This window comes from Citrobacter farmeri (assembly GCF_019048065.1).
In the GTDB taxonomy this organism is placed as follows: Bacteria; Pseudomonadota; Gammaproteobacteria; order Enterobacterales; family Enterobacteriaceae; genus Citrobacter_A; species Citrobacter_A farmeri.
Genome location: NZ_CP077291.1, coordinates 288,357 through 403,699 on the forward strand (window position 1 = coordinate 288,357; position 115,343 = coordinate 403,699).

At 54.5% G+C, this 115,343-nt stretch carries 104 protein-coding genes and 2 pseudogenes (2 of these 106 cut by a window edge); 53 read left to right on the forward strand and 53 right to left on the reverse strand.

Going from position 1 to position 115,343, the window contains the following annotated elements; genetic code table 11:
• Window positions 1-546, forward strand: the end of a protein-coding gene (gene metH, locus I6L53_RS01330; RefSeq protein ID WP_042320969.1) for a methionine synthase. The gene continues 3,138 nt to the left of window position 1, outside the view; 546 of the gene's 3,684 nt are visible here — the last part of the coding sequence; its start codon lies off the left edge, out of view; the stop codon is at window positions 544-546.
• 252 nt (window positions 547-798) lie between these two features.
• On the opposite strand, the pseudogene I6L53_RS23730 reads toward metH, so the two are convergent.
• A pseudogene (locus tag I6L53_RS23730) lies at window positions 799-876 on the reverse strand (hypothetical protein); the annotation flags it as partial.
• A gap of 57 nt (window positions 877-933) precedes the next feature.
• On the opposite strand from I6L53_RS23730, the gene I6L53_RS01335 reads away from it, so the two are divergent.
• A complete protein-coding gene (locus I6L53_RS01335; protein WP_042320972.1) occupies window positions 934-2,565 on the forward strand; it encodes a Na/Pi cotransporter family protein in 1,632 nt (543 codons plus the stop codon).
• Between the two features lie 101 nt (window positions 2,566-2,666).
• Here I6L53_RS01335 and pepE read toward each other — a convergent pair whose 3' ends face one another.
• Window positions 2,667-3,356, reverse strand: a complete 690-nt coding sequence (pepE, locus tag I6L53_RS01340) for a dipeptidase PepE (RefSeq protein WP_042320974.1) — start codon at window positions 3,354-3,356, stop codon at window positions 2,667-2,669.
• Window positions 3,357-4,282: 926 nt separating this feature from the next.
• Between pepE and I6L53_RS01345 the strand changes: the two genes are divergently transcribed.
• Together I6L53_RS01345 and I6L53_RS01350 are read left to right on the forward strand one after the other, a co-directional pair.
• Window positions 4,283-4,828, forward strand: a complete 546-nt coding sequence (locus I6L53_RS01345; protein ID WP_042320975.1) for a hypothetical protein — start codon at window positions 4,283-4,285, stop codon at window positions 4,826-4,828.
• Window positions 4,829-4,933: 105 nt separating this feature from the next.
• On the forward strand, window positions 4,934-7,768 hold the full coding sequence (locus I6L53_RS01350; RefSeq protein WP_042320979.1) for an autotransporter outer membrane beta-barrel domain-containing protein: 2,835 nt from the start codon (window positions 4,934-4,936) through the stop codon (window positions 7,766-7,768).
• Between the two features lie 97 nt (window positions 7,769-7,865).
• Here I6L53_RS01350 and I6L53_RS01355 read toward each other — a convergent pair whose 3' ends face one another.
• The 9 genes from I6L53_RS01355 to I6L53_RS01395 all read right to left on the reverse strand — a co-directional run bounded on the left by I6L53_RS01355 (window position 7,866) and on the right by I6L53_RS01395 (window position 16,413).
• Window positions 7,866-8,774, reverse strand: coding sequence for an SDR family oxidoreductase (locus I6L53_RS01355; protein WP_042320980.1), 909 nt, complete (start codon window positions 8,772-8,774; stop codon window positions 7,866-7,868).
• Between the two features lie 912 nt (window positions 8,775-9,686).
• Entirely contained in the window at window positions 9,687-10,499 is an 813-nt protein-coding gene (locus I6L53_RS01360) for a shikimate 5-dehydrogenase (RefSeq protein WP_042320983.1), read from the reverse strand.
• Window position 10,500: 1 nt separating this feature from the next.
• Window positions 10,501-11,721, reverse strand: coding sequence for an L-sorbose 1-phosphate reductase (sorE, locus tag I6L53_RS01365; protein WP_042320986.1), 1,221 nt, complete (start codon window positions 11,719-11,721; stop codon window positions 10,501-10,503).
• A gap of 54 nt (window positions 11,722-11,775) precedes the next feature.
• Window positions 11,776-12,600, reverse strand: a complete 825-nt coding sequence (locus tag I6L53_RS01370) for a PTS system mannose/fructose/sorbose family transporter subunit IID (RefSeq protein ID WP_042320988.1) — start codon at window positions 12,598-12,600, stop codon at window positions 11,776-11,778.
• A gap of 11 nt (window positions 12,601-12,611) precedes the next feature.
• Window positions 12,612-13,409 carry a PTS mannose/fructose/sorbose transporter subunit IIC gene (locus tag I6L53_RS01375; protein WP_042320991.1) on the reverse strand — a complete coding sequence of 266 codons (798 nt, stop codon included), beginning with the start codon at window positions 13,407-13,409 and terminating at the stop codon, window positions 12,612-12,614.
• Window positions 13,410-13,671: 262 nt separating this feature from the next.
• Window positions 13,672-14,166 carry a PTS sugar transporter subunit IIB gene (locus I6L53_RS01380; protein WP_042320993.1) on the reverse strand — a complete coding sequence of 165 codons (495 nt, stop codon included), beginning with the start codon at window positions 14,164-14,166 and terminating at the stop codon, window positions 13,672-13,674.
• Window positions 14,166-14,573: a mannose/fructose/sorbose PTS transporter subunit IIA gene (locus I6L53_RS01385; RefSeq protein ID WP_042320995.1), complete on the reverse strand. Its 408-nt coding sequence runs from the start codon at window positions 14,571-14,573 to the stop codon at window positions 14,166-14,168. The genes I6L53_RS01380 and I6L53_RS01385 overlap by 1 nt, the downstream gene beginning before the upstream one ends.
• Window positions 14,574-14,582: 9 nt before the next feature.
• Window positions 14,583-15,389, reverse strand: a complete 807-nt coding sequence (locus tag I6L53_RS01390) for an SDR family oxidoreductase (protein WP_042320996.1) — start codon at window positions 15,387-15,389, stop codon at window positions 14,583-14,585.
• 70 nt (window positions 15,390-15,459) lie between these two features.
• Window positions 15,460-16,413 (reverse strand): sugar-binding transcriptional regulator, encoded by a 954-nt coding sequence (locus I6L53_RS01395; RefSeq protein ID WP_042320998.1) that lies wholly within the window; start codon window positions 16,411-16,413, stop codon window positions 15,460-15,462.
• A 343-nt stretch (window positions 16,414-16,756) separates the two neighbouring features.
• Between I6L53_RS01395 and rluF the strand changes: the two genes are divergently transcribed.
• Window positions 16,757-17,635, forward strand: a complete 879-nt coding sequence (rluF, locus tag I6L53_RS01400; protein WP_042321001.1) for a 23S rRNA pseudouridine(2604) synthase RluF — start codon at window positions 16,757-16,759, stop codon at window positions 17,633-17,635.
• On the opposite strand, the gene I6L53_RS01405 is transcribed toward rluF, so the two are convergent.
• The 7 genes from I6L53_RS01405 to rtcR form a co-directional block, all read right to left on the reverse strand.
• The gene (locus tag I6L53_RS01405; protein ID WP_042321003.1) at window positions 17,632-17,904 is read right to left on the reverse strand and encodes a YjbD family protein; all 273 of its coding nucleotides are present in this window, start codon (window positions 17,902-17,904) and stop codon (window positions 17,632-17,634) included. The two genes, rluF and I6L53_RS01405, sit on opposite strands and share 4 nt — an antisense overlap.
• 63 nt (window positions 17,905-17,967) lie before the next feature.
• Window positions 17,968-18,726 (reverse strand): DeoR/GlpR family DNA-binding transcription regulator, encoded by a 759-nt coding sequence (locus tag I6L53_RS01410; RefSeq protein ID WP_042321005.1) that lies wholly within the window; start codon window positions 18,724-18,726, stop codon window positions 17,968-17,970.
• Entirely contained in the window at window positions 18,713-19,576 is an 864-nt protein-coding gene (locus tag I6L53_RS01415; RefSeq protein ID WP_042321009.1) for a Cof-type HAD-IIB family hydrolase, read from the reverse strand. Before I6L53_RS01415 ends, I6L53_RS01410 begins: the two co-directional genes overlap by 14 nt.
• A 15-nt stretch (window positions 19,577-19,591) precedes the next feature.
• Window positions 19,592-20,434 carry a beta/alpha barrel domain-containing protein gene (locus I6L53_RS01420; RefSeq protein ID WP_042321012.1) on the reverse strand — a complete coding sequence of 281 codons (843 nt, stop codon included), beginning with the start codon at window positions 20,432-20,434 and terminating at the stop codon, window positions 19,592-19,594.
• Window positions 20,435-20,461: 27 nt separating this feature from the next.
• Window positions 20,462-22,048: a PTS sugar transporter gene (locus I6L53_RS01425; RefSeq protein WP_042321015.1), complete on the reverse strand. Its 1,587-nt coding sequence runs from the start codon at window positions 22,046-22,048 to the stop codon at window positions 20,462-20,464.
• Between the two features lie 243 nt (window positions 22,049-22,291).
• Entirely contained in the window at window positions 22,292-23,230 is a 939-nt protein-coding gene (gene panS, locus I6L53_RS01430; protein ID WP_042321017.1) for a ketopantoate/pantoate/pantothenate transporter PanS, read from the reverse strand.
• A 111-nt stretch (window positions 23,231-23,341) separates the two neighbouring features.
• Window positions 23,342-24,922, reverse strand: coding sequence for an RNA repair transcriptional activator RtcR (rtcR, locus tag I6L53_RS01435; RefSeq protein ID WP_042321020.1), 1,581 nt, complete (start codon window positions 24,920-24,922; stop codon window positions 23,342-23,344).
• Window positions 24,923-25,375: 453 nt separating this feature from the next.
• Here rtcR and I6L53_RS01440 point away from each other — a divergent pair, with 453 nt between their 5' ends.
• Genes I6L53_RS01440 through I6L53_RS01450 form a run of 3 tightly spaced genes read left to right on the forward strand, consistent with a single transcriptional unit; the run spans window position 25,376 to window position 28,527 of the window.
• Window positions 25,376-26,503, forward strand: coding sequence for a slipin family protein (locus I6L53_RS01440; RefSeq protein ID WP_042321024.1), 1,128 nt, complete (start codon window positions 25,376-25,378; stop codon window positions 26,501-26,503).
• 5 nt (window positions 26,504-26,508) lie between these two features.
• Entirely contained in the window at window positions 26,509-27,735 is a 1,227-nt protein-coding gene (locus tag I6L53_RS01445; RefSeq protein ID WP_042321026.1) for an RtcB family protein, read from the forward strand.
• Window positions 27,736-27,741: 6 nt separating this feature from the next.
• Window positions 27,742-28,527: a nucleotidyltransferase domain-containing protein gene (locus I6L53_RS01450; protein WP_042321029.1), complete on the forward strand. Its 786-nt coding sequence runs from the start codon at window positions 27,742-27,744 to the stop codon at window positions 28,525-28,527.
• A 98-nt stretch (window positions 28,528-28,625) separates the two neighbouring features.
• On the opposite strand, the gene lysC is transcribed toward I6L53_RS01450, so the two are convergent.
• Complete coding sequence (gene lysC, locus I6L53_RS01455; RefSeq protein WP_042321032.1) at window positions 28,626-29,975, reverse strand: lysine-sensitive aspartokinase 3; 1,350 nt, start codon at window positions 29,973-29,975, stop codon at window positions 28,626-28,628.
• A 292-nt stretch (window positions 29,976-30,267) separates the two neighbouring features.
• Here lysC and pgi point away from each other — a divergent pair, with 292 nt between their 5' ends.
• From pgi to psiE, 6 genes are all read left to right on the forward strand, one after another.
• Window positions 30,268-31,914 (forward strand): glucose-6-phosphate isomerase, encoded by a 1,647-nt coding sequence (pgi, locus tag I6L53_RS01460; protein ID WP_042321034.1) that lies wholly within the window; start codon window positions 30,268-30,270, stop codon window positions 31,912-31,914.
• 444 nt (window positions 31,915-32,358) lie between these two features.
• Window positions 32,359-32,601 (forward strand): exopolysaccharide production protein YjbE, encoded by a 243-nt coding sequence (yjbE, locus tag I6L53_RS01465; protein WP_042321038.1) that lies wholly within the window; start codon window positions 32,359-32,361, stop codon window positions 32,599-32,601.
• 64 nt (window positions 32,602-32,665) lie between these two features.
• Window positions 32,666-33,304 (forward strand): YjbF family lipoprotein, encoded by a 639-nt coding sequence (locus I6L53_RS01470; protein ID WP_042321039.1) that lies wholly within the window; start codon window positions 32,666-32,668, stop codon window positions 33,302-33,304.
• Window positions 33,301-34,038, forward strand: a complete 738-nt coding sequence (locus I6L53_RS01475) for a capsule biosynthesis GfcC family protein (protein WP_042321042.1) — start codon at window positions 33,301-33,303, stop codon at window positions 34,036-34,038. Before I6L53_RS01470 ends, I6L53_RS01475 begins: the two co-directional genes overlap by 4 nt.
• Window positions 34,038-36,134 (forward strand): YjbH domain-containing protein, encoded by a 2,097-nt coding sequence (locus I6L53_RS01480; RefSeq protein WP_042321044.1) that lies wholly within the window; start codon window positions 34,038-34,040, stop codon window positions 36,132-36,134. Before I6L53_RS01475 ends, I6L53_RS01480 begins: the two co-directional genes overlap by 1 nt.
• A 154-nt stretch (window positions 36,135-36,288) precedes the next feature.
• A complete protein-coding gene (gene psiE, locus I6L53_RS01485; RefSeq protein ID WP_042321046.1) occupies window positions 36,289-36,699 on the forward strand; it encodes a phosphate-starvation-inducible protein PsiE in 411 nt (136 codons plus the stop codon).
• A gap of 216 nt (window positions 36,700-36,915) precedes the next feature.
• Here the strand turns inward: psiE and malG are convergent, their stop codons facing one another.
• The 3 genes from malG to malE form a co-directional block, all read right to left on the reverse strand.
• Window positions 36,916-37,806, reverse strand: coding sequence for a maltose ABC transporter permease MalG (gene malG, locus I6L53_RS01490; protein WP_042321050.1), 891 nt, complete (start codon window positions 37,804-37,806; stop codon window positions 36,916-36,918).
• 14 nt (window positions 37,807-37,820) lie between these two features.
• Window positions 37,821-39,365 (reverse strand): maltose ABC transporter permease MalF, encoded by a 1,545-nt coding sequence (malF, locus tag I6L53_RS01495; RefSeq protein ID WP_042321051.1) that lies wholly within the window; start codon window positions 39,363-39,365, stop codon window positions 37,821-37,823.
• Between the two features lie 78 nt (window positions 39,366-39,443).
• Entirely contained in the window at window positions 39,444-40,634 is a 1,191-nt protein-coding gene (gene malE, locus I6L53_RS01500; RefSeq protein WP_042321054.1) for a maltose/maltodextrin ABC transporter substrate-binding protein MalE, read from the reverse strand.
• A gap of 369 nt (window positions 40,635-41,003) precedes the next feature.
• On the opposite strand from malE, the gene malK reads away from it, so the two are divergent.
• From malK to ubiA, 5 genes are all read left to right on the forward strand, one after another.
• A complete protein-coding gene (gene malK, locus I6L53_RS01505; protein ID WP_042321056.1) occupies window positions 41,004-42,113 on the forward strand; it encodes a maltose/maltodextrin ABC transporter ATP-binding protein MalK in 1,110 nt (369 codons plus the stop codon).
• A 74-nt stretch (window positions 42,114-42,187) separates the two neighbouring features.
• Entirely contained in the window at window positions 42,188-43,513 is a 1,326-nt protein-coding gene (locus tag I6L53_RS01510; protein WP_042321059.1) for a maltoporin, read from the forward strand.
• Window positions 43,514-43,705: 192 nt separating this feature from the next.
• Window positions 43,706-44,650: a maltose operon protein MalM gene (gene malM / locus I6L53_RS01515; RefSeq protein ID WP_042321062.1), complete on the forward strand. Its 945-nt coding sequence runs from the start codon at window positions 43,706-43,708 to the stop codon at window positions 44,648-44,650.
• Window positions 44,651-44,830: 180 nt separating this feature from the next.
• Window positions 44,831-45,328, forward strand: coding sequence for a chorismate lyase (gene ubiC, locus I6L53_RS01520; protein WP_042321063.1), 498 nt, complete (start codon window positions 44,831-44,833; stop codon window positions 45,326-45,328).
• Window positions 45,329-45,340: 12 nt separating this feature from the next.
• On the forward strand, window positions 45,341-46,213 hold the full coding sequence (ubiA, locus tag I6L53_RS01525) for a 4-hydroxybenzoate octaprenyltransferase (RefSeq protein WP_042321065.1): 873 nt from the start codon (window positions 45,341-45,343) through the stop codon (window positions 46,211-46,213).
• A gap of 131 nt (window positions 46,214-46,344) precedes the next feature.
• On the opposite strand, the gene plsB is transcribed toward ubiA, so the two are convergent.
• Complete coding sequence (gene plsB, locus I6L53_RS01530) at window positions 46,345-48,765, reverse strand: glycerol-3-phosphate 1-O-acyltransferase PlsB (RefSeq protein ID WP_217124959.1); 2,421 nt, start codon at window positions 48,763-48,765, stop codon at window positions 46,345-46,347.
• 169 nt (window positions 48,766-48,934) lie between these two features.
• On the opposite strand from plsB, the gene I6L53_RS01535 reads away from it, so the two are divergent.
• From I6L53_RS01535 to I6L53_RS01550, 4 genes are all read left to right on the forward strand, one after another.
• Window positions 48,935-49,303, forward strand: coding sequence for a diacylglycerol kinase (locus tag I6L53_RS01535; RefSeq protein WP_042321070.1), 369 nt, complete (start codon window positions 48,935-48,937; stop codon window positions 49,301-49,303).
• A gap of 123 nt (window positions 49,304-49,426) precedes the next feature.
• A complete protein-coding gene (gene lexA, locus I6L53_RS01540; RefSeq protein ID WP_042321072.1) occupies window positions 49,427-50,035 on the forward strand; it encodes a transcriptional repressor LexA in 609 nt (202 codons plus the stop codon).
• An 84-nt stretch (window positions 50,036-50,119) separates the two neighbouring features.
• Window positions 50,120-51,445 (forward strand): MATE family efflux transporter DinF, encoded by a 1,326-nt coding sequence (dinF, locus tag I6L53_RS01545; protein ID WP_042321073.1) that lies wholly within the window; start codon window positions 50,120-50,122, stop codon window positions 51,443-51,445.
• A gap of 130 nt (window positions 51,446-51,575) precedes the next feature.
• Window positions 51,576-51,785, forward strand: a complete 210-nt coding sequence (locus tag I6L53_RS01550) for a CsbD family protein (protein ID WP_042321477.1) — start codon at window positions 51,576-51,578, stop codon at window positions 51,783-51,785.
• Window positions 51,786-51,862: 77 nt separating this feature from the next.
• On the opposite strand, the gene zur is transcribed toward I6L53_RS01550, so the two are convergent.
• The gene (gene zur / locus I6L53_RS01555) at window positions 51,863-52,378 is read right to left on the reverse strand and encodes a zinc uptake transcriptional repressor Zur (protein ID WP_042321076.1); all 516 of its coding nucleotides are present in this window, start codon (window positions 52,376-52,378) and stop codon (window positions 51,863-51,865) included.
• 313 nt (window positions 52,379-52,691) lie between these two features.
• Between zur and I6L53_RS01560 the strand changes: the two genes are divergently transcribed.
• The 3 genes from I6L53_RS01560 to pspG all read left to right on the forward strand — a co-directional run bounded on the left by I6L53_RS01560 (window position 52,692) and on the right by pspG (window position 55,363).
• Window positions 52,692-53,906 (forward strand): conjugal transfer protein TraF, encoded by a 1,215-nt coding sequence (locus tag I6L53_RS01560; RefSeq protein ID WP_042321480.1) that lies wholly within the window; start codon window positions 52,692-52,694, stop codon window positions 53,904-53,906.
• Window positions 53,907-53,991: 85 nt separating this feature from the next.
• A complete protein-coding gene (gene dusA, locus I6L53_RS01565; protein WP_042321079.1) occupies window positions 53,992-54,987 on the forward strand; it encodes a tRNA dihydrouridine(20/20a) synthase DusA in 996 nt (331 codons plus the stop codon).
• 133 nt (window positions 54,988-55,120) lie between these two features.
• Window positions 55,121-55,363, forward strand: a complete 243-nt coding sequence (pspG, locus tag I6L53_RS01570; RefSeq protein WP_042321082.1) for an envelope stress response protein PspG — start codon at window positions 55,121-55,123, stop codon at window positions 55,361-55,363.
• A 178-nt stretch (window positions 55,364-55,541) separates the two neighbouring features.
• Here pspG and I6L53_RS01575 read toward each other — a convergent pair whose 3' ends face one another.
• Window positions 55,542-56,525 (reverse strand): quinone oxidoreductase, encoded by a 984-nt coding sequence (locus I6L53_RS01575; RefSeq protein ID WP_042321085.1) that lies wholly within the window; start codon window positions 56,523-56,525, stop codon window positions 55,542-55,544.
• 64 nt (window positions 56,526-56,589) lie between these two features.
• Between I6L53_RS01575 and dnaB the strand changes: the two genes are divergently transcribed.
• From dnaB to I6L53_RS01600, 5 genes are all read left to right on the forward strand, one after another.
• Window positions 56,590-58,005 (forward strand): replicative DNA helicase, encoded by a 1,416-nt coding sequence (gene dnaB / locus I6L53_RS01580; RefSeq protein WP_042321088.1) that lies wholly within the window; start codon window positions 56,590-56,592, stop codon window positions 58,003-58,005.
• 149 nt (window positions 58,006-58,154) lie between these two features.
• Window positions 58,155-59,234 carry an alanine racemase gene (gene alr / locus I6L53_RS01585; protein WP_042321091.1) on the forward strand — a complete coding sequence of 360 codons (1,080 nt, stop codon included), beginning with the start codon at window positions 58,155-58,157 and terminating at the stop codon, window positions 59,232-59,234.
• A 122-nt stretch (window positions 59,235-59,356) separates the two neighbouring features.
• Complete coding sequence (gene tyrB, locus I6L53_RS01590) at window positions 59,357-60,550, forward strand: aromatic amino acid transaminase (protein WP_042321093.1); 1,194 nt, start codon at window positions 59,357-59,359, stop codon at window positions 60,548-60,550.
• Window positions 60,551-60,751: 201 nt separating this feature from the next.
• Entirely contained in the window at window positions 60,752-61,465 is a 714-nt protein-coding gene (gene aphA, locus I6L53_RS01595; protein ID WP_042321094.1) for an acid phosphatase AphA, read from the forward strand.
• A 127-nt stretch (window positions 61,466-61,592) separates the two neighbouring features.
• Window positions 61,593-61,943 carry an MmcQ/YjbR family DNA-binding protein gene (locus tag I6L53_RS01600; RefSeq protein ID WP_042321097.1) on the forward strand — a complete coding sequence of 117 codons (351 nt, stop codon included), beginning with the start codon at window positions 61,593-61,595 and terminating at the stop codon, window positions 61,941-61,943.
• Between the two features lie 41 nt (window positions 61,944-61,984).
• On the opposite strand, the gene uvrA is transcribed toward I6L53_RS01600, so the two are convergent.
• Window positions 61,985-64,807 carry an excinuclease ABC subunit UvrA gene (gene uvrA, locus I6L53_RS01605; RefSeq protein ID WP_042321098.1) on the reverse strand — a complete coding sequence of 941 codons (2,823 nt, stop codon included), beginning with the start codon at window positions 64,805-64,807 and terminating at the stop codon, window positions 61,985-61,987.
• A gap of 252 nt (window positions 64,808-65,059) precedes the next feature.
• On the opposite strand from uvrA, the gene ssb1 reads away from it, so the two are divergent.
• Window positions 65,060-65,587: a single-stranded DNA-binding protein SSB1 gene (gene ssb1 / locus I6L53_RS01610; protein ID WP_042321101.1), complete on the forward strand. Its 528-nt coding sequence runs from the start codon at window positions 65,060-65,062 to the stop codon at window positions 65,585-65,587.
• A 249-nt stretch (window positions 65,588-65,836) separates the two neighbouring features.
• The gene (locus I6L53_RS01615) at window positions 65,837-66,268 is read left to right on the forward strand and encodes a universal stress protein (RefSeq protein ID WP_042321104.1); all 432 of its coding nucleotides are present in this window, start codon (window positions 65,837-65,839) and stop codon (window positions 66,266-66,268) included.
• 66 nt (window positions 66,269-66,334) lie between these two features.
• Here the strand turns inward: I6L53_RS01615 and I6L53_RS01620 are convergent, their stop codons facing one another.
• Window positions 66,335-69,052 (reverse strand): cation-transporting P-type ATPase, encoded by a 2,718-nt coding sequence (locus I6L53_RS01620; protein ID WP_420914397.1) that lies wholly within the window; start codon window positions 69,050-69,052, stop codon window positions 66,335-66,337.
• 557 nt (window positions 69,053-69,609) lie between these two features.
• The gene (locus I6L53_RS01625; protein ID WP_042321110.1) at window positions 69,610-69,891 is read right to left on the reverse strand and encodes a YjcB family protein; all 282 of its coding nucleotides are present in this window, start codon (window positions 69,889-69,891) and stop codon (window positions 69,610-69,612) included.
• A 596-nt stretch (window positions 69,892-70,487) separates the two neighbouring features.
• Between I6L53_RS01625 and I6L53_RS01630 the strand changes: the two genes are divergently transcribed.
• On the forward strand, window positions 70,488-72,074 hold the full coding sequence (locus I6L53_RS01630; RefSeq protein WP_042321112.1) for an EAL domain-containing protein: 1,587 nt from the start codon (window positions 70,488-70,490) through the stop codon (window positions 72,072-72,074).
• A gap of 2 nt (window positions 72,075-72,076) precedes the next feature.
• Here I6L53_RS01630 and soxS read toward each other — a convergent pair whose 3' ends face one another.
• On the reverse strand, window positions 72,077-72,400 hold the full coding sequence (gene soxS, locus I6L53_RS01635) for a superoxide response transcriptional regulator SoxS (RefSeq protein ID WP_042321117.1): 324 nt from the start codon (window positions 72,398-72,400) through the stop codon (window positions 72,077-72,079).
• 85 nt (window positions 72,401-72,485) lie between these two features.
• On the opposite strand from soxS, the gene soxR reads away from it, so the two are divergent.
• The 4 genes from soxR (at window position 72,486) to I6L53_RS01655 (ending at window position 77,367) form a co-directional block, all read left to right on the forward strand.
• On the forward strand, window positions 72,486-72,950 hold the full coding sequence (gene soxR, locus I6L53_RS01640; protein WP_042321119.1) for a redox-sensitive transcriptional activator SoxR: 465 nt from the start codon (window positions 72,486-72,488) through the stop codon (window positions 72,948-72,950).
• A gap of 254 nt (window positions 72,951-73,204) precedes the next feature.
• Window positions 73,205-73,873 (forward strand): glutathione S-transferase family protein, encoded by a 669-nt coding sequence (locus I6L53_RS01645; protein ID WP_042321120.1) that lies wholly within the window; start codon window positions 73,205-73,207, stop codon window positions 73,871-73,873.
• 347 nt (window positions 73,874-74,220) lie between these two features.
• A complete protein-coding gene (gene ghxP, locus I6L53_RS01650; RefSeq protein WP_042321123.1) occupies window positions 74,221-75,570 on the forward strand; it encodes a guanine/hypoxanthine transporter GhxP in 1,350 nt (449 codons plus the stop codon).
• A 150-nt stretch (window positions 75,571-75,720) separates the two neighbouring features.
• A complete protein-coding gene (locus tag I6L53_RS01655) occupies window positions 75,721-77,367 on the forward strand; it encodes a Na+/H+ antiporter (protein WP_042321126.1) in 1,647 nt (548 codons plus the stop codon).
• 100 nt (window positions 77,368-77,467) lie between these two features.
• On the opposite strand, the gene I6L53_RS01660 is transcribed toward I6L53_RS01655, so the two are convergent.
• On the reverse strand, window positions 77,468-78,361 hold the full coding sequence (locus I6L53_RS01660; protein WP_042321128.1) for a LysR family transcriptional regulator: 894 nt from the start codon (window positions 78,359-78,361) through the stop codon (window positions 77,468-77,470).
• Between the two features lie 103 nt (window positions 78,362-78,464).
• Here I6L53_RS01660 and I6L53_RS01665 point away from each other — a divergent pair, with 103 nt between their 5' ends.
• Both I6L53_RS01665 and I6L53_RS01670 read left to right on the forward strand, forming a co-directional pair.
• Window positions 78,465-78,875: a CidA/LrgA family protein gene (locus I6L53_RS01665; RefSeq protein ID WP_042321131.1), complete on the forward strand. Its 411-nt coding sequence runs from the start codon at window positions 78,465-78,467 to the stop codon at window positions 78,873-78,875.
• Complete coding sequence (locus tag I6L53_RS01670; RefSeq protein WP_042321133.1) at window positions 78,868-79,557, forward strand: LrgB family protein; 690 nt, start codon at window positions 78,868-78,870, stop codon at window positions 79,555-79,557. The genes I6L53_RS01665 and I6L53_RS01670 overlap by 8 nt, the downstream gene beginning before the upstream one ends.
• A gap of 42 nt (window positions 79,558-79,599) precedes the next feature.
• Here the strand turns inward: I6L53_RS01670 and actP are convergent, their stop codons facing one another.
• The 3 genes from actP to acs form a co-directional block, all read right to left on the reverse strand.
• Window positions 79,600-81,249 (reverse strand): cation/acetate symporter ActP, encoded by a 1,650-nt coding sequence (actP, locus tag I6L53_RS01675; protein ID WP_042321136.1) that lies wholly within the window; start codon window positions 81,247-81,249, stop codon window positions 79,600-79,602.
• The gene (locus I6L53_RS01680) at window positions 81,246-81,560 is read right to left on the reverse strand and encodes a DUF485 domain-containing protein (RefSeq protein ID WP_042321140.1); all 315 of its coding nucleotides are present in this window, start codon (window positions 81,558-81,560) and stop codon (window positions 81,246-81,248) included. The genes actP and I6L53_RS01680 overlap by 4 nt, the downstream gene beginning before the upstream one ends.
• Window positions 81,561-81,794: 234 nt before the next feature.
• Window positions 81,795-83,753, reverse strand: a complete 1,959-nt coding sequence (gene acs, locus I6L53_RS01685) for an acetate--CoA ligase (RefSeq protein ID WP_042321143.1) — start codon at window positions 83,751-83,753, stop codon at window positions 81,795-81,797.
• 429 nt (window positions 83,754-84,182) lie between these two features.
• On the opposite strand from acs, the gene nrfA reads away from it, so the two are divergent.
• From nrfA to gltP, 8 genes and pseudogenes are all read left to right on the forward strand, one after another.
• Window positions 84,183-85,619 (forward strand): ammonia-forming nitrite reductase cytochrome c552 subunit, encoded by a 1,437-nt coding sequence (gene nrfA, locus I6L53_RS01690; protein ID WP_042321145.1) that lies wholly within the window; start codon window positions 84,183-84,185, stop codon window positions 85,617-85,619.
• Window positions 85,620-85,721: 102 nt separating this feature from the next.
• Window positions 85,722-86,285, forward strand: a complete 564-nt coding sequence (gene nrfB, locus I6L53_RS01695; RefSeq protein WP_042321146.1) for a cytochrome c nitrite reductase pentaheme subunit — start codon at window positions 85,722-85,724, stop codon at window positions 86,283-86,285.
• Entirely contained in the window at window positions 86,282-86,953 is a 672-nt protein-coding gene (gene nrfC, locus I6L53_RS01700) for a cytochrome c nitrite reductase Fe-S protein (RefSeq protein ID WP_042321149.1), read from the forward strand. Before nrfB ends, nrfC begins: the two co-directional genes overlap by 4 nt.
• Window positions 86,950-87,906 (forward strand): cytochrome c nitrite reductase subunit NrfD, encoded by a 957-nt coding sequence (gene nrfD, locus I6L53_RS01705; protein ID WP_042321151.1) that lies wholly within the window; start codon window positions 86,950-86,952, stop codon window positions 87,904-87,906. Before nrfC ends, nrfD begins: the two co-directional genes overlap by 4 nt.
• A 26-nt stretch (window positions 87,907-87,932) precedes the next feature.
• Window positions 87,933-89,660 (forward strand): heme lyase CcmF/NrfE family subunit, encoded by a 1,728-nt coding sequence (locus I6L53_RS01710; RefSeq protein ID WP_072015722.1) that lies wholly within the window; start codon window positions 87,933-87,935, stop codon window positions 89,658-89,660.
• Window positions 89,661-89,700: 40 nt separating this feature from the next.
• Window positions 89,701-90,060: pseudogene (gene nrfF, locus I6L53_RS23735) on the forward strand (heme lyase NrfEFG subunit NrfF); the annotation flags it as partial.
• Complete coding sequence (gene nrfG / locus I6L53_RS01720; RefSeq protein ID WP_042321158.1) at window positions 90,057-90,677, forward strand: heme lyase NrfEFG subunit NrfG; 621 nt, start codon at window positions 90,057-90,059, stop codon at window positions 90,675-90,677. The pseudogene nrfF and the gene nrfG, both read left to right, overlap by 4 nt.
• 333 nt (window positions 90,678-91,010) lie before the next feature.
• Entirely contained in the window at window positions 91,011-92,321 is a 1,311-nt protein-coding gene (gltP, locus tag I6L53_RS01725) for a glutamate/aspartate:proton symporter GltP (protein WP_042321160.1), read from the forward strand.
• A gap of 112 nt (window positions 92,322-92,433) precedes the next feature.
• Here gltP and yjcO read toward each other — a convergent pair whose 3' ends face one another.
• Window positions 92,434-93,123 carry a Sel1 family TPR-like repeat protein YjcO gene (yjcO, locus tag I6L53_RS01730; protein WP_042321162.1) on the reverse strand — a complete coding sequence of 230 codons (690 nt, stop codon included), beginning with the start codon at window positions 93,121-93,123 and terminating at the stop codon, window positions 92,434-92,436.
• A 103-nt stretch (window positions 93,124-93,226) separates the two neighbouring features.
• Window positions 93,227-95,374: a formate dehydrogenase subunit alpha gene (gene fdhF / locus I6L53_RS01735; RefSeq protein WP_084196605.1), complete on the reverse strand. Its 2,148-nt coding sequence runs from the start codon at window positions 95,372-95,374 to the stop codon at window positions 93,227-93,229.
• Window positions 95,375-95,707: 333 nt separating this feature from the next.
• Here fdhF and yjdP point away from each other — a divergent pair, with 333 nt between their 5' ends.
• Window positions 95,708-96,037 carry a DDRRRQL repeat protein YjdP gene (gene yjdP, locus I6L53_RS01740; protein WP_042321166.1) on the forward strand — a complete coding sequence of 110 codons (330 nt, stop codon included), beginning with the start codon at window positions 95,708-95,710 and terminating at the stop codon, window positions 96,035-96,037.
• Here yjdP and phnP read toward each other — a convergent pair.
• The 16 genes from phnP to I6L53_RS01820 all read right to left on the reverse strand — a co-directional run bounded on the left by phnP (window position 96,034) and on the right by I6L53_RS01820 (window position 107,915).
• The gene (gene phnP, locus I6L53_RS01745; protein WP_042321169.1) at window positions 96,034-96,792 is read right to left on the reverse strand and encodes a phosphonate metabolism protein PhnP; all 759 of its coding nucleotides are present in this window, start codon (window positions 96,790-96,792) and stop codon (window positions 96,034-96,036) included. The genes yjdP and phnP overlap by 4 nt on opposite strands.
• Before the next feature lie 63 nt (window positions 96,793-96,855).
• The gene (gene phnO, locus I6L53_RS01750; protein ID WP_042321170.1) at window positions 96,856-97,290 is read right to left on the reverse strand and encodes an aminoalkylphosphonate N-acetyltransferase; all 435 of its coding nucleotides are present in this window, start codon (window positions 97,288-97,290) and stop codon (window positions 96,856-96,858) included.
• Window positions 97,277-97,831 carry a ribose 1,5-bisphosphokinase gene (gene phnN / locus I6L53_RS01755; RefSeq protein ID WP_042321173.1) on the reverse strand — a complete coding sequence of 185 codons (555 nt, stop codon included), beginning with the start codon at window positions 97,829-97,831 and terminating at the stop codon, window positions 97,277-97,279. Before phnN ends, phnO begins: the two co-directional genes overlap by 14 nt.
• Window positions 97,832-97,833: 2 nt before the next feature.
• The gene (gene phnM, locus I6L53_RS01760; protein ID WP_042321175.1) at window positions 97,834-98,970 is read right to left on the reverse strand and encodes an alpha-D-ribose 1-methylphosphonate 5-triphosphate diphosphatase; all 1,137 of its coding nucleotides are present in this window, start codon (window positions 98,968-98,970) and stop codon (window positions 97,834-97,836) included.
• Entirely contained in the window at window positions 98,967-99,653 is a 687-nt protein-coding gene (phnL, locus tag I6L53_RS01765) for a phosphonate C-P lyase system protein PhnL (protein ID WP_042321178.1), read from the reverse strand. The genes phnM and phnL overlap by 4 nt, the downstream gene beginning before the upstream one ends.
• A gap of 119 nt (window positions 99,654-99,772) precedes the next feature.
• Window positions 99,773-100,531: a phosphonate C-P lyase system protein PhnK gene (gene phnK, locus I6L53_RS01770; RefSeq protein ID WP_042321181.1), complete on the reverse strand. Its 759-nt coding sequence runs from the start codon at window positions 100,529-100,531 to the stop codon at window positions 99,773-99,775.
• Entirely contained in the window at window positions 100,528-101,319 is a 792-nt protein-coding gene (locus tag I6L53_RS01775; RefSeq protein ID WP_232231090.1) for an alpha-D-ribose 1-methylphosphonate 5-phosphate C-P-lyase PhnJ, read from the reverse strand. The genes phnK and I6L53_RS01775 overlap by 4 nt, the downstream gene beginning before the upstream one ends.
• A 46-nt stretch (window positions 101,320-101,365) precedes the next feature.
• A complete protein-coding gene (locus I6L53_RS01780) occupies window positions 101,366-102,433 on the reverse strand; it encodes a carbon-phosphorus lyase complex subunit (protein WP_042321186.1) in 1,068 nt (355 codons plus the stop codon).
• Complete coding sequence (phnH, locus tag I6L53_RS01785; protein WP_042321188.1) at window positions 102,433-103,017, reverse strand: phosphonate C-P lyase system protein PhnH; 585 nt, start codon at window positions 103,015-103,017, stop codon at window positions 102,433-102,435. The genes I6L53_RS01780 and phnH overlap by 1 nt, the downstream gene beginning before the upstream one ends.
• Window positions 103,014-103,466, reverse strand: coding sequence for a phosphonate C-P lyase system protein PhnG (gene phnG / locus I6L53_RS01790; RefSeq protein WP_042321190.1), 453 nt, complete (start codon window positions 103,464-103,466; stop codon window positions 103,014-103,016). The genes phnH and phnG overlap by 4 nt, the downstream gene beginning before the upstream one ends.
• Window positions 103,467-104,192, reverse strand: coding sequence for a phosphonate metabolism transcriptional regulator PhnF (gene phnF / locus I6L53_RS01795; protein ID WP_042321193.1), 726 nt, complete (start codon window positions 104,190-104,192; stop codon window positions 103,467-103,469).
• A gap of 20 nt (window positions 104,193-104,212) precedes the next feature.
• The gene (phnE, locus tag I6L53_RS01800; protein ID WP_042321195.1) at window positions 104,213-104,992 is read right to left on the reverse strand and encodes a phosphonate ABC transporter, permease protein PhnE; all 780 of its coding nucleotides are present in this window, start codon (window positions 104,990-104,992) and stop codon (window positions 104,213-104,215) included.
• 100 nt (window positions 104,993-105,092) lie between these two features.
• Window positions 105,093-106,109 (reverse strand): phosphonate ABC transporter substrate-binding protein, encoded by a 1,017-nt coding sequence (gene phnD / locus I6L53_RS01805; RefSeq protein WP_042321198.1) that lies wholly within the window; start codon window positions 106,107-106,109, stop codon window positions 105,093-105,095.
• A 21-nt stretch (window positions 106,110-106,130) separates the two neighbouring features.
• Window positions 106,131-106,919, reverse strand: a complete 789-nt coding sequence (gene phnC / locus I6L53_RS01810) for a phosphonate ABC transporter ATP-binding protein (RefSeq protein ID WP_042321199.1) — start codon at window positions 106,917-106,919, stop codon at window positions 106,131-106,133.
• A gap of 132 nt (window positions 106,920-107,051) precedes the next feature.
• Window positions 107,052-107,498: a VOC family metalloprotein YjdN gene (gene yjdN / locus I6L53_RS01815; RefSeq protein WP_042321202.1), complete on the reverse strand. Its 447-nt coding sequence runs from the start codon at window positions 107,496-107,498 to the stop codon at window positions 107,052-107,054.
• Window positions 107,499-107,579: 81 nt separating this feature from the next.
• Window positions 107,580-107,915 carry a zinc ribbon domain-containing protein YjdM gene (locus I6L53_RS01820; protein ID WP_042321205.1) on the reverse strand — a complete coding sequence of 112 codons (336 nt, stop codon included), beginning with the start codon at window positions 107,913-107,915 and terminating at the stop codon, window positions 107,580-107,582.
• A 517-nt stretch (window positions 107,916-108,432) separates the two neighbouring features.
• Between I6L53_RS01820 and crfC the strand changes: the two genes are divergently transcribed.
• Window positions 108,433-110,787, forward strand: a complete 2,355-nt coding sequence (gene crfC, locus I6L53_RS01825) for a clamp-binding protein CrfC (RefSeq protein ID WP_042321207.1) — start codon at window positions 108,433-108,435, stop codon at window positions 110,785-110,787.
• Window positions 110,784-111,674: a diguanylate cyclase regulator RdcB family protein gene (locus I6L53_RS01830; protein WP_042321210.1), complete on the forward strand. Its 891-nt coding sequence runs from the start codon at window positions 110,784-110,786 to the stop codon at window positions 111,672-111,674. Before crfC ends, I6L53_RS01830 begins: the two co-directional genes overlap by 4 nt.
• Before the next feature lie 17 nt (window positions 111,675-111,691).
• Here I6L53_RS01830 and kdgT read toward each other — a convergent pair whose 3' ends face one another.
• Window positions 111,692-112,690, reverse strand: coding sequence for a 2-keto-3-deoxygluconate transporter (gene kdgT / locus I6L53_RS01835; RefSeq protein WP_042321213.1), 999 nt, complete (start codon window positions 112,688-112,690; stop codon window positions 111,692-111,694).
• Between the two features lie 701 nt (window positions 112,691-113,391).
• On the opposite strand from kdgT, the gene proP reads away from it, so the two are divergent.
• A complete protein-coding gene (gene proP, locus I6L53_RS01840; protein ID WP_042321219.1) occupies window positions 113,392-114,894 on the forward strand; it encodes a glycine betaine/L-proline transporter ProP in 1,503 nt (500 codons plus the stop codon).
• 62 nt (window positions 114,895-114,956) lie between these two features.
• Entirely contained in the window at window positions 114,957-115,046 is a 90-nt protein-coding gene (pmrR, locus tag I6L53_RS01845) for an LpxT activity modulator PmrR (protein WP_042321221.1), read from the forward strand.
• Here pmrR and pmrB read toward each other — a convergent pair.
• Window positions 115,043-115,343, reverse strand: partial view of a two-component system sensor histidine kinase PmrB gene (pmrB, locus tag I6L53_RS01850; RefSeq protein ID WP_042321223.1) — the final stretch only. Its footprint extends 782 nt past the window's final position; the window shows 301 of its 1,083 coding nt (coding positions 783-1,083); its start codon lies beyond the right edge, outside the window; it ends in the stop codon at window positions 115,043-115,045. The two genes, pmrR and pmrB, sit on opposite strands and share 4 nt — an antisense overlap.

Below are 115,343 nucleotides of genomic sequence, written 5' to 3' on the forward strand. Positions count from 1 at the left end.
GTCGCACCGAAGCTGTCTGGTAAAGCGGACTACATCGGTGCCTTTGCGGTGACCGGAGGTCTGGAAGAAGACGCGCTGGCGGAGGCGTTCGAAGCGCAGCACGATGATTACAACAAGATCATGGTGAAAGCGCTTGCCGACCGTCTGGCGGAAGCCTTCGCGGAATACCTGCATGAGCGCGTGCGTAAGGTTTACTGGGGTTATGCGGCCAACGAGAACCTCAGTAACGAGGAGTTGATTCGCGAAAACTACCAGGGAATTCGTCCGGCGCCGGGATATCCGGCCTGTCCGGAGCACACCGAGAAAGGCACCATCTGGCAGTTGCTGGATGTGGAAAAACACACCGGCATGAAGCTCACTGAATCCTTCGCCATGTGGCCTGGCGCATCGGTCTCCGGCTGGTATTTCAGTCATCCGGACAGCAAGTACTACGCGGTCGCGCAGATTCAGCGCGATCAGGTGGAGGACTATGCTTTCCGTAAAGGGATGAGCGTCGCTGACGTTGAACGCTGGCTGGCCCCTAACCTGGGCTATGACGCCGACTGATCGGCCCGGGAGTTTCCTGCCAGCCTCAGCCAGTCGGCGGCGTTGGCGCTGTCCGGATTTCTGTTGTCCGAATGCGGGAAAGTGGGATCCCTATGGTGGTATCACTCACGTTCGGCATGAAGTGAGTGGGAAATCGCCGACAGGATGTCACGAAACTGTCATCTTTCCTTACAACTAACAGGGGGCTTGCCGGGCCCCCTGTCTCTTTCTTGCGTTTAAACCCTTATACTGGAAGAAGGCTCATGAACGTTACTTGCCGGATGGCGGCGTATGCGCCTTATCCGGCCTACCGGGCTTATTTGTAGGCCTGATAAGCGCAGCGTCATCAGGCATGATGCTGGCGCCATGAGTCCCGGGAACCTATAACAATAAGGAGTACCTGATTCCGTGTTAACTTTGCTCCACCTGCTTTCTGCTGTCGCCCTGCTGGTCTGGGGTACTCATATTGTGCGTACTGGCGTCATGCGGGTGTTTGGCGCTCGCCTGCGTACCATTCTGAGCCGTAGCGTTGAAAAGAAACCGCTCGCCTTCTGCGCGGGGATTGGCGTCACCGCGCTGGTACAGAGCAGTAACGCCACCACCATGCTGGTAACCTCGTTCGTCGCTCAGGATCTTGTCGCGCTGACGCCTGCGTTGGTGATTGTACTCGGCGCTGACGTGGGGACCGCGCTGATGGCGCGTATCCTCACCTTCGATTTATCATGGTTGTCGCCGCTGCTGATTTTTATCGGCGTGATCTTCTTCCTCGGCCGTAAACAGTCACGCGCCGGACAACTGGGGCGAGTGGGGATCGGCCTTGGCCTGATCCTGCTGGCGCTGGAGCTGATTGTGCAGGCCGTCACGCCCATGACGCAGGCCAACGGCGTGCAGGTGATTTTCGCCTCGCTGACCGGCGATATCATGCTGGATGCGCTAATTGGCGCGATGTTCGCGATAATCAGTTATTCCAGCCTGGCGGCGGTACTGTTAACGGCCACCCTGACGGCGGCAGGGATCATCTCCTTCCCGGTGGCGCTGTGTCTGGTGATTGGCGCCAACCTCGGCTCCGGCCTGCTGGCGATGCTCAACAACAGCGCGGCTAATGCCGCCGCGCGGCGCGTAGCGCTCGGCAGTTTGCTGTTCAAGCTGGTGGGCAGCCTGATTATTCTGCCGTTTGTTCATCCGCTGGCGAATCTGATGGATCAACTGCCGCTGCCAAAAGCTGAACTGGTGATCTATTTCCACGTCTTCTACAACCTGGTGCGTTGCCTGGCGATGATTCCCTTCGCCGAGCCGATGGCGCGCTTCTGTAAGCGCATCATCCGTGACGAGCCAGAGCTGGATGCACACCTCAAGCCGAAGCACCTTGACGTTAGCGCGCTGGATACGCCGACCCTTGCGCTGGCCAATGCCGCCCGTGAGGCGCTGCGTATTGGTGATGCGATGGAACAGATGATGGAAGGGCTGAAAAAGGTAATGCACGGCGAGCCACGCGAAGAGAAAGAGCTGCGTAAAATGGCGGATGATATTAACGTGCTCTACACCGCCATTAAGCTATACCTGGCGCGGATGCCGAAAGAGGAACTGGCGGAGGAGGAGTCGCGCCGCTGGGCAGAGATCATCGAGATGTCGCTCAACCTTGAACAGGCGTCAGATATTGTGGAGCGCATGGGGAGCGAAATTGCCGACAAATCGCTGGCGGCGCGGCGGGCGTTTTCGATTGAGGGGTTAAAAGAGCTGGATGCGCTCTATGACCAACTGCTCAGCAACCTGCAGCTGGCGATGTCGGTGTTCTTTTCCGGCGACGTGACCAGTGCTCGCCGGTTGCGTCGTAGCAAACATCGTTTCCGGATCCTGAACCGTCGTTACTCGCATGCGCACGTAGACCGTCTGCATCAGCAGAACGTACAAAGCATCGAAACCAGTTCCCTGCACCTGGGGTTACTGGGCGATATGCAGCGTCTGAACTCGCTGTTCTGTTCCGTGGCTTACAGCGTGCTGGAACAGCCGGACGAAGACGACGAGCGGGATGATTACTGATCGGAAAATGAATGCCGGATAAGCGTGGCGTTTATCCGGCCTACAATGCGCGCAATCTGTAGGCCGGATAAGGCGTTTACGCCGCCATCCGGCAACGTCGGTTAAAAGCAGTGGCCTGCTTCAATGGCAACCGCGTCTTTCCCGGCTTCAAACACATACGTCGTGTTCGGACCGCCAAGCACCGCCTGGCCTTTGCTCACTTTAATCCAGTTTCCTTCCGGCAGACCGATCACCGTCAGTTCTGGCGCGACAACCAGTAGTTCTCGAATACGCTGTTCACGCGTTTCGCCTTTATGGCCTTCCGGCAGCGCGTTAGTGAAATGCGGGTTAATCTGCAGCGGGAACAGGCCCAGCGCATCAAAACCTTTCGGATCGACAATCGGCATGTCGTTGGTGGTGCGAATGGTCTGGCAGGCGAGGTTCGCGCCCGCGCTCCAGCCGATGTACAGTGCACCGCGTTTAACCACGTCAACCATCGGTGCCAGCAATCCGCGTTCGCGGCTCTCTTTCAGCAACTGGAAGGTATTCCCTCCACCGACAATCACCACTTCCGCATTTTCAATTGCCGCCAGCGGATCGGCGACGCTGTGAATGCCCACCACTCTGACGCCCATCGGGGCGAAGATCGCTGCCGTTTTTTCCGTGTACTCATCCCAGGTCTGCGTTACGCCTGCGAACGGAATAAACACCGCCGAACGGCGGCCATTCAACTGTTCCGCAATCAGCGGTAGCGCGTGTTCCATCCAGCCTTTACCCGGCAGCGTCGAGTTACTTAATAAAAGCAGTTCCATCATTTCTCCGTGAAATCAGAAAATTACAAAACGCGGTAATGTACCACTGACAGTGTAGCGCCTTACTGACATGGCTCACGATGTTGGACAGAGATTGCGGAAAGGCAAAATGGCATTTTACCGGTTATCCCCCTTCCAGACGCATTTATCAGCGCTGACCGGTATTCACTGGCGGAAGATTTTCTCGCTAATTTACGATGAAACAGGTGCGATAGACGTATTAAACCGTGTGAGGCATTTTTCAATATTTAAGTCTGAAAATGATAATTATTTTTAGCATGGCAAATACAGAATAGATTTTGGCAGTTTTATATTTATTTTATCGATGTTTTTATTCAATAATCCTGAAGGTTGAAAGGGGTTCTTATTTTAAAATTTAGACAATGATCTATTTGGCAAGGCAGTAAAAATGCGGCTCTGTCATAGACTTAACCTGGAAAAGACTGACGTTAAGTAAAAAAGGCATACAGCGAACGCTCATCCCTTCTGAAGCCCCGACCAGGCATCCGAGGGGGCAGTATCGCACTGGATGGGGTCAGGCAAGCAATTTTCATATTTATGTAACAAAATATTTCATTTGAAACGTGTGGTTTTTTGTAACTTGCTGAAATATAGGAATTTTACCAAAAATTTAAATTTATGTATCTTTTTGTTTTACTTACAATCAGTAAGGTAAATTCCGAAAAAAAGATCGATTACAACGATCGATATTTCTGTAGTAATAGTCTTTATCTATTAATTTTGTTTTATCGATCAGGTTTGACAATCAATATTGCTCATGTACTATTTTGGTTGAATCAATATTATACCGACAGCAGCAGAGTGGGTGTGCCGGACTATGTCAGAATAAATAATCTCGCCGGATAACAGACTCCCTACTAAGAATAAATGAACGGGCTGTCCATGATATAGGGAGCGTAATCTGTATGACAAAGGAATATATAAAGACGTGCCATATCGCCAGTTGGCCTGAAAATGATTTTTATTTTTCCAGGGGAATCTCCGTTCTGGCCAGAAAATTGATTAATTCTCATTCCGGCTCAGGCTATCTGTTTATTCACCTTAATAACTATACATTAAAGAATTTCTTTCGATCATTCTCTCAATTGAGTAAGAGTGGTTATCAGTTGATCATCATTTCCAGCCAACGACTCATGCCACTGGCTTTTTTCTGGCACCTGAAATGCCAGGCTGTTAGCGCAATCTTTGAATCGCGTTGTTCTGTTAACGATATCATTCGCGGTCTGGACACTGTCGCGATGGGGCGTCAAATCGTGTGGTCATTCCCGGGACCAGCCTGTCGACTCTCCTCAAGAGATGTTTTGCTTCTGCGACATTATCTTGAAGGCGGAAGTATGAGTTATTTACAGGAGAAACATTGCCGCGCCTATTCCACCTTGCAAGGATGGAAAACCGCTGTTGCTCGTAAATTTAAAGTCAAGAAGCTCGAACACCTGCTTATTCCAAACTGAATAACACGCTCAAAAATCAGTTTTCTTTTCTTCGGCCCATGAACTTTTCATAAGCCGCAGAGAAGTGCTCGTCAAATATGGACTTTATTAACTATGGATTTAGATATGAAACGCGTCTTTTACCATGCTTTTTTCCCCGCATTATGCTTAACAGCGTATCCGCTTGCGGCGGCAGAAACTCTCCCTACGCCTTACCCCCCCGTGCAAACGACTACGATGCCGGGCGACCTGACGTCGAATCCGGACTATACCAATCACTGGGATTGGGTGAAAGAAACGTGGGAAAAAGGTTATTCCACTTTCTCCATCAAAGACAAAAAATACATTGCGAACCAGGAAATCATCCTGCTTAACCCTGCATATTCCAAACAGGTCGTGACGTTATTAAATGAGTCGTACAGTTACAACAACACGTTAAATTCCGTTCAGCTTAATATCGGTGACGGTATTTATGAAGCTGCGGGCTCTGAAGCGGTGAATACTACGATTAAAGGCGAATACACCAATAGTAAAGGGAATATTGAAACGGGTGTTTTACAACTGAATAACGATGGTAAGGCCTTCCATACACTGGTAGAGAATAACGGCGCCCTTACGCTGAATGGCGATTCAGAAGCCTATGACACCGTGGTGAAAACTGGCGGAAGGCAGACCGTAGGGGGGCGCGGCTATGCCCAGGCGAACCTCATTGATGGCGGCACGCAGGTGCTCTCTGTCACCAGCACCGCGTTGGTTGAAGATACGATTGTGCAAAATGGCGGCCAGCAGATCATTTATAGCGGGACCGCGAAAAACTCTCATATTGGCGCGGGCAGCTATCAGCTTGCCAGCGGGCTGGCTCTGGACACATTCCTGTATAACGGCGCATTCCAGCAGGTTTATAGCGGAAAAGGTGCGGAATACGTCGCTGACCGGGATACCACGGTGTATGCGGGCGCGCGACAAACGATTACCTCCGGAATTTCAGAAAATGCGCAGGTTTATGGTACACAGGTGATCACTGGTGTAGACGGTCAATGGAGTGGAGGAGACTGGATTTCCGACAGCAATTCTACAGTGCGCGTCAATGGACAACAGGCGAAGGACGCCACCATTCATGCGGGAGGGTTGCAACGAATTCAGACCGGTAATGCAGACGGGACGCAAGTCTACGGCACACAACTGGTTAATGGTCAGAAAGGCGGTTGGTCCGGTGGACGCTGGGTTGAACAGGAAGGCTGGACGGGGGGGATTCGCGCCAACGCGACCAATACAACCGTTCATGCCGGAGGCCTCCAGCAGCTCGCCTGGTACGGTGAAGCCAGTAACACGGTCATTGATGGTGGACGCCAGGAGGTTCTCGCGCTGGGACATATTTCGAACACAACGCTTCGCAATGGCGGGAGCAGCCTGATTGCCTATGGCGGTTATTCAACTGACGCGCTGACGGTAGAAGAGGGTTCTCTGACGATGGAAGGAGGGAGCGTACATGACTGGACAGGAAATCTGGGCAAAGGAGCCTGGGCTGCTGCCGTGGACTTACAAAACCCCTCTGCGGTTCTCTACCTGAAACACAATGCTGACACCGCCGAATCCGTCGCGACGATTAAAGCCTTAGCGAACAATGGCGTGGTCAATTTCAGCTCATCGGAGGGGCACACTGCGGGACAGTTTAACCGTCTGGAGCTCACCACGCTTGAGGGGAACGGTACTTTCGTCATGAACACCAATTTATCCGGTGGCATGGGCGATTTTCTGAACGTTTCTGAATCTGTCAGCGGGCAATTTAACGTCACAGTGCAGGATTCAGGAAGTGAGTTACGCACTCGCACTGCTGCGCCTTACCATCTGATTTATGCCAACGGGAGCGCGGGCGATACGTTTGCGATGACAAACGGCAGCGTCGATCTTGGTGCATATAAATACTATCTGGTGCATGGCGCTGACAGCGACAAAGACAACTGGTATCTGTCGCCACAAGCGAATACGCCAGAACCAGGCCCCGATCCTGATCCAGGCCCTTCCCCGAATCCAGAACCAGAAGTAAAACCGGATTTATCAGAAAGCGCTAAAGCGGTGATTGCCATGGCGAATGTGACCCCCACCTTATGGGACGCTGAGCTGACCACGCTGCGGACACGTCTCGGTGAAATTCGTCAGATGCGTGACCATGAAAATGGCGTATGGGGTAAATATATCAGTAGCCGGTACCGCGTATCCACAGAGCACGTAGGTTACCGCCAGGATGTGAATGGCGTGATGTTCGGCGGTGACACGCGTTTTGAGTTGGAAAATAGTGCATTAATTGTTGGCAGTATGGCTTCTTATACGCGTGCGGATCTTGACGCATCCAGCACAAATGGCAAAGCCGACAGTTATGGCATCGGGCTGTATACGACCTGGTTACACAACAGCGGTTATTACGTTGATGGTGTGTTGAAATCCAACTATTTCCGCACTGAGAATAACCCTTACTTCAACGGGGGACGCACACATGCGAAAGATAATACCGTGGGTGGGGGCCTGTCTGTCGAAGCCGGGAAGCATATTGCGCTGGAGAGCTGGTTTGTAGAGCCGTACATTCAGGCATCGTGGTTTATGGGAGACAGGACCCATTATAAACTCGACAGCGGCATGTCGGTTAAAGCGGACAAGACCCAGTCTCTGAAAGGGGAAACGGGGTTAACCTTCGGTAAGAATGTGGCGTTGGCGGATGGGACAATGATACAGCCTTACGCGAGACTGGCAGTTCGTCATGAGTTTATGAAGAACAATGATGTCGTTATTAACCACACCGAGAAGTTTACAAATGATCTGTCTGGTACAAGCGGTAAATACGGCCTGGGGATGACAGCAAAACTGAACGATCGGTGGTCCGCCTGGGGAGAGGTTAGCTACGAAAAAGGCCAACATATCGAGACGCCTTATAGTGGCCAACTGGGCATTCGCTATAGTTTCTGATGGTTCTGATTAAGCGTTAAAAAAGCCCGCGCAGCCTGGGCGGGCTTTTTTATTTGAAAAGAACTTATCTGTGCTATTAGGGCATGCAGCCCGAGGATTATAACGTCCCGGTACCGCCGTCAGAACACCAGACCTGCCCGGAGGTATAGCTGTTCTCCGCAGAAGCCAGGGTGACATACAATGGAGCAATCTCAACGGGCTGACCAGGACGTCCGAGCGGCGCATTAGCACCAAATTGCTCGATTTTCTCCTGTGGCTGACCTCCACAACATTGCAAAGCTGTCCAGTAAGGGCCGGGAGCAACGGCATTTACCCGGATCCCTTTCGACGCCAGCTGTTTTGCCAGCGATTTCGTAAAAGCAACGATCGCCGCCTTAGTCTGCGCATAGTCCAGCAGGATCTCACTCGGCTCATAGGCCTGCACCGAGGAAGTATTGATAATGACGCTACCCGCCTGAAAGTGGGGGATGGCCGCTTTCGTAATCCAGAACATGGCGTAGACATTCGTTTTAAAGGTGGCGTCAAACGCCTCTGAGGTGAGATCTTCGATCGACTCACAGAATTGCTGGCGCCCGGCGTTGTTAACCAGAATATCAAGCCCGCCTAAGGACTCTGCTGCCTGGCTGACCAGTTGCTGGCAAAAAGATTCATCGCGGATATCGCCAGGAAGTGCCACGACTTGTCTTCCAGCTTGTTTGATCAGGGCGACGACCTCGCGAGCATCTTCTTCTTCATGGGGCAGATAATTGATTGCCACATCCGCCCCTTCGCGGGCATAAGCAATTGCCACCGCCCGACCAATACCGGAATCCCCGCCGGTAATTAACGCTTTCTTACCGGTAAGCCGACCGCGTCCCTGATAGCTTTCTTCACCATGATCGGGAAGTGGTTGCATTTTCCCGGCAAGCCCCGGAAAAGGTTGTTTTTGGTGTGGAAAAGGCGGAGTGGGAAAACGTGCTGAATTGTTTTTATGTATTTCAGATTTCCCATTATTTTCGTCAGCCATTCAATCACCTCTCATTATTTCATTGGTACGAAATAATAAGCGTAGAACAAAATTTAAGACTTGTGCATTAATAATGATTTCATCGGTAAATTGTCCCTTGTGTTATGACAGGAGTGATGAGATTTATCCTGGTTTTATCGTGAGGTTTTCATTTTCAGACAAGTCAGGGCGTTAGTTTTGTTCGGGAATAAATTAACCAAATAATAAGCGAGACGGATGTTTTTTTAATGTGTTGAAATTTAACGCAACACATCAGGTTGCGTTCCGATATCAAATTTGACTAAACACAGAAAGTCACTAACGTTACCTTCTTAACTGTGACAGTATTTAGCTGAAGACCGGGATAAAGCATCTGAAGCTGGCCGTAAGGTGGTCCGCGCAGCCACAGCGGCAGTTGTCAATCTGATCGTTCCTGATGATTAATTTCAGATTCCTTTTTTAATTAAATCTCAGCATAAATTTTATGAAGGTAAAAACGATTGTCGATGCGTTACACATCGGCTTTCAGGTTTATGTCGTACGGAGATATCATTCAACTTACTAAAAAAACAGTGGCTTTGTCTGACAGAATTTTTTCCATTAGAATCGCCAGAAATTAACGGCCAATGCCAGGGCGATAATACAGAGTAAAACAACCCATCCCACTTTATTAAAAACCTCCTCGAGCTTCAGAAAAATCAACTTTCTTCAATATCGGGTATTTTTACGTTTTCTCTGGCTACCGCTAACCTCGCCGTTATGTTTGTATTTTTCCAGGCAAAGGATCGGTATCAACGGCCGTCTGGACACAAAAATGCCCCCTCAGCGGTACGCGTTGACCGAATTCAGAAGTGGTTTCAATTACCGCCGCGCATCGAATTGCGTGAAGGTTGAGATAAAAAAGAGCGCCCATTGGCGCTCTTTTAGCCCTTCTTACCCGGCCCGGGCAAATTCCGCGGCTTCAACAATCAGGGCGTCATCCGGGCGCACGCCGGTGTACATCGCGAACTGCTCGACGGCCTGCAACGCAATCACTTCTGCGCCGCTGATGGTCTTTTTACCCCGCTTCTGCGCCAGCCTAATCACCGGGGTTTCCGGCGGCAGGGCGACGACATCGAACACCACGCTGGCGCTGGCAACCATGGCTTCGCTGTACGCCAGTTCATCGCTCTCTTTACCGCCGGCCATGCCAACGGGCGTGACGTTAACCAGAATGTCACAGGCAATGCCTTCCGGCAGCGGCTGCCACTGAAAGCCATACTGTTTTGCCAACGCCGGGCCGCTGTCCCGGTTGCGAGCGGCGACGATCACATCGCGAAAACCCGCGTCGCGAAAGGCGGCAATCACCGCTTTGCCCATCCCACCGCTGCCGCGAATCATTACCCGCGCAGCGGTGTCGAGCTGGTGGCGGGTAATCAGGCTTTTTACCGCGATGTAGTCGGTGTTGTAGCCTGTTAGTCTGCCGTCGTCATTGACGATGGTATTGACGGAATCAATGACTTTCGCCGACGGATCGACTGCGTCAAGAAACGGCATGCAGCTCTCTTTGAACGGCATTGAGACCGCGCAGCCGCGAATACCTAACGCGCGAACCCCTTTCACCGCGGCTTCAATGTCCTGAGTGGTGAATGCTTTGTAGATGAAATTTAAGCCCAGCTTTTCATAGAGATAGTTATGAAAGCGGGTCCCAAAGTTGCCGGGCCGACCGGCAAGCGACATGCACAACTGGGTGTCGCGGTTAATCATGTTAAATCTCCTCGGCATGCGACAGTAAATACTGTTCGGCTTCCTTAGACCAAATCCCGTGATGGCGTTCCAGAATAGCGCACAGTGCGGGATCGTCAATTTGGTTGAGGGCGGTTAACGGTAATGCTTTCCCGGTATAGACCAGCTTTTTACCGCCGCCCACTTTCGGCAGTTCCAGCGTGGTTTCACCTGCCGCATTCAGCCCAAGAATGTGTGTGACCACTTTGGCGGCCTGCACTTTCTTCTCTTCAATCAGTTTGACCGCCGCGCGCATGTCGTCCGTATTTCCCCCCGAGGTGCCCACATAGTGAGTGAAAGCGTAATGCACGTCGTAGAAATTGATCGGTGCGCTGAACTGTTTATCCTGCGGGCCGGCAAAGAAGTTCATGCAGCCATCGGGGGCGAGCAGGGAAGAGGCCAGGGTGACCAGTTGTTCGTTCGGTACGAAAACAAAAATATCATCAAAACCGTGACCGCTGCTCAGCGCCATCAGCGTGTCGTACGCGGCATCCTGCGCATGCAGGTAGTGAATCAACGTTTGCGGTTCAGAAGGATAGTGTTTACGGGCATAGCTGAGTTTATCGTGGTTGGTATCGGTCACCACCAGTAGCGCCGGGTTGACTGGGCCATGCAGCGCATAGTCGATCGCCAGCAGCCCCATCGGTCCCGTCCCGCCGAGGATCAGCGTGCGACCCTGCGGGCGAATCCCCATGTTGTGGTTATAGCTGCCTTCCTGAAGGTGATAGTTAGCGTTGAACGCGCCGATCACGCAGGAGAGCGGCTCGACCAGCGAACCTTCAAAGTAGGTCTCGCCTTCATAAGCCAGCAGGCAGTCTTGCTCCATTACCACATTGGGGATCACGACGTGCGTGGCTTCGCCGCCCACCCACGGGAAGGAGTAGCCGGGGCAATCCGGGCGATCCGCCAGTTGCAGGTTCGCCTGGATCACATAGCGCTGGCCGGGCTGAAACTTGTGCTGCCACTTTTTACCGACGGCGATAATATCGCCGCAGAACTCGTGGCCGATGATGATCGGGTGGGTCGCTACATCGTCTGGCACCTTTTTATGATCCTCTCCCTGACTGGCCTCTTTCCAGGAGGAGAGGCACAGGCTGTCGGTGACCACGGTTGCCAGAATTTCATCGTCCTGCATCTCGGGAAGTTCGAACGTTTCCAGGCGCAGATCGCGTTTGCCATAAAGGCGCAGAGCTGTCGTTAACATATATTCCACCTCATGTTGAGCGATAGCCCCGGCTTATCGCCGGGGCGAAAAAAATCAGGACAGGAAGCCCAGAGCGTTACCGATAATCCCCAGACCAAACAGGGCGAAGATCAGCCATACCGGGTTAATTTTCTTGTTGAGCAGACGTACCATCAGCATCGTCAGGCCCAGCGCCAGCAGGCCGGGACAGAGCTGGTCAAGGATGTTCTGTACGGTCATGGTGACGGTGCCGCCGTTAGCGTCAGGGGTTTGCGAAACCACCAGCGGCACGTTGATGCTGGTCCATTTGGTGACCAGCACCCCCATCACGAACAGGCCGAGAATCGATGCGCCTTCGGTCAGTTTTTGCAGCAGGTTGCCACCCATATCACTGACGATGTTGACCCCTTTGTTGAAGCCAATTTGCAGGCCATACCACTTCATCGCCAGACGGACCGCGTTGAAAATAAAGAAGAACAACAGCGGGCCTAGCACATTGCCGGACAACGCCAGCGACGCGCCGAGCGCGGCGGTAATCGGTCGCAGCGTGCCCCAGACTAGCGGGTCACCGACGCCCGCCAGCGGCCCCATCAGGCCGACTTTGATGCCGTTGATGGCGCCATCGTCAATCTCCGCCCCATTTGCGCGCGCCTCTTCCATGGCGGCAGTCACCCCAATCACCGGGCCGCACACCGCAGGTGTGGTGTTGAAGAACACCAGGTGACGCTTGAGGGCCGCCACCTGATCTTCTTTCAGCGGGTACAGGCGCTTGATGGCGGGGATCATGTCGTAGCAAAAGCCCAATCCATGAATACGTTCAAAGTTGAAAGACGCCTGCTGCAGGTTGGAGCGAACAAACATGCTAAACAGGTCAGATTTGGTCAGTTTTTTCTGTTCCATGATGGGCTCCGTTAGTCATCAAGCTGGTCAAGGGCGGTAGAGGAGGCGGCTTGCGCCTGCGGCTCGGCTTTGCGCCACTGCGGGTTCAACTGGATGTAGACCAGCGCAATAATCGCGCCGACGCCACCAAAGGCCAGCAGGCTCAGGTCGAGGTAACCACCGGCGATAAAGCCGAGGAAGAAGAAGGGCATCAGGTACTTCACGCCCATCATGCGCAGCACCATGGCGTAGCCGACCACCACGATAAAACCACCGGCAATTTGCAGGCCGCGAGTGACGAACTCCGGGATGGCGTTCAGCATATTGCTGACCATATCGGCACTGACAAACAGCGAAACAATCAACGCCGGGATGGCGACGCGTAGCGCCTGGACGCCCAGCGCGGAGACGTGGAGGATATCGATGGTGCGAAAACGCGCCTCTTCTGCGGCCTTATCCGCCGCATGCTGGAACACGACGGTGATAGTCCGGGCGAAGACGGTCAGGACCTGGCCTGCCGCCGCCACCGGCAGCGCGATAGCGATACCGGTCGCGATGCTCTGCTGGCCGACGATCACCAGAATGGCGGAGATAATACTGGCGAGCGCAGAGTCCGGAGACTGCGCGGCACCGACGTTCATCCAGCCAAGCGCGATCAGCTCCAGCGTCCCGCCGAGCATCACCCCGGTTTTTAAATCACCGAGGATCAGGCCGATAACCGTACAGGCAATGAGCGGGCGGTGAGTCTGAAATTCATCCAGCACGCTGCCCATCCCGGCAATACAGGAAAATATAAATATGGCGATAATTTGTAGGGTACTGATTTCCATAATGGGTCACCTTAAAGTGTGAACATCCCTGCCTGTTAAAGCATTTACACGTCGTCATTCAGGCTGCCTCTTTGTTGGCGGCATTACTCGTCTCATCCATGAGACTCGCCCTGACGGGCCGTCGCTTCGCAACGTTCAAATCTGTTCCCGACAGATTTGTGACTCACCCCAGTCACATAGTTATCTATGCTCCAGGGGATTCGCTCATTTGTCGCCGCGATGCATCCAGAATGACTGTGTGTATAAATACAGGCGCTTTTATTTATTCAGCGAACGACAGTTCTTTTATTTTTTCGAGAATATTAATGGATGGATCGGAGGCGACCACGCGCAAATCCAGGGTAACGCCAAATTTATCCAGTTCACGAAACGCATTAATATCATCGTCATCTAAGGATACGGCTTTGGTTAATTGTTTTTTACCCGGTCGCCAGGCCATGCCGCCAATATTTAAGGTGGCAATTTTCACGCCCTGTTTGACCATCGCCAGCGCATCCTGTGGACGAGTAAATAAATAAAAAACCGTTTCGTTCTGATACTGCGGATTATGATAAACCGCGACGGCTTTTTCGATATTCACCACGTTGACCTTCATCCCCGGCGGGGCGGCCTGACGTAATAATGTCCGGCGGACTTCATCGTTATAAACCTCGTCATTACAGATAATAATCCGCTGGGCATTCGCCACCTTCGACCAGACGGTGGTGACCTGACCGTGGATCAGGCGGTCATCAATACGGGCAAGGGTAATATTCATCAGAAATCCTCTTCGGTCGTTTCCAGATGCTGCCAGACCACGCAGGTTTGTTGGGCAATGGTCGTCAGGTGTTCGCACAGTTCATCCACATTCATACTGCTCTGGTTATCCACCAGTTCCAGCGCCAGCGGCAGGGAAAGTCCGCTGATCACCCGGATGTCCGGATTGCGCATCGCCAGCGATGCTGCAGCGTTCCAGGGACTGCCGCACTGCAGGTCGACGGCTATCAGCCATTCATCATTAGTGTGAGTGCTTACTAACTTTTCTAGCTTTGTAATGATGTCGCTGACGTTCTCGCCGGGGACAAACGCCACCGCCTCGACGTTGGCGTCACCGTAGACCATCTGCACCGATTCCAGCATGGCGCAGGCCAGTTTGCCGTGAGCACAGAAGATTGCATTAACCATAACGCCTCCTTAGCCGCGCGTTTTTCCGCCCGCAATGTTAGTGGTTACTCCGGTAATGTAGCTGGCACGTTCTGACAGAAGATAACAAACAAAATCAGCGACTTCGGTCAGACGTCCAGAGCGACCAATCGGAATGGCGTTCTTGCTATAGCCTTCGCGCAGTTGATCAACGGTGATATTGCGGGTCCAGGCCAGCGCCTCTTCATATTCCGGCGTGCGCAGTCCGGTTTTTTCCAGAATCCCGGGGGCAATTCCGACCACGCGAATACCGTGTTTACCCAGCTCTTTTGACCAGGAACGGGTGAAGCTATTCAGTGCCGCCTTCGTTGCGGCATAGCAGCTCTGGCCTTCTGATCCTTCCAGCCCGCTTTCAGAAGAGACGTTAACGATGACGCCGTTACGCTGTTTCACCATCTGGCGCGCTACCGCTTGTGACATTAAGAACACGCCTTTCTGGTTGATATTGACCATTTTTTCAAACGCGGCTTCGTTTAATTCATATTTTCCAGCCGGGGCTTTTTCATCCACCAGCAGGCGGGGAAAGTTAACGCCGGCATTATTAACCAGACCGTCAATTCGACCAAAGCGCTGAATAATTTCATCCACGGTGTGATGAACCTCTTTAGCGCTGGAAATATCCGTTGGCCAGAAGTGGTAGTTATTGCTGCCTTCATTTTTTGCTGCACCACCGTGAATATCCGCCATTTGGACATTCGCACCTTGTGCTAATAATTCTTCGACAATAGCTAAGCCAATTCCGGATGCGCCGCCGGTGACAATAATGACTTTATCCTGTAGATTTAACCACGTTTGCATAATTAACTCCCAATTTCAGAGAAGGGGATCCTGCATAAAATAAATTACGTCAGGATCAATATGAATATATCTACTTCAACAATAATTCAGCGGTATGGCTGTTAGTGACTAAACCGTTGATATATTTTCCCCGCAATGCGCCGAGAATACCGCTTAGTTTCTCTTCACCCATTGCGATGCCGATGGAATAACGCGCTTGTTTTAATTTGTTGGTTTCGATGGAGAGTGTTTTTTCGCTCATAGTGGTCTCCACCGTTACGCCGTTGATATCGTAAAAGCGCGAGCAAATGTCTCCGGCAACCTGGCGGGCGTGCAGGTCGTCACTCTCTTCGCTTCCGTAAAATGCGTGCCAGTTTGCGCCGTCGCGAATTGCCGGAGAACCGATGCCCACCAGTGCAACATCCAGATTCTCCCAGTAGGCAGAAATCGACTTAAAGTGCTGGGACTGCATGATACCGTTACGAATCAATGGGTTTTCCAGCAATGCAGGGAAATCGGCAAGGTGTGATTCTCCTTTCAGCTTTGCCGCTGCGCCGTAGGTCAGCGTATTGACGTGATAGCGGCTCTCAAGCTTACCGGACGGCCCGCCGATGATCGGCACACAAATCAACTGACGTGCCTGACTGGCCGGCGACAATCCCTCGACCAGCGCGCATACCGCGCGTCCCCAGGAAAAACCAATGATGTCGCCGGGCTCCAGTAAACGTTCCAGCAGCTGTGCGCCATGCACGCCCATCATCGCGAGTTGTTCCTCTTCCTGCTCGTTATCGCAGGTGATCACCACCGCCTCTTTGAGGCCGAATCGTTGTTTGAGCTGCTGTTCCAGCCACAGGTTTTCGTTGTAGTCGTAGTTGATGGCAATGGTGACGATGCCCTGTTCGCGACCGCGTTTCAGCAGGCGGCTGATAGTCGTGCGATAAATCCCCAGTTCACGGGCGATCTGCGCTTGTGTCATATCCTGTTCGTAATAGAGCTGCGCTATTTTTACGATCAGGCGGATATCATCACTGTTTTCCGTCGCCATCTGTAGACTCCTGCACATTTGTGCAAATCACGAACCAGCCTTCTTGATCTGATATAACCTGATAACAGCGGGAGTTCAAAGCGATTTTCTCTTCTTTCCACGTCCTGAGCTGGCGGTTTGTGTTGCACATATGATGTGAGGGGTGATCGTTGTTGGCACAGATGTGCAGGAAATCCTAATATCTTGATTCTGTTGATTTTCACTCAACAAAATTGCACGCAAAGATCGGCAACACTTTTGTGTTGAAAGGTGTGGCGGATCACAAATAGCGTTGAGGTCATTCTGCACGATTATTTTTTATCGCCAGCAAGGTAGGGTATATTCCGCATTCAAAGGAGAAATTATGCTGCCCGACTCATCATCCATTCGACTCAACAAATACATCAGTGAAAGCGGAATCTGCTCGCGTCGCGAAGCGGATCGCTTCATCGAGCAAGGGAACGTCTTCATCAATGGCAAACGCGCCACCATTGGCGACCAGGTAATGCCTGGCGACGTCGTGAAGGTGAATGGTCGGTTGATTGAGCCGCGTGAAGCAGAGGATTTGGTCTTTATCGCGCTGAACAAGCCGGTGGGGATCGTAAGCACCACTGAAGACAGCGAACGTGACAACATTGTTGATTTTGTTAACCACAGCAAGCGCGTATTCCCGATTGGTCGTCTGGATAAAGACTCCCAGGGGCTGATCTTTCTGACCAACCACGGCGATCTGGTGAATAAGATCCTGCGGGCCGGTAACGATCACGAAAAAGAGTATCTGGTCACGGTCGACAAACCGGTTACGGATGAGTTTATTCGTGGGATGAGTGCGGGCGTGCCGATTCTGGGCACCGTCACCAAAAAGTGTAAGGTGAAGAAAGAGGCGCCGTTTGTATTCCGCATTACTCTGATCCAGGGGCTGAACCGTCAGATCCGGCGCATGTGCGAACATTTCGGTTATGAAGTGACGAAGCTTGAACGTACGCGCATCATGAACGTTGGCCTCTCCGGTCTGCCGCTGGGTGAATGGCGTGACCTGACGGATGATGAGCTAATTACGCTGTTTAAACTTATCGAAAATTCCACTTCGGAGGCGAAACCGAAGGCGAAAGCGAAGCCGAAAACGGCGGGAATCAAGCGCCCGGTGGTGAAAATCGAAAAGACGGCGGAGAAAGAGAAATCACGCCCGGCGGCAAACGGTAAACGCTTTACCGCACCGGGGCGTAAGAAGAAAGGGCGTTAACGCCTGCCTCGCGTTGGCGTATTTGCGGACCAGGAAAAAGAGGCTTCCGCATCCGGTTTATAAGCCTGCTTTTTCTTCAACTGGCGGGCTTTTTTTGCCTCGGCTTCGCGTAAGACCATCAGCTTATCAATGTACTCTTTCTTCACGCTGTTGGTCTCTGCGTTGGTCAGTTGACGACCGTGCGCGATGCGGGCGCGATCAAGTAGCGTCTTCAGTTCGCGCTGTTCGCGCTCGGTCATCTCTTTTTGGGTAATGCGGGGGAGTGCCATACGGGTGCCCTCTGTCTGCCAGGTGATTTCAGTGTACGGCAATACGCCACGGGCGGATAGCGCTCAGTCAGCAATACGCAGTTTTCCTGCAAAATCCTGCTGTATATAACCCGTTGTTTTAAATCCCTTATCCGTAATGACGTGATCGATCTCTTTGAGCGTGGCGATACACATCACGCCATCCTGACCAAATTTAGTATGGTCGGCGAGAATCACGGATTTTTTACTCATTGCAATCATTGCTTTGGCAACGTAAGCCTCATCAAAGCTCTTCACGAGTATGCCATGCTGCGGTGAAATGCCGCCCGCGCCGATAAAACAGATATCGGCGTGAATCGCGTTAATCTGCTGGCACACCGAGACGCCCAGATTGGCGCGGAAATGGTAATCATATTCGCCGCCTAAGACATAGACACGCGCCTGGAGATTATGCTCTTTTATTTTATCGGCAATTAATGCGGAATTAGTAATAACGGAAAATGCGAGAGGGGGTAAGTGTTCGGCAAGAATAAGATTCGTGGTACAGGAATCAATAAACAGCGTATCGCGCTCGCTAACCATTCCTGCGGCAACTTTACCAATCGCCATTTTTTCTTCGCGATGCGCATCTATTCTTGCGCCAAATGCATCTTCCTGGACAACTTGTTTTTTGACTGCACCACCGTGAATTTTGGTGATTTGACCTTCAGACTCCAGTAAAGAGAGATCGCGGCGAATGGTTTCTGAGGTCACGTTTAGCGTTTCTGATAATTTAATAACGGTCACTTCACCGAATTTGTTTAATTCATCAAGAATGTGTTTTCTTCTTTTAATCGGGTTCATTATTTTCCGCCTGGGTCGAGCTTTGCCGCATGGTAACTGGATGCGCAGAGCAACGCAACCACTCCAGCGCGCAGACGATACCCTCATCATCATTCGTGGCTGTCACATAATGGGCCTGACGTTTCACGTTATCTGGCGCGTTGCCCATTGCGATGCCGACCCCGGCAACGGCAAACATACTGATGTCGTTCTGCTGATCGCCAATGGCGGCAATCTCTGCGGCTGGCCGATTTAATTGCCTGGCGATTTCATTTATTGCATAGCCTTTATTAATCTCGCCGCGTTGAATATCAATGTAATTCCCGCCAGTGATTGTCGCCTTATAGTCATCAGGCAACAGGCCGTTTATTTTCAGACACAGATCGTCGATCCTGTCGTGTTCTGCCACCAGCGTGATTTTAAATATATCGCGACGATTAAAAATATTCCCTGGTGCGGCGTTAATAAGCGGTAATTCAAATAAGTCGGCCTCATACGATGTCCATGGCGCGATAAGGCGATCGTAACGGTGATAAATAGCCTGTGCAGTGAAAAAATGGTGAGGGTAGCGGGACAGCGAAATATGTCGGTCAATATCTCTGAGATCCATTCGGGTGAGCGGGGCAGAATGCAAAATGCGCGGCTGTGCCATTTCAAGGATTTGTCCGCCATTAAAGCCGGCGCACCAGCCGAACAGCGTCTCAACCTGCTGCTGTTGTAACAGGCGCGCCATTGAGGAGACCGGCCTGGCGGAACAGGCGGCCAGCAGACCGCCGTGCTGACGAAATTCAACCAGCGCCTGACGTGTGCGTGGACTGATAGTCTTCTGCGACGTCAGTAATGTTCCATCCAGATCGGTAACCAGTAGCATTGTTATTCTCTGTCGTTATGCATGCGCGATAAACGGTGTCACAGCCTCTTTGGCGGCATTACAGACCATATTGTCGATTGCCGTGCCGACGACCAGAATATTGACCCCAGTGTCCTTAAACGCTTTGGCATTGGCGAGGTTAATACCGCCTTCTGCCAGCGTAGGGACATCTACCGCGCTAACCAGTGCCCGAAGACGATCTTTAATCACCTGCGGGATATCGCCTGCCGCCACGCCTTCATAGCTCATACCGGTCATCAGGCCAATCATATCGACACCGATCTCCTGCATGCGCTTCGCCACGCTGGCGACCTCTTCCGGGGTGCGTGCCGGAATGCCGAAGGTATGCAGATCGTCCGGATGACCAATGTAGGCATCAACGGTCAGGCCATACTGATGGGCGAGGTTGACGATATCCTGCAGGTCGTCCCAGTCAGATTTGTGGGTGTGTAAACCGTCGGCCCCGGCGCGGGCAATCTCCAGAATCTCCGTTTCACTGAGCGGGACGGGCAGCGTTTCGGTAAATCCACCCGCAATACCTACGGTGATGAAGATGTCGTCTGGTACCACATTACGTACACCGTGTACCGCTTCAGCCATCTGACCGTTGGTGATTTCGTGGCGGATTTGCTCCGCCGCGTGCATGTTGCTCACCCCCTTGTGCCCACGCGCCAGCGCCAGCGCAGGGTGATTCGGCTCCAGCAGCTTCACGCCAGCCTCGCAGACCGCTTTCGCCAGCCGCGCATCGTCTCCGGTGATCCCCGTGCTGAGGATGGTTTGCCCGCCGTGCAGTGCGATGGCATCTCTTACTTTCTGTAACGCTTTGGCGCGTTTTTTATTCATATCGCCTTTAAACATGGTGTACCTCTGGTGTTGGTGCATTTATTAACGGGCGGACGCGACAGATTCACTCTGTACGACAGCCTTAAAACGGTTTGCAACGATCGTGGTGATACAGGTCATGATCATGATGGTGGCCATCACGATCGCCATCTGTAGCGCATTGCTGGATAAGAACGGTGACGCGAAAGCCGGAACGTAGGCCACCCCTTTGACATTAAAGAAGCCGAGCATCATGCCGCCCATTCCCGCCCAGAAAATGGCGGAGCCAAAGACGATTTTGTTGGCAAACATGAAGGGGTAGGCGGATTCCACGAAGGTCCCGAAACCCAGGTTGATGAGCAGGCCCGGAGTAGCAACGGCCGCTTCACTTTTTTCACGTGGCGCAATGACGTTAGCCAGGTTGATGCCGGCAGCGACCATAACCAGACCGACCATGTCTACCGCACCGAGGAAGCTGACGCCGGATTTTTCCATCTCCAGCAGAACCAGCGGCAGGATGACCGCGTGATAGACGCCGCCCAGAATGGCAGGCCAGATCACCAGACCAGCCAGCAGCCCGGCAAGAATCGGACTGAATGCCAGCGTGCTTTCGATAGCCAGTTTGATGTAGTTACCTGCGGAGAGCGCCAGTGGGCTCAGCAGATAGTGCATGATCAAGCCGGCAGCCAGACCCGAAATCCCGCCAGCGACGATGTTGACGGTGGTCATCGGGAAGCGCCAGTTCAGGCACAGTTCAAATAACCAGCGCACAAAAATCCCGGCCATTACACCGCCAATAATCCCGCCGATCAGACCGCCTTCAACGGAAAGCACCCCGGCGACGACCCCGGCCACAATAGAAACTTCATCGAGTTCGGAAATTTGTTTTGCCGCCAGCACAGCAACCAGCACCGGCAGGCCTTTCAGCAGGATTTCAAAGATATCGTTGAGTTTTTCCAGCCCGGGAATGTGGCTCAGGGCGAGTACGATCGCCATCGCGATAAAGCCCGGCAGCGCGGGAATCATGATGCTGCGAATATTAAAGCGCTTGAGCAGGCTCTTTCCGGAACCGCCTTGTGAAGGCGACGCGCTGCCCAACTGGGGCTTGTACTTGATACCCCAGTATTTACACAGCGAGGCCACGAAGGAGACCGCGCGGGTGCGGCTGGTGGTGCCGGTTGTGCCTGAAGTTGCGACCACATTGGCGCCTTTTGCGGCGACCAGTGCCATCGACGTGCCTCCGGTGCCGACGATAGGGGTTTTCATCTCCACCGCGGCATCAAAAACGGCCTGGTTTGCTTTTACCGGATCGGCGCTCATCACGACGATCCCGTCGATCTCACCGCTGCGGATCATTCCGGCTATCTGGCGATCGCTCTCGACGACGGAGGCATTCACCTCGGAGAGTTTGCCCTGGAAGATGCGTTGTGGTTTTGTGTTGTTTTCTGTGGTTAAGGCATAGACAGAGGCGGGCGTGTCGGGTTTAGCGACATCCATCGAGGCATCTGCCGCGATGAACTGCACGGCAGCAACGGTGACGCCTGCGGCTTCACACTGCTGATAAATCTCCTGGAGTAACTTCTCTGGCTCGGCGCCACCCAGGTTGTAGAGGTTGCCTCCACTGCTTCCAATAATCGCAATTTTTTTCATAGCGGCCTCAAAGGTAGGGTAAGGGGTTATCTGTGTTGTAGTGGAATCATATTCCCAATCAAAACAAAATAAAGCAACATTAAAAGATCGAAGTTGGTTATCATTAAACTCAATGTTTTTGTTTAATGATTTGAAATTAAATAGGTTTATTCTGTTTTTGTTTTGTGTGGATATTTGTTGTTTTGTGATGAGGTTCAAACAAGGAAGGGAAGAAATGGGGGGAATCCCCCCATTCGCAAGTGTTTAGTTTTCTTTAACAGCACTCCGCTGCTCATCAATCGGTTTACCGGACCAGTAGCCGGCCAGTAGGGAACCGGAAAGGTTGTGCCAGACGGAGAACAGCGCGCCAGGCAACGCAGCGAGCGGTCCGAAGTAAATTTTACCCAGCGCGGCGGCGAGACCTGAGTTTTGCATTCCGACCTCGATTGCCAGGGTGCGGCAGGTTGACTCGTCAAAGCCAAACAGACGCCCGCCCCAGTAACCGCCGAGCAGGCCGATGGTGTTGTGCAGGATCACCGCGATAATCACCACGAAGCCGACGGACGCGATATGCGCGGCAGAACCCGCAACCACCGCGCTGATGATCGCCAGAATGCAGACCATCGAAAACGCGGGCAGGTAAGGCTCAACCGCTTTCACCACGCGCGGGAACAGGTGGTGGATCACCAGACCCAGGGCAATCGGGATCACCACAATCTGCAAAATACTGAGCAGCATGCCCATCACATCAACCTGAATATGCGCATCGACATACAAACGTGTCAGCAGCGGCGTGGCGACCACGCCCACCAGGGTGGAAACCGATGAGATTGTTACCGAGAGTGCAACATCCCCTTTCGCCAGATAGATCATGACGTTAGATGCTGTACCGCTGGCCACGCTACCGACCAGCACCATCCCGGCGGAGAGCTCCGGCGGCATGTTAAACGCCAGCGCCAGTACCCATGCCGCCAGCGGCATGACCAGATAGTGCAGGAAGATCCCCGCCGCAACCGGCGCAGGGCGCGAAAGCACGCGTTTAAAATCATCCACTTTAAGGTGCACGCCCATACCGAACATAATCAGCATCAGCAGTGTCGTCACCCACGGGCCGACAGGAATGAAGGTGGATGGCGTGTAATAGGTAATAACCGAGAGCAGCAGCGCCCATAACGGGAACAGCCTGGTGAGAGTGGCGAGCATGTTGTTTTCCTTGCACGTATGTTGTGTTTGCTTGTTATTAACTGGTCGGGATCGAGCCCAACCATAGTTAGTTTTTATATCGTGAAGGGATATTATTCAAACAAATTATGCTCATGTTCTGACTTTGAGATTTTCCCAACTCAGGCCAAACCGTGCCAGATACTTACGCAGACGGTCGGCATCGTTGGGATTGGCTTTCTTTTGTCGGGAGACCGCGAAGAGTTCACGTCCGGCTTCGGACAACGATGCGCTGCGTCGGCATACCTCGAGCACGGTTTCCAGTTGTCGGCGGTCAAAGAGGTCGAGTTCCATCTCCAGCGCCGGGGGCAACGTTGTGTCCCCCCAACTCTCCTGTAAAAGCGCGATCTCTTCTTCGACGAGGGCAAGCGTAATCCGCCCTTGTTCGGCCAGCGTCGCCATTCGCGCGACGGAGGAGCTCAACTCGCGAAAATTACCTCGCCACTGCGCCTGGGGGGAACAGGCAAACGCCAGATAGCGTTCGCGCGCCTCTTTATCAAAACGGATCTGATTCTGTCGGCTGCGGGAGAAACGTTGCAACTCATACTCAACGTTAGGGGCGATATCTTCACGTCGCTGGGCAAGGCCGGGCAGGGGAAAACGCCACATGTTAATACGTGCGTAGAGATCTTCGCGAAAACGCCCTTCAGCAACCCACTGCGACATATCGCGATGGGTTCCGGCAATCAACTGGAAGTCGCTGCGTACCTCTTTATCTGAGCCAAACGGGAAGAAGGTTTTTTCCTCGATCGCTTTCAGCAGCATGGCCTGTTCATCCAGCCCCAGTTCAGCGATCTCATCCAGAAACAGCACCCCGCCATCGGCTTCACGTAACAGTCCCGTTCGCGAAGACAGCGCACCTGTAAAAGCGCCTTTCACATGACCAAACAGTGTCGACATGGCGTTATCGCCGCGCAGGGTGGCGCAGTTAACCGCCACCAGTTTTCCGCCCACCAGATGTCGCGACTGGCGAAGCTGGAAAATCCGTTTGGCGAGGAAGGATTTCCCCGCGCCGGTAGGGCCGGTGAGCAGGATAGGATCGCCAGAGCGCAAGGCAACGCGCTCAATGCGGTCAATCAGTTTGTTGAACGTGGCATTGCGCGTCTCGATCCCGGCTTTGAGGAAAGAGACGGACTGCTGCTGCTCACGCTGAAAGCGACTGGTGAGCGTGGCGTAGCGGCTTAAGTCGAGATCGATCACCGAACAGGTGCCGGCGGCAACATCCTCCTGTGGGGCGTCCTTCGGTGCGGGACTGGTTTGCAGCAGGCTGGCGGGCAGATAGCGGGCTTCCGTCAGCAGGAACCAGCAAATTTGTGCCACGTGGGTGCCGGTGGTGATGTGCACCAGATACTCTTCGTTTTCGGTATCGAAGGTGTAGTGAGTGGCAAAATCGAGGAAAGCGGCATAGACCTCTTCGAAATCCCACGGATCGGCAATAGTGATTGCGTGCGGGCGGACCTGCGTATGGGGGGAAAGCAGGTTGATATCCTCCGCCAGTTGCTGACACATCCCGGCGTCGCGTGGCTGGTGAATAAGCTCCAGTCGATCGATCGGGAAGTCCGGCTGTTGACACAGTCCGACCGTTGGCCGCCATTTCTTGAGCCGGTTTGCCCGCTTGCCGCGTTTATCCAGCACCGTGCCCAGTACGCCAATCACCACCCGCCGTTTTTTCATGGTTTATCCCAAAAGATAAATATAGATACTGAAAGATAAAAAATACGCGCGGCATCTGCAATCACCATTATTGGCGATAAAAAATAATCCTTTGTTAATCATATAATTAAAAATTAATTTCATCTTTTTTTCGTTCTGGCACGCTTCTGGCAATAACTCCCTCGTCAACACGTTGAAAGCGCAGGGGGTTAAACCCCGCCGGCACGTCAGGAACGGCAGCGGCTGTTTTCCGGAGGTGTTCCGTCAACCAATGACACCTGAAAAATGGGTTCGATTCCCGATTCATTCTCCCAATGAAACTGGTTGTTAATCATAGAAATAAAAAAGGGCACTGCGCAGTCAGCAGGCCCCAAAACAGGTTGCCGGTTTTGATGCCGCGCCGCAGGCAAAAGGGAATTCCCCTGCAGCTTCGCCTCCGCACCCGCACCTGGCTTTGATAAGGAAAAGAGAAAAATGACGAAGAAAATCACTATCCGTAAAGGACAATTAGGTTTGTTAGCGAAAAACGGCGACTACTATCAGGTTCTGGAGGCGGGTGAACACCGTCTGCCATGGTTCAATACGCCAGAGGTGCTGGTGGTTAATCTGGACGGTAGCGAAGTGCCGGAAGCGCTGGCGAATTATTTACGTCGCTTTCAGCCGGACTGGGTAACGCGTTATGCCCTGGCCGTTGATTTGAGCGACAGCGAAGCGGGCGCATTGTACATGAACGAGGTATTGCAGGAGATCCTGCCGCCGTCCACGCGCCGTTTGTACTGGCGAGCCGACGAGGCCTTGAAACTGGTACGCATGGATACGCGTCAGGTTCAGGTGCCGGCAGAGATCATGAATGCGGTCCTGCAACCGCGACGTAACGGCGCGGTTAAAGGTCGTGAAGCGATACTCACCGTGCAGGTTCCGGCCTGGCATGCGGGGGTGTTGAAAATTGACGGCGAGACGCAGGCACTGCTGCCGCCGGGTCTGACGGCGTACTGGAAAGTGAATCATCTGGTTGACGCTGAAGTGGTGGATACCCGTTTGCAGGTGCTGGAAGTGGGCGGTCAGGAAATTTTAACCAAAGATAAGGTTAACCTGCGCCTGAATCTGGCGGCGAACTGGCGTTACAGCGACGTGTTGCAGGCGTTTGCGCAGCTCACTAAACCGCTCGATCATCTGTACCGCGAACTGCAGTTTGCGCTGCGTGAAGCCGTTGGGACGCGCACGCTGGATGAGCTGCTGGAAGATAAGCAGGTAATTGATGACGTGGTCAGCGCGCAGGTGAAAGAGCGTATGGCGTCATATGGCATCGACGTGGCCTCGCTGGGCGTGAAGGACATTGTGTTGCCAGGGGATATGAAAACGATTCTGTCCCGTCTGGTTGAAGCGGAAAAATCGGCGCAGGCCAACGTGATCCGCCGTCGTGAAGAAACGGCCGCGACGCGCTCGCTGTTGAATACGGCGAAAGTGATGGAAAACAACCCGGTGGCGCTGCGCTTAAAAGAGCTGGAAACCCTCGAAAGAGTGGCGGAGCGTATCGATAAAATCTCGGTATTCGGTGGCCTGGACCAGGTTCTGCACGGTTTAGTGAACATTAAAGGATAAGAAATATGGCACATAACGACTATGCGCTGTTGGCGTCGCAGAACGCGGCGCCGGTAAAAATGTGGACGCACGGCGTCCCGGTGGAACCCGAGGCGCGCCAGCAACTGCTGAATACGGCGAAAATGCCGTTTATTTTTAAACACCTGGCGGTGATGCCGGATGTGCATCTGGGGAAAGGGTCGACCATCGGCAGCGTGATCCCGACCAAAGGGGCGATTATTCCGGCGGCGGTGGGGGTGGACATCGGCTGCGGGATGATTGCGGTGCGTACCTCGCTGCTGGCCGGCGATCTGCCGGATAACCTGAGCGGACTGCGGAGCGCGATTGAGCAGGCTGTTCCACACGGACGTACTAATACGCGCTCCCGTCGCGACAAAGGCGCGTGGGAAACGCCCCCAGAGGAGGTGAGTACTCACTGGGGGACACTGGCGCCGCGCTTTAAGCGCCTGACTGACAAGTATCCCTCGTTGCTGAAAACCAATAACCATCAGCATTTGGGAACATTGGGAACCGGTAACCACTTCATTGAGGTGTGTCTGGATGAGCAGCAGCGCGTCTGGGTGATGTTGCACAGCGGCTCGCGTGGTGTGGGGAATGCCATCGGCAACGTTTTTATTACGCTGGCGCAGCAGGATATGCAGCAACATATCGCGAATCTCCCGGACCGAAATCTGGCGTATTTTCAGGAGGGGAGTCGGCACTACAACGACTACCTGGAAGCGGTGGAATGGGCACAGGATTTTGCCCGGCAAAACCGGGAAGTGATGATGTCCCGCGTACTGGCCGCGCTGTCGCGCATCGTGAGTAAACCGTTTATCACACAGCAGGAAGCGGTGAATTGCCACCATAATTACGTGCAAAAAGAGCGTCACTTTGGTGAAGAGGTACTGGTGACGCGTAAAGGTGCCGTTTCCGCCCAGAAGGGTCAGATGGGGATTATTCCGGGGTCGATGGGGGCGAAAAGCTTCATCGTACGTGGGCTGGGAAATGAAGAGAGCTTCTGCTCCTGTAGTCATGGTGCGGGAAGAACCATGAGCCGAACGGCGGCCAAAAAACGTTTTACCGTGGCGGACCAGATCCGCGCGACGGCCCACGTTGAATGCCGTAAAGACAGCGAGGTGATCGATGAAATTCCGATGGCCTACAAAGACATTGATGCCGTGATGGCGGCGCAGTCTTCACTGGTGGAGATCGTGCATACGCTGCGGCAGGTAGTGTGTGTAAAAGGATAAAAGAAGATGACCAAAAATGCAGTGAGTGCCGCGATGCGTGAACGGGTCACGCGGCAACTCAAAGAGGTGGAAACGCGCTACGGCGTCAGGGTGCTGTATGCCTGCGAGTCAGGGAGTCGCGGCTGGGGATTTGCCTCGCCGGATAGCGATTACGATGTGCGGTTTTTGTATGTTCATCCGCCGGAATGGTATTTGCGGGTCGATGCACCGCGGGACGTGATCGAACTGCCGATAGACGATGAGCTGGACGTGTGCGGCTGGGAGTGGCGTAAAGCGCTGGGACTGCTGAAGGGAGCCAACCCGACGCTGATCGAGTGGCTGGATTCCCCGGTAGTTTATCAGCAGGATGATGTCACGGTCAGCGCACTTAAGGCGATGATACCGCAGTGGTTTTCTCCACTTCGCGCACGCTGGCATTACTACTCGATGGCGCGAAAAAACTTTCGCGGCTATTTGCAGGGAGAAGAGGTGCGGTTGAAAAAGTACTTCTACGTCTTGCGCCCACTGCTGGCGGTGCGTTGGGTCGAAGCGGGTAAAGGCGTTCCGCCCATGCGCTTTGCCGAACTGCTGGCAGGAAGCGACCTGGATGCGGCGTTACGTCAGGAGGTAGACGAACTGCTGGCGCGCAAACAGCGCGCAGGAGAAGCGGAGTACGGCCCGCGTCGTCCGTTATTGCATGCGTTTATCCACGCCGAACTGGCGCGAGGCGAAATCCCGCCCACGCTGCCAGACAGCCGGGAAGGCGATGTGAAAGCACTGGATAAACTGCTTTATGAAACGGTGATGGTATGACAACGTTGCCCGATGGCGCTGCGCTTATCGGGCCTACGTGGGCAAAATTTGTAGGCCGGATAAGGCGCGGAGCGCCGCCATCCGGCATTGACGCTATATTACTCAAACAAATTCTGGTGCAGCTTCTGTACAACCTGTTCTGCCTCGGTGCCAGGCACCAGGAAACAGAGGTTATGGCTGGAGGCGCCATAGCAAATCATGCGGATATTGAACGGTTCCAGCACGCCGAACACCTCTTTACCGACGCCGCAGGCTTTCGACAGATCGTTACCAATCAGCGCGACCAGCGCGAGTCCCTCTTCAACCTCCACCCGACACAAGGCAGACAGTTCCATCAGCAGCGACTGCGTCAGCAGCGTATCGCCGGTGGAGGTGGAGCCGGTGGTATCCAGCGTTAGCGCCACACTCACTTCGGAGGTGGTGATCAGATCCACAGAGATATTATGGCGCGCCAGAATCCCGAATACTTCGGCCAGGAAACCGCGCGAGTGCAGCATATTCAGGCTGTGCAGGGTCAGCAGCGTCTGTTTACGACGCAGCGCCAGCGCGCGGAACAGCGGTGGATTCTGGGTTTTGTTGCAGACCAGCGTGCCGCCCGCTTTCGGATCTTTACTGGAGCCGACGAAGACCGGGATATCACTGCGCACGGCGGGCAGCAGGGTGGCCGGGTGCAGCACTTTCGCACCAAAAGTGGCCATTTCCGCCGCCTCTTCAAAGGCGATTTCATCAATGCGTTGCGCCGCAGGCACCACGCGAGGATCGGTCGTGTAGATGCCTGGAACGTCAGTCCAGATATCGACGCGCGCGGCATGGAGCGCTTCGGCCAACAGGGCCGCTGTATAGTCGCTGCCGCCGCGTCCAAGTGTGGTTGTGCGCCCTTTGCTTTCGCTGCCGATGAACCCCTGAGTGATCACCAGTCCTTCGCTCAGACGTGGGGTCAGTTGCAGCGTTGCCAGTTCTGCCAGCGCTGCGACGTCAGGTTCGGCACGGCCAAAGCGATCGTTGGTGCGCATCACTTTACGCACATCGAACCATTGCGCCTGAACGTGACGTTCGCGCAGGATCTCAACAAACAGCAGGGTGGACATCAGTTCGCCGTGGCTGACCAGTTCATCCGTCAGCGCGGTGGAGGTCGCTAATGAGGCCGCTTCCGCCAGCGTGGTGATATTTTCCAGCAGGCGTTCGATCTCTTCACGAATTACGTTTGGATAACGCAGACGCTCCAGGATATCGAACTGAATTTTGCGGATAGCGTCGAGTTTCTCGAAGCGTTCGGTTGGCTCCAGACCTTCAGCCAATGCAACCAGCAGATTGGTGATGCCTGCGGAAGCGGAGAGCACAACTAAACGCACGTTTGCATCGGAAAGCACCACGTCGGCGCTGCGGTTCATGGCATCGAAATCAGCGACGCTGGTACCGCCAAATTTGGAAACAACGATTTCTGTCATAACAACCTCGTGTCAGGGAGTGAGAAAGCGACCTGGGCACAAAGGCAGAACAGAAACCGGTGCAGGCGCAAATACCGTATTTATAAATAAAATGTGTGGCCTGGACTGTCAACGCCGGGATTATGCGGATTTTTCATGCTGCGTTTAGCCTCAGTAATGGTGCTTATAACAACTATACTTTTCGACGGTATTTGACCGGGACCAGGCAACGGCACTAAAACAATCACACTTTTCTGTGACTGGCGTTACAATCGATCCCAGTCACAATTCTCAAATCAGAAGAGTATTGCTAATGAAAAACATCAATCCAACGCAGACTTCTGCCTGGCAGGCACTACAAAAACACTTTGACGACATGAAGGACGTTACCATTGCGGATCTGTTCGCAAAGGATAGCGACCGCTTCAGCAAATTCTCCGCAACGTTTGACGATCTGATGCTGGTGGATTACTCCAAAAACCGCATTACCGAAGAGACTCTCGCGAAATTGCAGGATCTGGCGAAAGAAACCGATCTGGCGGGCGCCATCAAGTCGATGTTCTCCGGCGAGAAAATCAACCGTACTGAAGATCGTGCCGTGCTGCATGTGGCGCTGCGTAACCGTAGCAATACCCCGATTATCGTTGACGGCAAAGATGTGATGCCGGAAGTCAATGCGGTTCTGGAGAAGATGAAATCCTTCTCTGAAGCCATTATTTCGGGTCAGTGGAAGGGTTATACCGGTAAAGCGATCACCGACGTGGTTAACATCGGTATCGGCGGCTCCGACCTCGGTCCATTCATGGTGACTGAAGCGCTGCGTCCGTACAAAAACCACCTGAATATGCACTTTGTTTCTAACGTTGACGGTACCCATATCGCCGAAGTGCTGAAGAAAGTGAATCCGGAAACCACGCTGTTCCTTGTGGCGTCTAAAACCTTCACGACGCAGGAAACCATGACTAACGCTCACAGCGCGCGTGACTGGTTCCTGAAAACCGCTGGTGATGAAAAACACGTTGCGAAACACTTCGCCGCACTGTCTACCAATGCCAAAGCGGTCGGTGAATTCGGTATCGATACGGCCAATATGTTCGAGTTCTGGGACTGGGTGGGCGGTCGTTACTCTCTGTGGTCAGCAATTGGTCTGTCGATCATCCTGTCTGTCGGTTACGACAACTTTGTGCAACTGCTGTCTGGCGCGCATGCGATGGATAAGCACTTCTCGACCACGGCTCCGGAGAAAAACCTGCCGGTACTGCTGGCGCTGATTGGTATCTGGTACAACAATTTCTTCGGCGCAGAAACCGAAGCGATCCTGCCATACGACCAGTATATGCATCGTTTTGCAGCCTACTTCCAGCAGGGCAACATGGAGTCCAACGGGAAATACGTTGACCGTAACGGCAACCCGGTGGATTACCAGACGGGCCCGATCATCTGGGGTGAGCCAGGCACCAACGGTCAGCATGCGTTCTATCAGCTGATTCACCAGGGAACCAAAATGGTGCCTTGTGATTTCATCGCCCCGGCGATTACCCATAACCCGCTGTCCGATCACCATCCGAAGCTGCTGTCTAACTTCTTCGCTCAGACGGAAGCGCTGGCGTTCGGGAAATCCCGCGAAGTGGTTGAGCAGGAATACCGTGACCAGGGTAAAGATCCGGCCACGCTGGAACACGTGGTGCCGTTCAAAGTGTTCGAAGGCAACCGCCCGACCAACTCCATCCTGCTGCGCGAAATCACCCCGTTCAGCCTGGGGGCGCTGATCGCGCTGTATGAGCACAAGATCTTTACGCAGGGCATCATCCTGAACATCTTCACCTTCGACCAATGGGGCGTTGAGCTGGGTAAACAGCTGGCAAACCGTATTCTGCCGGAGCTGAAAGATGATAACGCCATCAACAGCCATGATAGCTCCACCAATGGGTTGATTAACCGTTATAAAAACTGGCGTTAGTCTGCCGTTGTGCCGGATGGCGGCGAATGCCTTATCCGGCCTACTCTCTACCGTAGGTCTGATAAGCGTAACGCCATCCGGCAATTAATAATGAAATGAGCCGATATTATTATCGGCTTTTTTATAAGATAATTCCGCTTGGTCGTGTTATTTCCCGCAATTTTATATTGAGCATAATCCTAAAATAATAAATAACCGCAAAATAACTCCGTGTTATTTTAGGATAATACGGATCGTTTAGCTAAATGGATTTAATGATAATGCATTGTTTTTAATGATCATTGTTATTTTTGTAAAAATGAATTGTTCAGCAAAAGTCCAATTATCCTAAAACCGCCTTGCTATTTCCCCCTGTCGTAATTCGCCTGCTTTAGTTGTGTATACTCGATCCCGCCCGAAACGCTTTTGGGTAAATCTCCATTCATTCAATGAAGGGAATTTGTTATGAAAAAAGTTCTGTATGGCATTTTTGCCATATCTGCGCTTGCGGCGAGTTCTGTCTATGCAGCCCCCGTTCAGGTGGGTGAAGCGGCAGGGTCGGCAGCAACGTCGGTGTCGGCGGGTAGTTCCTCGGCATCCAGCGTGAGCACCGTAAGTTCGGCGGTGGGTGTTGCTCTCGCGGCAACCGGCGGCGGTGACGGTTCCAATACCGGGACCACCACCACAACCACCACCAGTACCCAGTAAGATCGGTACATTTAATCCTAACCACACTTCGGTGTGGTTATTTTGCCCCCTCTGGAGAAGAGTCGTGAAGCGACCTGCACTCATACTACTTTGCCTGCTGTTACAGGCATGCTCAGCCACGACAAAGCAACTGGGCAACTCACTGTGGGACAGTCTGTTTGGTACGCCCGGCGTACAGCTAACGGACGATGATATTCAAAACATGCCCTACGCCAGCCAGTACATGCAGCTTAACGGCGGGCCGCAGCTGTTTGTGGTGCTCGCTTTCGCAGAGAACGGGCAGCAGAAATGGGTGACGCAGGATCAGGCCACCCTCGTGACCCAGCATGGTCGTCTGGTGAAGACGCTGCTTGGCGGCGACAACCTTATCGATGTGAATAACCTCGCGGATGATCCACTGAAAAAACCGAATCAGATCGTCGACGGTGCCACCTGGAGCCGCACGATGGGCTGGACCGAATACAAGCAGGTGCGTTATGCCACCGCGCGTTCGGTCTTTACGTGGGCGGGTAACGACACGGTAAAAGTCGGCAGCGAAGAGACCCCGGTTCGTGTGCTGGATGAAGCCGTCACGACCGATCAAGCGCGCTGGCATAACCGTTACTGGGTAGATGATGAAGGGCATATCCGCCAGTCGGAGCAGTATCTGGGGGCGAATTACTTCCCGGTGAAAACCACGCTGATTAAGGCGGCAAAATCATGATGAAACGGACTATTGCGGCGCTGATCTTCAGTCTGAGCGCGACATCTGTTTTTGCTGCGGGAACCGTTAAGGTTTTTAGCGCAGGGAGTGCAGAACCAAAAACACTTACCGGCGCTGAACATCTTATCGATCTGGTGGGACAGCCCAGACTGGCAAACAGTTGGTGGCCCGGCGCAGTGATCGCTGAAGAGAACGCGACGCTGGCGGCGAAGCGTCAGCAGCAGGCGCTGCTGGGGCGTCTGGCCGCGCTAAGCGGCGAAGAGAGCGGGGAGAGTGCCGCCGCTATTAACGCGCTGCGCCAGCAGATTCAGGCGCTGAAGGTAACCGGTCGACAGTCGGTAAATCTCGATCCGGACATTGTACGTGTTAGCGAGCGCGGCAATCCGCCCTTGCAGGGCAACTACACGCTGTGGGTAGGGGGACAGCCGACGGACGTCACGCTCTTTGGCCTGATAAGCCGTCCCGGAAAGCAGCCGTTTATGCCTGGACGCGATGTTGCCAGCTATCTCGAGGAACAACATCGGCTCAGCGGCGCGGATCGCAGCTATGCATGGGTGATTTATCCCGATGGGCGAACGCAGAAAGTACCGGTTGCGTACTGGAATAAGCGTCACGTTGAGCCGATGCCCGGCAGCATCATTTTTGTCGGCCTGGATGACGCTTTCTGGAGCAGCGAACCGGAAGCGCTGAACGTCGACATTCTTCACACCCTGACGCAGCGGATACCCGAATAATGAAAAAAACACATCTGCTTAGCTTACTCGCGCTGGGCATCAGCGCAGCCTGCCATGCCGAAACGTATCCGGCACCGATTGGGCCCTCCCAGTCAGATTTTGGCGGCGTGGGATTATTACAGACCCCAACCGCGCGCATGGCGCGTGAAGGGGAGCTGAGCCTCAACTATCGCGATAACGATCAGTACCGTTACTACTCCGCGTCCGTGCAGCTTTTCCCCTGGCTGGAAACCACGCTGCGGTACACTGACGTGCGGACCAAACCGTACAGTAGCGTCGAGTCGTTCTCCGGCGATCAGACTTACAAAGATAAGGCGTTCGACCTGAAATTGCGGCTGTGGGAAGAGAGCTACTGGGCACCGCAGGTGTCGGTCGGCGCGCGGGATATCGGCGGGACTGGTCTGTTCGATGCGGAGTACATCGTGGCGAATAAAGCCTGGGGACCATTTGATTTCTCGCTTGGCCTCGGTTGGGGCTATCTGGGAACCAGCGGCAACGTCAGCAATCCGCTCTGTTCATACAGCGATAAATATTGCTACCGTGATAACAGCTACAAACAGGCTGGCTCTATTGATGGCAGCCAGATGTTTCACGGTCCGGCGTCGCTGTTTGGCGGTGTTGAGTACCAGACGCCGTGGCAACCGTTGCGACTGAAGCTGGAGTATGAGGGCAACAACTACCAGCAGGACTTTGCGGGGAAGCTGGAACAGAAAAGCAAGTTTAACGTCGGCGCCATTTATCGCGTTACCGATTGGGCCGACGTTAACCTCAGCTACGAACGTGGCAACACCTTTATGTTTGGGGTGACGCTGCGGACCAATTTCAACGATTTGCGACCGTCGTATAACGATAACGCGCGACCAAAATATCAGCCGGAGCCGCAGGACCCAATCCTGCAACACTCGGTGGTGGCGAACCAATTGACGCTGCTGAAATACAACGCCGGACTGGCGGACCCGCAGATTCAGGTGAAGGGCGACACGCTGTACGTGACCGGCGAGCAGGTGAAGTACCGCGACTCGCGTGAAGGGATTGAACGGGCGAATCGGATCGTCATGAACGATCTGCCAGAGGGGATCCGCACGATCCGCGTGACGGAAAATCGCCTCAACCTGCCGCAGGTCACCACCGAAACGGACGTCAGCAGCCTGAAACGCCATCTGGAAGGCGAACCGCTGGGCCAGGAAACGCCGCTGGCACAAAAACGCCTTGAGCCGATAGTGCCGGAAAGTACCGAACAGGGCTGGTATATCGACAAATCGCGCTTTGATTTCCACCTCGATCCAGTGCTGAACCAGTCCGTGGGCGGGCCGGAAAACTTCTACATGTATCAGTTGGGCGTGATGGCGACGGCAGATCTGTGGGTCACCGACCACCTGCTGACCACCGGCAGCCTGTTTGGCAACCTTGCCAATAACTACGATAAATTTAACTACACCAACCCGCCGAACGATTCGAAGCTGCCGCGCGTGCGTACCCATGTACGTGAATATGTGCAAAACGACGTTTACGTGAATAACCTGCAGGCCAATTACTTCCAGTACTTCGGCAACGGTTTTTATGGTCAGGCCTACGGTGGCTATCTTGAAACCATGTACGGCGGGGCGGGGGCGGAAGTGTTGTACCGTCCGGTTGACAGCAACTGGGCGTTTGGCCTGGATGCCAACTACGTGAAGCAGCGTGACTGGCGTAGCGCACAGGACATGATGAAATTCACCGATTACAGCGTGAAGACCGGACACTTGACGGCCTACTGGACGCCATCATTCGCTCAGGACGTACTGGTGAAAGCGAGCGTCGGTCAGTATCTGGCGGGGGATAAGGGCGGCACGCTGGATATCTCTAAACGCTTTGACAGCGGCGTGGTGGTCGGCGGTTACGCCACCCTGACTAACGTCTCTCCGGATGAGTACGGTGAAGGGGATTTCACCAAAGGCGTCTACGTGTCCATTCCGCTGGATCTCTTCTCTTCCGGCCCGACCCGCAGTCGTGCGGCCGTCGGCTGGACGCCGCTGACGCGTGATGGGGGTCAACAGCTCGGACGTAAGTTCCAGTTGTATGACATGACCAGCGATAAAAGCGTGAATTTCCGCTGACAGAATGTGGATTGCCCGGTGGCGCTACGCTTACCGGGCCTACGATGCCTGGCCGGAATTTTTACGTCCTGAATAAAAAACAAACAAAAAATATAGATCTCCGTCACATTTTTGCGTTATACAGGAACCTCACTACTGAGAACGAGGTGCTGTTATGACGTCACTCTCTCGTCCGCGCGTGGAGTTTATCTCCACGATCCTACAGACCGTGTTGAACCTTGGGCTGTTGAGTCTGGGCCTGATCCTGGTCGTATTCCTTGGTAAAGAGACGCTGCATCTGGCAGATGTGCTCTTTGCGCCTGAGCAAGCCAGCAAGTATGAGCTGGTGGAAGGGCTGGTTGTCTACTTTCTCTATTTCGAGTTTATCGCGCTGATTGTGAAGTACTTTCAGTCAGGCTTTCACTTTCCGCTGCGCTATTTCATTTATATCGGGATCACCGCGATCGTTCGGCTGATCATTGTCGATCACAAATCCCCTCTCGATGTGCTGATCTATTCGGCGGCGATCCTGCTGCTGGTGATCACGCTCTGGATGTGTAATTCAAAACGCCTGAAGCGCGAGTAGGCCGGATAAGGCAATGTGTGCCGTGGTTGCCTGATGGCGCTGCGCTTATCAGGCCTACAATGGACTGGAGCACGAGTAAAAAGTGAGTAGGCCGGATAAGGCAACGCCGCCATCCGGCAGACAAAAAAAAGGCGCTCCGTGGAGCGCCGAATTACAGTCACAAGTTGGATAAAACAAGTTGAGGGTGCAGTGGCATTACAGGTACTTCGATGAAACCTAACCTTTGACTCCGCCCGCCGTCAGGCCGTTGACCAGCCAGCGCTGTGCCAGCAGGAAGACCAGGGTGATTGGAATCGCAGACAGCACGGCAGCAGCGGCAAAATCGCCCCACAGGTAATTCTGCGGGTTGAGGTACTGCTGCATCCCGACCGCCAGGGTGTAGCTGTCTACATCACGCAGCAACAGTGAGGCAACCGGTACTTCGGTGATAGCGGCAATGAACGACAGAATGAAGACCACCGCCAGAATCGGCACCGACAGCGGCAACAGCACCAGGCGGAACGCCTGCCACGGGGTTGCGCCATCCAGTGCGGCCGCTTCTTCCAGCGAGCCGTCGATGGTTTCGAAATAGCCCTTGATGGTCCACACATGCAGCGCGATACCGCCAAGATAGGCGAAGATCACCCCGCCGTGGGTGTTCAGACCGATAAACGGAATGTACTGGCCGAGGCGATCAAACAACGCGTACAACGCGACCAGCGACAGGACCGCCGGGAACATCTGGAAAATCAGCATCCCTTTGAGCAGCGTGGCTTTACCGGGAAAACGCATACGGGCAAAGGCGTAGGCACAGGTTGTTGACAGCGCCACGATACCCATCGCGGTGATCCCGGCGATTTTCACCGAGTTCCACAGCCATAACAGCACCGGGAAGGGGGGCGGCGTGACGCGGCCATCAGCATGTTCAACGCTGAAGCCCAGCGCCAGCCGCCAGTGCTCCCAGGAGATTTTTTCCGGGATCAGGCTCCCGGTGGCAAAGTTACCTTCACGCAGCGAAATGGCGATAACCATCAGCAGCGGGAACATGATCGCCGCGATAAATATCAACAGACCGAAGTGCGTGATAAAGAGACGCAGCTTTTGTGATTTGGGTTGGACCATAGCCATTGTCGTTATCTCCCTTAATCAAACTTCATGCGAGTGGCTTTCAGGTTTACGATGGCCAGGGCGCCGACCAGCAGGAAGATCAGCGTAGCGATCGCCGCCGCCAGGCCGAAGTCCTGACCGCCGCCGCCTTCAAAGGCGATGCGGTAGGTGTAGCTCACTAACAGGTCGGTATACCCGGCTGGCGTGGTCGTTCCAAGACGGTCAGGGCCGCCGTTGGTCAACAGTTGAATCAGCACGAAGTTGTTAAAGTTAAAGGCGAAGCTGGCGATCATCAGCGGCGTCAGCGGCTTAATCAACAGCGGGAGCGTAATCTTAAAGAAGTTCTGGAAGGGGCCGGCGCCGTCCATTGCCGATGCCTCGTACAGGTCGTCCGGAATCGCTTTCAGCAGGCCCATGCACAGGATCATCATGTACGGGTAGCCCAGCCAGGTATTGACGATAATAATCATCGAACGTGCAGTGGTTGGGTCGCTGAACCATGCTGGTTTGATGCCAAACAGCGCGCTCAGCATCATGTTAATTTCACCAAAGCTCTGGTTGAACAGGCCTTTGAAAATCAGAATCGAGATAAACGACGGTACGGCGTACGGCAGAATCAGCAGGACGCGGTAAATCGCTTTACCTTTCAGCGACTCCCATTGAACGAGACACGCCAGCACCATCCCGACCGCCACGGTCAGCAGAACGGTGAGCACCGAGAACACCACGGTCCAGACGAAGATAGCGAAGAACGGCTTCTGAATCCCTTCGTCAGTGAAGACGCGGGTAAAGTTATCCCAGCCGATGGTCACGGTGTAGCCCGGACTGAGCTTTTCGTCGCCCCAGTTACCGTCTGCATTGATGGACTGGTAGTAGCCAATGTCGTTATTGGGACGGTATTTCACGCCGCTCTGGTTGTTGGTCAACATGCCGTCATCGGCAAGTGCGTACAGCGGCTGCGTTCCGGAGAACTGACGCAGCGAGCTCATGATCACTTTGCTGTCATCGGGCAGCACAGCGGTAATCTGATTCAGCGCCTGTCGATTCTGGGTGATGATGCGCAGCGTCGCACGCTCACCCTCTGGCAGGGCGTTCGTTTCTTTCAGCGCCAGCTTTTGTTCGCCGCCAAATGTAAAGGCGTCGGAGAGGTAATTCTTACCGGTTTCGCCGTCGGTGAGGGCCAGTTGCCACTCTTCACCTGTCGGATAAAGCCCGAAGTTATAGGTTTTACCCGCCTGATAAGAGCGGTCCATCAGCACCTGTTGGGCGCGTTCGAAAGTGAGCTGGTTGGTGCTGCTGTAGTTGGTAAAGGCGATGGCGATAGTGCAAATCAACGGGAACAGAACGAACAGCCCCATACCCGCCATACCAGGATAAACGTAGCGCCAGGCGTAGGTCTTACGGTTGGCGAAAATGTACAGGCCAGCAGAGCTTAAAATCAGCGTCATGATGGCGAACAGATATTCCCCTTGTGCATACATTAAAACGACAAGGTAACCCACCAGCAGGCCCAGCAGACCGATCGCTGACCATTTCAGCGTGTCACTTTGCCACCAGTGTTTCTTTTTAATGACATCCATGGGGATCTTCCTCTACAACGGTGAAATCTTGTCGTAAATGTGCCTGATGGCGCAGCGCCATCAGGCACATCGACAGCATTACTTGGTGATACGGCCCTGCGCGTCTTTCAGTGCAGCGTCAACCGTCTGGCGACCGCTGGCGGCGTTGATGACCGCCGTACGCACGGCGTACCAGAACGCAGACATCTGCGGGATGTTCGGCATGATTTCGCCTTTCTGGGCGTTATCCATGGTGGCCGCGATGCGCGGGTCTTTCGCTAACTGCTCCTGATAGGATTTCAGCGCTACGGCACCCAGTGGTTTATCCTTGTTCACTTCTTCCAGACCCTGATCGGTCAACAGGTAGTTTTCAAGGAACTCTTTCGCCAGTTCTTTATTCGGGCTGGCGGCGTTAATTCCGGCACTCAGCACGCCCACGAAGGGTTTAGACGGTTTGCCTTTGAAGGTCGGCAGCAGGGTGACGCCGTAGTTCACTTTGCTCTTGTCGATGTTCGACCAGGCCCACGGGCCGTTGATGGTCATCGCCGTATCGCCTTTGTTAAAGGCCGCTTCTGCGATGGAGTAATCGGTATCCGCGTTTATGTGTTTGTTCTTGATGAGGTCAACCAGGAAACCCAGGCCCGCTTTCGCGCCTGCGCTGTCGACGCCCACATCTTTCACATCATACTTGCCGTTTTCAAACTTGAATGCGTAACCGCCATCGGCGGCAATCAGCGGCCAGGTGAAGTACGGTTCTTGCAGGTTGAACATCAGGGCGCTCTTACCTTTCGCCTTCAGCTCTTTATCCAGCGCAGGGATCTCTTCCCAGGTCTTCGGTGGGTTTGGTACCAGGTCTTTGTTGTAAATCAGCGACAGCGCTTCTACCGCAATTGGGTAGGCGATCAGTTTACCGTTGTAACGAACGGCATCCCAGGTGAACGGATAGAGTTTGTCCTGGAACGTTTTTTCCGGGGTGATTTCAGCCAGCAGGCCAGACTGTGCGTAACCGCCAAAACGATCGTGCGCCCAGAAGATGATGTCCGGACCGTCACCGGTTGCCGCGACCTGCGGGAATTTCTCTTCCAGCTTGTCCGGGTGCTCGATGGTCACTTTGATACCGGTGTCTTTCTCGAATTTTTTGCCCACTTCGGCCAGGCCGTTATAGCCTTTATCGCCGTTAATCCAGATAACCAGTTTACCTTCTTCGATTTTGGCCAGAGCCGGTGCGGAAATCATCATTGCTGCGAGGGCGGACAATGCGAAAACGCGTGCGCCAGTCTTGATCTTCATATCTGCCATCCTTTTGGTGATGTGCTCGTGGTATGACTTCAGTGATTCAACGTGACTCAGTCTCCTTATTTGACATCCTCTTTCCATCCTCCTTACCCCTACGCCCCACCCCCTCTTTATGTGATCTCTGTTGCATAAATGTGAGTAATGCGTACTGGCGCACATAAAAACTGACTCATTTTTGCGGGGAGTATCACGAAATTACGCGATATCCCTCGGTCCGGGTCTCAGACTTCCTTCCCTCATCCTCCCGACTCCTCCCCCATGAAAAAGCCGGGGGGTGGAGGATTTACGCACGCGGTGAATCCCGCATAGTCAGGCCATCATGAATGTTGCTGTCAATGACAGGTTGTAACGAAGGGAGAAGGCATGGCGAGCGTACAGCTGCGAAATGTAACGAAAGCCTGGGGTGACGTGGTGGTATCGAAAGATATCAATCTCGACATTCACGAAGGGGAATTCGTGGTGTTTGTTGGACCGTCAGGCTGCGGCAAATCGACCCTGCTCCGTATGATTGCCGGACTTGAAACGATTACCAGCGGAGACCTCTATATAGGGGAAACCCGCATGAACGATATCCCACCCGCAGAGCGTGGCGTCGGTATGGTCTTCCAGTCCTACGCGCTCTACCCCCATTTATCCGTTGCCGAAAATATGTCGTTTGGCCTGAAACTGGCGGGCGCCAAAAAAGAGGTGATGAATCAGCGTGTTAACCAGGTTGCGGAAGTGCTGCAACTGGCGCATCTGCTGGAGCGTAAACCAAAAGCCCTCTCGGGGGGGCAGCGCCAGCGTGTGGCGATTGGTCGTACGCTGGTGGCGGAGCCGCGCGTGTTCCTGCTCGATGAACCTCTTTCTAACCTTGATGCCGCGCTGCGTGTGCAGATGCGTATCGAAATCTCCCGTCTGCATAAACGGCTTGGGCGCACGATGATCTACGTCACCCACGATCAGGTCGAAGCGATGACGCTGGCCGACAAAATCGTGGTGCTGGATGCCGGTCGCGTCGCGCAGATCGGTAAACCGCTGGAACTGTATCACTACCCGGCAGACCGCTTTGTCGCGGGCTTTATTGGTTCGCCGAAGATGAACTTCCTGCCGGTGAAAGTCACCGCGACGGCCATCGACCAGGTACAGGTAGAACTACCGAACCGTCAACACGTCTGGCTGCCGGTCGACAGCCGTGATGTGCAGGTGGGCGTAAACATGTCGTTAGGTATCCGTCCTGAACACCTGCTGCCCAGTGATATCGCCGATGTCACGCTGGAAGGCGAGGTTCAGGTCGTCGAACAGCTTGGTCACGAAACACAGATTCATATCCAGATCCCCGCCATTCGTCAAAACCTGGTCTACCGCCAGAACGACGTGGTGTTGGTAGAAGAGGGCGCCACATTCGCTATTGGCCTGCCGCCAGAACGTTGTCATCTGTTCCGTGAAGATGGCACCGCATGTCGTCGGCTGCATAAAGAGCCAGGCGTTTAAGGTGTCCCATTAAAAAAAAGCGCAAAACCCTACGGTGAAGCGTTCAAAGAAAAGCAATGATCTCAGGAGATAGAATGATGATTACTCTGCGCAAACTCCCCCTGGCGGTTGCCGTCGCAGCAGGCATTATGTCTGTTCAGGCAATGGCAGTGGATTTCCATGGTTATGCTCGTTCCGGTATCGGCTGGACGGGTAGTGGCGGTGAACAACAATGTTTCCAGGCAACAGGCGCTCAAAGTAAATACCGTCTTGGTAACGAATGTGAAACCTATGCGGAACTGAAACTGGGCCAGGAAGTGTGGAAAGAGGGTGATAAGAGCTTCTATTTTGACACCAACGTTGCCTACTCGGTAGCACAGCAGAATGACTGGGAAGCCACTGACCCGGCATTTCGTGAAGCTAACGTACAGGGTAAAAACCTGATCGACTGGCTGCCGGGCTCCACTATCTGGGCGGGTAAGCGTTTCTATCAGCGTCATGACGTTCACATGATCGACTTCTACTACTGGGATATTTCAGGTCCTGGTGCCGGTATCGAAAATATCGATCTGGGCTTCGGCAAACTGTCTCTGGCCGCAACCCGCTCACAGGAAGCGGGCGGTTCTTACATTTTCAGCAGCAACGATATCTATAACCGATATAAAGACACGGCTAACGACGTCTTTGATGTGCGTTTAGCCGGTCTGGAAACCAACCCGGACGGCGTGCTGGAGCTGGGTGTTGACTACGGTCGCGCGAACAAAACCGACGGCTACAGCTATGCCGATGGCGCAACCAAAGACGGCTGGATGTTCACCGCTGAACATACCCAGAGCATGCTGAAAGGCTACAACAAGTTTGTCGTTCAGTACGCGACTGATGCAATGACCACCCAGGGTAAAGGGATCCCACAGGGCTCCTTCACGGGTAATAGCTACAACCCTGATACTGAAATCGGCGTAGTTAATAACGAAATCAACAACAACGGTTCTCTGGTGCGTATCCTCGACCACGGTGCGATCTCCCTGGGCGACCGTTGGGATCTGATGTATGTCGGTATGTATCAGGATATCGACCGTGACGACGACAACGGCACCCGTTGGTGGACCGTGGGTGTACGCCCGATGTTCAAATGGACGCCAATCATGAGCACCCTGATGGAAGTCGGCTACGACAACGTGAAGTCTCAGCGCACTAACGACACCAACAACCAGTACAAAATCACCCTGGCACAACAGTGGCAGGCAGGCGACAGCATCTGGTCTCGCCCGGCTATCCGTGTCTTTGCAACCTATGCGAAGTGGGATGAGAAATGGGGTTACGACAACGGTATCGCCTATAAAGATACCAGCGCGCATACCTTCAGCCGTGGCGACAACGATGAGTGGTCCTTCGGTGCTCAGATGGAAATCTGGTGGTAATCCAGCACTAACCTGACGTAACGAGGGGCGAAAGCCCCTCCCAAACTGCTGCAATGCCCGATGGCGCAAGCTTATCGGGCCTACGGCACCAGTTTGTAGGCCGGATAAGGCGTTAGCCGCCATCCGGCATAATCTGGTTTAGCGCGCTATTGCCTGGCCACCGCTGAACCCACGCTTTCTGAGGTGATAACAATGAAAATGAAGAAAAGTCTCGTCGCCCTTTGTTTATCCGCAGGGTTATTTGCCACTGCGCCGGGCATCAGCCTGGCTGACGTTAATTATGTGCCGCAAAATACCAGCGCTGCGCCGACGATTCCAACGGCTGCACTCCAGCAGTTAACCTGGACGCCGGTTGATCAGTCCAATACGCAAACGACGCAACTTTCGACTGGCGGTCAGCGTCTTGACGTGGCCGGTATTTCCGGTCCGGTTGCCGCCTACAGCGTGCCGGCGAACATTGGTGAGTTAAACATCACGCTCTCCAGCGAAGTGAACAAACAGACCAGCGTATTTGCGCCCAACGTCCTGATTCTCGATCAGAACATGACGCCTTCTGCGTTCTTCCCGAGCAGCTATTTCACCTACCAGGAGCCGGGCGTGATGAGCGCGGATCGTCTGGAAGGGGTTATGCGCCTGACGCCAGCGCTGGGCCAGCAGAAACTTTATGTTCTGGTCTTTACGACGGAGAAAGATCTCCAGCAGACCACCAAACTGCTCGACCCGGCGAAAGCCTATGCCAAAGGGGTGGGTAACTCTGTTCCGGATATTCCGGATCCGATTGCTCGTCATACCACCGACGGCCTGCTGAAGCTGAAAGTGAAAACCAACAGCAGCTCCAGTGTGCTGGTGGGGCCACTGTTTGGTTCTTCTGGTCCTGGCCCGGTGACGGTAGGGAATACTGCCGCCCCTGCGCCGACCTATGCTGCACCTGTTGCCGCGCCGGTGGTGGCACCTGCGCCCGCGAAGAAAAGCGAGCCGATGTTGAACGACACCGAAAGCTACTTTAACAAAGCGATTAAAGATGCCGTCGCCAAAGGCGACGTTGATAAAGCGCTGAAACTGCTTGATGAAGCTGAACGTCTGGGATCGACATCTGCCCGTTCCACCTTTATCAGCAGTGTAAAAGGCAAGGGGTAAGGTTCTCCCCACATTGCTGATTTGCAACAACTGGTGCGTCATCTGGCGCACCTTTTTTTTAGCATTTCCTGCGACTTGTTACGTTTCTGTTGCGCAACAGATCACTTAATTATGTTTCCATCTCCCGTAAGCTCTTTTCTGCGATACAATGCCTTTCAGTTATGAAACGGAGAGTCAGGCATGTCACACCCCGCGTTAACGCAACTGCGTGCGCTGCGCTATTTTGAAGAGATCCCCGCCCTGGACCCAGAACAGCTCGACTGGCTGCTACTGGAAGATTCCATGACAATACGTTTTGAGCAGCAGGGGAAACGGGTCACTGTGACACTGATCAGGGAAGGATTTGTGGGTCAAAATGAGGTGGTGGAAGAGCTAACCCGACTGCCAAAAGAACCCCGCTACTGGCTGCGTGAAATCCTGTTATGTGCCGATGATGAACCCTGGTTGGCCGGACGAACCGTGGTGCCTGAATCCACGCTGTCTGGCCCCGAACTGGCCTTACAAAATTTGGGCAAGACTCCGCTGGGGCGTTATCTGTTTACATCATCGACATTGACCCGAGATTTTATTGAAATTGGTTGTGATGCCGGGCTGTGGGGACGCCGTTCCCGACTGCGACTGAGCGGTAAGCCGCTGATGTTGACCGAACTGTTTTTACCTGCATCACCGTTGTACTAAGAGGAAAATAAAATGGAGTGGAGTCTGACGCAGAATAAGCTGCTGGCGTTTCACCGCTTAATGCGTACGGATAAGCCCATCGGCGCCTTACTGCTGCTCTGGCCGACGCTGTGGGCGCTCTGGGTGGCGACCCCTGGCGTCCCTCAATGGTGGATCCTGGCGGTGTTTGTCGCCGGGGTTTGGCTGATGCGTGCCGCCGGATGCGTGGTTAATGACTATGCCGATCGGAAATTCGACGGGCACGTTAAACGCACGGCGAACCGCCCGTTGCCCAGCGGCGCGGTGACGGAGAAAGAGGCCAGGACGCTGTTTGTCGTGCTGGTGGTACTCTCTTTCCTGTTGGTGCTGACGCTCAATACCATGACCATTCTGCTGTCGATTGCAGCGCTGGCGCTGGCGTGGGTCTATCCATTTATGAAGCGTTATACCCACCTGCCGCAGGTCGTGCTGGGGGCCGCATTTGGCTGGTCGATTCCGATGGCCTTCGCGGCGGTGAGTGAATCGGTACCGTTGAGCTGCTGGCTGATGTTCCTGGCCAACATTCTGTGGGCGGTGGCCTACGATACGCAGTATGCGATGGTGGACCGCGATGACGATCTGAAAATCGGTATCAAATCAACCGCCATTCTGTTTGGCGAACATGACAAGCTGATCATCGGTATCTTGCAGGTGGCGGTGCTGGCGCTGATGGCGCTAATTGGTTGGCTGAACGGGCTGGGCCTGGGCTATTACTGGTCGGTACTGGTCGCAGGCGCGCTGTTTGCCTGGCAGCAGAAGCTGATTGCCAACCGCGAACGCGAAGCATGCTTTAAAGCGTTCATGAACAATAACTACGTGGGACTGGTATTGTTTATCGGTCTGGCGATGAGTTACTGGCACTTATAAAACATCTTGCCCGATGGCGCTGCGCTTATCGGGCCTACCAAACCGTAAGCCGATGTAGGCCGGATCAGGCGGAACGCCGCCATCCGGCAATCTGACATAAAAAAAGCCGGTCATCTCGACCGGCTTTTTCTTTACTCGCTCTGCGTTGCGCTCTCGATGGTGAGACGTACATCCGACGTGATGAGTTCCGCCAACATCTGATATACCTTCATCGTTTCGCCCGGTTCCGCGTCGCCGGTATCGCTGATGTACCCCTCGTCACGCAGGGTCAGCACCAGTGAACTGAATACCGCCTTGTCGAAAAATTCCGGCGCATTGATACCGTGCAGCACGGACAGACGCTGCGCCACGGTGCGGCTCTCTTTTTCCAGCGTGCCGCGGTTGATCGACGGGTTGGCGCTCAGAAGCCAGAAGGTGATGGCATAGCGTTGCAGCGTTTCGCGCGCACCTGCCGCCAACAGTTGCAGCGTGCGGGAGTGGGCCGGATTGATATGCAGCTCGTCATTCTGCAGTGTAATCAGCCCCTGGCGCTGCATCTCTGCCGTCAGCGCGTCAATCACGCCAGCCAGTTCATCGCGCTCCCAGCGCAGGAACAGTTCGGCTTTTAACATCGGGTAGAGCACGTCAACGTGTTGCAGCAGTGCTTCACGGGAAATATGACGATGCTGGGTCACGATCGCGGCCATCAGTGAAGGTAGCACCAGCATATGCGCGATGTTATTGCGATAGTAGGTCATCAGCACCGCCTGCTCGCGCGGCAGAATGATGATATCGCCAATGGTATCTTTCTCGACTTCGAACTTGTTCATCTGCAACGCGTGATCGATAAGATCGCTCGCGCTGACCGATGGCACAGTCGAATCAGAGGAATACGGCACATTGCGCATCAGATCCAGATAACAGTTGAGCTGCTCGGTCAGTTGCTCGCGGGTCAGCGAACGCTGACGGGAAGCTAACAGCGCGGTGCAGCACAGGTTCATCGCGTTAGCCGCACCCGCGTTGTTAATACGCACCATCAGCTCTGCCGCAATCCCGTTCACTGTCGGCGTCAGCCAGGCCGGACGCACGGCTTCGATAGGATCAATCGACTCGCGCCACTCCGGCACGTGGTGATTCAGGTACGTCATCAACGGCATTGGCTCGCCAAAGTTCACGTAGCCCTGACCGAGATTACGCAGCTTGCTCAAGCCACGCAGCATCTGCGGCAGACTCTCTTTCTCTTTGGTTGCCCCGCGCAGCTCTTTGGCATAGGTCCCCACTTCCATCACATGTTCGTAACCGATGTAAATCGGCACCAGGGTGATCGGACGGGTGCCACCGCGCAGCATCGCCTGAATAGTCATTGATAGCGTGCCGGTTTTCGGATCCAGCAGACGACCCGTACGGGAACGACCGCCTTCGACAAAGTATTCAACCGAGTAGCCGCGGCTGAACAGTTCGCCCAGATACTCACGGAAGACGGTGGAATAGAGCTTATTGCCCTTAAAGGTACGGCGAATAAAGAACGCGCCCAGGCGGCGGAAGATCGGGCCTGCTGGCCAAAAGTTCAGGTTGATACCCGCGGCAATATGCGGTGGCACCAGCCCCTGGTGATAGAGCACGTAGGAGAGCAGCAGATAGTCCATGTGGCTGCGGTGGCAGGGAACATAGACAATTTCGTGCCCGTCGTGCGCCAGTTGGCGAACGCGCTCGGCGTTATGAACGTTGATCCCCTGATAGAGCCGGTTCCAGGTGAAACCCAGGATGCGGTCGGTCAGGCGAATCATTTCGTATGAGAAGTTGGCGGCGATCTCTTCCATCAGCGCAATCGCGTTTTGCTGTGCCTTTTCATGGGAGATTTTCTTGCTGCGCGCTTCATCTTCGACCGCGCGGGCAATCGCTTTGGACGCCAACAGTTTGTTGAAGAGATCCTGACGTGCAGGCAGGCGCGGTCCCACAGCGGCAAGACGCTGACGGGCGAAGTGCATACGCGCCACGCGTGCCAGTTTCTGCGCAATGATTTTATCCGTGCCGTGCTCATCGGCCATTCGGCGCAGGGACACGGAAGGTGAGAAACGGACAAAGCTGTCGCGCCCCAGCCAGGAGACGGCAAAGAATTTCTGGATGCCGTTAAGCATGCGCAGTGGCGGGTTAACCTCACCCTTCTCACGGCCCGGCGAGCGTCCAAACATCACCGACACTGGCACCATTTGCACATCCAGGTCTGGATTGCTGCGATGCAGGTCGAGATAGTTATGGAACAGCTTGATGGACTCTTCTTTCGGTGTGTAATAGGTGAATACCCGCGGTCCGCCGTGAATGAATACATAGCGTGGCAACTGGGTGCCATCGATCTCCAGCGGCACTAACGGGTCGGGGAGATCGTGCGCCAGACATTGCGCGCGCAGCGTCAGCAAGTCCGCTTTGGAGTTGTACGGTAAAACGTACATAATTGGACGAGAGGTATTGAGTCCCAATTCCGGGGCAGGATCTGCCGGAATAGACTTGCTTTTTACCAGTACACTTAATGGTAAATTCAGGATTTTGTAGTAAATTCGTGGCCAGCCGGACATAAACGATGTAAAGCCTCTGGTTAATAATGCAATTGCGTTGCAAGGATATCAGAAAGTCATGTGAATTTCTGGTGTATCCCGTCATACTTCGCGCCGCGTGCCCTAACTCGAATCACATGAGTTAATTAGACAATGTCATTGACGCCAATAATGCAAAAAGGTTCTTTTAATGGCTAATAATACCACTGGATTCACCCGAATTATCAAAGCTGCAGGCTATTCCTGGAAAGGTTTTCGCGCCGCGTGGATTAACGAGGCCGCGTTCCGTCAGGAGAGTGTGGCGGTTTTGCTGGCCGTCGCTATCGCCTGCTGGCTGGATGTGGATGCCATCACGCGCGTTCTATTGATCGGCTCCGTTATGCTGGTCATGATTGTTGAAATTCTGAACAGCGCCATTGAGGCCGTGGTGGACCGTATCGGCTCTGATTATCATGAACTCTCTGGTCGTGCAAAAGATATGGGATCGGCGGCGGTGCTGCTCTCTATCATTGTGGCGCTGATCACCTGGGGCCTCCTGCTGTGGACACATTTTCGCTAAGGTTTTTTCGACCCTGATTCCATAACAGGTTAAATCTGCTGTTGAATGTGCAGTTTGTGGTTCCAAAATCACCTTTAGCTGTATATACTCACAGCATAACTGTATATACACCCAGGGGGCGGAATGAAAGCGTTAACGGCCAGGCAACAAGAGGTGTTTGATCTCATTCGGGATCACATCAGCCAGACAGGTATGCCACCGACGCGTGCGGAGATCGCACAGCGTTTGGGGTTCCGTTCCCCAAACGCGGCTGAAGAACACCTGAAAGCGCTGGCGCGGAAAGGGGCAATTGAAATCGTCTCCGGCGCTTCTCGCGGCATTCGACTGCTGCAGGAAGAAGAAGAGGGGTTACCGCTTATCGGTCGTGTCGCGGCGGGCGAACCACTGTTGGCGCAGCAGCACATCGAAGGCCATTATCAGGTGGACCCGTCTCTGTTTAAGCCGAATGCCGATTTCCTGCTGCGCGTCAGCGGGATGTCGATGAAAGATATCGGTATTATGGATGGCGATCTGTTGGCGGTACACAAAACCCAGGATGTGCGTAACGGCCAGGTGGTTGTGGCGCGTATCGACGACGAAGTGACGGTCAAACGCTTGAAAAAACAGGGCAATAAAGTTGAGTTACTGCCTGAAAACAGCGAATTTAAACCTATCCTGGTTGACCTTCGCGAACAGAATTTCACCATCGAAGGATTGGCCGTTGGCGTCATCCGTAACGGTGAATGGCTGTAGTAATCCTGTAGGCCGGATAAGGCGTTTACGCCGTTATCCGGCACTCTCACCACTCTCGTTATGACCTCTTCTCAGGCTCGCTCCATGCCGTTTTTTGCTTCTGCTGACAAGGCGCTCTGGCGTCTCGCCTTACCTATGATTTTCTCCAATATCACCGTTCCTCTGCTGGGACTGGTGGATACGGCGGTCATTGGTCACCTGGACAGCCCTGTATATCTTGGCGGGGTGGCAGTGGGGGCGACGGCAACGAGTTTTCTGTTCATGCTCCTGCTCTTTTTACGCATGAGCACGACCGGGCTGACGGCGCAGGCGTTCGGCGCGAAGAATCCTCAGGCGCTGGCACGGGCTCTGGTGCAACCGCTGATCCTGGCGTTGGGCGCTGGGGCTATGATTGCGCTCTTTCGCACACCGATTATCGATCTGGCGCTGCACATCGTGGGTGGTAGCGAAGCGGTGCTGGAGCAGGCAAGACGGTTTCTGGCCATTCGCTGGCTGAGCGCTCCGGCGTCGCTGGCGAATCTGGTACTGCTCGGCTGGTTGCTGGGCGTACAGTACGCGCGTGCACCGGTTATTCTGCTGATTGTCGGCAATATTTTGAATATTGTGCTCGACCTTTGGCTGGTGATGGGGCTGCACATGAACGTGCAAGGGGCCGCGCTGGCGACGGTAATCGCGGAATATGCGACGCTGCTGATCGGTTTGTTGATGGTGCGTAAAGTACTGCGCCTGCGTGGTGTCTCCCGCGCCATGCTCAAACAGGCCTGGCGGGGAAATGTACGCCGCCTTCTGGCGCTTAATCGCGACATCATGCTGCGTTCACTGCTGCTGCAGCTCTGCTTTGGCGCGATCACCGTGCTGGGGGCCAGACTGGGCAGCGATATCATCGCCGTTAACGCCGTGTTGATGACGCTGCTGACGTTTACGGCCTATGCGCTGGATGGCTTTGCCTACGCCGTGGAGGCGCATTCCGGTCAGGCTTATGGCGCCCGCGACGGCAGTCAGTTACTGGAAGTCTGGCGTGCGGCGTGCCGTCAGTCAGGCATCGTCGCACTGCTGTTTTCACTGGTCTATTTACTCGCGGGCGAACCGATCGTTGCGCTGCTGACATCACTACCGCAAATCCAACAACTTGCCGATCGCTACCTGGTCTGGCAGGCGATTTTGCCTCTGGTTGGTGTCTGGTGTTATCTGCTGGATGGCATGTTTATCGGCGCAACGCGGGCGGCTGAAATGCGTAACAGCATGGCGGTGGCGGCTACCGGGTTTGCGCTGACGCTGCTGGCGCTACCCGTGTTGGGTAATCACGGTTTATGGCTGGCGCTGGCGGTTTTTCTGGCGCTGCGCGGGTTGTCATTAGCCTGGATTTGGCGACGTCACTGGCGAAACGGGACCTGGTTTGCTGCCTCGTAATGGTTAAAGATTCTGAATAGTGAATTTAACCCAGAATCTATGACTACACTTAATCTCACGTCCAGCAGAAAACGAACGCAGTTGGGCGGTTTACTCTCACTATTCACAGCCTGGTAAAGAGGACGTTATGATGAATAAAGACGAAGTCGGCGGTAACTGGAAACAGTTTAAAGGTAAGGTGAAAGAGCAGTGGGGCAAACTGACCGATGACGATATGACGGTCATTGAAGGTAAGCGTGATCAACTGGTAGGTAAAATTCAGGAACGCTATGGTTACGCGAAAGATCAGGCGGAGAAAGAGGTCGATAGCTGGGAAAAACGCAACGACTATCGCTGGTAATCCCCCCTCTTACCCGTGAGTACAAGGATGTACCCCCCTCTGTTTGCTTCGGGCGGCATAGCATGCCGCCCTCGCCTTTAACGAGGTTTCTTTTTAACCTGAATCGAATGATCGTGCTGGCACTCGCCAGGGTGACGACAGGCTTCTACTTCCACGCAGGCTGAACATAATCCGTGTGCTTCAATGACATTGTGGCGCAGAGCAAATCCCATCTTCGCCGCCAGCGTATGCATAATGTCTTCCACGCCTTCCGCACACTCTTCTTTCACTGCACCGCAGCGGTCGCAGATAAACATCGCGGAAGTATGGGTTGGCTGATCGAACAGGTAGCACAACACATAGCTGTTGGTGGATTCGACCTTATGCACAAACCCTTGTTCAAGCAGAAAATCGAGTGCGCGATAGACCGTTGGCGGCTTGGCCTGCGGTTCGGATTCACGCAGCAGGTCCAGCAGATCGTAAGCGCTAATCGCACCTTCCTGCAGGCTCATCAGCCGCAGCACTTCGAGGCGCTGTGGGGTCAGGCGCACATTGCGTTGCGCGCACAATTTTTCAGCTTGCGCCAGCAACTCTTGCGTTGTGGTCTTTTCCATTGGGCACCTCGGATCGCGTGGAGTAAGAAAACCCTCACTTTATCATGTTATGGGAGAAACGCCGAGTTCCAGGCCGGAGCGATAAATCGCTCGCTAATCTTTCCCTGATTTACAAACTCTTCTATATATATTGAGGCTTATCACAAAAATAAACGCCCCGGCGATAAAAGGACAGGGGCAAAACAGGCGACTTTTTCCTTGTTAATCACAGCAATGCTCCAACTCTGTCTGGTTGATACTGACAGAGACGATTTTCACCTGCGAATAAAATGGGCTTACTGTGAATAAAAATTTGAATCTTTTGGTGGTGGCGATGACGGGCTCGCTGTTGGCGTCTCAAACCGCGAGTGCCGCAAATTCCTGGACTGAAGCGCGTAATGACGCGATGGGCGGCACGGGCGTCGCGTCGGCAAATTATGGCAGCGGCGTACTCATCAACCCGGCATTGTTGGCGAAGTCACAGCCGGATGATGACATTACGGTGATCTTCCCGGCTATCGGTGGGCAGATTTCCGACAAGGATAATCTGCGCGATAAGATTGATGATGTTACCGACGACGTAAATAACTATCGTCGCACTCTGGACAATATTAATCCCCTCGATCTCTTTGTTCCCGGCAGTACAGGCTACCGGCAGGTGTCAAATGCCGCAGGCGATCTGGCTGACCAACTTGAATCCCTGAAAGGGAAAACGGCCAGTGCGAAAGCTGGGGCTGGGCTTGCGGTCAGCATTCCGAATGATGTGTTGGCTGTGGCCTTTGTGGCGAAAGCCAATGCCCGTGCCCGCGTGAGTTCGTCTATTGATCAGGGCGACATCGACACGCTGCGCGGTGTTGAAGCCGTGCCTTCCAGCATTCTGGCGGTGGATCCCGAGGACCTGAAATCAAAAGGGTTTGGTCGTGCCGCTATTGTCTCTGATTACGGTGTGGCGGTGGCGCGGCAATTCGATCTGGGTGGTGTACCGGTTTCGGTTGGCGTGACGCCGAAACTGCAAAAAACCTGGCTCTACAACTACACGGTCTCGATTTACGATTTCAACAGCGACGACATCAACAGCAGTCGCTATCGCAACGACGATACCGGTTTTAACGTTGACGCGGGTCTGGCGGCGGACTTTGGTGAACACTGGACGGTTGGTCTGAGTGGGCAAAACCTGTTTTCTCGCGATATCGACACAAAAGAGGTGGCTGGCGTTCGCGATACTTACCAGATTCGTCCGTTGGTCACCGCCGGGGTGGCGTGGCAGAACGATCTGCTGACGCTGAGCGCAGACGGTGATTTAACTGAAACCAAAGGCTTCAAAAGCGAGGAAAACTCACAGTTTGTTGGCGTCGGCGCCGAAGTTCGACCGCTCGACTGGTTGGCCGTCCGCGCCGGTTATCGTGCTGACGTGAAGGACAATGACAGCAATGTCTTCACCGGCGGTGTCGGGTTTGCCCCGTTCTATCGCGTTCATCTTGATTTGATGGGGCTGTACGGCGAGGACGAAACCTGGGGCGCAGGCGCGCAGGTCAGCGTGACGTTCTGATGAGTGATAACCGGAGGCATTACGTCTCCGGTTATGCCTGTGCTATAGTAGCGCCCCCAATTCACCGGATGCTCAAAAAACAACCATGTCACCAGAATCACAATCCGCCTTTCCGGCCCACCGTTTTTCCATCGCGCCCATGCTCGACTGGACGGACAGACACTGTCGCTATTTCCTGCGCTTGTTGTCTCGCCAGACGCTGCTCTACACCGAGATGGTAACGACGGGGGCCATTATTCATGGCAAAGGGGATTACCTGGCGTACAGCGAAGAAGAGCATCCGGTCGCGCTACAACTGGGCGGCAGCGATCCGGCAGCACTGGCGCACTGTGCGAAGCTGGCTGAGGCGCGCGGCTATGATGAGATTAACCTCAATGTCGGCTGTCCTTCCGATCGCGTGCAGAACGGCATGTTCGGTGCCTGTTTGATGGGCAATGCGCAACTGGTGGCGGATTGCGTAAAGGCGATGCGTGACGTGGTATCGATTCCGGTGACGGTGAAAACCCGCATCGGTATTGACGATCAGGACAGCTATGAATTTCTCTGCGATTTCATCAGTACCGTGGCTGGTCGCGGTGAGTGCGGGATGTTCATCATCCACGCCCGTAAGGCCTGGCTCTCCGGGTTAAGTCCGAAGGAAAACCGTGAGATCCCGCCGCTGGATTATCCGCGCGTTTATCAGTTAAAACGCGACTTCCCGCAACTGACGATGTCCATCAACGGCGGAATTAAGTCGCTGGACGAAGCGAAGGCGCATCTCGAACATATGGACGGCGTAATGGTTGGGCGCGAAGCCTATCAGAACCCTGGCATTCTGGCCTCTGTTGATCGCGAAATCTTTGGCTCCTCGAACGCCGATGCCGATCCGGTTGCAGTGGTGCGGGCCATGTATCCCTATATTGAGCGCGAACTGAGTCAGGGAACGTATCTTGGTCACATTACACGCCATATGCTGGGGCTGTTTCAGGGGATCCCCGGGGCGCGTCAGTGGCGTCGTTACCTGAGCGAAAACGCCCATAAAGCCGGTGCCGATATCAATGTGCTGGAGCACGCGCTGAAACTGGTTGCGGATAAGCGTTAAATTTTCACTAAAAGTTAGTCAATTTCACCACGGCCTGCAAAAGTTTGCGGGCCGTTTTGTTGATAAATCAACATGTTAATTTTGGCATGATATTTGTAATGGATTGTGCAGGAATTCATTATGGGAGAGCATCATGCTGGAACTACTTTTTGTGCTTGGCTTCTTTATCATGCTGATGGTCACCGGCGTCTCGCTGTTGGGCATTCTGGCTGCGCTGGTTGTCGCCGCGTTCGTGATGTTCCTTGGCGGCATGTTTGCACTGATGATCAAACTGCTGCCGTGGCTACTGCTGGCGGTTGCGGTGGTGTGGGTGATAAAGGCGGTTAAGTCGCCAAAAGTCCCACAATATCAGCGCAATAACCGTTGGCGTTACTAAAGATGTGAGGGATGCGTCACAACCTGCGATTTTGGCGTCAGAACCAAATAGGAATTGGCTACCAAATCTGTCAGTATTGCGCGACTAACAGATTCATCGAGCTGTACCCTACATACAGCCGAACTAAAAAAGAAAGGGCTTCCCAATGGGAAGCCCAATTTCTTTTTCGCCGTCATAATTAAGGAATCAGCAAACTGGAGCCCTGCGTCGCCCGACTCTCCAGTACTTCATGCGCGCGCCGTGCCTCTTTCAACGGGTATTTCTGACTGTCTGCCACATCCACTTTGATCACGCCGCTGGCGATCAGCGAAAACAGTTCATTACTGGCTTCGGTCAACTCTTCCGCATTGGTAATGTAGCCCTGAAGAGAAGGGCGCGTGGCGTACAGGGAACCTTTCTGATTCAGAATCCCCAGGTTCACGCCGGTCACCGGCCCCGACGCGTTGCCAAAACTGACCATCAGGCCACGACGTTGCAAACAGTCCAGTGAAGCTTCCCAGGTATCCTTGCCGACCGAGTCATACACCACGCGCACTTTTTTGCCACCGGTAATCGCTTTTACCCGCTCAACAATATTTTCTTCGCGATAGTTAATCACCTGCCATGCGCCGGCATCCAGCGCCCGCTGCGCCTTTTGCGCGCTGCCGACGGTGCCAATCAGTTTCGCGCCCAGCGCTTTCGCCCACTGACAGGCAATCAGCCCTACACCGCCTGCGGCCGCGTGGAACAGGAACGGTTCGTCGGGTTTGATTTCGTAAGTTTTGCGCAGCAGATAAAAAACGGTCAGTCCCTTCAGGAAAGAGGCAGCGGCCTGCTCATAAGAGATGGCATCAGGCAGGATAGCGGCCTTATCGGCCGGCACGTTGTGGACCGAACTGTAGGCGCCGAGCGCGGACTGCGCATACACCACGCGATCGCCTACGTTAATATGGTTAACGCCGCTGCCGACTTTGACGACGATGCCCGCCGCTTCGGTCCCTAAACCACTGGGCAGCGTGGGAGGCGGATAGAGTCCGCTGCGAATATAGGTATCGATAAAGTTAATGCCGATCGCTTTGTTTTCGACCTGGATTTCGTTTGCCGCCGGATCGGCGGGGGTAAAATCCACGGCCTGAAGCACGTCAGGGCCACCATGCTTATGAAATTCAATTCGTGTTGCCATGATTTCTCCAGTATCATCGGAAGATTAGCTTCAACTCACTTTTATCTCGGTAACTCCATTCACTATGGCAGGAAATAAACCCTTCAACAAACAACAGACTGATGTCCGTGACCGCGACCCGCAAGTTGCCGGACTGAAAGTACCGCCGCACTCGATTGAAGCGGAACAGTCGGTGTTGGGCGGTTTAATGCTGGATAACGAGCGCTGGGACGATGTTGCCGAGCGCGTGGTGGCGGAGGATTTTTATACCCGTCCACATCGTCACATCTTCACGGAGATGGGGCGGTTGCAGGAAACCGGCAGTCCGATTGACCTGATTACGCTCGCGGAATCGCTGGAGCGACAAGGGCAACTGGACAGCGTCGGCGGTTTTGCTTATCTGGCTGAACTCTCTAAAAATACGCCAAGTGCGGCGAACATCAGCGCGTATGCGGATATCGTGCGCGAACGTGCGGTTGTGCGCGACATGATCGCCGTCGCCCATGAAATTGCCGATGCGGGTTTTGATCCGCAAGGGCGCACCAGTGAGGATCTGCTCGATCTCGCCGAGTCCCGCGTCTTTAAAATCGCGGAAAGCCGCGCCAATAAAGACGAAGGCCCGAAAAACATTGCCGATGTGCTCGACGCCACCGTCGCGCGTATTGAACAACTGTTCCAGCAGCCGCACGACGGGGTGACGGGCGTTAACACCGGCTATGACGATCTCAACAAAAAGACCGCTGGCCTGCAGCCCTCAGACCTGATTATCGTCGCGGCGCGTCCGTCGATGGGGAAAACCACATTTGCAATGAACCTCGTCGAAAACGCGGCGATGTTGCAGGATAAACCGGTTCTTATCTTCAGTCTCGAGATGCCCTCTGAGCAGATTATGATGCGTTCTCTGGCCTCGCTGTCCCGCGTGGATCAGACCCGTATACGTACCGGGCAACTGGACGATGAGGACTGGGCGCGGATTTCCGGCACAATGGGCATCCTGCTGGAAAAACGTAACATCTATATCGATGATTCCTCTGGTCTGACGCCGACGGAAGTACGCTCCCGCGCGCGCCGTATCGCCCGCGAACACGGCGGTATCGGGCTGATTATGATCGACTACCTGCAACTGATGCGCGTGCCGTCGTTGTCCGACAACCGTACGCTGGAGATTGCCGAAATTTCCCGTTCGCTGAAAGCGCTGGCGAAAGAACTGCATGTGCCGGTTGTGGCGCTGTCGCAGCTTAACCGCTCGCTGGAACAACGTGCCGATAAGCGTCCGGTCAACTCCGACCTGCGTGAATCCGGCTCCATCGAACAGGATGCCGACTTGATCATGTTCATCTACCGTGACGAGGTTTATCACGAAAACAGCGACCTGAAAGGGATTGCGGAAATCATCATTGGTAAGCAACGTAACGGCCCTATCGGGACGGTGCGACTGACCTTTAACGGACAATGGTCGCGCTTTGATAATTATGCGGGACCTCAGTACGACGACGAGTAAATTTCCTTCACCCTTCACGCCGCAGGTGCGTTGACTGCGCTCGCTCACCCCGGTCACTTAGTTAACTAAGCTCCCGGGGATTCGCGGGCTTGTCGCCTTCCTGCAACGCGAATGGTTTTGGAAATTCTTTTTTTAATGAAGGAATGATAATGCAAGCGGCAACTGTAGTTATTAACCGCCGCGCTCTGCGACACAACCTGCAACGTCTGCGTGAGCTGGCACCCGCCAGTAAGCTGGTTGCGGTCGTGAAAGCGAACGCTTACGGACACGGTCTGTTAGAGACCGCGCGAACGCTCCCCGATGCTGACGCCTTTGGCGTGGCGCGTCTCGAAGAGGCGCTACGTCTGCGAGCGGGTGGGATCACGCAGCCCATCCTGCTACTGGAAGGCTTTTTTGAGGCAGCCGATCTGCCCACCATTTCCGCGCAGCGCCTGCATACGGCTGTCCATAACCAGGAGCAACTGGCCGCGCTGGAAGCCGCCGAACTGGATGAACCGGTGTCTGTGTGGATGAAACTTGATACCGGCATGCATCGTCTGGGCGTGCTTCCTGAAGAGGCGGACGCCTTCTGGCAGCGGCTGACGCAATGTAAAAACGTGCGTCAGCCGGTGAATATTGTCAGTCATTTTGCCCGTGCGGATGAGCCGGAATGTGGTGCCACTGAACGGCAGCTTGATGTGTTCAATACTTTTTGTGAAGGCAAAACGGGTCAACGCTCAATTGCCGCATCCGGCGGGATTTTACTCTGGCCGCAGTCACATTTTGACTGGGTGCGACCGGGCATCATTCTCTACGGCGTGTCGCCGTTGGAAAACCAGTCCACAGGAGCGGATTTCGGCTGTCAGCCGGTGATGTCGCTGACCTCCAGCCTGATTGCCGTGCGCGAGCATAAAGCAGGTGAGCCGGTAGGTTATGGCGGAACGTGGATCAGTGAACGTGATACGCGCCTTGGCGTCGTGGCGATGGGCTATGGCGATGGTTACCCGCGCGCAGCGCCATCCGGTACGCCGGTGCTGGTGAATGGTCGCGAAGTGCCGATTGTTGGCCGCGTGGCGATGGATATGATTTGCGTTGATCTTGGGCCGCAGGCGACTGACCAGGCCGGTGACCCGGTGATTTTATGGGGAGAGGGGCTCCCGGTTGAGCGTATTGCGGCAATGACTAAAGTTAGTGCTTACGAACTGATCACCCGCCTGACCTCACGGGTGGCGATGAAGTACGTCGACTAAGCGTACGCCATGCCGGATGACGCCAGCGCTTATCCGGCAATATTCCCACCAGGCGCTCGATCTTCCTCTCTATCCGGTTTATTGTGTCTTAACCCCTGCCTGTAAACCTGGAGAACCAACGCGTGTTTCAAAAAGTTGACGCCTACGCTGGCGACCCGATTCTGTCGCTCATGGAGCGGTTCAAAGAAGACCCGCGTAGTGACAAAGTGAATCTGAGTATCGGTCTGTATTACAACGAAGACGGGATTATCCCGCAGCTGAAGGCCGTGGCGGAAGCCGAAGCGCGTCTTAACGCGCAACCGCACGGTGCCTCGCTGTATCTGCCGATGGAAGGGTTAAATACCTATCGTCATACTATCGCGCCATTGCTGTTTGGGGCTGACCATCCGGTCCTCCAGCAGCAGCGAGTGGCGACGATCCAGACATTGGGCGGCTCTGGCGCGCTGAAAGTGGGCGCCGATTTCCTCAAGCGCTATTTCCCGGATTCTGGCGTGTGGGTCAGCGATCCGACGTGGGAAAACCATATCGCTATTTTTGAAGGGGCTGGATTTAGCGTCAGCACATACCCCTGGTACGACAATGCCACCAACGGTGTGCGTTTCAACGATCTGCTGGCGACCCTGAAAACGCTGCCAGCGCGCAGCATCGTTCTGCTGCATCCTTGCTGTCACAACCCGACCGGGGCAGATTTAACGCATGCGCAATGGGATGAGGTTATCGAGATCCTGAAAGCAGGCGATCTGATCCCGTTCCTCGACATTGCTTATCAGGGCTTTGGTGCGGGTATGGACGATGATGCCTATGCTATCCGCGCGATTGCCAGCGCCGGGCTGCCTGCGCTGGTCAGCAACTCGTTCTCGAAAATCTTCTCTCTGTACGGCGAGCGCGTCGGCGGGCTTTCTGTCGTTTGTGAAGATGCAACCACTGCAGGCCGCGTGCTGGGACAACTGAAGGCGACCGTACGCCGTAACTACTCCAGTCCACCGAACTTTGGTGCGCAGCTGGTTGCGACGGTACTCGGCGATGAAGCGCTGAAAGCCAACTGGCTGGCGGAAGTGGAGGCGATGCGAACCCGTATTCTGACCATGCGCCAGGAGCTGGTGAACGTGCTGACCGCTACGATTCCGGGACGTGATTTCGACTATCTGCTGCAACAGCGCGGCATGTTCAGCTATACCGGACTGAGCGCCGCTCAGGTCGATCGCCTGCGCGATGAGTTTGGCGTCTATCTGATTGCCAGTGGACGCATGTGCGTGGCTGGTCTGAACGTGGCGAACGTGCAGCGCGTGGCGAAGGCTTTTGCTGCGGTCATGTGATCGGTAAGCCGGATAAGGTGATATACCGCCTTATCCGGTCGGCCCATGATCGCTCTCATACTTATGTGATCCTTCTCCTTTTCCGGGACAAAACCGCAGAAAATCCTTCCTTTCACCTGCCAGCAGAGTTATGGTCAAAGAGTTTTTGAACAATCGGTCTACTAAAATGATAACTAAATAAATGACTTAACAGGGAAAAATATGCGAAGGCTCACACTGGCGCTGAGCGCCATCTGCTTGTTATTCACATTAAACCATTCCGCCAGCGCGCTGGCCTCTTCTCCTTCTCCGCTGAACCCTGGTACTAACGTTGCGAAACTCGCGGAACAAGCCCCCATTCATTGGGTTTCCGTGGCGCAGATCGAAAATAGCCTGGCGGGTCGTCCCCCGATGGCCGTCGGTTTTGATATTGATGACACCGTACTGTTTTCCAGCCCAGGCTTTTGGCGCGGTAAGAAAACCTGGTCCCCGGACAGCGAAGCCTATCTGAAGAACCCGGCATTCTGGGAGAAAATGAACAACGGTTGGGATGAGTTCAGTATTCCTAAAGAGGTTGCGCGCCTGCTGATCGATATGCACGTCCGTCGCGGCGACAGCATCTTTTTTATCACCGGACGTTCGCCAACAAAAACCGAAACCGTGTCGAAAACGCTGGCCGATAACTTCCACATTCCGGCGACAAATATGAACCCGGTCATTTTTGCTGGCGATAAGCCCGGTCAAAACACCAAAACCCAGTGGTTGCAGGATAAAAATATCCGCATGTTCTATGGCGATTCGGATAACGACATCACCGCCGCGCGCGATGCAGGCATTCGTGGGATCCGAATCCTGCGCGCCTCAAACTCGACCTACAAACCGTTGCCGCAGGCTGGCGGGTATGGTGAAGAAGTGATCGTAAATTCGGAGTATTAAGAGGCGGGAAGGGCATTTGCTGTTTTTTTAAACAAAATTGATCTGCCAGCTTTTACCTTTTGCTGTCTTGCTGCACACTGAGTAGATGACATTTCAGTGGAGCATCACGCTTGCGAGGGGAATAACGATGACCAATTCGGAGTTACTGCAATACTGCATGGCGAAAGTCGGCGCTGAGCAGAGTGTGCACAGTGACTGGAAAGCCACACAAATCAAAGTTGAAGATGTGCTCTTTGCCATGGTGAAAGAGGTGGAAGATCGCCCGGCGGTATCTCTGAAAACCAGCCCCGAACTGGCGGAATTGTTACGCCAGAAGCACAGCGATGTGCGTCCGAGCCGACATCTCAATAAGGCGCACTGGAGCACCGTTTATCTCGACGGCTCGCTGCCGGATTCACAAATCTATTATCTGGTGGATGCGTCATACCAACAGGCGGTCAATACACTACCGGAAGAGAAACGCAAACAGTTGCAATGAACAACGCCGTTCACATTTTCACATGAACGGCGTTTTGCGTTTTACAGCATCGGTTTGAGGAAGCGGGCAGTATGCGATGCTTCACATTCCGCCACGGTCTCAGGTGTACCGGAGACGAGGATTTCCCCGCCGCCGCTACCGCCCTCGGGTCCCAGGTCGACGATCCAGTCCGCCGTTTTGATGACGTCCAGGTTGTGCTCAATCACCACGATAGTGTTGCCCTGGTCGCGTAACTGATGGAGCACGTCCAGCAACTGCTGAATATCGGCAAAGTGCAGACCGGTGGTCGGTTCATCCAGAATATAGAGCGTCTGACCGGTACCGCGTTTCGACAGTTCACGCGCTAACTTCACGCGCTGCGCTTCACCGCCGGAAAGCGTCGTCGCCGACTGGCCGAGACGAATGTAGGTCAGACCCACATCCATCAGGGTTTGCAGCTTCCGCGCCAGCGCCGGAACGGCATCAAAGAACTCGCGGGCTTCTTCGATAGTCATATCCAGTACTTCGTGGATGGTTTTGCCCTTGTACTTAATCTCCAGCGTTTCGCGGTTATAGCGCTTGCCTTTGCACTGGTCGCAAGGTACGTAAATATCCGGCAGGAAGTGCATTTCGACTTTAATCACGCCATCGCCCTGACAGGCTTCGCAACGCCCACCGCGAACGTTAAAGCTGAAACGCCCCGGTGTATAGCCGCGTGAGCGTGATTCCGGCACTCCGGCAAACAGTTCGCGTACCGGCGTAAACACCCCGGTATAGGTTGCCGGGTTGGAACGCGGCGTCCGGCCGATTGGGCTCTGATCGATATCGATAACTTTGTCGAAATGCTCCAGTCCCTGCACGTCACGATACGGTGCCGGTTCGGCGATCGTGGCGCCGTTCAGCTGGCGCTGAGCAATCGGGAACAGCGTATCGTTGATCAGGGTCGATTTACCGGAACCCGACACGCCGGTGATGCAGGTGAACAGTCCCACCGGCAGTGTCAGCGTCACGTCTTTCAGGTTGTTGCCGCGTGCGCCGGTCAGTTTCAGCACTTTCTCCGGATTCGCAGGCACCCGCTGTTTCGGCACTGCAATCTTGCGCTTGCCACTCATGTACTGGCCGGTCAGGGATTCCGGTACCGCCATAATGGCTTCCAGCGGACCTTCGGCAACGACTTCGCCACCGTGGACGCCGGCTCCCGGACCGATATCAATCACGTGATCGGCGGCGCGAATCGCATCTTCATCGTGCTCCACCACTATCACGGTATTGCCCAGATTACGCAGGTGGATCAGCGTCCCCAGCAGACGTTCGTTATCGCGCTGATGAAGACCGATGGACGGTTCATCCAGCACGTACATCACCCCGACCAGCCCGGCACCAATCTGACTTGCCAGACGAATACGTTGGGCTTCACCGCCGGACAGCGTTTCCGCGGAACGGGACAGCGTCAGGTAGTTAAGGCCGACATTGACCAGGAACTTGAGGCGATCGCCAATCTCTTTGAGGATTTTCTCTGCAATCTTCGCCCGCTGACCTGCGAGCTTGAGATTGTTGAAGAAGTCCATCGCATGGCCGATGCTCATGTCAGAGATGGTCGGCAGCGGCGTATTCTCAACGAAGACGTGGCGGGCTTCGCGACGCAGACGGGTTCCTTCACAGCTGGCGCACGGACGGTTGCTGATGAACTTAGCTAACTCTTCACGTACCGCACTGGATTCCGTCTCTTTATAGCGGCGCTCCATATTGTGCAGCACGCCTTCAAACGGATGGCGGCGCACGGAGGTGTCGCCACGATCGTTCATATACTTAAATTCAATATTCTCTTTCCCGGAGCCGTACAGCACCACTTTATGCACGTTCGCATTCAGGCTGGCCCATGGGGCTTCAACGTCGAACTTATAGTGTTCCGCCAGTGATTTCAGCATCTGGAAATAATAGAAGTTCCGCCGATCCCAGCCACGGATGGCGCCGCCAGCCAGCGACAGCTCAGGGTTCTGGATCACGCGATCGGGGTCAAAATACTGCTGTACGCCGAGGCCGTCGCAGGTTGGACAGGCACCCGCCGGGTTGTTAAAGGAGAACAGGCGCGGTTCCAGTTCGCGCATGCTGTAGCCACAAATTGGGCAGGCAAAGTTGGCGGAAAAGAGCAGTTCTTCTGCTTTTTCGTCGTCCATATCGGCAACCACCGCCGTCCCGCCGGAAAGCTCCAGCGCGGTCTCAAACGATTCCGCCAGACGGGTGCTGAGATCGTCACGCACTTTGAAACGATCAATCACCACTTCGATGGTGTGTTTCTTTTGTAGCTCCAGTTTTGGCGGATCGGATAGGTCACACACTTCGCCATCAATACGGGCGCGGATATAACCCTGGCTTGCCAGGTTTTCCAGCGTTTTGGTGTGCTCGCCCTTCCGCTCTTTAATGACCGGTGCCAGCAGCATCAGACGCTTGCCTTCCGGTTGCGACAGGACGTTATCCACCATTTGACTGACGGTCTGCGCCGCCAGTGGGACATCGTGATCCGGGCAGCGCGGTTCGCCGACGCGGGCAAACAGCAGACGCAGGTAGTCGTGGATCTCGGTAATGGTACCAACCGTGGAGCGCGGGTTGTGAGACGTCGACTTTTGTTCAATTGAGATGGCGGGTGACAACCCCTCAATATGATCGACATCCGGCTTTTCCATCAGCGACAGAAACTGACGCGCATAGGCAGAAAGGGATTCAACGTAACGACGCTGCCCTTCGGCATACAAGGTGTCGAAAGCGAGCGAGGATTTGCCTGACCCCGAAAGCCCGGTCACGACAATCAATTTGTCGCGGGGGATGACGAGGTTGATGTTTTTGAGATTATGGGTGCGGGCGCCCCGAACTTCGATCTTATCCATTCACCTTTCCCGGATTAAACGCTTTTTTGCCCGGCGCAGCAGGGTGCCACCGGCGATCACAAACGGTTAATTATGACACAATAAAACCTGAATGGATATACAGTATTGGAATGCAAAACACAGAGTCTTGTGTAACAATGTCCGGCTGAAGTTGTTTCGCGGAATCCGCGTCGCAACGTAGTAAAATCGCTATTGGTAATGCTACAATCGCGCGTTTACACTTATTAAGAAACGTTTTCAGGAGACTCGATCATGGCCAGCAGAGGCGTAAACAAGGTTATTCTCGTGGGTAATCTGGGCCAGGACCCGGAAGTACGCTACATGCCGAATGGTGGCGCTGTTGCCAACATCACGCTGGCTACTTCCGAATCCTGGCGTGACAAGCAGACCGGCGAGATGAAAGAGCAGACGGAATGGCACCGCGTTGTGCTGTTCGGCAAACTGGCGGAAGTCGCCAGCGAATATCTGCGTAAAGGTTCTCAGGTCTACATTGAGGGCCAGCTGCGTACCCGCAAATGGACCGATCAGTCCGGCGTTGAGAAGTACACCACGGAAGTGGTGGTGAACGTTGGCGGCACCATGCAAATGCTGGGTGGTCGTCAGGGCGGCGGCGCACCGGCTGGTGGCCAGCAGCAGCAAGGTAGTTGGGGTCAGCCTCAGCAGCCACAGGGCGGTAACCAGTTCAGCGGCGGCGCGCAGCCTCGCCCGCAGCAGCAGTCAGCTCCGGCAGCCCCGTCTAACGAACCGCCAATGGATTTCGACGACGATATCCCGTTCTGATCATTATTAATGTCGAAATCTCAGTACCGTTATAAGACCCCGTGAAAACGGGGTTTTTTTGTCAGTTTATCTCCCGCAAAGTAAATAAACCTACATACTTTTCAATAAGATAATTAAACTGCTTGTGATCAAGTCATGGCGATAATTATCGGTTATCCTGCGTTCGCAACTTTCACCCATCAAGACTGAACCTTGCCGGGCTTTTCAGGGAAACACGATCAGCCTGTCAGCGAACACAAGGAAATTAGAATGAACAAAGCCATTTTAATGCCGGTTGATATTCTGGCGATGGACCTTTCTGACAAAGCGATTGCCTGGGCCGATCACATGCTCAATAAAGAGGAGGGCGTTCTGCATCTGCTGCACGTTTTCCCCAAACTGCACACGTCGCCGATTCGCGGTTTTGCTTCGGATATCAAAAAATACGAAGAGTACATGACCAACGATGCGCAGGAGAAAATGCTCGCCCTGGCGAGAAAATTCAAAACGCCGCTGGAGAGGATTCGCTTTGAAGTCCGTCACGGCAATATTCGCGATGAGGTGAACGACGCGGCGGCGGCGCATAATGCTGAAATGATTATTATCGGCTCACGCAAGCCGGGGATTGCCACCCATCTGCTGGGCTCGGCAGCTGCCAATATTTTACGTTACGCAAAGGTGCCGGTAATGGTTGTGCGTTAATCCGCCATCGCAGACGAAAAAGGCCTCCCGTTTTGGGAGGCCTTTTTACTGCCGGATACCCGCCGGTTATTTCCGGCGGAATTTGCGGGTGAGCGGTTTCTCAATCTCAACAATGAAGAACAGCGCGATGCCAATGGCAAAGGTAATGCCCCAGTAGCGCAGCGGTAGCGCTTCGGTACCAAACAGCATCTGCAGGAACGGGATATAGATAATCGCTAGCTGCAGCAGCAACAGAATACCGCTGACCAGCCAGATGCCTTTATTCATCAGCAGACCGCGACCCAGCGAGAAGCCATCAGAGACGCGGCAGTTAAGCATATAGACCCACTGCGCCGTCACCAGCGTCTGCAACAGAACCGTACGGATGAATTCCGGGCTGTGACCGCGTGGCTGCAGCCAGGCTTCCAGCATAAAGGCGCAGGCGGCAATCAGCGTACCGACAAAACCAACGCGCCAGATAGCAAAGCCATCCATCACGTTCTCGTTACTCTGACGCGGTGGGCGGCGCATGATATTGCGCTCACCGGCTTCAAACGCCAGGCCGAATGACAGCGTGGCGGAGGTCGCCATGTTCATCCACAGGATCAGCACCGGGGTCAGGGGGATCAAATTACCCGCCAGCAGCGCGACGATGATCAGCAGGCCCTGCGCCAGGTTAGTTGGCATGATAAACAGAATGGTTTTCTTCAGGTTGTCGTAGACGCGACGCCCCTCCTGTACCGCGCTGGCGATGGTCGCGAAGTTATCGTCCGTCAGCACCATGTCGGCGGCTTCTTTCGTCACTTCGGTGCCTTTAATACCCATCGCGATCCCCACGTCGGCCTGCTTCAGCGCCGGGGCATCGTTCACGCCATCGCCTGTCATGCCGACGATCTCACCCTTATCTTGCAGGGCTTTTACCAGACGCAGTTTATGTTCCGGGCTGGTACGGGCAAAAATATCGTAGGTGACGGCGGCTTCGGCGAGTTCAGCCTCATTCATCTGCTCGAGCTCATAGCCCGTCACCGCGTGGCGGCTGTTATGGATGCCCAACATGCCGCCGATGCTCATGGCGGTTTGCGGGTGATCGCCGGTGATCATTTTGACGCGGATCCCGGCCTGCTGACAGGTGTCGATCGCCGCAATGGCTTCCGGGCGCGGCGGATCCATCATCCCGGCGATGCCGAGGAAAATGAGCCCTTCGTGCAGACAGTCATGGGTTAGCGCACTGGCATCGGCACGCGTGGGTTTCCAGGCGGCGGCCACCATTCGCAGGCCTTCTTTGGCATAGCGGGCAATTTCAGCCTCCCAGTGCGGCTGGGTAAAGGCTTCCGTACCGTTCGCGGTTTGCTGCAATTGGCAGAGTTTAAACAGCACATCCGGCGCCCCGGTCACCAGCACGCGCTCGTCGTCGCCGATGCGATAGTGCGTCGCCATGTATTTGTACTGGGAATCGAACGGGATTTTACTGCGCAGTTCGCAGTCAATGGCTGGCAGCATCGCTTTGGCGGCCAGCACTTTCAGCGCCCCTTCAGTTGGCCCGCCGGTAATCCCCCAGTGGCCCTTTTCATCGCGAATCAACTGGCTGTCGTTGCACAGGTCAATCGTGCGCAGATAGTTTTCAAGCAGACTGCCTGGCACAATCTCTGCCAGCGCGTCGTTTTCCTCGACGTGGATCTCACCCGCTGGCTCGTAGCTATTGCCCTGCACGCGGTAATTTTTATCTGCCGTGATGATGGCCTTGACCGTCATCTCGTTCATGGTCAGGGTGCCGGTCTTATCGGAACAGATCACCGACATGGCACCCAGCGTTTCAACAGTAGGCAATTTGCGGATAATCGCGTGTTTGCGGGCCATGGTCTGTACGCCCAGCGACAAGATGATCGAGATAATCGCCGGTAAGCCTTCCGGTACGGCCGCGACAGCAAGGCTGATTAACGAAAGCAGCAGTTCACCCATCGGCATGTCGCGCAGCAGCAGGCTGAAGATAAACAGCCCGACCATCATGGCGAGAATGAGGGAGAAAATCGCTTTGCCGAGCTTATCCATCTGCACCAGTAGCGGCGTACGGTGCTTCTCGATCCCGGTCATCATCTGGTTAATATGGCCCAGTTCCGTCGCTTCCCCGGTGGCGATCACCACGCCAAGCCCGGCTCCGGCACTAATGGTGGTGCCAGAGAACAGCAGGTTTTTGCGATCGCCCAGCGGCAGTTCGCCTGTCAGCGCATCTGCTGTTTTATCCACCACGGTAGATTCGCCGGTCAGGATGGCCTCTTCAACCCGCAGGTTGTGAGCCTCCATGACGCGAAGATCGGCGGGGATGCGGCCGCCCGCCCGCAGCACTACGATATCGCCAACGACCAGCTCGGTGGTCGCGACCGTCTCATGTTGCCCGTTACGCACCACCACGGCGGAAGCGGAGAGCATATTGCGGATACTTTTCAGCGACTTTTCCGCGTTATTTTCCTGAATGTGACCTATCAGGGCATTGATCACTGCGACGCCGAGGATGACGGCAGTATCCACCCAGTGCCCCATCACGGCGGTGAGGGCCGCTGCGGCGATCAGAACGTAAATTAGAACATCGTGAAAATGGGCCAGAAAGCGTAGCCAGGCAGGTTTGCCGGCTTTTTCAGGCAGTGCGTTAAGGCCATCCCTGGCGAGACGTGCGCTGGCCTCATTATGAGTCAGCCCGGAAGGTTGGCTCTGCTGATTTTTCAGAACCTCCTCAACGGTCAGCTGGTACGGCTTTTTTCCAGCGCATGGCGCAGAATGGAGACGATTGCTGTTCGGCATTCTGGTCAAAGTAAAATTCCTCGAAGTATTAAATTTTAATATTTTGAAACACACGCATACTATTTGAATAATGCCTGCAGATATTTGACATTAATCAATGGCCTTTCTGTAATTATTATTTTATCTTTGAATGAAGATGATATTTTCCCATGCGTGTCATGGGGTTAAATGGAAATGTAAATTTAGGAAAGGAGGTTTTATGTTTGGAATTTATAATGCTAAGAAGTTGATTTTATTGATTGTTTTTGCGATTGTTGTAGCAGCCATTAGCGGTATTTCAACTTATGCCTTTGTAAAATATCTGGGGTGAGAATAATAAAAACAGCCTTCCTTACATAACTTTTAAATCCTGAATAATAATGACAATAGGGAAGCTGATACAGAACGAAATAATATATTTTTAGCTGCGGTCTGTTGAGTAAACAGACCGCACCAGATGAACGCATAATAGACATGGGCTTGCTGAAATCGGGACGGGATGATTTTTTCCGCAAGAGATAGGGTTGGCATTTTCTGGAAACAATAAAAAGCCTCCGTCAGGGAGGCTCAGGTGAAATCAGGTGAAATCAGGTCAATACCATCGGCCACTCTGGCGGGGTCTGACTCATCACTTCGACCATCACGGATTCAATGTTCTTCCAGATGGCGGAGAGATCCATCAGGGTGATGCCGAGTAATCCCGTCGCAAACCAACAGGCGGCGGCGACGCCGAGTCCGCTGCTGATCACCGCCAGACCAATGTAATCTGAGCGACGAAAACGAATGTTTAACGTGCTGGCTAAAAACATGAGCACAGCGCTTAGCAGTTGCCAGCGGAGAAGAACCACGCCAGTGGTTAGGGTAGCCATGAAACATTTCCTCTGAGAGTAGCAGGTGCCCTGGACAGCGCGGCGTTTTCACGGGAGGCGTGGCACACTCTTGGCTATCGACGGGCATTTACATCAACACCGAATGAAACGTTGTTTCTGTTTCAGAATATTTGTGAACTATATCACGTTTAGTGATTCGTTCGCCAGTCGGTACGCCGCTTTTTTGCCTGTTTTTTAACCATAATATGAGTGTGGTTATTCATCGGCAATGAAGATACTTTAATCGTGACGTAAGAGGAGGAAGAGGACTTAAAAAAGATGTATTGATTTTACCTTTTCTGTTTTGTCAAAAATAAGCATTCAAAGAAATTTAGCTTAATTTCATTTTGCGTATGAACCGGCAAAACTTTCATAAAAAACTACCCCTTTCGGAGAATGGATTACCCTTAATAAAATTAATCGTCACTATAGGTTTGCATTACGGTCGAATATTATCACCATCCTGCAATATCAGACTTTTGCTAATAAAAGTCTGTTGCTAATATTGATAGATTCATGCAACGTAATAACCTGTGTGATTTAGCATCCTGCCTTGATGATAACAGGCACATGAAATGCAGGGATATAGGGCTGAAATGAATCATCGGGTGCGAAGCAAGGTGCTGAGGTTCCTCGGGATAATCATGGTGGTTTTGCTCCCCGTGATGCTGGCGCTATGGTTTGCCCACCTGCAAGCCACCTCTCAAACCAGTAAACAGCTGAGTACCTTTGCTCATCTGGCTTTAGATAAAACGGAACTGGTTGTTTTGCAGGCGGATTTAGCCCGCGATGCTGCTGAACAGTATCAGGGACAAGCGTGTACGCCGGCACATCAACAACGGATGTTGAATATTATCCGTGGGCGCCTGTATATCAATGAGTTAATTTATGCACAAGGCGATCGTTTTTTATGCTCCACGGTAATGGCACCGTCAGCGCCCTATATTATGCAGACGGCAGACTATAAACGAAAACCCAACATCTCCATTTATTACTTTCGCGATACGCCTTTTTTTACCGGTTATAAAATGACGTATATGCAACGCGGAAACTATGTTGCGGTGATCAATCCGCTGTCATATAGCGAAGTGATGTCCGAAGACCCCGAATTGGCCTGGGGAGTATATGACACCGTGACCAATACCTTTTTCTCCGTCAGCGAGCAGGCCTGGGTGACCCAACTGTTGCCACTGATCCGGCGCAATCAATCTGTCTTCCAGCAGGATGACCGCTTTTACACCGTTGCCCACTCGGATAAACGGCCCATTGCCGTGATTGTGTCGACCTCGATGCAGCGGTTTTATCAGAACCTGTATCAGCAGTTGTTGATCACCCTTCCTCTGGCGGTGATCAGCAGCATTCTGTTGTTAATGTTCTGGTCGCGGGCGCGTCGGCAATACTACTCTCCGCGCCGCATGCTCCAGCGCGCGCTTAAGCAACGTCAGCTCTGCCTGCACTATCAGCCGATCATTGATATTAAAAATGAGAAATGCGTGGGGGCGGAGGCGCTGCTGCGCTGGCCGGGCTGCAACGGTCAGGTCATGAGTCCGGCCGAGTTCATCCCGCTGGCGGAAAAAGAGGGGATGATCGCGCAAATAACCGACTACGTGGTGGAAGAAGTGTTCAGCGATATGGGGACGTTTCTGGCAGCCAACCCGCAGTTGTATATTTCTATCAATCTTTCCGCATCGGATTTTCACTCTTCACGACTGATTGCCATGATTGCGGATAAAGCGCGCGAACATGCCGTGCTTGCGCAACAAATTAAAGTGGAAGTGACTGAACGGGGATTTATCGATGTACCGAAAACCACGCCGGTGATCCAGGCGTTTCGTCAGGCAGGCTATGAAGTGGCGATCGATGATTTCGGCACCGGTTACTCTAATCTACACAACCTCTATTCACTCAATGTCGATATTCTTAAGATCGACAAATCCTTTATCGATACGCTGACCACTAACAGTACCAGCCATCTGATTGCGGAACATATCATTGAGATGGCGCAAAGCCTGCGTCTTAAAACCATCGCGGAAGGCGTGGAGACGGCAGATCAGGTTAGCTGGTTGCTTAAACGCGGGGTGCAGTACTGTCAGGGGTGGCACTTCGCGAAGGCGCTGCCACCGCAGGAATTTATTCACTGGTTGCAACAACCGCCCGCACTCCTGATGCAGCGCGGACAGTAACATTACAGGCGGTGACGATAGTCGCTGGGGGTACGATCAAATTCCCGGCGAAACACGCGGGAAAACGTCTGCTGCGACACGTAGCCTAAATCCATCGCAATATCGAATATCGGTCGTTCGGTGTTGCGCAGTTCGACGGCGGCTAACAGAAGTCGGCGCTGACGGATATAGTCGCCCAGCGTCTGGCGCATCACCGTGCGGAACATCCTCTGTAAATACCATTTTGAATAACCTGATTTTTTTGCGACCACATCAATGTTCAGCGGTTGGTCGATATGTTCATCAATCCATTCAATAAGGGTCTGAATTATTTGCTGATGGGACATATTGCTGCCTCCTTCTCAGTGTTCGATTCGTCTTTTGTCTGCGGGCGAGTATAATTCCTCAAGTTAACTTGAGGTAAAGCGATTTATGGAAAAGAAATTACCCCGTATAAAAGCGATGCTCACGCCGGGTGAAGTGGCAAAACGCAGCGGCGTGGCGGTTTCCGCACTGCATTTCTATGAAAGCAAAGGGCTGATCAGCAGTATTCGCAACAGCGGCAATCAGCGCAGATACCGGCGTGACGTGCTGCGTTATGTCGCGATTATCAAGATTGCCCAGCGGATCGGCATCCCGCTGGCGACCATCAGCGAAGCACTGGGCGTACTGCCGGAGGGCCATACCCTCAGTGCGAAAGAGTGGAAGCAACTCTCTTCGCAATGGCGCGAAGAACTGGATCGGCGCATTCATACGCTGGTGGCGCTTCGTGACGAACTGGATGGCTGTATCGGTTGTGGCTGCTTATCGCGAAAAGACTGTCCGTTGCGTAACCCTGGGGATCGGTTGGGTGAAGAGGGGACGGGCGCTCGCTTGCTGGAGGATGAACAAAACTAAAGCGCCGCAAGGGCGCTTTAGTTTGTTTTCCGGTCTTTGTCTTTCTCTCTATCCCGCTGGTTCACGGGAGGGTTTCCCCCGACGTCAACACCCCTCATTCGAGCACGTGGTGGAGGTTCCGGTCTGTGTTGATACTGTAATTGTAAGCCGCATCATCCCGTTCGCCAGTTAATTTGGCGATTTTTTAGGCGAATTTTTTTCGTCATCTCCCATAATTTACTAGAGTAAGTAAGAGGAAATGACGGGAGAACATCATGCTGACGGTGCATCATTTAAACCAGTCCCGCTCACAGCGCATTCTCTGGGCGCTGGAGGAGTTGTCTCTGCCTTACCAGATTGTTCGTTACCAGCGTGAAAAGAGCATGCTTGCCCCGCCTGCACTGAAGAAAATCCATCCGCTGGGTAAATCCCCGGTAGTTGAAGATAACGGTGCGATCCTCGCGGAATCGGGGGCCATTCTTGACTACTTGCAGGATACCTACGACAGCGAAGGGCGGTTTAAACCGGATGACGCGGAGCCAAAGCGTCAGTATCACTTCTGGTTGCACTACGCCGAGGGTTCACTGATGCCGTTGCTGTTAATGAAGCTGGTCTTCACCAGTCTGGGGAAACCGCCAGTGCCCTTTGGTTTGCGCACGCTGGGCGGTGCGCTGGGGCAGGGCGTACAAAAAACCTATCTCAATCCGCAGCTGGAAACCCACGCGCGCTTTATCGACGCGCATCTCGCTGAGCGACCGTGGTTTGCCGGAGAGCATTTCAGCATGGCGGATATCCAGATGAGTTTTCCTCTCTTTGCACTACTGGCACGCGGTGGTATTGCCGATCTTCCCCATATCAGCGCGTGGAAAAAACGCGTGGAAATGCGTCCCGCCTGGCAACGCGCCATCCAGCAGGGGGGACCTTTCGACATTCCCGGCGGCTAATGGCGATTTTTTGACCGTCTTGCTCCCTTTATCTGCGACACGGCCTGGCAAATTATGTTGCCGGATTGCGCATTGACGATAACGTTTGCGCATCAGTTGGTGATTTCTTCAGCGTTAGCGCAAGAAATGAGTAAAAAGCGGCAAAGTTCAGTTGAAAATCCCCGTATGATCGCTGGATAATCGTTTGCTTTTTTTTACTACCCGTTTTTTTATGCGCGGAGCTAAACGTTTGCTTTTTGCGACACCCCTTTTTGTCGCGATCAGAGCACAAGGAGTTGACGTTGCGCTGGCAGTGGATTGTCCACCACGCATAAGAACGAATAATAAACTCTCAGGGGATGTTTTCTATGTCTACGCCTTCAGCGCGAACCGGCGGTTCGCTCGACGCCTGGTTTAAAATTTCACAACGTGGAAGCACTGTCCGCCAGGAAGTGGTGGCAGGTTTAACAACGTTTCTGGCGATGGTGTACTCCGTTATCGTTGTGCCTGGCATGCTGGGCAAAGCCGGATTCCCGCCCGCAGCGGTGTTCGTCGCGACCTGTCTGGTTGCGGGTCTGGGTTCTATCGTCATGGGGTTGTGGGCAAATCTGCCGTTAGCGATTGGTTGCGCCATCTCTCTGACCGCCTTCACCGCGTTCAGCCTGGTACTGGGTCAGCAGATTAGCGTTCCGGTCGCATTGGGTGCGGTATTCCTGATGGGTGTGCTGTTTACCATTATCTCGGCAACCGGGATCCGTAGCTGGATCCTACGCAATTTGCCGCAGGGTATCGCGCACGGTACCGGCATCGGTATCGGCCTGTTTTTACTGCTGATTGCGGCGAACGGTGTGGGTCTGGTTATTAAGAACCCGCTGGATGGTCTGCCGGTAGCCCTCGGTCACTTCGCTACCTTCCCGGTGATTATGTCGCTGGTTGGGCTGGCGGTGATTATCGGTCTGGAGAAACTGAAAGTACCCGGTGGCATTCTGCTGACCATTATCGGTATTTCCGTCGTTGGTCTGATTTTCGATCCGGCTGTGAAATTCTCTGGCATTTTCGCCATGCCGTCGCTGAGCGATGAAACGGGCAAATCGCTGATTGGCAGCCTGGATATTATGGGCGCGCTGAACCCGGTTGTTCTGCCAAGCGTTCTGGCGCTGGTAATGACCGCTGTGTTTGATGCCACTGGCACCATCCGCGCCGTGGCGGGTCAGGCGAATCTGTTGGATAAAGACGGGCAGATCATCGACGGCGGTAAAGCGCTGACCACGGACTCCCTGAGCAGCGTGTTCTCCGGTCTGGTGGGGGCCGCACCGGCAGCGGTCTACATCGAGTCAGCGGCAGGTACGGCTGCGGGCGGTAAAACCGGTTTGACCGCCATCACCGTCGGCGTACTGTTCCTGCTGATCCTGTTCCTTTCTCCGCTCTCTTATCTTGTGCCGGTGTACGCAACGGCGCCCGCGCTGATGTACGTCGGTCTGCTGATGCTAAGCAATGTGGCGAAAATCGATTTCGCTGACTTTGTTGATGCCATGGCGGGTCTGGTGACCGCCGTATTCATCGTACTGACCTGTAACATCGTAACCGGTATTATGATTGGTTTTGCCACGCTGGTGATTGGCCGTGTGGTTTCGGGTGAGTGGCGCAAGCTGAACATCGGCACCGTGGTGATTGCTGTGGCGCTGGTAGCGTTCTATGCCGGCGGTTGGGCCATCTGATTCCGAAAGGGACGCCGAAAAAATGGGTGGCTTTTGCCACCCATTTTTATTTTCAGCACACACTTGTTGTCTTTTGCGATACTCTGAGAAAGGTAAAATCGAGGCACGACGCCTCTCAAACACATAAAAAACATCGCAAACAGGGAACGCATGGAAATCTTCTTCACAATACTCATCATGACCCTTGTGGTCTCGCTGTCTGGGGTATTTACGCGTGTATTGCCCTTCCAGCTCCCCTTACCCCTCATGCAGATTGCTATCGGCGCGCTATTGGCGTGGCCCACCTTTGGTCTGCATGTCGAGTTTGACCCCGAACTGTTTCTGGTTCTGTTTATCCCGCCGCTGCTGTTTGCTGATGGCTGGAAGACGCCAACGCGAGAATTTCTTGAACATGGGCGAGAGATATTTGGTCTCGCGCTGGCGCTGGTTGTCGTCACGGTGGTCGGGATAGGGTTCCTGATTTACTGGGTGGTGCCGGGTATTCCGCTGATACCTGCCTTTGCGCTGGCTGCCGTGCTGTCGCCGACCGATGCGGTGGCCCTTTCCGGTATTGTCGGCGAAGGCCGCATACCGAAGAAAATCATGGGCATCCTGCAGGGCGAAGCGCTGATGAACGATGCCTCCGGCCTGGTGGCGCTGAAATTTGCCGTCGCCGTGGCGATGGGGACGATGATTTTTACCATCGGCGGTGCGACCGTGGAGTTCTTCAAAGTCGCGATCGGCGGCATCCTGGCTGGGTTTGTGGTGAGCTGGCTATATGGTCGCTCACTCGGGTTCCTCAGCCGCTGGGGCGGTGACGAACCTGCCACGCAGATCGTCCTGCTGTTCCTGCTGCCGTTTGCCTCTTATTTGATTGCTGAACATATCGGTGTGTCGGGCATCCTGGCAGCCGTCGCAGCGGGGATGACCATCACCCGTGCAGGCGTGATGCGCCGCGCGCCGCTGGCGATGCGTCTGCGCGCCAACAGCACCTGGGCGATGCTGGAGTTTGTCTTTAACGGCATGGTGTTCCTGCTGTTGGGCCTGCAGTTGCCGGGCATTCTGGAGTCCTCTCTGGTGGCGGCAGAAGCCGATCCGAACGTTGAAACCTGGATGCTGTTTACTGATATCGTACTGATTTATGCGGCGCTGATGCTGGTGCGTTTCGGCTGGCTGTGGACAATGAAAAAATTCAGCGTGCGTTTTCTGCACAAGAAGCCGATGGAGTTTGGTTCCTGGTCCACGCGTGAGTTGCTAATCGCCTCCTTTGCGGGGGTTCGCGGGGCCATCACCCTGGCGGGTGTTCTGTCTATCCCGCTACTGCTGCCGGATGGTAACGTCTTCCCGGCGCGCTACGAACTGGTCTTCCTGGCGGCTGGGGTGATTCTGTTCTCGCTATTTGTCGGCGTCGTGATGCTGCCGATTCTGCTGCAACATCTGGAAGTAGCCGATCATTCTCAGCAACTGAAAGAGGAACGGATTGCCCGCGCGGCGACGGCAGAAGTGGCGATTGTCGCGATCCAGAAAATGGAAGAGCGTCTGGCGGCGGATACCGAGGAAAATATCGATAATCAGCTCCTGACCGAGGTGAGTTCTCGCGTCATCGGTAACCTGCGGCGTCGTGCTGACGGGCGTAACGATGTCGAAAGTTCGCTCCAGGAAGAGAACCTGGAACGCCGCTTCCGCCTCGCGGCGTTGCGTTCAGAGCGGGCGGAGTTGTACCACCTGCGCGCCACCCGCGAAATCAGCAATGAAACCCTGCAAAAATTACTGCACGATCTCGACCTGCTGGAAGCGTTGCTGAACGAAAATCAGTAAAACCGTCGTGTTGCCTGATGGCGCTGCGCTTATCAGGCCTACGATTTAGCGTAGTTTGTAGGCCGGATAAGGCGTTAGCCGTCATCCGGCGGTACGATGTTTATCGGTCAGCCGAGGTTAACCAAAACCCTTCACAACAGGACAGCCACGCTTTGGCGCTGTGGGAGAGATACACCCCTTCGCGCCAAATCATCCCTAACTGCCAGCGTAACTCGCTTTCCAGTGGGATCCAGCGCAGCGTATTTTTATCCAGTCGCTCGCAAATGGGCTCCGGCAGAACGGCGATCCCCACTCCTGCCTGTACCATCGCCGCCAGAAAGTCCCACTGCCCGCTGCGCACCGCGATACGCGGCTTCACCCCATGCTCACTGAACAACTGCATCAGTTGGCGGCTCAGGGCAAAATCCTCGTTGTAGATCAACAGTGGATGTTCGGCCAGCGCTTCTGGCGACACGGACTGGCAGGCTGTCCACTGACCGGAGCGCGGCACCAGCACGCAAAGGGGATGGCTGAATATCGGTAACGTCGCCAGACCGCTCTCTTCCTCCACGGGCAGTGCGGTCATCGCAACATCCAGTTCCCCGTTCATCACCGCCTGCTGCACCGTCAGGCCGCCAAACTCAGAAACCTTAAGCTCCACGCCGGGGTAACGCTGGCGAAACAAGCCGATCGGTCCGGCCATCAGCATGCCAACCATTGGCGGGATACCGAGCCGCAGCAGTCCTTTATTAAGGTGGTTGATGTCGCCCAGCTCAGCTTCCAGTTGGCGAAATTCGGCCAGAATCGCCAGCCCGCGTTCGAACACGACGCGACCGGTGTCGGTGAGCAACAGTTTCCGACCATCGCGGATCAGCAGCGTGCAGTTCAGCTCATCTTCCAGGTTTTTCAGCATCTTGCTGATGGTCGGTTGGGTGACAAAAAGCTTCTCCGCTGCGCGGGTGAAGCTCTGTTGGCGCACCACTTCAACAAAATAACGCAGCGTTCTGATATCCATGAGTATTCCTTCCGACTATGCCTGTAATGATTTTAATTCATTTCAGTCATCGACGGGGTCTCTCTATACTGGCGTTCCATATTATTTTTCAGGATGTTCCCTCATGGCTGTGGCGATAAGCCGCGTTACGCCTGCCGTTATGCAACGACTCCAGGTTCCGGTTCAGGTACTGCTGTATGCAGGTTTGTTTATCGTTGCGCAATATCTTGTCTCCTGGCTGCATCTGCCGTTACCGGCCAATCTGGTGGGGATGATGCTGATGCTGGTGCTGATTGTCTGCCGCATTCTTCCGTTGCGCTGGGTTCGCGCCGGGGCGCGCTGGCTGCTGGCGGAGATGCTGTTGTTCTTTGTTCCGGCGGTGGTGGCGGTTGTGAACTATGCCCATCTGCTGCTGGTGGATGGCTGGCGGATTTTTTCGGTCATTGCAATCAGCACGCTAATGGTGCTCGGTGCAACGGCGTGGGTGGTGGATAAAGTCTATCGCTATGAGATAAGCAGGGTAAACCGTGACTAATCTCCAGCTCAGCGTGCTTTGTCTGGCGATCACGCTGATTATCTATTTCGCCAATAAACGTCTGTACCGTCGTTTTCGTAAGCTGCCGCTGATGCCGCTGGTACTCACGCCCGCGCTGCTGGTGTTGATACTGGTGTTTGGTCATATCTCCTGGCAAAGCTACATCGGCGAATCCCACTGGCTGCTGTGGCTGCTTGGCCCGGCAACGATCGCCTTTGCGGTGCCGGTTTACGACAATGTTGCCATTATCAAACGTCACTGGATGTCGCTGACCGCAGGCGTGGTGACGGCAACGGTGGTCGCGGTGACCAGTTCAGTCTGGCTGGCACGCTTGTTTACCCTGCCGGACGAAATTCAGCGCAGTCTGGCGGTACGGTCGGTGACTACGCCGTTTGCTCTGGCGGCAGCTGAACCGCTGGGCGGGCAACCGGATTTAGTGGCGCTGTTCGTGGTGGTGACCGGCGTATTTGGCATGGCGGTCGGCGATGCGCTGTTTTTACGTCTGTCGATTCGCGAAGGGATGGCGAAAGGCGCTGGGTTTGGCGCGGCTTCGCACGGGGCCGGGACGGCGCGCTCGTATGAGCTCGGCCAGCAGGAGGGCGTGGTCGCCAGCCTGGTGATGATGCTTTCCGGTGTGGTGATGGTGCTCGTTGCCCCGCTGGTGGCAAGACTGATGTTCTGAGAAAGGATCCCCGGCCAGATTGACCGGGGACGAGTACGTTGGTTAGTGGGCGCGACCTTGCTCGACGCCGAAGCCCGTCTGGGAACGGATGAACTGAGCACGGAACTGCTCGCGCTCGCGATTCCCTTCTGTCGAGTTATCGGTGGCAGAGAAGAACCAGATCCCAATGAATGCCACGGTAATGGAGAACAGCGCCGGGTATTCATACGGGAAGATCGCTTTTTCGTGGCCGAGGATTTGTACCCAAATAGTGGGGCCAAGCACCATCAGCACCACGGCGGTCAGCAGACCCAACCAGCCGCCCAGCATCGCACCACGCGTGGTCAGTTTCGACCAGTACATGGAAAGCAGGATGATCGGGAAGTTACAGCTCGCAGCGATTGCAAACGCCAGACCGACCATGAAGGCGATGTTCTGATTTTCGAACAGCACGCCGAGAATGATGGCGATGACGCCCAGCACCAGAACGGTGATTTTCGACACCCGCAACTCTTCACGTTCGGTCGCACCCTTGCGGAACACGTTCGCGTAGAGATCGTGAGAGACCGCAGAGGCGCCCGCCAGCGTCAGACCGGCGACGACGGCCAGAATAGTGGCGAACGCCACCGCTGAAATAAAGCCGAGGAACAGGTTGCCGCCCACCGCATTCGCCAGGTGTACCGCTGCCATGTTATTCCCGCCAATCAGCGCGCCCGCCGCATCTTTATACGCCGGATTTGCACCAACCAGCATAATGGCGCCAAAACCGATGATGAAGGTCAGGATGTAGAAGTAACCCATAAAGCCGGTGGCATAGAACACGCTCTTACGCGCTTCGCGGGCATCGCTGACCGTGAAGAAACGCATCAGGATATGCGGCAGACCCGCCGTACCAAACATCAGGCCGAGCCCCAATGAGAGCGCAGAGATTGGGTCTTTCACCAGCCCACCCGGACTCATAATCGCAGAGCCTTTCGGGTGGACCGCCATCGCTTCGGTGAACAGGTTATTGAAGCTAAAGCCCACGTGCTTCATTACCATAAAGGCCATAAAGCTGGCGCCGAACAGCAGCAGTACGGCTTTAATGATTTGTACCCATGTCGTTGCCAGCATGCCGCCGAACAGCACGTACATCATCATCAGCACGCCGACCAGCACCACCGCGACGTGATAGTTCAGACCGAACAGCAGTTCAATCAGTTTGCCCGCACCGACCATCTGTGCAATGAGATAAAGGGCAACGACCACCAGTGAACCACAGGCCGACAGAATGCGGATCGGACCTTGCTTAAGACGATAGGAGGCCACATCGGCAAAGGTATAGCGCCCGAGGTTACGCAGACGTTCGGCGATCAGAAACAGGATGATCGGCCAGCCCACGAGGAAGCCCAGCGAGTAGATCAACCCGTCATAGCCGGAAGTAAACACCAGCGCGGAGATCCCGAGGAACGACGCCGCCGACATGTAATCGCCCGCAATCGCCAGTCCGTTCTGGAAACCGGTAATATTCCCGCCAGCCGTATAGTAGTCACTGCGTGAACGTACGCGTTTGGAGGCCCAGTACGTAATACCCAGCGTAAAGACGACGAAAATCAGGAACATGATAATCGCCTGCCAGTTGGTCGGCTGGCGTTGTACCGCACCGCTAATGGCATCCGCCGCGTTGGCCGCGAAGGGTAGTGTGGCGGCAAGCGCCGTCAGGACTCTCTTCATGATGCGTTAACCTCGCGCAGTACTGCATTGTTCAGACGGTCGAATTCGCCGTTCGCCCGCCAGATATAGATGCCGGTCAGAACGAAGGAGATCAGAATCACCCCCACGCCAATCGGAATACCCCGGGTGACGCTGGTGCCCTCGTGAAGCGGGGTTCCCAGCCAGCCAGGCGCAAAGGCAATCAGTAGAATAAAGCTGATATAGACCACCAGCATGATGATCGACAGTATCGTGGCAAACCGTTGCCTTTTTTCAACTAACTCCCTGAAACGCGCATTGTCTTCTATCCGCTGATAAATGGTGTCATTCATCACAGAGTCTCCAGAGGTTCCCTTCGTCATTCACGCCGCAGGCAAGACCTGACTGCTGTCGTAGTCCTGCAACGCGAAATCCTTTGGGGAGGTTTTATCATTTCCCTCTCTCATGTAGAGAAAGGGTAGGGGGTATTGTTTATTTTGCCGGATGGCGGCTAAAGCCTTATCGGGCCTACAAAGGTTGCTGAACCTGTAGGCCCGATAAGCTTTGCGGCATCGGGCATTTCAGGGTTATGAAGGCATCGCGATGGCCTGCTTCTCTTCGAGCAGTTTCTCTACCACGCCAGGATCGGCGAGGGTCGAGGTATCGCCCAGATTGCTGGTATCGCCCGCCGCAATCTTGCGCAAAATACGGCGCATGATTTTGCCGGAACGGGTTTTCGGCAGTGAGTCAGTCCAGTGCAGCACATCTGGCGTTGCCAGCGGGCCAATCTCTTTACGTACCCAGTTGCGCACTTCGGCGTACAGTTCAGGGGAGGGTTCTTCGCCGTGGTTCAGCGTCACATAGGCATAAATCGCCTGGCCCTTGATGTTGTGTGGAATACCGACCACCGCCGCTTCGGCGATCTTCGGATGCGCCACCAGCGCGGATTCAATTTCTGCCGTGCCCAGACGGTGGCCCGAGACGTTCAGCACGTCATCGACGCGACCGGTGATCCAGTAATAACCGTCTTCGTCACGACGAGCGCCGTCGCCGCTGAAGTACATGTTTTTAAAGGTTGAGAAGTAGGTTTGCTCAAAACGTTCGTGATCGCCGAACAGCGTACGCGCCTGTCCCGGCCAGGAGTCGATGATCACCAGGTTGCCTTCGGTGGCCCCTTCTTGCGGATGACCTTCGTTGTCTACCAGCGCCGGTTGCACGCCGAAGAACGGACGGGTGGCGGAGCCGGCTTTCAGTTCGGTCGCGCCGGGCAGCGGGGTGATCATGAAGCCACCGGTTTCGGTCTGCCACCAGGTATCCACCACCGGGCATTTTTCATTACCGATTTTCTTCCAGTACCACTCCCATGCTTCCGGGTTGATGGGTTCGCCAACCGAACCCAGAATGCGCAGCGATGAGCGGTCAGTGCCCTCAATCGCCTTGTCGCCTTCTGCCATCAGGGCGCGGATCGCCGTCGGCGCGGTATAGAGAATGTTGACCTTATGTTTATCCACCACCTGGCTCATACGCGCCGGGGTTGGCCAGTTCGGCACCCCTTCAAACATCAGCGTGGTGGCGCCGCAGGCCAGTGGGCCATACAGCAGATAACTGTGTCCGGTGACCCAACCCACGTCGGCAGTACACCAGTAGATATCGCCCGGATGGTAGTCAAACACATACTTAAAGGTTGTTGCGGCATACACCAGATAGCCGCCGGTGGTGTGCAGCACGCCCTTTGGTTTACCGGTGGAGCCAGAGGTATAGAGGATGAACAGCGGATCTTCGGCGTTCATTTCCGCAGGCTGATGCTCGACGCTGGCCTTGTCAATCAGGTCGCTCCACCACAGGTCGCGACCTTCCTGCCATTCAATGTTGCCGCCAGTGCGCTTCAGCACAATGACATGCTCGATGGTTTTCACGTTCGGGTTTTTCAGCGCATCGTCGACGTTTTTCTTCAGCGGAATGCTGCGACCGGCACGTACACCTTCATCAGCGGTGATAACCAGCTTCGAACTGGAATCAATGATGCGACCGGCGACGGCTTCCGGTGAGAAGCCACCGAAGATCACCGAATGGACGGCACCAATGCGGGCACAGGCCAGCATTGCGACAGCGGCCTCTGGCACCATCGGCATATAGATCGCAACCACATCGCCTTTTTTAATGCCCAGATCCTGCAGCGTATTGGCGAAACGGCAGACATCGCGATGCAGTTCGCGATAGCTAATGTGTTTGCTCTGCGAGGCGTCATCGCCTTCCCAGATGATAGCGGTACGATCGCCATTTTCCTGTAGGTGACGATCGAGACAATTCGCCGCCAGGTTCAGCGTGCCGTCCTCGTACCATTTGATGGACACATTGCCCGGTGCGAAAGAGGTGTTCTTCACTTTCTGGTATGGCTTGATCCAGTCGAGAATTTTTCCCTGCTCGCCCCAGAAGGTATCTGGCTCGTTAATAGATTGTTGGTACTTCGCTTCGTACTGCTCCGGATTAATCAGGCAACGATCCGCAATGTTTGCGGGAATAGCGTGTTTGTGAATTTGGCTCATGGCTTTTGTTCTCCTTGTAGGATGTTAATAATATGTCTCATAAACGTTAAATGTAGGGGCTTTGGCAGTTTTGTTTAGGTTTTGCGCGACAGATCACGCAATACAGGAATTGTGCAAATTAGCGGCAATACGTTTTTTGAAGGAAACCAACAAAAGTTGCCAAAATCTTTCCGTTACAGAGGGTTATGTTAATTTTTCCAGAAAGGCGATCGGGGTCGAAAAATGAGAAAGGAGTAGAGCAAAAACGGCTTGACTAACTCTAAAGTGGTATTTTACATGCACTTACAATTGATTAAAGACAACATTTTATGTGTGGTTTTTTGTTACATCTGGAGAGGGCAATGTCATGGCGGTGTGTGTGGTTATCGTCATGGATAGAATAAAAAGAACCGTCATTGAACATAATGGCGCAATCTGGATGAGACCTCTATGGCAAGGATTACACTACGCGCACGCCGTTTCTTCAGCCTGGTCGTACCGCTGTTTTTCATTTCTGCGGTTTATGCTGAGCAAACGCCCGAACCCGCAAAGACTGTTACCGTTGAAGCGAAGAATGAAGTCTTCGCTCCTCAGCATCCCGATCAATACCTTTCATGGAAAGCCACCTCAGAACAATCAAAACGTGAAGACGCATTAGCGGAAGATCCCCGTCTGGTGATCCTGTGGGCGGGATATCCGTTCTCCCGTGATTACAACAAACCGCGTGGGCACGCCTATGCGGTGACCGATGTACGCGAAACGTTACGTACCGGTGCACCAAAGACCGCTGAAGACGGCCCATTACCGATGGCCTGCTGGAGCTGCAAAAGCCCGGACGTGGCGCGTCTTATCCAGAAAGACGGTGAAGACGGCTACTTCCACGGCATGTGGGCGCGTGGCGGTCCGGAAGTCGTTAACAACCTGGGCTGCGGCGATTGCCACAACACGGCGTCACCTGACTTCGCGAAAGGTAAACCTGAGCTGACGTTGTCTCGTCCGTACGCTGAACGCGCAATGGAGACCATCGGCAAGCCGTTCGATAAAGCCGGTCGTTTCGACCAACAGTCGATGGTTTGCGCGCAGTGCCATGTGGAATACCACTTTGACGGCAAAAACAAAGCCGTTAAGTTCCCGTGGGACGACGGCATGAAGGTGGAGGACATGGAGAAATATTATGACGCCATTACCTTCGCAGACTGGACCAACTCGCTGTCAAAAACGCCGATGCTAAAAGCGCAGCATCCGGAATATGAAACCTGGAGCGTCGGCATTCACGGCAAAAACAATGTGACCTGCATCGACTGTCACATGCCGAAAGTGCAGAACGCCGATGGCAAACTCTATACCGATCATAAGATTGGCAACCCGTTCGACAACTTCCCACAGACCTGTGCGAACTGCCATACCCAGGACAAAGCTGCCCTGCAAAATGTCGTTGCTGAGCGTAAGAAGGCGATCAATGGGCTGAAAATCAAGGTTGAAGATCAGCTGGTACATGCTCACTTTGAAGCGAAAGCGGCCTGGGATGCGGGCGCAACGGAAGCGGAAATGAAGCCGATTCTGAGCGATATCCGTCACGCGCAGTGGCGCTGGGATCTGGCCATTGCTTCCCACGGTATCCACATGCACGCTCCGGAAGAAGGCCTGCGGATGTTAGGCATCGCGATGGACAAAGCCGCCGATGCCCGGACGAAACTGGCGCGTCTGCTGGCAACCAAAGGCATCACCCATGAAATAGCGATACCGGATATCTCCACCAAAGAGAAAGCCCAGGCGGCCATTGGTCTGAACATGCAGCAGATTAACGCCGATAAGCAGGACTTTATCAAAACGGTGATTCCGCAGTGGGAAGAACAGGCGCGTAAAAACGGTTTGTTAAGCCAATAACCTCAATTTGCCGGATGACAGCGCCAGCGCTTTATCCGGCCTACGGAAGTCTTGTAGGCCTGATAAGCGTAGCGCCATCAGGCATTATGCAACGGAGTGAATATGAGCGTATTCCGTTCGTTATTAACTGCTGGGGTGCTGGCGTCAGGTCTGTTATGGAGCCTGAGTGGGATAACCGCCACGCCAACGCCACAGGAATCTGAACGCTGGACGGTCACCCAACAGCGTAGCCCGGATGCCGCGTGTCTGGACTGTCACAAGCCGGATACTGAAGGGATGCATGGTAAGCATGCGTCCGCGACCAATCCGAACAATAAACTGCCGGTGACGTGTACCAACTGTCATGGCAAGCCATCGCCTCAGCACCGTGAAGGGGCGAAGGATGTGATGCGCTTTAACGAGCCGATGTATAACGTGGAGCAGCAGAACAGCGTTTGTCTGTCCTGTCACCTGCCTGAGCAGTTGCAGAAAGCGTTCTGGCCGCACGATGTCCACGTGACTAAAGTGGCCTGCGCCAGTTGTCACTCACTGCATCCGAAGCAAGACACGATGCAGACGTTAAGCGATAAAGGACGGATTAAGATTTGCGTCGATTGCCATAGCGATCAGCGCAACAATCCGAACTTTAACCCGGCGTCTGTTCCTTTGCTTAAGGAGCATCCATGAGTTGCTCTCGTCGCCAGTTCATCACCGGCGTCGGCGCGCTGGTGGCCGTCAGCGGTACTGCAGGACGCGTGGTGGCGAAAACGTTGAATATCAACGGGGTGCGATACGGCATGGTGCATGATGAATCACTATGCATCGGCTGTACCGCCTGTATGGATGCCTGCCGGGAGGTGAACAACGTGCCGGAAGGGGTGTCGCGACTCACCATCATTCGCAGCGAACCGCTGGGCACGTTTCCGGATGTGAAGTACCGCTTCTTCCGCCATTCGTGCCAGCACTGCGATCATGCGCCGTGCGTTGACGTCTGCCCGACCGGGGCATCGTATCGCGATGCCGCGAATGGCATTGTGGACGTAAACCCGGATCTCTGCGTTGGCTGTCAGTACTGCATCGCCGCATGTCCGTATCGTGTGCGCTTTATCCATCCGGTCACGAAAACGGCGGATAAATGCGATTTCTGCCGCAAAACCAACCTGAAAGCGGGCAAACTGCCGGCCTGCGTCGAGTCCTGCCCGACGAAGGCGCTGACGTTTGGCAATCTGGACGATCCTGACAGCGATATTTCCCGGCTGCTGCGGCAGAAAACCACCTATCGCTACAAGCTGGCGTTGGGTACCAAACCGAAGGTCTACCGCATTCCCTTTAAATATGGGGAGGTGAGCCAATGACAAACGCATCTGCTTTCCACTTTGAATCGCTGGTGTGGGACTGGCCCATCGCCATCTATCTGTTTCTGATCGGTATCTCTGCCGGACTGGTGACGCTGTCGATCCTGTTGCGCCGTTACCATCCTGAAGCGGGCGGAGCGGACAGTACCCTGCTGCGCACCACGCTGGTGGTGGGGCCGGGGGCGATTATTCTCGGTCTGCTGATTTTGATCTTCCACCTGACACGTCCCTGGACTTTCTGGAAGCTGATGTTCCACTACAGCTTTACGTCGGTAATGTCGATGGGGGTGTTGCTGTTCCAGTTGTACATGGTTGTGCTGATTGTGTGGCTGGCCATCATCTTTCAAAAAGAGGTCATTGCGCTGCAACAGCGTTGGTTCCCCCGTCTGGGACTGGTACAGAAGGGGCTGACGCTGTTAACGCCATTCAACCGTGGACTCGAAACGTTGATGCTGGTGCTGGCAGTACTGCTGGGCGCCTACACCGGTTTCCTGCTTTCGGTGCTGAAATCCTATCCGTTCCTGAATAACCCGATCCTGCCGGTGCTGTTTCTGTTCTCCGGGATCTCTTCGGGTGCGGCGGTGGCGCTGATCGCAATGGCATTACGTCAGCGTGGTAACCCGCACAGTGCCGAGGCGCACTTTATTCACCGCGTGGAAACCCCGGTAGTGTGGCTGGAGATCTTCCTGCTGGTCGCCTTCTTTGTGGGGCTGGCTCTGGGAGATGACGGCAAAATGCGCGCGCTGTCGGCGGCGCTGGGCGGAGGCTTCTGGACCTGGTGGTTCTGGATCGGCGTCGCGGGGCTGGGACTGATCGTTCCGCTGCTACTGAAACCCTGGGCCAGTCGTGGTTCGACGTTTCACGGTGTGCTGGCGGTATGTGGTGCCAGCCTGACGGGCGTACTGTTGCTGCGCTTTTTCATTCTTTATGCTGGACAGCTCACGGTTGCATAAGCCTGGCTGTGAGGGAAAGGTGATTTCTGGACGTACTCCTTCCTGAAGCCGGTTTTCTGGCGCTGTTATTAAGTCTCGGGGTCAACGTGTTGACCCCGCTTGCCGTGCTGGCAGGTGAACGCCTGCGCTGGCAGGGCGTAATGCGTCTGGCCTGCGCGGGTGTCTGGGCGCAATTTGCGTGCCTGCTGCTCGCCTTCTTGATTCTGGTCTTCTGCTTTCTGATCAGCGATTTCTCGGTACTCTATGTGGCGCAACATAGCCACAGCCTGTTGTCGTGGGGACTCAAACTGGCGGCGGTTTGGGGCGGTCACGAAGGGTCGCTGTTGTTATGGGTACTCTTCCTGTCCGGCTGGAGCGCGCTGTTTGCCTGGCGTTATCGCCGCGAATCGGATCCCCTGTTCCCGCTGACGCTCAGTGTACTCTGCACGATCGCTGCTTTTCTGCTGCTGTTTATCGTGTTCTGGTCCGATCCGTTTGTCCGTATTTTTCCGCCGGCAATAGAAGGGCGCGATCTCAATCCGATGCTGCAACATCTGGGGCTGATCCTGCATCCGCCGTTGCTCTATCTCGGTTACGGCGGTCTGATGGTTGCTGCCGGCGTGGCGCTGGCCTCGCTGTTGCATGGAGATTTCACGAAGATGACGGCCTGGGTGTGCTGGCGTTGGGCGCTGCCAGGCTGGTGTGCGCTGACGCTCGGTATCATTCTCGGTTCCTGGTGGGCGTATTGCGAACTGGGGTGGGGAGGCTGGTGGTTCTGGGACCCGGTGGAAAACGCCTCTTTATTACCCTGGCTTTCCGCCAGCGCGCTGTTGCACAGCCTGTACGTGTCGCGTGAACGCGGCAGTTTCCGCCACTGGTCGCTCCTGCTGGCGATCGTCACGCTGATCCTCTCTTTGCTGGGCACGCTGATTGTCCGCTCCGGCATTCTTGTCTCTGTCCACGCCTTTGCGCTGGATAACGTGCGTGCCATGCCGCTGTTTGCCCTCTTTGCCATTCTGAGTCTGGTCTCGCTCGGCCTGTACGGCTGGCGGGCGCGAGCCAGCCAACAGACAGTCCCTTCTGGCGGCTGGTCGCGCGAGATGCTGATTCTGGCGGCGCTGTTGCTCTTTTGCGCGGTGCTGCTGATCGTGCTGATTGGTACGCTTTACCCGATGATTTATGGCCTGTTGGGTTGGGGACGACTCTCCGTGGGCGCACCTTATTTCAACCGGGCAACCTTACCATTTGGCCTGTTGATGCTGGTAGTGGTGGTTATCACCATGATCCGAAGCCGGAAGGGGTCTGTACGCCGCCAGCTTCCGGCGCTGCTGGCACACGCTGGCGTGCTGGTTTTTGCGGCGGGGATCCTCTTCTCCAGCGGCAGTCGCCAGGAAATAAGCCTCAACCTGAGTCCGGGCCAACAGGTTGAACTGGCGGGTTACACCTTCCGCTTTGAACGGCTGGAGCTGGCTGCAAAAGGGAACTATACCACCGAAAAGGCGCTTATTACGCTGTGGCAGGGCGACCAACGGAAAGGCAGCCTGACGCCTGAGCGGCGCTTTTATTCCGCCCGCCGCCAGCAGATGATGGAGCCTGGCATTCGCTGGGATCTGCTTCACGACTGGTATGCGGTGATGGGGGAGAAAACCGGCGAGGAGCGGTATGCCATGCGTCTGTACGTGCAAAGCGGTGTGCGCTGGATCTGGGGGGGCGGACTGTTGATGATTGCTGGGGCGCTGTTCAGCGGCTGGCAGGGGAGAAAGCGTAATGCGTAGTTTTTTCGTCATGATGCTCCTGCTGATGTGTCTCAATCCGACTTATGCCCAGATTGTTGATACCTGGGTCTTTGATAACCCGCAGCAGCAGGAAAAGGCGCTGTCTATCGCCAGTCAGTTACGCTGTCCGCAGTGTCAGAATCAAAACTTACTGGAATCCAATGCGCCGGTTGCAGTCAGCATGCGCCATCAGGTCTATACGATGGTGGCAGAAGGGAAAAATGAAGCCGAAATTACCGCCTGGATGACCGAACGGTATGGTGATTTTGTTCGCTATAATCCGCCGCTCAATGGACAAACCCTGCTGTTGTGGGCGCTTCCGTGCCTGCTGTTGCTGCTGGTGGGCGGGGTGCTCTGGCGGGTCAGTACGCGTCAACGCAAAGAGGAGGACGAACCATGAGTTTACCCGAACGTTCCGACGCCCCTTTCCGTCCATTGCCGGTGAAATGGCTGGCGCTGACCGTTGCGCTGATGGTCATCGTTTGTATCAGCGGCTACCTGCTGTCGCCAAAATGGCAGGCCGTGCGTGACGAACAACGACGGCTGGCCGATCCGCTGCATGAATTTGCTGAAACATCGACGCCGGAAGCCCAGTTGCTGGCCCTGCAAAACCAGATTCGCACCAACCCGCAGGACAGCGAAAAGTGGGCGCTGCTCGGCGAGTATTATCTGTGGCGTAATGATTACGATAATGCGTTGCTTGCTTATCGTCAGGCACTGCGTATCCGTGGGGAGAATGCGGAGATCTATTCGGCGCTGGCGACCGTGCTCTACTACCAGGCCGGGCAACACATGACGCCGGCGACCCGTGAGATGATTGACAAGGCGCTGGCGCTGGATGCGTCGGAAGTCACCGCATTAATGCTGCTGGCGTCGAATGCATTTATGCAGGCGGATTACAAACAGGCGATTTTGCAGTGGCAAAAAGTCCTGGATTTGAATTCACCGAGGGTGAATCGTGTACAACTGATCGAGTCGATTAATATGGCGAAGTTGTTACAGAATCGGCAGAAATAATTTAGTGATTTGCGTCATTTGACTGTTTAAAAAACAGGCAAATGAACCTCAGGGCTAAAATAATTCCTGAAAGTTATAATTCAAAAAAGCAGATTTAAAAATCTTTCCATAACAAATAGTTATGCAACGCAAACCCGATAAATTCGCGTTATTATGCATTATTTCAGCGAAAAGCCCTGTTCTTAAAGGGTTGCGCAAGATGCCCTGCAAATGGTACTGATTATGCGCGTTAAAAAACTCTACAAACCAACGCAACACAATTCATACCCTTTCAGTATGTAACCATTCCTGTTTTTTTACCGGAATGGCGCTCCATTGAGGAAGTCCGTCGTTATGAAAAGTTTTAAACTCAGCCTGGCCTGGCAGATCCTGATTGCCATGGTGCTGGGCATCTTACTCGGCAGTTATCTGCATTATCACAGCGACAGTCGCGAATGGCTGATTGCAAACCTGCTCTCTCCGGCAGGGGATATCTTTATCCATCTGATTAAAATGATCGTTGTGCCGATTGTGATCTCTACGCTGATTGTCGGGATTGCCGGTGTCGGTGATGCGAAACAACTGGGACGTATTGGCGCGAAAACGATTCTCTATTTCGAAGTGATCACGACCATCGCCATTATCCTCGGGATTACGCTGGCGAATGTGTTTCAGCCGGGATCCGGCATTGACATGTCGCAACTGGCGACCGTGGACATTTCGAAATACCAGAACACGACGGCAGAAGTGCAGAGCCACGCGCATGGCCTGATGGGCACCATTTTGTCGTTGGTCCCGACGAACATTGTTGCTTCCATGGCGAGAGGCGACATGCTGCCTATTATCTTCTTCTCGGTGCTGTTTGGTCTGGGACTTTCCTCACTGCCGGCAACGCATCGTGAGCCGCTGGTGACCGTGTTCCGTTCTATTTCCGAAACCATGTTTAAAGTGACGCACATGGTGATGCGTTATGCGCCGATCGGGGTATTCGCGCTGATTGCCGTGACCGTGGCGAACTTCGGTTTTGCCTCACTGTGGCCGCTGGCGAAGCTGGTACTGTTGGTTCATTTCGCGATCCTGTTCTTCGCGCTGGTGGTGCTGGGTATCGTTGCGCGCATTTGTGGGCTGAGCATCTGGATCCTGATCCGTATTCTGAAAGACGAGTTGATTCTGGCGTACTCTACCGCCAGCTCCGAAAGCGTTCTGCCGCGGATTATCGAGAAGATGGAAGCCTATGGCGCGCCAGCCTCGATCACCAGTTTCGTGGTGCCGACCGGTTACTCGTTTAACCTCGACGGCTCGACCCTGTACCAGAGTATTGCCGCGATCTTCATCGCACAGTTGTACGGTATCGACCTGTCGCTGTGGCAGGAAATCGTGCTGGTGTTGACGCTGATGGTGACATCGAAAGGGATTGCTGGCGTGCCGGGCGTCTCCTTCGTGGTACTACTGGCAACGCTTGGTAGTGTGGGGATCCCACTGGAAGGCCTGGCCTTTATCGCGGGTGTGGACCGTATTCTCGACATGGCGCGTACTGCGCTGAACGTGGTGGGGAATGCGCTGGCGGTACTGGTTATCGCCAAATGGGAACACAAGTTTGACCGTAAAAAAGCGCTGGCGTATGAGCGCGAAGTGCTGGGCTCATTCGATAAAACCGCCCAGTAACGGTTAGCAGATTGCCTGATGACGACGCTCACGCGTCTTATCAGGCCTACACATCCTTTGTAGGCCTGATAAGCGAAGTGCCATCAGGCAATCCTCCATCCGGCAATTCGATTCATCCGTTCGTCAACTTCTCAAACTCCTCGCAGCCGGTATCGAACCCCTCGCTACAGCTCAGATTTAACCAGTGCAGCGCCTTCTGTTTATTCTTCTCAATAAAGCCCTGTTCACCGTTCAGAAACATCATTCCCGCCCAGTATTCGGAATAGCCGGTACGGGAGATGGCAGAGCTGCGTTTGAAGTACCAGGTTGCTTTATCATCGTCTGCCTGAATCCCTACGCCGTTAGCATAAATCAGACCGAGCAACATCTGCGCATCTACGGCAACATCGCTCTCCAGATTTTCAGAAGCGTTTTGCAGCAGGGAAATGGCTTTGGGGTAATCGGGTCTACCGGCCTGAGTATTGACCAGAATGCGCGCCAGCGTAATTTCGCCCGCTTTACTGCCCGCCTGGGCGGCCTTTTCGGCCAGCATTTTCGCTTCCGGGTAATCCAGACTGACCGGGTTAGTGATCTTAATTTGCGCCAGCAGCGCACAGGCATCCGCATCGCCATTGTCAGCGGATTTCTGCGCCCAGTATTCAGCTTTGCTCAAATCGCCGAAGCTAAACCAGCTGTCAGCAAGGTAATATTGCGCGCGTTTGTCACCTGCCTCTGCGGCCTGCAAATACTGGCTTCCTGGCTCAGGATCGGCAGCACGGGCAAAGAATGTCATCAATAACATCAATGCAAGAAGTGGTTTCATTATTAAGTTTTAATTAGGGTACGGAATCGACAGTATAAAGAGATCGTATGGATAAAAAAACAGCCTCCAGGGTGGAGGCTGTTGAGATGCATCAACGTTGTGGTTAACCCATTGCGGTTTCGCGCAGACGGGTCTTCAGCTTGTTGTACTCATCAATCACGTACTGCTCTGCGGCGGATTGATTGGCAATCGGCTCCACGCGCACGGCACAATACTTGTACTCCGGCGTTTTGGTAATCGGGCTTAAGTTCTCGGTCACCAACTCGTTACAGGCGCCAATCCACCACTGGTAGGTCATATAAATCGCCCCTTTGTTAGGGCGTTCACTGACCTGCGCGCGGGTGATAATTTTGCCTTTGCGCGAATGAACCCAGACAAGCGCTTCATCCTCAATGCCCAGACGCGCCGCGTCGGCCGCGTTGATTTGCGCATAGCCCGGTTCGTCTGCCAGCGCGGCCAGGGCCGCACAGTTACCGGTCATCGAACGACAGGAGTAGTGGCCGACTTCACGCACCGTCGACAGTACCATCGGGTATTCGTCGGTGAGTTTATCGATCGGCGCGACCCAGTCGCAGGTGAAGAATTGTGCCATGCCGTTCGGGGTATCAAATTTTTCTTTAAAGAGATAAGACGTCCCCTGGTCGGCGTCCGACGTATCGCGGCAAGGCCACTGGATGTAGCCCAGTTCGCCCATTTTCTCGTAAGTCACACCGTAGAAATCCGGGCACAGATGACGCAACTCATCCCAGATCTCCTGGGTGTTGTTGTAGTGCATCGGATACCCCATCCGGGTGGCGATCTCACTGATGATTTGCCAGTCGGTTTTCAGATCCCACTTTGGCTCAACGGCTTTAAAGAAGCGCTGGAAGCCACGGTCAGCGGCGGTAAAGACCCCTTCATGCTCGCCCCACGACGTCGACGGTAAAATAACATCCGCCGCCGATGCGGTTTTGGTCATAAAGATGTCCTGCACGATGACCAGTTCCAGATCCTCAAAGCCTTTGCGCACCGCTGAGAGTTCCGCATCGGTTTGCAGCGGATCTTCACCCATGATGTATGCCGCGCGCACTTCGCCATGTGCCGCCCGGTGCGGCAGCTCGCTGATGCGATAGCCGGTGTGCGCAGGCAGACTGTCCACGCCCCAGGCTTTGGCGAATTTCTCGCGGTTAGCCGGATCTTTCACATACTGATAGCCCGGATAGGTATCCGGCAGCGCACCCATATCGCACGCGCCCTGAACGTTGTTCTGGCCACGTACCGGGTTAACGCCCACGCTGGGCTTACCGAGGTTGCCAGTGAGCATTGCGAGGCTGGTCAGTGAACGTACGGTTTCCACGCCCTGATAGAACTGGGTCACACCCATGCCCCACAGGATGGTCGCGTTTTTCGCCCCGGCATACATCCGCGCCGCCTGTCGAATCTCACTCGCGCTGACGCCGGTGATGTCCTCGACAGACTCCGGCGTATAGCCTTCAACAATCTTGCGGTACTCTTCAAAACCTTCCGTACGCGAGGCCACAAACGCCTGGTCGTACAGGTTTTCTTCAATAATGACATGGCCTATCGCATTCAATAGCGCGATATTCGAGCCGTTTCGTAATGCGATGTGCATGTCGGCAATGCGCGCAGTTTCAATTTTGCGCGGATCGCAGACGATAATTTTCGCCCCGTTACGTTTCGCGTTAATCACATGATTCGCCACAATAGGGTGGGAATCTGCCGGGTTGTAACCGAAGATAAACACTAAATCGGTGTTATCAATTTCGTTAATTGCATTACTCATTGCGCCGTTACCGACCGACTGGTGCAGACCTGCAACCGATGGGCCGTGTCAGACGCGAGCGCAGCAGTCAACGTTATTGGTTCCAATAACGGCGCGCGCAAATTTTTGCATGATGTAGTTGGTTTCATTCCCGGTGCCACGCGACGAGCCGGTCGTCTGGATGGCATCAGGGCCGTATTTCGCTTTGATGGCGCTCAGGCGTTCGGCGACGTAGTTCAGCGCTTCATCCCAGGAAACAGATTCCAGTTTGCCGCCACGCTGGCGACGAATCATAGGGGTTTTCAGGCGCGGGGTCAGGATCTGGGTATCGTTAATAAAATCCCAGCCGTAATAGCCCTTCAGACACAGAGTACCCTGATTGGTTTTCCCCTGCGCCGCCTCAGCCCGGACGATTTTGCCGTTATCGACCACCAGGTTGATTTTGCAACCTGATGCGCAATACGGGCAAACCGTGACGACTTTTTTCATCGGTCTCGCTCCAGTTAATCAAATCGCGCATACACGCTTGTCGCCCTGAGTATGCATCTTTTATGCCACATTTTAATTGGGGGCTTTCCCTGATATTACGGGTAATTTTTGGACAAAACCCTGACGAAAAACAGGCTGTCGTCATATTTGACGTGACGATTTCCCGTGAATGACAACAAATCGCTCCGCGCTGTGGCGGGGTGTACTGGCAGGATAAGACGCCGCGCCGGGAACACCTGTGGGGATGGCCCTGACTGAATTTGAGATTCCTCCTCTGGTTGCATGAAGTTGCGTTGACTAACGTAGAATGCGTCCCCTTTTGAGGCTGGTTTTATGAAACGCACTCCGACGCTCTTTTTATTCAGCCTGCTGTCGCTGGCTACCGTGCCGGCACAGGCTGATATTATTGATGATGCCATTGGCAACATTCAGCAGGCGATCAACGATGCCTATAAGCCTGACAGCGGGCGGGACTACGAGGATTCGCGTGACGACAGATGGCAGAACGACATGAGCGACGATCGCCGCAGACAGTATGACGACCGTCGCCGTCAGCTTGAGGACAGACGTCGTCAACTGGACGATCGCCAGCGCCAGCTCGATCGCGAGCGCCGCCAACTGGAAGATGAAGAGCGTCGAATGGAAGAGGACTACGAGCGTTAATCCACGACAATCTGCATCCCGTCATAGCCCGCTTCAAATCCGTTCGGGAGCGGGTTATCCATCAGCCAGACGTCAAACTGGTGGCTGATATGAGTAAGGATCACCTGCGGGCAGTGAATCACCTCATTGAGTGCCATCACCGCGGTTAAATCACTGTGATTGCGCGGTGGTTCCGGGTGCGGCGCATGGCTACAGTCGATGATGATAACCTGCGGTTGATTGTTGAGCAGAAAGGTGAGCGTTTTATCGGGCAGCCCGGCGGTATCAGACAGCCACGCCACGCGGCTGTGCGCCGTTTCCAGAAGATAACCCAGCGTCAGCTTTGAGTGATTCAGCGGCAGCGGTGTGACCTGTAATCCCTGTAACTCAAACACCACAAACGGCTCGACGGTGTGGCTAAAGTCCAGAATGCCGGGGTGTTTAAACAGATCGTCGCAACCCTGTTCGTCCGCCGGGCCGTACACCGGGATGGATGCCCCAACGCCCCAGCGCAGCGGAAACAATCCCTGGACGTGGTCCATGTGATAGTGGGTGAGTAAAAACTGTCGGAAGCTACCCGCCGGCCAGTCGTCCATCAGGTGCGGTATGCCCGCATCCAGCAGCGTCACCGTATCGTTGAATTTGACCACGCCGCTACACGGGCGTCGGCGATACGATTCCTGCAAACGCGCGCGACGACAGGCGGCGCAGTCGCAGCCAAATGCCGGCACGCCTTGCGCACCGCCCGTGCCGCTTAGTGTAATGGTCAGACTCATCGTCACTCCCCTTGTCGTATCGTGCCGGATGGCGACGCGAGCGTCTTATCCGGCCTACGTACCTCACAATGCTTTTGTGAAGCGAAAATGGCTCTGTTCGTAGCCTTCGCGCAGATAAAAACGGTGGGCGTCATGACGCTTCACGCTGGTGGACAGCTCCGTCATCTCCGCACCCGCTTTGCGGGCTTCCTGTTCCGCCCATGCCAGGAGCTGGCTGCCGATTTTCAAACCCCGCACCTGCGGCATCACCACCAGTTCCTGAATCTCACCAATCCAGTTGGCGTGATGTAAATGATATTGCAGGTGCAGGCCAATCAGCCCAACCGCCTGACCGTCAAGCAGCGCTAACTGATAGCGCAGTCGGGCATCCTGCAAATTCGCGGTGAACCCGGCGCGAAAGGCCGGGTAATCAAACGAGGCTTGTTTCAGTTCGCAAACGAGCGCGTACACGGCCTCGGTGTCTTGCGCCGTGGCGCGACGAAGTTCACAGGCAGACATGGCGTAGCTCCTTGCGTCCCATTAACGCTAGCAGTGTATCAACGGACTGGCGCAAACTGCCGTCATTATTCAACGTATGGCAATCAAACGGGGCATAGCGGGCGGCGCGTTCGAGACGCGCGGCGATCTCTGTTTCGCTTTCTCGCCCACGCGCTTGTAAGCGCTGGCGCAAAATCTCAGGGGAGACCTGTAAACAGACCGGCAGCAGCGCCGTACCGTAGCGCGCCTGCGCCTGGGGAAGGTGCGCGCGTGAACCGTTGACCACCACATCGAAGCCACCGTTGAGCCAGAGATCGATCTCCACGCCGACGCCATAGTAAAAGCCGTTAGCATGCCAGCTTAGCGCCAGCAGGTTATGTCCGGCGCGGGTGAAAAACTCCTGTTCGCTCAGGGCTACATGATTCTCGCTCCCGGCGTTAGCCGCACGGGTGATGTAACGATGCGCCACCAGCAGTTGCGCATGTTCCTGCTGACGGAGCTCCGTCAGCAAACTGTCCTTTCCGGAGCCGGACGGCCCCATCAGCCAGATCAGCTTTCCCATACTCAGAATACCCTCTTTCCCTGACGCCAGACGTGGTCGATGTGAATGTGATCGCCCTTGCGGTGGGCCAGTACCAGATCGGCGCGTTTACCTTCGGCGATCGTACCGCGATCGCTGAGGCTGAGTGCCCGCGCCGGGTTGGCGGTCACCAGGCGGATCGCCTGTGGCAAGGTGAAGCGGTTGGCCGCGTCGTCCGCGACGCGAAACGCGGCATCCAGCAGGCTGGCAGGGTAGTAATCCGACGAAAGAATATCCAGCAGATCCAACTCCGCCAGCGTATGCGCCGCGACGTTGCCGGAGTGAGAGCCGCCGCGCACGATGTTCGGCGCGCCCATCAGTACATTCATGCCGTGTTGGCGAGAGGCTTCTGCGGCTTCGAAGGTGGTGGGAAATTCGGCGATCACGCTGCCAAGCTGATGAGATTCAAGCACATGCCCGGGGGTGGCGTCATCGTGGCTCGCCAGCGCAATGTGACGCTCGCGGCACAACTGTGCGATGGCCGTCCGGTTGGGCTGTGACCAGCGTGCGGCAAGCTGAAGTTGTTCCTCTTCGTAGCGCGCCATCTGTTCATCGGTCAGCGAATACTTGCCCTGATAATACTCACGGTACTTCTCACGGTTAGCGAACTGGCGCTGGCCCGGCGAGTGGTCCATCAGCGAAACCAGCGTGACGGGTTCGCGACCAACCAGTTTCTCGAACAGCGGTAACGTGGTGTGATGCGGCAGTTCACAGCGCAGATGCAGGCGGTGTTCGGCGCGGTTCACCCCACGTTTCTGCGTCTCTTCCACGGCGTTGATCATCTTCTCCAGGTTTTCCAGACGATCGCCGCCGTCGCGGACATCGCCAATCGCCACCGCGTCCAGCACGGTGGTGATACCGCTGGCGACCATCAGCGCGTCGTGGCTGCTCATCGCCGAATGGGCGGGCCAGTCCACCTTCGGGCGTGGGGTGAAGAATTTGTCGAGATTATCGGTGTGAAGTTCAATCAGGCCCGGCAACAGCCAGCCGCCTTCACCGTCCAGCGCCTGCGGCAGACGGCTCTGACTTTGCGCAAATGCGCGAATCACACCCTCCTGCATTTCCAGCGATCCCTGCACCACTTCATCTTCCAGCACCAGCTTTACATTGTTGATAATCATGGTGTTGTTCCCATCAGGTGCAAACGATCCGCCACGCGGTCGCGCACAGTTTGATCGTGAAAAATGCCGACAATTGCCGCACCGCGCGCTTTTGCCTCTTCAATCAGCGCTACCACGGCGGCACTGTTTTTGGCATCCAGCGACGCGGTCGGCTCGTCGAGTAGCAGAATCGGGTAGTTGACGATAAAACCGCGCGCAATATTGACGCGCTGTTGTTCACCGCCGGAAAAGGTTGACGGCGCGAGATGCCAGAGGCGTTCCGGCACGTTCAGGCGGGTCAGCAGGTTTGCGGCTTTGGCGGCACAGGTCTCGCGCGGTACGCCGAGATCCAGCAGCGGCTGCATGACGACATCCAGCGCGGAGATCCGCGGGATCACCCGCAGAAACTGGCTCACCCAGCCGATCGTTGTGCGGCGTACCTCCAGCACTTTGCGCGCCGGTGCCTGCACCAGATCCACCCACTCGTCACTATGGCGAATGTGAATGTGCCCTTCGTCGGGCAGGTAGTTGGCATACAGCGAACGCAGCAGGGTCGATTTCCCGCTGCCGGAATGACCATGCAGCACGACGCATTCCCCATTTTTTACCTCCAGCGAGGCGTTTTGCAGCACCGGCAGGCGCACGCCGTTTTGCTGGTGGAGCACAAAGGTTTTACTGACGTTTTCAACGCGGATCGCGTTCATTTTTAGCCTCTTTAAGCATTTGTGCATTCAATTGCCTGATGGCGCTTTGCTTATCAGGCCTACATGTTTCGTAGGCCGGATAAGACGCGTTAGCGTCGTCATCCGGCAAAACAGCGACATCAATTCTGTAAAACTGACGACACCAGCAACTGGGTGTAGGGATGGTGCGGATCGTCGAGCACGCGGTCGGTTAATCCACTTTCCACCACCTGACCCTGTTTCATCACCAGCAGACGGTCTGCCAGCAGGCGCGCCACGCCTAAATCGTGGGTGACAATTACCACCGCCAGATCCAGTTCCACCACCAGTCCGCGCAGCAGATCCAGCAGCTTCGCCTGTACGGAGACGTCGAGGCCGCCGGTCGGTTCATCCATAAACACCAGCTTCGGATGCGTGACGAGGTTGCGCGCGATCTGTAAACGCTGCTGCATGCCGCCGGAAAAGGTCGTCGGCAGGTCGTCGATACGTGAGGCCGGAATTTCGACCTCTTCCAGCCAGCGCTGAGCCGTGGCGCGGATCTCGCCATAGTGGCGCGCACCGGTCGCCATCAGGCGTTCGCCAATATTGCCGCCCGCCGAGACCTGGCGGCGCAGGCCGTCCAGCGGATGTTGATGCACTACGCCCCATTCGGTGCGCAGCAGGCGACGACGGTCGGCTTCGCTCATGGCGTAGAGCGAACGGTTCTGGTACTGAATCTCGCCTGACTGCGGCGCCAGGCGTGAAGAGATGGATTTCAGCAGAGTGGTTTTACCGGAACCGGACTCGCCGACAATGCCCAGCACTTCACCAGGCCACAGGTCAAAAGAGACATCGCTGAAGCCTTTGCCCGGCGCGTAGAGATGGGTCAGGTTATTAACCGAAAGCAGCGGTTGCGTCATTGGCTGAGTGCCTCGCTTTGTTGGCGGCAGTAGTCGGTGTCTGAGCAGACAAACATGCGTTTGCCGGTGTCATCGAGCACCACTTCATCAAGATAACTGTGCGTTGAACCGCAGATAGCGCAGGGCGCATCCCAGGTCTGTACGCTGAACGGATGATCGTCGAAATCGAGGCTCTCCACGCGGGTATACGGCGGTACGGCGTAGATGCGTTTTTCGCGTCCCGCGCCAAACAGCTGGAGGGCGGGCATCATGTCCATCTTCGGGTTATCGAATTTCGGGATTGGCGACGGGTCCATCACATAGCGGCCATTCACCTTCACCGGGTAGGCGTAGGTCGTCGCGATGTGGCCGAAGTGGGCGATATCTTCATACAGTTTTACCTGCATGATCCCGTACTCCTCCAGCGCATGCATGGTGCGGGTTTCTGTCTCGCGTGGTTCGATAAAGCGCAGCGGTTCGGGGATTGGCACCTGGAAGATCAGGATCTGATCTTCCCTCAGCGGTGTTTCCGGGATCCGGTGACGGGTCTGGATCAGCGTCGCGTCTTCCGTGCGTTCGGTGGTATTGACCCCGGTGACGCGTTTGAAGAAGTTGCGAATCGACACGGCGTTAGTGGTGTCATCCGCGCCCTGATCGATAACCTTTAACACGTCCGGTTCGCCAATCACGCTGGCGGTAATCTGGATCCCGCCGGTTCCCCAGCCATAGGGCATCGGCATTTCGCGGCCACCGAACGGCACCTGGAAGCCGGGGATCGCCACCGCTTTGAGGATCGCGCGGCGGATCATGCGTTTGGTCTGCTCATCCAGATAAGCAAAGTTGTAGCCGGAGAGGTTAGTGGTCACGGGCGGCCTCCTGTTGCAGGCGTTTGAGCAGTTCCAGCTCGGCCTGGAAATCGACGTAGTGGGGGAGTTTGAGGTGCGAAACAAAACCCGCCGCCTCGACGTTATCCGCGTGCGCCAGCACGAATTCTTCGTCCTGCGCCGGTCCCGTGACCGTTTCATCGTAATCGGGTGCCTGTAGGGCTCTGTCCACCAGCGCCATTGCCATTGCTTTGCGTTCGCTCATGCCGAACACCAGTCCATAGCCGCGAGTAAAGTGGGGCCTGTCGTGCTCCGGAGCGACAAAGCCGTTGACCATTTCGCATTCGGTCATCAGCAGTTCGCCAACGTTGACCGCAAATCCCAGCTCTTCCGGCACCGTTTCCAGCGCAACGTAGCCACTGCGGATCTCGGCCGCGAACGGGTGATTGCGTCCGTAGCCGCGCTGGGTAGAGTAGGCCAGCGCCAGCAGATAACCCTCATCGCCGCGCATCAGCTGTTGCAGGCGCGAGGCGCGAGAGCAGGGATAAACCGGCGGCGTACGAGTGATATCATCCGGCGCGGTGCCGTTATCTTCTTCGGGCTTCGCCAGCCCCTGATTCGCCAGCAGCGAAAAGACGTGCGGGGCGGCTTCCTGTGTACTCTCTGCGGTCCGCAGCGGTGGCGTTTCGCCATTCGCCAGCAGCGTAAAATCGAGCAGACGATGGGTATAGTCATAGGTTGGCCCTAACAACTGTCCGCCCGGAATATCTTTATAGACGGCGGAGATACGGCGTTCGAGGCGCATTTCCGCGCTGTTCAGCGGCTCACTCACCGCCAGCTTCGCCAGCGTGGTGCGATAAGCGCGCAGCAGAAAGATCGCTTCGACGTTATCGCCGCTGGCCTGCTTGAGCGCCAGCGCCGCCAGCTCACGATCGGCAATACCGCCTTCGGTCATTACCCTGTCGACAGCCAGGTTCATTTGCTGTTCGATCTGCGCCACGTTCAGTTCGACAACCGCATTATCGCCCCGGCGTCGGTTCTCCTGTAACGCGTGGGCGTTGGCTATTGCCTTCTCGCCCCCTTTGACGGCTACGTACATCAGCACACCTCCACGTGGGTGGTTCGCGGAATGGCCAACAGCCGTTCGCCGCAGGTGAGGATAAGATCGACGCCCAGCGGAAATGGGTGCGGGCGCTCGGTGAGTTCGTGAATCAGGCACTCTGGCAACTGCGGCGCGATCATCCGCTCTTCGGCGATACCCGCCCCGGTCAGACGCAACATCCGCCCGCCGCTCAGGCTTGAGATCTGCACGATCAGCGTGGCGCTGGACTCCGGCGCCACGGCGGAACCGGCAGAGAGGGCATTAAGCTGTTCGCTGCTGATGCGCTCGTCGGCCACGGCAAAAGTTGCCAGTTGGGGGTGTTCGACCATTGGCGCATTGGTGTGAAAACGCAGGTTCTGGCTGGCAATGTCATTATTAACCGCAGGCGACAGCCAGACCGGCGTATCGCCATCAACCAGCGTCAGCAGGACGCTGGTGGTCGCCAGGTTCAACGGCTGCCAGCCGTGTTTCAGTTGATGCAGGGCAACAATTACCCCCGGTTCGCTCATCGCTTTCAGCAGGCGGCGAAAGCTTTGTTGGGCGTCCTGGACGGGCAGGGTAAAGGCGGTCTGTAGGGTCATTCGTTATCTCCGCGTACCAGCGTAAAGAAGTCGACCCGGCTGGCGTTGACTTCGGCGCGACGAGCGGTGATTTCCGCATCGCGTTCGGCCTCCAGCGGGCGAATTAAGGTTTCCATCAGATTCTGGAAATGCGTCTGTTCCTGCAGTAAGGCGTCGATGACGGCGCACTGCTCGGCGTGATGTTTGTTGCGACCCAGCAGGTAGCTGTAGCCCAGCGTGCCGCTTTTCAGGCGGACCACTGCGCGGGTCAGCGTAGTGTCTCCGGCAAAGAAGCGGTTACCGGTGCCGCCCATGCGCGCCTGAATTTGCATCAGCCCGGTTTCCGGGGCGCGAATCAGTTCATATTCCGGTGCCAGCTTTAACGCCTGGAGTCGCGCATTCAGGGCATCGGCCTTGCTGAAAGCCAGCGCGCGCATCCAGCGCTGGCGGGTGGCGGTATCGAAATGCATTCAGTGCTCCATAGTGAATTCGATCATGTCGGCGCGGGTCAGGCTGACGGAGTACTCCATCGCACGTTCTTCGCCTTCACGGTGGTTCAGGGTGCGCACGCAGAGCAGCGGCGCCATGTTGGGGATTTCCAGGACCTTGCTCTCTTTCGCCTGCGCACGGCGGGCGCTGATGCGTGTCTGTGTGCGCGTGAGCGTGAGGCCAGACTGTTCGCGCAAGTAGTCGTGCAGCGAGCCGTGGTTAAAGCCCTGCAGCAGCGGCCAGAGGGTGAGGTCGGAAAAGTAATGGTCAATCAGACACAGCGCGATGCCGTTCACCCGTCGCAGGGTGCGCAGGTGGATGACGTTGGCACCCTCCTGCACGCAGAGCGCATCGGCAACGTGGCGGGAAGCCGGGCGCAGCACCGCCAGCAGTTTCTCGCTGGTGGGATGGCTCCCCTGATCCAACAGGTTCTGACTAAAGCGTGCCTGGGCGTTAAGCGGATAATCGAACGGGCGCATCAGCACCAGTACGCCGACGCCCTGACGACGCTGTACCCATCCGCGCTCAACCAACTGGTCGATAGCGCGGCGCAGGGTGTGGCGGTTAACTTCATAACGTGCGGCAAGCTGATGCTCGGCGGGCAGGTAATCGCCGCAGCGGTAGTGTTGGCGTAGCTCCTGCTCAAGTCTCGCGGCAATCTCCTGATAACGCGTCGGATAACTGGTCGGATGTGTAGACAAGTGCATAGCAATCAATGCCTCGCTAATCAGATAAAGTGCTTACGTAAACGCTGGGAGAGAAAATCCAGCAGACTGACGGTGACGATGATCAACACCATCAGGGCGCAGGTTTGCTGGAACTGGAAACCGCGGATCGCCTCCCACAACGTAACGCCAATGCCGCCTGCGCCCACCATCCCGACGACGGTTGCCGAGCGAACGTTGGATTCAAAGCGATACAGTGAGTAGGAGATCAGCAGCGGCATCACCTGGGGCAGCACGCCGTAAAGAATCTCTTCGATTTTGTTGGCACCGGTGGCGCGAATGCCCTCGACCGGACCGGGTTCAATGGCTTCTACTGCTTCGGACAGCAGTTTGGAGAGCACGCCGGTCGTGTGGATAAACAGCGCCATGACGCCTGCAAAGGGACCGAGACCAACAGCGACCACGAACAGCATGGCAAACACCATTTCGTTGATGGCGCGACAGGCGTCCATCGCCCTTCGCATCGGCTGGTAGATCCACCAGGGGACAAGGTTGTCGGCGCACATCAGGCCAAAGGGAATAGAGAGGATCACGGCCAGCGCGGTGCCCCAGACGGCGATTTGCAGGGTCACAGCCATTTCGCCGAGGTAGTCCTGCCACTGGCTGAAATCCGGCGGGAAGAAATCGGCGGCGAAGGTCGCCATGTTGCCGGAATCCTGAATCAGCGTGAGCGGGGCCATTTCGGCGCCTTTCCACGACACGATCAGCACGGCGAGCAGAATGGCCCAACTCACTAGCGAGAACCAACTGCGCTTTGGCGGGGCAACGGTGATGGTTTGCATGTTTAGCTCCGTGCGTAGTTTATTGCCGGATGACGGCGCAAGCGCCTTATCCGGCCTACGTTTGTAGGCCCGGTAAGCGAAGCGCCACCGGGCATCAGGTTTACTGCACCGCTTTGGTGACGCTGGTCATGGCGCTCAGCGCGGCGGTCAGACGGTCGAGATCGTCCAGTTGCGCTTTAATCGCGGACGATTTGCTGGTTTTCTCTTCAGCGCTCAGTCCTTTGTTGTCCTGTACGCCCTGCATCTCTTTAAACAGCGCGAGCTGGCGAATCGGTACCAGTTGCAGGTCGCTGGAGGCGCGGAATGGCGCCCAGCCAAGACGTTCCAGCACGGTTTTTTCTTCCGCTGTTTTGCCGTAGTTCATGAAGAAGTCGTACACCTTGTCCTTGGTGGCTTCAGAGAGGTTCTTACGCCAGACGATCGGATCGCCTGGGATCAGCGGCGACTTCCAGATCACCTTCAGCGCTTTCAGCTTGTCCGGCGCGGAGGTTTTCAGCTTATCGAGGTTCTCGGTATTGTTGGTGGCGACATCCACCTGCTTGTTCGCGACGGCAAGGGCGTTGGTTTCATGACCGGCATTAACGGTGCGTTTGAAGTCGCTGGCGGCGATGTTGTTTTTTGCGAAGACGTAATAACCCGGAACGAGATAACCGGAGGTGGAGTTAGGATCGCCGTTACCGAAGGTGAGATCTTTGCGTTTGGCGATCAGTTCGTCGAGGTTGTTGATCGGACTGTCCTTGTTCACGATCAGCACGCTCCAGTAACCCGGTGATCCATCGGCGGCGACGGTTTGGGCGAAGACCTGGCCGTTGGCGCGATCCACGGCTTCCATTGCCGAGAGGTTACCGTACCAGGCGATGTCGACTTTATTAAAGCGCATACCCTGGATGATCCCGGCGTAGTCCGGGGCGAAGAAGGCGTTTACTTTTACCCCCAGTTTCTTCTCCATATCCTTCAGGAACGGATCCCATTGGGGTTTGAGGTTTTGCTGTGATTCGGTCGAAATAATGCCAAAGTTCAGCGCTTTTTCCTGCTCTTCGGCATAAGCCGGGCTTAACAACGTACTGAGGCTGAACATGCTGGTAAAGGCCAGGGCGGCAACAGTTCTATAACTCATTTCCATTCCTCGTTTGGGATGTTAAGCAGCCTGCGCGTTCTGTTCGACGCGGTTCATGCTGCGGTAGAGATGGTCAAATCGGTCGTTATCAAAGAGCTGGCTGCTGCCGTCATAGAAGACGTGTCCCTGACGCAGCGCGACAATGCGTTCACAGTAGCGCAGGGCGTAATCCACCTGATGCAGCGTGACGACGACGGTAATGCCGTCGGTCTGGTTGATATCGCGTAGGGTATCCATCACGATGCGCGCCGATTCCGGGTCCAGTGAGGCAATCGGTTCGTCGGCGAGGATCACTTTGGCCTGTTGCATCAGCGCCCGGGCGATTGCCACGCGCTGCTGCTGACCGCCGGAGAGGGTTGAGACGCGCTGGTACGCAAAATGCGCCATCCCGACGCGGGTCAGTGCCTGGAGCGCGCGCTGTTTCTGCTCTGCGCTAAACCAGCTAAAACAGGTGCGCCAGAACGGCGTGCTGCCGAGCGCGCCAATCAGCACGTTCTCCAGCACCGTCAGGCGATTCACCAGATTGAACTGTTGGAAGATGTAACCGGTATGCGCGCGGCTCTTGCGGATATCGCGTGCCAGTCGGCCTTCATGCTGAACAGTGCGACCGAGCAGTTCGACGCGGCTACCTGGCGATTTATCACCGGTAATCAGCCCGCTCAGGTGACGTAAAAGGGTGGATTTGCCGGAGCCTGACGGCCCAAGCAGAGCCACCATCTCACCGGAACCGATGTTCAGATCAACCGCATGCAGCGCCTGATGCTGATTGAACGTTTTGGAGAGTTTCTCGACGCGAATGATCGTTTCCATGATACGGCCTCTCTAAAAAAAGTGGCACCATCGTGGCGGATCAATATGACGTTTCGGTTAAGGAGTCGTTACCTGCCGATGAAGAGTTAAGGTGAGTTTGATGACAAGACGGGAGGCGCGCCTCCCGCTGTATTACTCGGTTGGCTGGGGCTGTTTGACGACATTGATCATCCACGGTATGCCATAGCGATCGCTGACTTTGCCAAAGCCATGTGCCCAGAAAGTTTCCTGCCAGTCCATTTCGATTTGCCCCTCTGCGGCGAGATGGTCAAACCAGCGCTTCCCTTCTGTGACGTCCTGCGTGTCGAGGACCAGCGTGAATCCAGAATAGTGGGCTTTGTCCGATGAAATAGCATCACTCATCATGATGTCGCTATTGGCGATACGCACGTTGGCATGGGCGATAGCGGTATCGGGGAATGTCATTGCGGGCGGGCACCCCTCTTCGCTGTCCTGCGCCGATTTGGGCATTTCACCGAAGCTGATTTTATAAAGGAGTTCTGCACCCAACGTCTTTTGATAATACGCGATGGCGTCAGCACAGTTTCCGGCAAAAGAGATGTAGGGACTTAACGGCATAATCTTTACCTCAGGTAAGAGAAGCCACTTAAGTGTAGTTACCGTAAGCCCGGTAAGCGAAGCGCCACCGGGCAATTTAAATCAGTTCTTTTTCACGAATTCTGATTTCAGTTTCATCGGGCCAAATCCATCAATTTTGCAATCGATGTTGTGGTCGCCTTCCACCAGGCGAATGTTTTTCACTTTTGTACCGATTTTCAGCATCGATGAGCTGCCTTTCACTTTCAGATCTTTCACCACGGTGACGCTGTCGCCGTCAGCCAGCAGATTACCGTTGGCATCTTTCACAATCAGTGAATCGTCTTCATGCGCCGATTCTGCATCGTTCCATTCGTGGGCACATTCCGGGCAGATGTACATGCCGTTATCTTCGTAGGTGTATTCGGAGTTGCATTGTGGGCAATGGGGTAATGACATGTCGATTTCCTCAAAAGTCAGCAAGGGCAAAAGCGCCCAAAAAATGGCAGATTGCCGAAAAAGGACGCAATTATACACAAAATCCTTAACGTTGTCGGGACTACTCTGTTTTTAAGGTAAATGCCGAACTGTGACCATAACCTGACGGTCAGACAGAAAAATCGAAGTAATATTTTTAAGGGAAATTGCTACCGTTTGTTATTTGAGATAAGGTGGCAAGAAATATCCTAAATAATTGGCTGGTCGATTTTCAGTTTGAGTTCCCCCCCCTTATTTCTGGTAGGTGGAATTAACCTAAACTGGTCTGGCTTTTTATAAAACTGAACTACGCTTTTTTACTTTCTTACGTCACTGAGCGTCATTCAATAAAACAGTAATTAAAATAATAATTTCATTAATATCAGTAGATTAATTAATAATTCCTTTTTCCATACGTAATTATTAAAGCCGAATATTCACTAATAAAACGAAACGGCTAAATAAAAGCAATAAAATTTGCGTTAAGGAAACATTTTTTATGTACACACAGACAATATATGAATTGAGCCAGGAAGCGGAACGCTTGCTGATGCTCTCTTTAGAGCATCTTAAGACCGTAAAAAAAATGCCAACGGCGACTCTGGAGGGCGCTTCCTCATTAAAGCGTGAGGATGACCTCAACGTTCAGCCCATGCATTTTAGCTCCCGAGGGGTCGAGGCCCAGCAGGCCACGCTGAATAATGAGTTGCGAAAAATCTCGCGGCTGGAAATGGTGCTGGCGATTGTGGGCACCATGAAAGCGGGGAAATCAACCACGATCAATGCCATTGTCGGGACCGAAGTGCTGCCCAATCGCAATCGTCCGATGACGGCGTTGCCGACGCTGATCCGCCATACACCCGGTCAGAAAGAACCGGTGCTGCATTTTTCCCACGTTGCCCCCATCGATGCCTTGATGAAGACCTTGCAGGAGAGCATGCACGCCTGCGATCGGCAGAATCTGACTCAGGTGCTGGAAATTGATAAAGACATGAACGGCCTCATGCAGCGCATCGAAAAAGGGGAAGCCTTTGAGCGCCACTATCTCGGTGCGCAGCCGATCTTTCACTGTCTGAAAAGTCTCAACGATTTGGTACGCCTGTCGAAAGCGCTGGAGGTCGATTTTCCTTTTTCTGCCTATGCGGCTATTGAACATATTCCGGTCATTGAGGTGGAGTTTGTGCATCTGGCGGGATTGGAGAATTATCCGGGTCAACTGACGTTGCTGGATACGCCGGGGCCAAACGAAGCCGGGCAGCCACACCTGCAAAAAATGCTCAATGAGCAACTGGCCCGCGCCTCTGCGGTGCTGGCGGTGATGGACTATACCCAGTTGAAATCGATTTCCGATGAAGAGGTACGCCAGGCTATCGCCGCGGTAGGAAAATCGGTGCCGCTGTATGCGCTGGTGAATAAATTTGACCAGAAAGATCGCAACAGTGATGACGAAGAGCAGGTGAGAGCGCTGATTTCCGGCACCCTGATGAAGGGCTGTATTAACCCGGCGCAGATTTATCCGGTCTCTTCAATGTGGGGATATCTGGCTAACCGGGCGCGCCATGAACTGGCAACCCACGGTTGTCTGCCCGATCACGAGGAGCAGCGCTGGGTACAGGACTTTGCCGAGGAGGCGCTCGGTCGACGCTGGCGAAGCGCCGATCTGGATGATATCGAACACCTTCGCCACGCCGCGGACTTGCTGTGGGAAGATTCGTTATTTGAACAGCCGATCCGGACCTTAATTCATGCCGCCTATGCCAATGCCTCGCTGTATGCGTTGCGTTCCGCCTCGCATAAATTGCTGAATTATGCCCACAGCGCTCGCGAATATCTGGATTTTCGCTTTCACTGTCTGACGGTCGCTTTTGACAAGCTGCAACAAAATATCGCGCGCCTGGAAGAGGACATGCAGCAATTGAAGGTGAGTCAGGATAGCGTTAGCGATGAGATCCACCATGAGGTTGGGCTGGCGCTGACGTCGGCCAGCGGCTTTCTTAACCAGCAACAGGCCACGATCTTGCGTAGCATTGAGACCTTGTTCAGCCGCGAGCAGATATTGCAACTGTCGCGCGGCGATAGCTGGTCGCCGCTGCCGCAGGCGGAGCTTGACGGGGAGATGCTGGTGCTGCACGACGAAGCGCAGGCGCAGGTGATCCTCAGCAAGTTACGTTCCGCCTGTGAGGGGGTTCTGCTGGCGGCGCAGGACAATATCAGCCGCGATCTGGCAATACGTTTTGAGCAACTGGAAGCCACCCTCAGCCGGTCGCTAAACGAAGCGATGCGCCCCATTGAAATGCGGGTAAAAGAGGAGTTGAGTCATGCGGGGTTTCGCCCCAGGATCAGCTTTCCGGCCTTTCACTCCTCCATGTTTAACTTCACGACGCGGCAGTTATTCAGCGATGCGATTGCCCAGCAGGACCGCGTCGAAAGCGATGCCCCCCGCGTGAGCGGGGTGCGTGAGACGTTCTCCCGTTGGCTGAATCAGCCCAACTGGAGCTGGAATGACTATGTCGAAGCGAAGACGCGCTATCTGATTGATATCAATGCGCTGCATCAGAGTCTGGTGGAGTACGTCAGCCACTTCTGCCAACAAATTCGTAAAGCTTTAGCCGCCCAGGTCGATGTTTCAGTTACGGCAGGTATGGCAACATTTTTTGCCGATTTCTCATTGTGCCTGTCGGGATTGCAGGAGAGCCTGCGTGAGAGTTTGCTGGTTCGTCAGCAAAATGAATCGGCTGTTCAAAGTCTGAGTCAGCAGTTGCAGCACAGTATTGCCGCCACCGCCTGGATTTATGAGGACTCCCGCCTGCTCCGTGATGACATTCAAACCCTTTTTGTGGCCGAACACACATGACAAACGCGTTACTGGAAGGCCCCGGACGGACGCTGGAGTGTATCCACCCGAAGTTTATGGTCGATCTGGTTCAGGGAGAAGAACCGAAACGGGCCGGCGGCACGCAGCAACAGCAGCAGTTTCGTGAACGTCTGACGCAGGAGATCCTCTCCCGGACGCAGCTACGGGCGTGGGCCATGGCCGGCATATTCAGTGAACATCTGATGATGCGCCTGAAGCTGGTGGAAAAACTGGCTGGTATGCTCGATCCGGGCCATCTGGCGCTGACGCGGATCGCTGCGCGACTACAGGTTTTACAGCAGACGGACCTCTCTCGCGGGCCGTCCATCCTTGGGCTGGATCAACAGCTTGCTTCGCTGAGCGAGTGGTTTCGTCAGCGCTGCGCCTGGAAGGAGAAGGCGTTAAGCCAGCGAGGTCTCACCGTCCAGGCCGGGGAACACAGCGAGCAGGTGTTTACCCGCTGGCTGGCGGGTGCGTATGAGGGATGGTCGTTACCGGGGCGCTGTTTTATTGCGCTGGAAGAGTTGCGCTGGGGACCGTTTGGCGATGCCTGTCGTCTGGCCAATCCGGACGTGGCGGCGATGCTGAAAGATAATCTCCGTGCGATGGCGACAAACTATCTGGCCCACAGCATCAATGCCGCGCCCACGACGCGTCACTACTATCATCAGTGGCTAAATACTACCGCGATTGCCGGTTCAGGCGAGTACAGCGACATGTTGAGCTGGCTGGGAGACTGGTGTGAGGCGGAAAAACATCCGGTGAGCTGGTCTGTGACACAGCGCTGGCAGACGGTTGCGCTGGGTATGCCGCGACTCTGTTCGGCAAAACGACTGGTGGATGCGATGGTTGAAGAGGTGTTTCCCCCCTCTCCCCTCATACTTTGAGAGGAGAGGGGTGATGATTAGTGGTTTGCGGATTCTGCTGTTGTTTCTTCTGCCGTTGCTGGTGCCGGAAGTCTGGCGAAGCGTTTGGCGTAGAGTGCAGTAATAATCGGCACCAGAATCGCCGTGACCACCACGCTGGCGGCGACCAGCGCCGTCGCGGAAGCGGCGACCGGTTCAAACGCCGGGTTGATTTGCGCGATAATCACCGGGTTGGCGACGGCGGCACCTGCCGCAGAGGACGCTGCGACACCTGCAGTACCATTACCGCCACCGATCACGCGGTCAGCAATAATCAGCGGAATACCGGTGATGACAATGACTGCCACACCCAGCAGGATACCCAGCAGACCCGTATCAACAATAACGCCCAGATTGATGGTGTTACCCAGCGCAAAGCCGAAGAACGGAATCAGTACCGGTGTCGCTTTGCTGAAGAACGCGCGCAGATCGTGGTCAAGGTTGCCCAGCGTGAAGCCTATCAGGAACGGCAGCACCGCGCCGATAAAGTGATGTGGTTCGAAGGAACCCAGACCCGCCGCACCCAGAATCACCATCGTCATCAACGGACCGGATTCCAGAGACATCAGGACGAACGCACCGGACTCTTCTTTCGTACCGTACTGGTTCATCAGGCTGGCATACAGACCGCCGTTGGTCATATCCATCGCGGAAACAATCGCCAGTACGGAAAGACCGGCAAAGAAACCGGTCTGAATACCCGTATCCGGAATAAATGATGCAGCAATCATTGCCACTACCCACGCCACGGCTATTTTGGTAATCACCAGCGTGCCGGATTTACGCAAGACCGTACCGGTAGCGCGTAAATCAATCGATGCCCCGATACAGAAAAACCACACAGCAAGAATTGGTACCGTGCCGGTAATCATGCCTTTTGTAAAGGAACCAAAATAAGCACCGGTATTCGGTGCCAGGGTATTTACAACCGCACCCAGCAGCAATGGAATCAACATCATCCCACCAGGGATGCGTTCAATGGTGGCTTTAATTCTCATAAATGTCCTCACTTCTTGCCCGCGGAACAAACGGGTAAGGTGGAAAAAAATATTAAAATTCAGATTGTTATATAAAATTAGAAAGCAGGCTAATCTGCATTCTCTTTATGTTCTACGTAGCGATTGCACCCTGTATCGGCGTTTTTCGCTTCCCGGTGGTATTACATCGACTATTATCTTGCATTCATTGGAATGCTGATTCAATCAAAACGAAACGATGTTTTAGTTATCTTTGTCACATAATCAATGTAAACATTCCAGCGCGATCTGAATATTTAAAATTACCGTAAAGAAGTTGTGAAAAATGAGAGCGTATTACCTGGCAGAATAATAATAACAGCAGTGACTTTTTATTAAGCAAGCACAAGAAAATAGAGATCGAAAACGAAAAAAAGAACAACTCTGCGCTTTAAAAAAAGAGACTCAGGATCACCTTATTTACCTGCGTTGACGAAACCTAAACATATATGTGAAGTTGATCACAATTTTAAACACTGGTAGGGTAGATAGCTCATTAACCGCCCAAATCAGGCGTCAACAGGTTCGGTTGTACAGACCTTAACCAGTCCGTGTAAGTAAACCTGCTACGCTTGTTACAGGAGTTGCGCCTGAGTAACTCCGCGCTCGACGGCGACGTTTGCGCTCAGTGCGCCAATGGAGTCGGTATGCAGCGAGACAGGGCTTAGTCTACGAGGACAGCTATGCTGAAAAGGAAAAAAGTAAAACCGATTACGCTTCGTGACGTCACGATTATCGATGACGGTAAATTGCGAAAGGCGATTACCGCAGCGTCGCTGGGTAACGCGATGGAGTGGTTTGATTTTGGGGTTTATGGGTTCGTTGCCTACGCATTAGGTAAAGTGTTCTTCCCGGGGGCTGACCCCAGCGTGCAGATGATTGCCGCCCTTGCTACTTTTTCTGTTCCCTTTCTGATTCGTCCGCTCGGTGGTTTGTTCTTCGGTATGCTCGGCGATAAATATGGTCGACAGAAGATTCTTGCCATCACCATTGTGATTATGTCGATCAGTACCTTTTGTATCGGCCTGATACCGTCCTATGCCTCGATAGGCATCTGGGCTCCGATCCTGCTGTTGTTGTGTAAGATGGCGCAGGGGTTCTCTGTCGGCGGTGAGTATACCGGCGCGTCGATCTTTGTGGCCGAGTATTCTCCGGACCGTAAACGCGGCTTTATGGGAAGCTGGCTGGACTTCGGCTCCATTGCCGGATTTGTGCTGGGTGCGGGCGTGGTGGTGCTGATCTCGACGGTGGTCGGGGAAGAGAACTTCCTGGAATGGGGCTGGCGTATTCCGTTCTTTATTGCCTTGCCGTTAGGGATAATCGGACTCTATCTGCGCCATGCTCTGGAAGAGACACCGGCGTTCCAGCAGCACGTCGATAAACTGGAACAGGGCGACCGCGAAGGCTTGCAGGACGGACCGAAAGTCTCCTTTAAAGAGATTGCCACGAAGCACTGGCGCAGCCTGCTGGCCTGTATTGGCCTGGTGATTGCTACCAACGTCACCTACTACATGCTGCTGACCTATATGCCGAGCTATCTGTCGCATAACCTGCATTACTCTGAAGATCACGGCGTGCTGATTATCATCGCCATTATGATCGGGATGCTGTTTGTTCAGCCGGTAATGGGGCTGCTGAGTGACCGTTTTGGCCGTCGTCCGTTCGTGATCATGGGGAGCATCGCGCTGTTTGCGCTGGCAATTCCGGCCTTTATTCTGATTAACAGCAATATCATCGGCCTGATTTTTGCCGGTCTGCTGATGTTGGCGGTGATCCTCAACTGCTTTACCGGGGTGATGGCCTCTTCGCTGCCGGCGATGTTCCCGACGCACATTCGTTACAGTGCGTTGGCGGCGGCATTTAACATTTCGGTACTGATTGCCGGTCTGACGCCAACGCTGGCGGCCTGGCTGGTGGAAAGCTCGCAGAATCTGATGATGCCGGCCTACTACCTGATGGTGATCGCCGTGATTGGTTTCATTACCGGTATCACCATGAAAGAGACCGCGAATCAGCCGCTGAAAGGGGCGACGCCTGCCGCTTCGGATATTCAGGAAGCGAAAGAAATTCTCGGCGAGCACTACGATAATATTGAGCAGAAAATTGAGGATATCGATCAGGAGATTGCTGACCTGCAGGCGAAGCGTACGCGCCTGGTGCAGCAGCATCCGCGGATTGACGAGTAAGCCTTAAGGTTTGCTTAATCTCTGACTGGCACACTCTCTTCCATCCCCTGGAGGAGAGTGTGATGAAACAGCGTATTTATGAAAGTATAACCACCGTGTTCAGCGTACTGATTGTCAGTAGCTTCCTGTACATCTGGTTTTCAAGCTACTAAACCTTCTTCAACAGCACCGAGGCGCGGGTTCCCGTTGTTCCACTGCGGTTTTGCAGGAAAAACTGACCGTGGTGCAGCTGCGTAATGCGGCTGACAATGCTTAGCCCCAATCCGATCCCACCGTAACGGCTGTCCATGCGTACGAAAGCTTTGCTGAGTTCGCCACACTTGCTTTCATCAATTCCCGGTCCTTCATCTTCTACCGCCATAGTTGCCTGATCATTAACATTCAGGGTAATGGTGATGGTAGTTCCTTGCGGACTGTAGCGATGGGCATTCTCTACCAGATTGCGCAGC

What these genes read in the sequence shown, in the direction of transcription:
- pepE (WP_042320974.1), bottom strand. Translation starts at nt 3,356, where the DNA reads ATGGAACTGCTTTTATTAAGTAACTCGACGCTGCCGGGTAAAGGCTGG.
- I6L53_RS01345 (WP_042320975.1), top strand. Translation starts at nt 4,283, where the DNA reads ATGACAAAGGAATATATAAAGACGTGCCATATCGCCAGTTGGCCTGAA.
- I6L53_RS01350 (WP_042320979.1), top strand. Translation starts at nt 4,934, where the DNA reads ATGAAACGCGTCTTTTACCATGCTTTTTTCCCCGCATTATGCTTAACA.
- I6L53_RS01355 (WP_042320980.1), bottom strand. Translation starts at nt 8,774, where the DNA reads ATGGCTGACGAAAATAATGGGAAATCTGAAATACATAAAAACAATTCA.
- I6L53_RS01360 (WP_042320983.1), bottom strand. Translation starts at nt 10,499, where the DNA reads ATGATTAACCGCGACACCCAGTTGTGCATGTCGCTTGCCGGTCGGCCC.
- sorE (WP_042320986.1), bottom strand. Translation starts at nt 11,721, where the DNA reads ATGTTAACGACAGCTCTGCGCCTTTATGGCAAACGCGATCTGCGCCTG.
- I6L53_RS01370 (WP_042320988.1), bottom strand. Translation starts at nt 12,600, where the DNA reads ATGGAACAGAAAAAACTGACCAAATCTGACCTGTTTAGCATGTTTGTT.
- I6L53_RS01375 (WP_042320991.1), bottom strand. Translation starts at nt 13,409, where the DNA reads ATGGAAATCAGTACCCTACAAATTATCGCCATATTTATATTTTCCTGT.
- I6L53_RS01380 (WP_042320993.1), bottom strand. Translation starts at nt 14,166, where the DNA reads ATGAATATTACCCTTGCCCGTATTGATGACCGCCTGATCCACGGTCAG.
- I6L53_RS01385 (WP_042320995.1), bottom strand. Translation starts at nt 14,573, where the DNA reads ATGGTTAATGCAATCTTCTGTGCTCACGGCAAACTGGCCTGCGCCATG.
- I6L53_RS01390 (WP_042320996.1), bottom strand. Translation starts at nt 15,389, where the DNA reads ATGCAAACGTGGTTAAATCTACAGGATAAAGTCATTATTGTCACCGGC.
- I6L53_RS01395 (WP_042320998.1), bottom strand. Translation starts at nt 16,413, where the DNA reads ATGGCGACGGAAAACAGTGATGATATCCGCCTGATCGTAAAAATAGCG.
- rluF (WP_042321001.1), top strand. Translation starts at nt 16,757, where the DNA reads ATGCTGCCCGACTCATCATCCATTCGACTCAACAAATACATCAGTGAA.
- I6L53_RS01405 (WP_042321003.1), bottom strand. Translation starts at nt 17,904, where the DNA reads ATGGCACTCCCCCGCATTACCCAAAAAGAGATGACCGAGCGCGAACAG.
- I6L53_RS01410 (WP_042321005.1), bottom strand. Translation starts at nt 18,726, where the DNA reads ATGAACCCGATTAAAAGAAGAAAACACATTCTTGATGAATTAAACAAA.
- I6L53_RS01415 (WP_042321009.1), bottom strand. Translation starts at nt 19,576, where the DNA reads ATGCTACTGGTTACCGATCTGGATGGAACATTACTGACGTCGCAGAAG.
- I6L53_RS01420 (WP_042321012.1), bottom strand. Translation starts at nt 20,434, where the DNA reads ATGTTTAAAGGCGATATGAATAAAAAACGCGCCAAAGCGTTACAGAAA.
- I6L53_RS01425 (WP_042321015.1), bottom strand. Translation starts at nt 22,048, where the DNA reads ATGAAAAAAATTGCGATTATTGGAAGCAGTGGAGGCAACCTCTACAAC.
- panS (WP_042321017.1), bottom strand. Translation starts at nt 23,230, where the DNA reads ATGCTCGCCACTCTCACCAGGCTGTTCCCGTTATGGGCGCTGCTGCTC.
- rtcR (WP_042321020.1), bottom strand. Translation starts at nt 24,922, where the DNA reads ATGAAAAAACGGCGGGTGGTGATTGGCGTACTGGGCACGGTGCTGGAT.
- I6L53_RS01440 (WP_042321024.1), top strand. Translation starts at nt 25,376, where the DNA reads ATGACGAAGAAAATCACTATCCGTAAAGGACAATTAGGTTTGTTAGCG.
- I6L53_RS01445 (WP_042321026.1), top strand. Translation starts at nt 26,509, where the DNA reads ATGGCACATAACGACTATGCGCTGTTGGCGTCGCAGAACGCGGCGCCG.
- I6L53_RS01450 (WP_042321029.1), top strand. Translation starts at nt 27,742, where the DNA reads ATGACCAAAAATGCAGTGAGTGCCGCGATGCGTGAACGGGTCACGCGG.
- lysC (WP_042321032.1), bottom strand. Translation starts at nt 29,975, where the DNA reads ATGACAGAAATCGTTGTTTCCAAATTTGGCGGTACCAGCGTCGCTGAT.
- pgi (WP_042321034.1), top strand. Translation starts at nt 30,268, where the DNA reads ATGAAAAACATCAATCCAACGCAGACTTCTGCCTGGCAGGCACTACAA.
- yjbE (WP_042321038.1), top strand. Translation starts at nt 32,359, where the DNA reads ATGAAAAAAGTTCTGTATGGCATTTTTGCCATATCTGCGCTTGCGGCG.
- I6L53_RS01475 (WP_042321042.1), top strand. Translation starts at nt 33,301, where the DNA reads ATGATGAAACGGACTATTGCGGCGCTGATCTTCAGTCTGAGCGCGACA.
- I6L53_RS01480 (WP_042321044.1), top strand. Translation starts at nt 34,038, where the DNA reads ATGAAAAAAACACATCTGCTTAGCTTACTCGCGCTGGGCATCAGCGCA.
- psiE (WP_042321046.1), top strand. Translation starts at nt 36,289, where the DNA reads ATGACGTCACTCTCTCGTCCGCGCGTGGAGTTTATCTCCACGATCCTA.
- malG (WP_042321050.1), bottom strand. Translation starts at nt 37,806, where the DNA reads ATGGCTATGGTCCAACCCAAATCACAAAAGCTGCGTCTCTTTATCACG.
- malF (WP_042321051.1), bottom strand. Translation starts at nt 39,365, where the DNA reads ATGGATGTCATTAAAAAGAAACACTGGTGGCAAAGTGACACGCTGAAA.
- malE (WP_042321054.1), bottom strand. Translation starts at nt 40,634, where the DNA reads ATGAAGATCAAGACTGGCGCACGCGTTTTCGCATTGTCCGCCCTCGCA.
- malK (WP_042321056.1), top strand. Translation starts at nt 41,004, where the DNA reads ATGGCGAGCGTACAGCTGCGAAATGTAACGAAAGCCTGGGGTGACGTG.
- I6L53_RS01510 (WP_042321059.1), top strand. Translation starts at nt 42,188, where the DNA reads ATGATGATTACTCTGCGCAAACTCCCCCTGGCGGTTGCCGTCGCAGCA.
- malM (WP_042321062.1), top strand. Translation starts at nt 43,706, where the DNA reads ATGAAAATGAAGAAAAGTCTCGTCGCCCTTTGTTTATCCGCAGGGTTA.
- ubiC (WP_042321063.1), top strand. Translation starts at nt 44,831, where the DNA reads ATGTCACACCCCGCGTTAACGCAACTGCGTGCGCTGCGCTATTTTGAA.
- ubiA (WP_042321065.1), top strand. Translation starts at nt 45,341, where the DNA reads ATGGAGTGGAGTCTGACGCAGAATAAGCTGCTGGCGTTTCACCGCTTA.
- plsB (WP_217124959.1), bottom strand. Translation starts at nt 48,765, where the DNA reads ATGTCCGGCTGGCCACGAATTTACTACAAAATCCTGAATTTACCATTA.
- I6L53_RS01535 (WP_042321070.1), top strand. Translation starts at nt 48,935, where the DNA reads ATGGCTAATAATACCACTGGATTCACCCGAATTATCAAAGCTGCAGGC.
- lexA (WP_042321072.1), top strand. Translation starts at nt 49,427, where the DNA reads ATGAAAGCGTTAACGGCCAGGCAACAAGAGGTGTTTGATCTCATTCGG.
- dinF (WP_042321073.1), top strand. Translation starts at nt 50,120, where the DNA reads ATGCCGTTTTTTGCTTCTGCTGACAAGGCGCTCTGGCGTCTCGCCTTA.
- I6L53_RS01550 (WP_042321477.1), top strand. Translation starts at nt 51,576, where the DNA reads ATGAATAAAGACGAAGTCGGCGGTAACTGGAAACAGTTTAAAGGTAAG.
- zur (WP_042321076.1), bottom strand. Translation starts at nt 52,378, where the DNA reads ATGGAAAAGACCACAACGCAAGAGTTGCTGGCGCAAGCTGAAAAATTG.
- I6L53_RS01560 (WP_042321480.1), top strand. Translation starts at nt 52,692, where the DNA reads ATGACGGGCTCGCTGTTGGCGTCTCAAACCGCGAGTGCCGCAAATTCC.
- dusA (WP_042321079.1), top strand. Translation starts at nt 53,992, where the DNA reads ATGTCACCAGAATCACAATCCGCCTTTCCGGCCCACCGTTTTTCCATC.
- pspG (WP_042321082.1), top strand. Translation starts at nt 55,121, where the DNA reads ATGCTGGAACTACTTTTTGTGCTTGGCTTCTTTATCATGCTGATGGTC.
- I6L53_RS01575 (WP_042321085.1), bottom strand. Translation starts at nt 56,525, where the DNA reads ATGGCAACACGAATTGAATTTCATAAGCATGGTGGCCCTGACGTGCTT.
- dnaB (WP_042321088.1), top strand. Translation starts at nt 56,590, where the DNA reads ATGGCAGGAAATAAACCCTTCAACAAACAACAGACTGATGTCCGTGAC.
- alr (WP_042321091.1), top strand. Translation starts at nt 58,155, where the DNA reads ATGCAAGCGGCAACTGTAGTTATTAACCGCCGCGCTCTGCGACACAAC.
- aphA (WP_042321094.1), top strand. Translation starts at nt 60,752, where the DNA reads ATGCGAAGGCTCACACTGGCGCTGAGCGCCATCTGCTTGTTATTCACA.
- I6L53_RS01600 (WP_042321097.1), top strand. Translation starts at nt 61,593, where the DNA reads ATGACCAATTCGGAGTTACTGCAATACTGCATGGCGAAAGTCGGCGCT.
- uvrA (WP_042321098.1), bottom strand. Translation starts at nt 64,807, where the DNA reads ATGGATAAGATCGAAGTTCGGGGCGCCCGCACCCATAATCTCAAAAAC.
- ssb1 (WP_042321101.1), top strand. Translation starts at nt 65,060, where the DNA reads ATGGCCAGCAGAGGCGTAAACAAGGTTATTCTCGTGGGTAATCTGGGC.
- I6L53_RS01615 (WP_042321104.1), top strand. Translation starts at nt 65,837, where the DNA reads ATGAACAAAGCCATTTTAATGCCGGTTGATATTCTGGCGATGGACCTT.
- I6L53_RS01625 (WP_042321110.1), bottom strand. Translation starts at nt 69,891, where the DNA reads ATGGCTACCCTAACCACTGGCGTGGTTCTTCTCCGCTGGCAACTGCTA.
- I6L53_RS01630 (WP_042321112.1), top strand. Translation starts at nt 70,488, where the DNA reads ATGAATCATCGGGTGCGAAGCAAGGTGCTGAGGTTCCTCGGGATAATC.
- soxS (WP_042321117.1), bottom strand. Translation starts at nt 72,400, where the DNA reads ATGTCCCATCAGCAAATAATTCAGACCCTTATTGAATGGATTGATGAA.
- soxR (WP_042321119.1), top strand. Translation starts at nt 72,486, where the DNA reads ATGGAAAAGAAATTACCCCGTATAAAAGCGATGCTCACGCCGGGTGAA.
- I6L53_RS01645 (WP_042321120.1), top strand. Translation starts at nt 73,205, where the DNA reads ATGCTGACGGTGCATCATTTAAACCAGTCCCGCTCACAGCGCATTCTC.
- ghxP (WP_042321123.1), top strand. Translation starts at nt 74,221, where the DNA reads ATGTCTACGCCTTCAGCGCGAACCGGCGGTTCGCTCGACGCCTGGTTT.
- I6L53_RS01655 (WP_042321126.1), top strand. Translation starts at nt 75,721, where the DNA reads ATGGAAATCTTCTTCACAATACTCATCATGACCCTTGTGGTCTCGCTG.
- I6L53_RS01660 (WP_042321128.1), bottom strand. Translation starts at nt 78,361, where the DNA reads ATGGATATCAGAACGCTGCGTTATTTTGTTGAAGTGGTGCGCCAACAG.
- I6L53_RS01665 (WP_042321131.1), top strand. Translation starts at nt 78,465, where the DNA reads ATGGCTGTGGCGATAAGCCGCGTTACGCCTGCCGTTATGCAACGACTC.
- actP (WP_042321136.1), bottom strand. Translation starts at nt 81,249, where the DNA reads ATGAAGAGAGTCCTGACGGCGCTTGCCGCCACACTACCCTTCGCGGCC.
- I6L53_RS01680 (WP_042321140.1), bottom strand. Translation starts at nt 81,560, where the DNA reads ATGAATGACACCATTTATCAGCGGATAGAAGACAATGCGCGTTTCAGG.
- acs (WP_042321143.1), bottom strand. Translation starts at nt 83,753, where the DNA reads ATGAGCCAAATTCACAAACACGCTATTCCCGCAAACATTGCGGATCGT.
- nrfA (WP_042321145.1), top strand. Translation starts at nt 84,183, where the DNA reads ATGGCAAGGATTACACTACGCGCACGCCGTTTCTTCAGCCTGGTCGTA.
- nrfB (WP_042321146.1), top strand. Translation starts at nt 85,722, where the DNA reads ATGAGCGTATTCCGTTCGTTATTAACTGCTGGGGTGCTGGCGTCAGGT.
- nrfC (WP_042321149.1), top strand. Translation starts at nt 86,282, where the DNA reads ATGAGTTGCTCTCGTCGCCAGTTCATCACCGGCGTCGGCGCGCTGGTG.
- nrfD (WP_042321151.1), top strand. Translation starts at nt 86,950, where the DNA reads ATGACAAACGCATCTGCTTTCCACTTTGAATCGCTGGTGTGGGACTGG.
- nrfG (WP_042321158.1), top strand. Translation starts at nt 90,057, where the DNA reads ATGAGTTTACCCGAACGTTCCGACGCCCCTTTCCGTCCATTGCCGGTG.
- gltP (WP_042321160.1), top strand. Translation starts at nt 91,011, where the DNA reads ATGAAAAGTTTTAAACTCAGCCTGGCCTGGCAGATCCTGATTGCCATG.
- yjcO (WP_042321162.1), bottom strand. Translation starts at nt 93,123, where the DNA reads ATGAAACCACTTCTTGCATTGATGTTATTGATGACATTCTTTGCCCGT.
- yjdP (WP_042321166.1), top strand. Translation starts at nt 95,708, where the DNA reads ATGAAACGCACTCCGACGCTCTTTTTATTCAGCCTGCTGTCGCTGGCT.
- phnP (WP_042321169.1), bottom strand. Translation starts at nt 96,792, where the DNA reads ATGAGTCTGACCATTACACTAAGCGGCACGGGCGGTGCGCAAGGCGTG.
- phnO (WP_042321170.1), bottom strand. Translation starts at nt 97,290, where the DNA reads ATGTCTGCCTGTGAACTTCGTCGCGCCACGGCGCAAGACACCGAGGCC.
- phnN (WP_042321173.1), bottom strand. Translation starts at nt 97,831, where the DNA reads ATGGGAAAGCTGATCTGGCTGATGGGGCCGTCCGGCTCCGGAAAGGAC.
- phnM (WP_042321175.1), bottom strand. Translation starts at nt 98,970, where the DNA reads ATGATTATCAACAATGTAAAGCTGGTGCTGGAAGATGAAGTGGTGCAG.
- phnL (WP_042321178.1), bottom strand. Translation starts at nt 99,653, where the DNA reads ATGAACGCGATCCGCGTTGAAAACGTCAGTAAAACCTTTGTGCTCCAC.
- phnK (WP_042321181.1), bottom strand. Translation starts at nt 100,531, where the DNA reads ATGACGCAACCGCTGCTTTCGGTTAATAACCTGACCCATCTCTACGCG.
- I6L53_RS01775 (WP_232231090.1), bottom strand. Translation starts at nt 101,319, where the DNA reads ATGATCCGCCGCGCGATCCTCAAAGCGGTGGCGATCCCCGGCTTCCAG.
- I6L53_RS01780 (WP_042321186.1), bottom strand. Translation starts at nt 102,433, where the DNA reads ATGTACGTAGCCGTCAAAGGGGGCGAGAAGGCAATAGCCAACGCCCAC.
- phnH (WP_042321188.1), bottom strand. Translation starts at nt 103,017, where the DNA reads ATGACCCTACAGACCGCCTTTACCCTGCCCGTCCAGGACGCCCAACAA.
- phnG (WP_042321190.1), bottom strand. Translation starts at nt 103,466, where the DNA reads ATGCATTTCGATACCGCCACCCGCCAGCGCTGGATGCGCGCGCTGGCT.
- phnF (WP_042321193.1), bottom strand. Translation starts at nt 104,192, where the DNA reads ATGCACTTGTCTACACATCCGACCAGTTATCCGACGCGTTATCAGGAG.
- phnE (WP_042321195.1), bottom strand. Translation starts at nt 104,992, where the DNA reads ATGCAAACCATCACCGTTGCCCCGCCAAAGCGCAGTTGGTTCTCGCTA.
- phnD (WP_042321198.1), bottom strand. Translation starts at nt 106,109, where the DNA reads ATGAGTTATAGAACTGTTGCCGCCCTGGCCTTTACCAGCATGTTCAGC.
- phnC (WP_042321199.1), bottom strand. Translation starts at nt 106,919, where the DNA reads ATGGAAACGATCATTCGCGTCGAGAAACTCTCCAAAACGTTCAATCAG.
- yjdN (WP_042321202.1), bottom strand. Translation starts at nt 107,498, where the DNA reads ATGCCGTTAAGTCCCTACATCTCTTTTGCCGGAAACTGTGCTGACGCC.
- I6L53_RS01820 (WP_042321205.1), bottom strand. Translation starts at nt 107,915, where the DNA reads ATGTCATTACCCCATTGCCCACAATGCAACTCCGAATACACCTACGAA.
- crfC (WP_042321207.1), top strand. Translation starts at nt 108,433, where the DNA reads ATGTACACACAGACAATATATGAATTGAGCCAGGAAGCGGAACGCTTG.
- I6L53_RS01830 (WP_042321210.1), top strand. Translation starts at nt 110,784, where the DNA reads ATGACAAACGCGTTACTGGAAGGCCCCGGACGGACGCTGGAGTGTATC.
- kdgT (WP_042321213.1), bottom strand. Translation starts at nt 112,690, where the DNA reads ATGAGAATTAAAGCCACCATTGAACGCATCCCTGGTGGGATGATGTTG.
- proP (WP_042321219.1), top strand. Translation starts at nt 113,392, where the DNA reads ATGCTGAAAAGGAAAAAAGTAAAACCGATTACGCTTCGTGACGTCACG.
- pmrR (WP_042321221.1), top strand. Translation starts at nt 114,957, where the DNA reads ATGAAACAGCGTATTTATGAAAGTATAACCACCGTGTTCAGCGTACTG.